Source organism: Rathayibacter sp. AY1E2 (assembly GCF_002932325.1).
GTDB lineage: Bacteria > Actinomycetota > Actinomycetes > Actinomycetales > Microbacteriaceae > Rathayibacter.
Map to the genome: position 1 here is coordinate 1 of NZ_PSVO01000005.1, position 110,786 is coordinate 110,786.

Here is a 110,786-nt window from a genome sequence, read left to right on the forward strand (position 1 = left end):
ATACCGCGACCGACTTCAGCGGACACGGCGGGCACCAGACCGTCACCGAGGGCACGGACGCGACCGTCGCGCCCGCCCTCCCCGCCGCTCAGTACTCGATGCGCCCGCGCCGGTCGTGGAACTCGCCCGTCGGCCCGTCGGAGCCGAGCAGGGCGAGCGCGACGGTCGCGTCCGTGCCCTCGGTGACGGTCTGGTGCCCGCCGTGTCCGTTGAAGTCGGTCGCGGTGTATCCGGGGTCGCTCGCGTTGATCCGCATCGCCGGCAGGTTCTTCGCGTACTGCACGGTGAGCGCGACGACCGCCGCCTTCGACGCCGCGTAGGGGATCGCGGTGACGGGGAACTCGTCGTGGCCCTCGGTGCTCAGCCAGCGCGGCCAGCCGACTCCGGACGCAACGTTCACGACGACCGGGGCCGCGGAGGCCCGCAGCAGCGGGAGCGCGGCCTGCGTGACGCGGACGATGCCGACGACGTTCGTCTCGAGGACGCCCGCCATCGCCTCCGGGGTGAGGTCGTCGACGCCGAACGAGGTGCCGAGCACGCCGGCGTTGTTGACGAGCACGTCGAGCCCGGGCAGGGAGGCGATCGCGGAGTCGACGCTCGCCTGATCGGTGACGTCGAGGCGCACGGGGTGGGCGCCGAGCGCGCGGGCGGCGTCGCCGTCGGCGGTGTCGCGCATGCCGGCGTAGACGGTGTGGCCCGCCTCGAGGAGTCGGCGGGCGGTCTCGAGGCCGAGGGAGCGGTTCGCTCCGGTAATGAGTGTCGTGGTCATGCGCCCATCCTGCGCGGGTGGTCGGGCCTCGACCAGGCCGCGCTCGACGGGGGGACCGTCAGTACCTGGCTCGGCGACGGCGGGCGGAGGAGGATGGGCGGCATGGAGGAGTTCGCCACGGTGCTGCGCTCGTGGCGCGACCGCATCCGTCCCGCCGACGTCGGCCTGCCCGCGGGCTCGGGCCGCCGCGCCACGGGCCTGCGCCGCGAGGAGCTGGCGGCGCTCTCGGGCGTGAGCGTCGACTACCTGGTGCGGCTCGAGCAGGGACGCGCGCGGAACCCGTCGCCGTCGATGCTCCGCTCGCTCGCGGTCGCGCTCCGGCTCACGGACAGCGAGCGCGACCACCTCTACCGGGTCGCCGGTGCCGCCGTCCCCTCGCCGGGCGTCGTGCCGCAGCACGTGAGCCCGGGCGTGCAGCGGATCGTCGACCGCCTGGGCGACGTGCCGCTCGCGGTGTTCACGGCGGCCCACGACATCCTGCTGTGGAACCCGCTCTGGGCCGCCCTGAACGGCGACCCCTCGGTGTTCACCGGGCTGGAGCGGAACCTCGTCTGGCGGCACTTCACCTCCGGACACGCGGGCACCGAGTTCGACGCGCAGCACGAGGAGGACTTCGCGAGCGACCTCGCGGCCGACCTGCGCGCGGCGACCGGGCGCTACCCGCGCGATCCGACGCTCGCCGCCCTCGTCGCCCGGCTGCGCGAGGAGTCGCCCGAGTTCGAGCGGCGCTGGGCGGAGGCGCGCATCGCCGAGCACCGCGCGAGCCGGAAGACGGTGACGCGGACGCCCGTCGGACCGATCACGATCGACTGCGACGTGCTCACGGCTCCGGGCACCGACCTGCGGATCGTCGTCTACACGGTGGCGCCGGGCAGCGAGGACGAGGCGCGGCTCGACCTGCTGCGGGTGACGGGGCTGCAGGCGCTGAGCACGGCGCCGGCGTGAAGCGGACGGGCGCGGCTGGGGCGCGCGCAATGGAGCGGGGTGCTGGCTGAACCGGGCTGAGCTGAGTCGAGTGGGCTGAGCCGAGCCGAGCCGAGCCGGGCGGGGCAGGCCGGGCTCGTCCCACGGCGGGCGGGACTCGGCGCGGCCGACGGCGCAACCTGCCGATGCGGGCGAGCGGCGGCGAGTGACGGCCGAGATGGACGGCGAGACGCGTCCGCGGCGCCGACGTCCGCGTCCCCGGACCGCCCGCCACCCCTGCTCAGGACGCGCAGTACGCGGTGATGAACGCGTAGAGCTCGCCCTTCTGCTCGGGGGTCGCGGCGACGACGACGGTGCCCTGCCGGCCCGCGGTCTCGACGGTGACCGGCAGGCGCGTGCCGACCTTGTCCTCGGCGAGCGCGTGGGTGTCGCAGCGGGTGGGAACGGCGTCCAGGACCACGGAGCCGAGGGTCCCGGCGGGCACGGAGCGGTCGAGGGTCCAGGCGTCGGCGGCGTCGGGCGGCTGCAGCAGGATCGTGGCGTCGACGCTGCGGAGCACGATCGGGGCGCCGCGGACGTCGGCGGTGATCGTGAGGCGCGCCGGCTCGTGCGCGGCGCCTCCGGACGTGTCGATCCGCAGGGCGAGGTCGGCGTCGACGGTGCGGGCGAAGCAGCCGGACCGGGCGAGAGCGTCGACGAACGAGAACGGGTCGTCGGCGGGGTACGCGTGCTCGCCGTGGCCGTCGATGGCGAGGACGACCTCGAGCGCGGTGGGCGCCTCCGCGGCAGGGCAGGCGGGCTCGGGCACGTCGACCCGGAGGTCTCGCGAGGTCCCGTCGGGGACGCCCGTGCCGCCGGTCCAGGTGAGCGGGGCGGCCAGGCGCGGGTCGGTGAGGCGGGCCGCGGTGACCTCGATCGGGGCGCCGCTGCCGTTGTGGACCTCGAAGGCCATGGTGCCGCCGGCGATGTCGGAGCGGTTCTGCTGGACGGAGACGGTGACCCCGGGAGCCGGGGCGGACGCGGCGGAGGAGCGGGCCGGGTCGGGGGTGGCCTGAGACGGGGTGGCGGTGGTCGCAGCCACGGTGGCCGCCGCGGTGCCGCTCGGGGCGCCCGTCGCGCCTCCCGGCGCGCAGGCCGCGAGGGCGGGCAGGAGGAGCAGCGCGGTGGCGAGGGCGCGGAGGCGTCGCATCGTGCCTCCCTCCGCTCGCCGTCATTCTGGCGCCCCGGCCCCCTCTCCGCGAGCGGGCGCTCCGCCTCCCCAGCTCGATCGATGCGTCACGAACGGTCGCCACGGCGGGCGGATGACGACCGTTCGTGACGCATCGCCGGAGCGACAGGGGGTGAGGACGCGGGGACGCGCACCCATCCGGGTGTGCGTCCCCTCCGAAGAAGGTCGGGGACTTCAGGAGGAGACAGATGGCACGCGGCAGATGGCACGTCGGCACGATCGTCGCGCGAGTGCGCGCATCCGCAGCGATCGGGGCCTCCGGGCTCGACGCGGTGGAGCGGGCGGAGCGCCGGGCAGAGGTCCTGCGCATCGCCGGAGGAGTCGACTCCGGCCGTCTCGGCGACGACCAGGCGATCGCGGCGTTCGGCCGGATCGTCGACGGCCTGCAGAGCGACCTGCCCGGCTCGGCGCTCGGCGCCTAGCCCGCGAGGCCGGCGTCCCAGCACCCGCCCGGAGCGGACACCCGCCGGGTCGACATCCCGAGCCTCCGCGCGGCGCTGAGATCCGCCGGGCGAGCGTGCCGACGGCCCACTGGGCGCGGAGACCCGCCAGCCCGTCACCCCGAGCACCCGCGCCCCGCGCCCCGCTACCCCAGCGTCCCGAGCGCGATCCGCGGCAGCAGCCGCTGGATCGCGACGGCCGCCGCGCCGCGCGCCCACTCCACGAGCCCGCCGTCGTCGACGAGCAGCGCCAGGGGCGGAGCGTCCGGGTCGCGCGTGGCCGCGATCGCGGCCTCCACCACCGCGGCCTGCTCCGAGTAGAGGGCGACACCCTCCCCGGCCAGGATCACCGTGCCGGACATCGAGAGGTTGCCGATCGCGGCGATCATCGTCCCGAGCGCCGTGCCGGAGTCGGCGAGGATGCGCTCGGCACCGGGGTCGCCCGCGCGAGCGGCGGCGAAGCCCTCGGCCAGGGTCAGCTCGCGGCCGGTGGCGACGAAGAGCTGGCGGAGGAGCGAGGGCAGGCTGAGCATCGCGGTCGAGCAGCCGCGGTGGCCGGCCTCGCAGACGGGGCCGGTGGGATCCAGCGGGTAGTGGCCGCCCAGGCCGAGCCCCGCCTCCGGGGGCGCGACCACCCGGTCGTGCACCACCAGTCCGTAGCCGACGCCCGCGCCGACCGTGAGCACCGCGAAGTGCGGGATGCCGCGGCCGCGCCCGAACCAGTGCTCGGCTCCCGTGAGCGCGACCACGTCGTTCTCGAGGGCGACCGGCAGCCCGAGGGCGGCCGAGAGCGGAGCGGCGAGGTCGACGTCGCGCCAGCCGAGGAACGGCGCGCGGCTCACCCGGCCGTCGGCGCCGATGCTCCCGCCGAGCGTCACGCCCAGGCCGGCGAAAGCGGAGGGGCCGCCGAGCTCGTCGACGACCGAGACGATCGCGGCGATCACGTCGGCGGGCTCCGTGCCCGGCAGCGGGCGGACCAGCTCCCGCTCGGTCCGCGCGCGCAGGTCGGTGCGGACGGCGAGGACCTCGGTGCCGGTGATCTTCACGCCCGCGAAGCTCAGCGCGTCGGCGCGGATGTCGAGCGGCCGGGCGGGGCGGCCGACTCCGGTGCTCTGCTCGGGGCCCTCGACGACCAGGCCGCCGTCGAGGAACGGGCGCGCGAGCCGGGTCAGGCTGGCGGGCGAGAGGCCGAGGCGGCGGCCGAGCTCGGCCCGCGAGACGGGACCGTGGATCAGGACCTCGCGCGCCAGGAGCTCGGAGGAGCTCCCGGAGGCGTCCTCGGCGACGATGGTGTCGGTCACGGGGCTCCTTCTTTCCGGCCTGGTACAAAGCTATCGGCACTGCGCCGAACCAGGAACGGATCCGGCCACTCCTGCCGCTCTTGACACCCCTATTACTTCTGCTCTAGAAATAAGCCATGCACCGCAGCATCGCCCCCACGAACGACTCCGTGACCCTCTCCGGCCGGGAATCGCGCCTCTTCCACCTGCAGGACGGGGGCACCAGCGTCGTCGTCGACGCCCGCCTCGTCACCTTCCCCACGATCGTGCACTGGGGCGCCGCGCTCGGAGATCTTTCCGCCGCCGAACTATCCGCCCTCGCCGACGCCGCCCTCCCCCAGCGCGTCTCGGGCGGACTCGACGCCTTCGCGCCGTTCGGCCTCGTCGCCGTCGAAGCCGACGGCTGGCAGCACGCCCCCACCTTCGAGGGCACCCACGAGCGCGCGGCCGCGTCGGAGCGGTTCGAGGTCGAGAGCATCGAGGCGCTCGGCTCCGCCCTCCGGACCGTCGCCACGGGCGCGGGCGTCCGGCTGACCGTGGACCTCGAGGTCGATGCGGCCGGCCTGCTCACCCAGCGCGCCCGGGTCGAGAACCTCGACGCCCGCCCGTTCCGCCTCGAGCGCTTCGAGCTCGGCTTCCCGCTCCCCGCGACCGCGCGCGAGATCCTCGACACCACCGGGCACCACCTCCGCGAGCGCCACCCGCAGCGCCGCCCACTGACCATCGGCGAGCACACCCGCCGCACCCGCCGCGGCCGCCCCGGCGCCGACGCGACCCTCCTCCTCGCCGCGGGCACGCCCGGCTTCGGCTGGGAGCGCGGGCTCGTGCACGGCGTCCACCTCGGCTGGAGCGGCGACACCTCGCTCCGCGCCGAGCGCACCGTCGAGGGCGTCTCGCTCCTCGCGGCCGGCGAGCTGCTGCGGCCCGCCGAGATCGAGCTCGCGCAGGGCGAGAGCTACGAGACCCCGGTCGCCTACGGCTCCTGGGGCGACGGGCTCAGCGCTCTGCAGGCCCGGTTCCACGCGTCGCTCCGCGCCCGCCCGCAGCACCCCGTCGCTCCGCGGCCCGTCACCCTCAACACCTGGGAGGCCGTCTACTTCGACCACGACCTCGCTCGCCTCACCGCCCTCGCCGAGCGGGCCGCGCGGATCGGGGTCGAGCGCTTCGTGCTCGACGACGGCTGGTTCCTCGGCCGCCGCGACGACACCGCGGCGCTCGGCGACTGGACCGTCGACCCTTCGGTCTGGCCGGAGGGCCTCACTCCGCTGACGGACGTCGTCACCGGCCTGGGCATGCAGTTCGGCCTCTGGGTGGAGCCCGAGATGATCAGCCCCGACTCCGACCTGGCGCGCGCGCACCCGGAGTGGATCCTCGGCCCGGCCGGCCACCTCCCGGCCTCGGGGCGGCAGCAGCAGGTCCTCGACCTCTCGCAGCGCGGCGCGTTCGAGCACGTGCTCGACGCCCTCGACGCGCTGCTGACCGAGTACCCGATCGCGTACCTCAAGTGGGACCACAACCGCGACGTCATCGAGGCGGTCTCGCCCGCCACCGGCCGCTCCGCCGTCCACGAGAACGTCCTCGCGCTCTACCGCCTGCTCGACGAGCTGCGGTCCCGGCATCCCGGCGTCGAGATCGAGTCGTGCGCCTCCGGGGGCGCCCGCGTCGACCTCGGGATCCTCGCCCGCACCGACCGCATCTGGACGAGCGACTGCATCGACCCGCTCGAGCGGCAGACCATCCAGCCCTTCACCCAGCTGGTGGTGCCGCCCGAGCTGATGGGGCAGCACATCGGAGGGCCGCGGTCGCACTCGACGCAGCGCACCCACTCGCTCGCCTTCCGCGCCGGCACCGCGCTGCCCGGCCACCTCGGCATCGAGTGGGACGTCTCGGATCTCGCCCCCGCCGTCGAGGAGGAGCTGACCGCCTGGGTCGCCTTCCACCGCGAGCACCGGGCGCTGCTGCACACCGGGACGGTCGTGCGCGCCGACCTCGCCGACGACGCCGCCTCGCTCTCCGGAGTCGTCGCCGTCGACCGCTCCGCCGCCCTCTTCACCTTCACCCAGCTGCGCACCGGCGAGACCTACCCGCCCGGCCGGATCACGCTCCCGGGCCTGGACCCGGAGCGCACCTACTCCGTGGCGCTCGCCCCGGTCACGTCGCCGCTCGGCGGCCCCGGGCAGTCGCCGCTCGGCTGGGCCGAGCACGGGACCGCGCTCCGCGGCCGCGTGCTGGGCACCGTCGGGCTCCAGGCTCCCGTCCTCGATCCGGAGCAGCTCGTCGTGCTCGTGCTCACCGCCCTCCGCGGTCGAGCGCGCCCTGAGACCTGTCCCCACGCGCAAGGAGGCGCCGCATGTCCGCTCATCCGCATCCCCCCGGGTTCTCCCGGCGGCTGTTCCTCTCGGTGCCGCTCGCCGCGGCGTCCGCCGCCGCCCTCGCCTCCTGCGCCTCCCCCGGCGCCGGCGACGGAGTGACCACGCTCGACTTCTTCCAGTTCAAGGCGGAGGCGGTGGAGGACTTCGCGCGGATCATCCGCGAGTTCGAGGCGGCCAACCCGGACATCCGGGTCATCGCCAACAACGTGCCCGACCCCGACACGGCCATCCGCACCCTGCTCGTCAAGGACAAGGTGCCGGACGTGCTGACCCTGAACGGCAGCGGCTACTACGCCGACCTCGCGAAGGCCGGCGTGTTCCACGACTTCACCGGCGACGAGCTGGTCGAGCGGGTGAACCCGGCGGCCCTCGACATCCTCGCCGCCCTCGGCAGCTTCGAGGGGAACGAGGTGAACGCGCTCGCCTTCGCGAACAACGCGGACGGGATCCTCTACAACCGCACGATCTTCGCCGAGAACGGGATCGAGGTGCCGACCACCTGGGACGAGCTGATCGCCGTCTGCGAGACGCTCACCGCCGCCGGGATCACTCCCTTCTACGGCGCCCTGCTCGACAACTGGACCGGCGCCCCCGCCTTCAACGCGCTCGGCGGGCAGCTGCAGCCGGACGGCTTCTTCGACGCGATGCGCGAGGAGGGAGCGGCGCTCGGCCCCGACTCCCCCGTCTCGTTCTCGAAGGACTACGCGACGACGATGGAGCGGCTCGGGCAGCTCTTCTCGTACACGCAGGAGGGCTCGTTCGGCCGCGGCTACGACGACGGCAACCAGGCCTTCGCCGCGGGCGAGGCGGCCATGTACCCGCAGGGCATCTGGGCGATCAACCCGGTGCGCACGAACAACCCGGACATCGACCTCGGCGTCTTCCCCTACCCGGTGCTCGACGACCCGGCGGACACGCGGGTCACCTCGGGCGTCGACGTGGCCGTCGCCATCGGCCGCGGCACTCCGAAGCTCGACGCGGCCCGCCGCTTCGTCGACTTCCTGCTGACCCCCGGAGTCGTCGAGCCGTACGTCGCGAGCCAGGCCGCCTTCTCGCCGCTGGTCGGCGCCGCACCCAACTCGGACCCCACGCTGGCCGAGCTGCAGCCCTACTTCGAGCAGGGACGGCTGATCGGCTTCGTCGACCACCAGATCCCCGCGAGCATCCCGCTCAACCCCACGCTCCAGGCGTTCCTCGCCAGCGGGGACGCCGACGCGGCGCTCCGGACCCTCGACAGTGAGTGGCGCAAAGTCGCGGCACGCACGACCAGGAAGTGACCCCATGACCACGACCACGACGGCCGCCGCGCAGGCGGTGGCGACCACTCCTCCGCCGCCCGCGCGCCGCAAGCGCACCATCGGCCGCACCTCGAAGACCTTCTACTGGATGACGGTCCCCGCCGTCCTGCTCTTCTTCGTGCTCCACACGGTCCCGGTCCTCACCGGAATCTTCTTCAGCTTCACGGACTACGCGGGCTACGGCTCCTGGGACCTGATCGGCGCCTCGAACTACCTCGCGCTCCTCCAGGACGACCGCGTCTGGAAGGCCTACGGGTTCACCTTCGGCTTCGCGATCGTGGCGACCGTGCTGGTGAACGTGATCTCGCTCGCCATCGCCGTCGCCCTCAACGCGCGGATCAAGTTCCAGACGGCGTTCCGCGGGATCTACTTCATCCCCTACGTGCTCTCGACCCTGGTCATCGGCTACGTGTTCCAGTACCTCTTCGCGAACTCGCTGCCGCAGATCCTCGGCGCGATCCCGGTGATCGGCGAGAACATCCTCGCGAACGCCGACTGGGCGTGGGTGGCGATCGTGGTGCTGGCGGTCTGGCAGGCCTCGGCCTTCTCGATCATCATCTACCTCGCCGGACTCCAGACGATCCCGGGCGAGCTCTACGAGGCGACCTCGCTCGACGGAGCGGGGAGGTGGCGGCAGTTCACCTCGATCACGTTCCCGCTGATCGCCTCCTTCTTCACGATCAACATGGTCATCTCGATGAAGAACTTCCTCCAGGTGTTCGACCACATCATCGCCCTCACCAACGGCGGTCCCGGCACCTCGACGGAGTCGATCACGCTGCTGATCTACCGCGGCGGCTTCCAGGGCGGCGAGTACGCCTATCAGACGGCCAACGCCGTCCTCTACTTCCTCATCATCATCGTGGTCTCGCTGATCCAGTTCCGAGTCCTCAGCCGCAGAGAGGCGTCGTTCTGATGACATCGACCATCACCCCCACGACCGCGATCGCCCTCGGCGAGCCCGAGGGGCGGCGCCGGCCCTCCCGCGACACCTACCGGATCAACTGGTGGGCGACCGCGCTCATCGCGGTCTGCTCGCTGACGATCCTCCTGCCGCTCTACTTCGCCGTCGTGACCGCGCTGAAGACGCCCGACCAGCTCGGCGGCACCGGGTTCGAGCTGCCGACCTCGATCTCGTGGGGCAACTTCGCCGAGGCGTGGACGGCGACCCGCTTCCCCCAGGCCTTCGTGAACACCGCGCTGATCACGGTCGGAGCCGTCGTGCTGACGCTGTTCTCGAACTCGATGGTCGCCTACGCGGTCGCCCGGAACATGCACAGGCCGTTCTTCAAGGGCGTCTACTTCTACCTGCTCGCCGCGGTCTTCGTGCCGTTCCCGATCATCATGCTGCCGGTGGTGAAGGAGACGGCCCTGCTGGGCCTGGACAACCAGGCCGGGCTGATCCTGCTCTACGCCGTGTTCGGGCTCTCGATCAACACGTTCATCTACACGGCCTTCATCCGCTCGATCCCCATCGAGCTCGAGGAAGCGGCGCGCACCGACGGCGCCTCGACCTGGCGGACCTACTGGCAGGTGATCTTCCCGCTGCTCGGCCCGATGAACGCGACCGTCGGGATCCTGACCTGCGTGTGGGCGTGGAACGACTTCATCCTGCCGCTCGTGGTGCTCTCGGACCCGTCCGCCCGCACCCTGCCGCTGGCCGAGTACGTCTTCCAGGGGCAGTTCAACACGAACTACACCGTCGCCTTCGCGTCCTACCTGATGGCGATGGCGCCGCTGCTGATCGTGTACCTCTTCGCGCAGCGCTGGGTGGTCAGCGGAGTGATGCGCGGGTCGATCAAGTAGCGGTCGCGGCGAGCGCCGCCTCGAGCAGGTCCGTGAGCACGGTGCCGCGCGAGCCCGCGTCCTCCGGGTGCCACTGCACGCACCAGAGCGGCGCGGACTCGTGCTCGAGGGCCTCGACGGTGCCGTCGTCGGCGCGGCCGACCACGACGAGGCCCTCGCCGGGACGGTCGACGGCCTGGTGGTGGGAGCTGCGGACGTCGAGCTCGGCGGCGCCGAGGATGCGAGCGAGGGCGCTGCCCGGCTCGAGCGCCACGCGGTGGTCGACCATCCCGGACAGGTGCTCGCCGGGGACCGACCGGCCGACGTGACCCGCGCCGGGCAGGTGCTGCACGAGGTCGCCGCCGAGGGCGACGTTGACCAGCTGCATCCCGCGGCAGATCCCGACCAGCGGGGTCCGCGTCTCGACGGCCCGGCGGACGAGCGCGATCTGCGCGCGATCGGCCGCGGGGAAGGACTGGCCTCGGTGCGGGTCGTCGGGCCGGCCGCCGTAGAGGGACGGGTCGACGTCCTCCCCTCCGGTGACCACGACGGCGTCGGCGGCGGCGAGCCGGCGCTCGAGCTCGGCGGCGCCGGCCTGCTCGGCAGGGACGCGGTCGACCACGAAGCCCGCGGCGGTGGCGGCCGAGACGACGCTCGCGGTCAGCAGCTGCAGCTCGATCTCGAACTCGGGATCCTCGCGGCCGCCGTCGGCGACGTCGACGACGAGCAGGACGGGGCGGTCGGAGGCCATGCGGACATCGTGCCACCCGGCCGGCTCCGGCAGAACGTCGGCGGAGAGGAGGGCCCCTCGGTCGAGAGGCGAGGAACCGCGCGCGTCCGGCCGACGTCTGCACGAGCCCGCAGACCTCTCCCGGGGACTGGTCAGGATCCGGCACCGCGATCTAGGATGTTCACGTTCACATACCGTGCGAAGACGCACACCTCCGCGGCCCTGCGGATCGTGCGTCGACGCCGCACCCGATCACGAGGGCCTATCTGCATGAGACGATCACGATCGGCGGTGAGGACCGCTCTGGCGGTCGCGACCGTCGCCGCCACGGCGCTGCTCGGCGCCACGGTCCCCAGCTCCGCCTTCGGAGCCACCGAGACCCCGCTCCTCCACTACACGTTCGACACCGCCCCCACCGGCACCACGGTCGCCGACACCAGCGGCAACGGCTACAGCGCGACGCTGCGCGGCTCCGGAGCCCAGTTCCGCAACGGGCTCATCAGCCTCCCCGGCGGATCCGCCGCGGCCGCCCCCTACCTCGAGATCCCCACCGCCGGCCTCGTCGGCAAGAAGGACCTGACCTTCTCCACCTGGCTCGCCCACAAGGGCGGCACCGGCAACGTCGCCGCCGCGTTCGTCGGAGCGCCCGTCGCCTCCGGCGCCTCGTTCTCCTCCGGCTACTGGCTGCTCAACCCGAGCAACCTCTCCGGCTACACCAAGTCGGTCGTCACCAACTCGGTCAACGCGGGCGCTCCCTACAACACCGAGGTCGGCGCCGGGGCGACGGGCACCCCGACCGTCGGCGCGCGCACCCCCTCGGGCCTCTCGCTCTACACGACCGTCATCGACGGCTCGACCGGCAAGCTCACCGTGTACGTCAACGGCGCGCAGATCTCGCAGAGCACGATCGCCCGCGACGTCTCCTCGTTCGGCCCGTCGCTCGTCGCGTACATCGCGCGCTCGACCTACAACGACCCGGGCTGGAACGGCGAGATGGACGACTTCGCCGTCTACGACAGCGCCCTCAGCAGCAGCTCCGTGCAGGCGCTCTACTCCTCGCAGGCCCTCGACCGCGCCGTCGCGTCGGTCACGGTGCCCACGGAGGCGACCGCCGGCTTCACGGTGCCCACCACCGCCAGCGGCGTCGGCATCACCTGGACGTCGAACAGCGCGGCCGTCGCGATCACCGGCGGCACCGCGACCGTCACGCGCCCCGCCGCGGGACAGCCGGACGCCACCGCCACCCTCACCGCCACCTACAGGGTCGGCACCGAGACCCGCTCGGTCGACTACGCGGTGCGCGTCGCCGCGCAGCTGGACGACGCGACGAAGGTCCAGCGCGACCTCGCCGCGATCGCCATCCCGAACGTCGGCGACATCCGGACGAACGTCTCGGTGCCCACCACCGGCACGCTCGGCTCGAGCATCGCCTGGAGCGTCGTCAGCCCGAGCGGAGCGACCGTCCGCGACGGCAGCGCCGCCGGCACCCGCACCATCGACGTCGACCGCCCCGCGACCGGGAGCCCCGCGATCGACGTGGTCGTCCGCGCGACCGCGACCAGCGGATCCACCACCCGGACCCGCGACTTCACCCTCCGGGTGCAGCCGCTCCCCGCCGGCACCGACGACACCGAGGCGTACGTCTGGGCGTTCTTCACCGGAGAGGGCGACGGCGCCGAGCGCATCAGCCTCGCCGCCTCGAAGGGCAACGACGCGCTGAGCTGGAACACGCTGAACGGCGGCAAGCCGGTCTTCACCTCGAACCTGGGGACGATGGGCCTGCGCGACCCGTTCATCATCCGCTCGCACGAGGGCGACAAGTTCTTCATGCTCGCCACCGACCTGAAGATCGACGGCCTCCCCGGCGGCTTCGACACCGCGCAGAAGTCGGGCTCGAAGTACATCGAGGTCTGGGAGTCGACCGACCTGGTGAACTGGTCCGCCCAGCGCCACGTCAAGGTCTCCACCGACTTCGCCGGCAACACCTGGGCCCCCGAGGCGTACTGGGACGATGAGCTCCAGACCTACGTCGTGTTCTGGGCCTCGAACATGTACCCGACCACGAACACGGCCGACCGCGCCTCCGTCACCTACAACCAGATGATGTACGCGACGACCGAGGACTTCACCTCCTTCTCGGAGGCGAAGCCGTGGATCGACGTCAAGCGCGGCGCCGGCAAGGGCACCATCGACTCGACGGTCGCGAAGGACGGCGACACCTACTACCGCTTCACCAAGGACGAGGCGTCGATGACCCTCCGCGAGGAGAAGAGCACCGACCTGCTGGCCACCGTCTCGGGCTCGCTGCCCGGCACCGGCGGACCGGCGGACGAGTGGTCGCTAGTCAAGGAGAAGGTGGCCTCGGGCCTGCCCAACGGCGAGCCCGGGAAGACCTTCACCAGCGGCGAGGGCCCCAACGTCTTCCCCGCCAACGAGGGCGACGTGAACGGCCTCGACTGGTTCCTCTTCATCGACCAGCCGAACTACCACGACGGGCCGAACCACTACATCCCGTTCGGCACCGACGACCTCGCGAACGGCGACTCCTGGCAGCCGCTCGGAGCGAAGCTCCGCACGGGCCTGCCGCAGAACGCCGACGGCGGCAAGCCGCGCCACGGCACGGTCATCCCGGTGACGCGCTCCGAGTACCAGAAGGTGCTCGAGGGCTACGCCCCCGGCCTGGCCGTCGCCTCGGTCGCTCCGCTGACCGCGACGACCACGGCCGGCACCGCGCCGGTCCTGCCCCGCGCCACGATCACGACCGCCGCCGGCACCACCAGCACGGTCGACGTGGCCTGGGACGCCGCCGCTCCCGCCGCCTACGCCACGGCCGGGACCTTCACGGTCTCGGGCGTCGCGCAGGACGCGTCGCGCATGCCGGTGCAGGTCACGGTCACCGTGCAGTCCTCGCTGAAGGTGAGCGCGACCGCCACGTCGCGCTGCGTCGCCGGCAAGGTCGTGCTGACGGTCGTCGGCAGGAACGGAGACACGGTGCCGATGGACGTCTCGATCAGCACCCCGGAGGGCGTGAAGACGATCGCCGGCGTGAAGCCGGGCGCCTCCGGCTCCGCCGCGTTCACGGTGCGCTCGACGCAGCTCGCCGCAGGCGAGGCGACGGTCACCGGCACGGCCACGGTCGGCGGCAAGACCGTCACGGCCACGGCCACCGCGCCCTACAGCGCGCGCAGCTGCGGCTGACGCACGGCACTCCCCGGGAGCCCGTCGCACCTCACCGGTGCGGCGGGCTCCCGTCGTCGTGCGGGGGAGCCGGGAAACCGCCCTGACGCCGAGACGCCGCTCCGTCGGCGGCGCTTCGACGGACGGCGCGGCGCCTCGGTACGCGAGCGGGGGCCCGGGTCGGCCCGCCCGGCGTCATCCGGCGACGGCTGCCGGTCCGGCTTCGAGCAGGTCGCGGACGCTGCGCGGCTCGCGTCCGAGGAGGCGCCCGAGCTCGGGGCCGGTGCCCGCGAAGAAGCCGCGCTCGGCCGCCTGGTGCATCCCGAGGGTGAAGCGCACGAGGAACTCGGGCTGACCCGCCGCGACGCGCGCGGCGACCCACTCGTCGTCGCCGAGGACGCGCAGCTCGACGGGCCGCCCGCCGACCTCGGCCGCGATCCCGGCGATCTCCTCGAACGTCGGAGCCTCCGTCGCGGTCAGCGTGACCGGCCCGTCGGCCCGGCTCCCCGAGAGGAGGAGCCGGGCAGCCGCCTCCGACTCGTCCTCGCGGGCCGTCCACGAGACGCGACCGTCCGAGGGGACCTCGATCATGCCGGTCTCCCGCCACGGTCCGAGGAACAGACCCAGGCTGTGCGCGTAGAAGCCGTTGCGGAGCGACGTCCAGGCGAGTCCGGACTCGGCGAGCAGGCGCTCGGTCGCCGCGTGGTCCCGGCCCGGGCCGAAGGGGGTGTCGGCGGCGGCGCCCTGGTGGCTCGTGTAGAGGACCCGTCCGACTCCGGCCGCGACGGCCGCCTCGACGGCGGTGCGGTGCAGGGCGACGGCGTCGGCCCGCGGGTCGCTCGAGGAGACGAGGAGCAGCTGATCCGCTCCGTCGAAGGCGGCCGGGAGGGAGGCGGGGTCGGCGTAGTCGCCGACGCGCACCTCCACTCCGCGCTCCGCGAAGCGGGCGGCCTTCGAGGCGTCGCGGGCGACGACGGCGATTCCGGAGGCGGGGACGGAGTCGAGGAGGTGGTCGACGGTGGCGCCGTTCAGAGCGCCGGTGGCACCGGTCACGATGATCATGGGGAGAGCCTTCCGATGAGGGGTATCAGCGATACCACGACGAAGATAACCACGGAATTCCCTTGATAGCAACCGTGCGCTACCGTCGATACGTGACCAGCTCCACTCCTCCGACCGACACGCGCCTGCGCATCGTCGAGGCGGCCGCCGGCCTCCTCCGCGACGAGGGCCCCGCCTCCGTCACCACGCGAGCGGTCGCCCAGGCGGCCGGGCTGCAGGCCCCGGCGATCTACCGCCTCTTCGGCGACAAGGACGGCCTGCTCGAGGCGGTCGCGGAGCACGTGCTGGCCACCTGGGTCGACTCCAAGGCGCGGACGGTCGAGGCGGCCGTCGCCGGCGGCGTCGACCCGGTCGAGGACCTGCGCTCGGGCTGGGCCGCGCAGGTGGAGTTCGGCCTGGCCAACCCCGCGCTCTTCCGCCTCCTCAGCGATCCGGGCCGCGCCTCCGGATCGCCGGCCGCCCTCTCCGGGCGGCGGGTCCTCGCCGCCCGCGTGCAGCGCGTGGCCGCCGAGGGCCGCCTCCGCGTGCCGGAGGAGCGCGCCGTCGGCCTCATCCAGGCGGCGGGCACCGGCGTGGTCACCACCCTGCTCTCCACCCCCGCCGCCGACCGCGACCCCGGTCTCGCCGACGCCGCGCTCGACAGCGTGCTCGCGGGGATCCTCGCCGACCCGCCCTCCCCCGGCGACGGCGGGCGGCTCACCGCCCTCGTCGGCGTCCGGGCCCTCGCACCGGAGCTCGCCGGTCTCACGCCCGCGGAGCGCCTGCTGCTCGCGGACTGGCTCGACCGCGCCCTCGCGGCGGCCGCGCAGGAGTGACGGTCACGCAGGAGTGACGGGCGCGCTTCCACCACAGGAGTGACGAGCGCCGTCCCGCCGCGGGGACGACGGCGCCTCCGTCCCGCAGAGACGCGGGCCTCGCGGCTAGGCGCGCCTGCCGTCGGGCGGGAGGATCGACGCCTGGATGAGCGGCACGGGGAAGTGCGACGCCCGCAGCGGGTCGAGCAGGCTGTCGGTGATCCCCGCGGTGAAGTCCTCCGTGCCGAAGACCTTGAACAGCGCCTCCCGCCCGAACTTCGAGCTGTCGGCGACGAAGAACGCCTCGCGCGCGGACGCCATCATCAGCCGCTTGAGCTCGAGCTCGTAGCTGGTGGTGCTGTAGATGCCGTCGTCGCCCACGGTGTCGGCCCCGAAGATCGCGACGTCCACCCGCAGGTTCGAGAGCTGCTGCACCGAGGTCGGCCCCCACATCGAGAAGGCGTTCGGCAGGAGCTCGCCCCCGATGAAGACGAGGTGGATCGTCTGCTTGCGGGCGACGGCGAGGGCGACCCGCAGGTCGCCGGTCACGACGGTGAGGCGCTGGTTCTCGAGGTGCCGCGCGACCTCGAGCGTCGTGGTGCCCCCGTCGAGGAGGATCGTCTGCCCCTCGAGGACGCGCTCGGCCATCGCCCGCCCGATCGCCGCCTTCTCACTGCGGTGCAGCTCCTCCTTGAAGTGGTGCGGAGTCTCGGACTGCTTCACCGGGATCGCGCCTCCGTGCGTGCGCTTGACCAGGTCCATCGCCTCGAGCCGCTCGAGGTCGCGACGGATGGTCGACGGAGTGACGTCGAACCGCTCCGCGAGGTCTCGCACCGACTGGAAGCCGCCGTCCTGGAGGGCGTCGACGATCTCTGCTTGACGGGACATCCCACACCTCGATCCTGGTCTCGCCTCCGTCGAGGCTACGGGGCGGAGCGGGGAGAAGGCGCAGACGGCGCGCGGAAACGCGCAGATTGCGCGCGTGCGCGGGCGGCTGCGCGTCCCGACCGCCCGGTGCGCGGCGGATCTGCGCGGTCGAACGCACCAGCTGCGCCCGCGATGCGCGATTCGCGCGCTTCCCACGCCCTATGCGCGAAAGAGTGCAGCCATCTGCGCGTTATCGCTTGACGGAGTGCTCGATCAGCGATTAGCGTCGGGCTCCTGCGACGGATTCCGACACAGCAGCGTCAGAACACCGCACCGGATGAGGGCCGAACGGCCGCCATCCTCTCGTTCACGAAGGAGTCAACGAATGGACCGCTCTCGACTTTTCCGAGGCATGACGCTCGCAGCGGGCGCCGCAATCCTCCTCACCGGATGCACGACCGTCGGCGCCGGCGCCGGCTCCGACACCGCCGCCGGCAGCGGAGGCTCGGCCGCCCCCGGCGAGATGGTCATGGTGACCGTCGTCAAGGCGCAGACCATCCCGTGGTTCCAGCGCATGGCCGTCGGCGTGCAGGACTTCGCCGACGAGACCGGGATCGACGCCCGCCAGGAGGGCGCCGACGACGTCAGCCCCGAGAAGCAGACCGCGATCGTGCAGGACCTGATCGCGCAGCGCCCGACGGCCATCACGGTCGTCCCGAACTCGCCCGAGTCGCTCAGCAACGTGCTCGCCCAGGCCCGCCAGCAGGGCATCATCGTCGTCTCGCACGAGGCGTCCGGCATCGAGAACGTCGACGTCGACATCGAGGCCTTCGACAACGCGTCCTACGGCTCCGAGATCATGGACAACCTCTCGGAGTGCATGGGCGGCGAGGGGAAGTACGTCCAGTTCGTCGGCGGCCTGACCGCGAAGACCCACATGGAGTGGGTCGAGGCGGCGTACGAGACGCAGCAGGCCGACTCCCCCGGCATGACGCGCGTCGAGACCCCCATCGAGAGCACCGACAACCAGGAGACGGCGTACGAGCGCGCGAAGGAGATCCTCGCGAAGTACCCCGACATCGCGGGCTTCCAGGGCTCCGCCGGCAACGACGTCCCCGGCATCGCGCGCGCGGTGCAGGAGGCGGGCCTCCAGGACCAGGTGTGCGTGATGGGCACCTCGATCCCGTCGGTGGCCAACCAGTACCTGGCCGACGGCTCCATCGACAAGATCTTCTTCTGGGACCCGGCCCTCGCCGGTGAGGCCCAGCTGTCGATCGCGAAGATCCTCGCCGACGGCGGCGAGATCACCGAGGGAACCGACCTCGGCGTGGAGGGCTACGACTCGCTCAAGAAGCTCGACGGGTTCGACAACGTCTTCGTCGGGAACGCGTCCGTCGCGGCCGACGCGGAGACCGCCGCGCAGTACGACTTCTGATCCCCCTCCACCCCCGCTCCGGGGCGCGCCGCCCGCGCGCCCCGGAGCACCCTCAGGAAGGTCGATGATGACCGACGCTCCCCCCGGCACCACCGCCCCGATCCTCAGCGCCCGCGGCATCACCAAGCGATTCGGCGGCGTCACCGCCCTCGACGGCGTCTCGCTCGACCTGATCCCCGGCGAGGTGCACTGCCTCGCCGGCGAGAACGGCTGCGGCAAGTCCACCCTGATCAAGATCATCTCCGGGGCCGAGCGCCCCGACGCGGGCGAGATCTCCATCGACGGGGACACCCGCTCCCGGATGGACACCACCTCCGCGATCACGAGCGGGATCCAGGTCATCTACCAGGACTTCTCGCTCTTCCCCAACCTCACGGTCGCCGAGAACATCGTGCTGACCTCGGCCGTCGCGGCGAAGCACCGCCTCTACCGCGCCGGCACCGCGCGCCCCCGGGCGAAGGCCATCGTCGACGAGCTGCAGCTCGACCTGGACCTCGACGCCGACGTCGCCGACCTCTCGGTCGCCGACAAGCAGCTCACCGCGATCTGCCGCGCCCTCGTCAACGACGCGCGCGTCATCATCATGGACGAGCCCACCACCGCGCTGACGCACACCGAGGTGGCGCGGCTGTTCACGATCGTGGAGCGGCTGCGCAGCCGCGGCGTCGCGCTCGCGTTCGTCTCGCACAAGCTCGAGGAGGTCCTCGAGATCTCGCAGCGGGTGACGATCATGCGCTCCGGCCGCGTGGTCACCAGCGGCCCCGTCGCCGACTTCGACCGTCGCTCCATCGCCGAGCACATGACCGGCCGCGAGCTCGACGAGTCGCGGATCGTGAGCACGCTCGACGAGTCGGCGCCCCCGATGCTCGAGGTCGTCGGCCTCTCCCGCCCCGGCGCCTTCCACGACGTCTCGTTCTCGGTGCGCCCGGGCGAGATCCTCGGCATCACCGGGCTCCTGGGCTCGGGCCGCACCGAGATCGCGGAGGCCGTCTTCGGCTCCCAGCCCGCCGCCTCCGGGATCATCGCCGTGGACGGAGCGCCCACCGCGGTGCGGAGCATCCGCGACGCCGTCCGCGCCGGGATCGGCTACGTGCCGGAGGACCGCCTCTCGCAGGGCCTCTTCCTGGAGAAGCCGATCGCGGACAACATCATCGCGGGCTCCCTCGACGCGCACCGCACGCCGTGGCGCTCGCTCGACAAGCGGCGGATCCGCGCGACCATCGACCGGCTCTTCGCCGAGCTGTCCATCAAGGCCCCGAACCCCCAGGCGCCCGTCCGCTCCCTCTCGGGAGGGAACGCGCAGCGCGTGGTGATCGCGAAGTGGCTGGCGACCGACCCGAAGGTGCTGATCCTCAACGGACCCACGGTCGGAGTCGACGTCGGCTCCAAGTCGCAGATCCTCGAGCTGCTGCGGCGCGAGGCCGCCCGCGGGATGGCCGTCGTCGTGATCTCGGACGACGCCCCCGAGCTGGTCGCCTGCTGCCATCGCGTGCTGGTCGTCGCCCGCGGCCGCATCGCCCACGAGCTCCGCGGCGACGAGATCACCGCCGAGAACCTCCAGAACAGAATGGCGGTCTGACGTGTCCACGCTCCGATCCCTCCGAGGCGCGAACAACGAGGGCGTCCTCGCCCTGGTCCTGGTCGCCCTCGTGATCGTCATGACGGCCGTGAACCCGGTCTTCTTCAGCGCGACGACGGGCCTGTCGATCCTCCGCAGCGCCACCGTGCCGCTGATCTTCGCGCTCGCGGTCCTGATCGTCATCGTCTCCGGAGGCATCGACGTCTCGTTCGCGGCCGTCGCGATCTTCTCGGCCTACACGGCGGTCAGCGTCACCCTCGCCACCGGGCAGGACCTCCCTGCGCTCGCGATCATCGCGATGGCCGTGGTGATCGGCGCGGTGCTCGGCCTGGTCAACGGGTTCGTGATCGCGCGGTTCCGGCTTCCCACGCTGATCGTCACGCTCGGCACGCAGGGCGTGTTCGTCGGGGTGATGTACACCTTCGTCGGCGCCCAGTACTACGCGCAGCTGCCCCCGTCGCTCGCGGCGCTCTCCTCGGTCAACGTCGTCGACGTGGCGACCTCGGGCGGCCGCGCGGCCCTCCACCTGATGACGCTGCTCGCCGTCGTGCTCGCGGTCGTGGTCTGGCTGATGCTGACGCGCACGATGTTCGGACGCTCGCTCTACGCGATCGGCGGCGACATCGAGGCCGCCCGCCGGGCGGGCTTCCGCGTGGTCAGGACCCAGCTCTCGGTCTACGTCCTCGTCGGCGTCCTCGCCGCCCTGGCCGGGATCGCGCACATGGTCCTCGGCCGCAGCGCGAACCCGCAGGACCTGGTGGGCGACGAGCTCGACATCATCGCCGCGGTCGTCCTCGGTGGCGCGTCGATCTTCGGCGGCCGCGGATCGGTGCTCGGCACGGTGCTGGGCGTCGTCCTGATCCAGGTGATCAACAACAGCCTGCTGCTCGCCGGCGTCCCCAGCGCCTGGCTGCGCGCCGCGGTCGGAGTCCTGCTGATCGTCGGAGTCGGCGTGCAGGCGATCGCCGCGCGCCGCAAGGCGAAGCGGGTCCGGCCCGTCGACGACGACGTGAGCCACGAACGAGAGAGCGCGAGGGTCGCATCATGACCGACGGATCCCGGACCACCTCCGAGCACCCGACTCGGCGCATGAACGACCGCCTCGACGCGTTCACCCGCGGTGTCGTCGGGCGCGCCGCGGGCAACCGCGGGACGGGCCGGATGCTCATCGCGCTCGTCGTCGCGGTCGCGATCTTCGCGATCGCCAATCCCCGCGTGTTCCTCAGCCCGCTCAACCTGCAGAACATCGGCGTCGCGGCTCCCGAGATCGGCGTGATCGCCATCGCGATGATGCTCGCCATGCTCACGGGAGGAATCGACCTCTCCCTCGTGGCGATCGCCAACCTGTCGGCGGTGACGATGGCGACGATCTACTCCCAGGTCGCCGCCGCCGACCCCGCCGCCGCGGAGGCGATGACCGTGCCGATCGTCCTCGCGGGCCTGGTCGTCGGAGTCCTCTGCGGCGCCCTCAACGGCTTCCTCGTGAGCGTCGTCGGGATCACCCCGATCCTGGCGACCCTCGGCACCATGCAGATCCTCAACGGCATCGCGGTGGTGTGGACCGGCGGGACCACGCTCTACGGAGCACCGTCGGCCCTGACGACCTTCGGCATGATGGCCGTCGGGCCCGTCCCGGTGCTGTTCCTCGTGCTGCTCGTGGTGGCCGTCGCGGTCGCCCTGCTGATCAACACGACCTCCCTCGGCCGCAAGGTGCAGCTGGAGGGAGCGAACCCCGAGGCCGCGCGCTTCTCGGGCATCCGCAGCGTCAGCGTCCTCTCGCGCAGCTACATGATCGGCGGGCTGCTCGCCGGCGGCGCCGGGGTGCTGTTCCTCGCCCGCAACCCCACCGCGTCCGCCGACTACGGCTCCTCGTACGTGCTGCTCGTCATCGTCATCGCGGTGCTGGGAGGGACGAACCCCTCGGGCGGCTTCGCCTCGGTCGCCGGAGTCGTGCTCGCCACTCTCACCCTCCAGGTCGTCTCGAGCGGATTCACCGCTCTGCGGCTGACCTCCTACGAGTACGCCATCGCCCAGGGCGTCCTCCTCATCGCCGTCATGGTCCTCGACTCCGTCACCGCGAACCGGCCGCGCCGGCAGCGGGCGACGGCCCCGACCCCTCCCGCGCCCGCGCGGCCCACCGTGGACGCGTCCACCAGAACGGAGCACCAGTGAAGAAGATCATCAACGAGCCGAAGGACTTCGTCGACGAGTTCGTCGAGGGCATCCTGCTCGCTCACCCGACCCTGGTGAAGACGCCGGGCACCGACCTGCGGATCCTCGCCCGCGCCGACGCCCCCGTCGCGGGGAAGGTCGGGATCGTCACGGGCGGCGGCTCCGGCCACCTGCCGCTGTTCAAGGGCTACGTCGGCACGGGGCTGTGCGACGCGGTCGCCATCGGCAACGTGTTCTCCTCGCCGTCGTCCGCGCAGATCCTGGAGGCGACCAAGGCCGTCGACGGCGGCGCCGGCGTCCTCTACCTGTACGGCAACTACGGCGGCGACGTCTTCAACTTCGACCTCTCGGTCGACATGGCCGAGCTCGAGGGGATCCGCACGCTGACCGCCCTCGGACGCGACGACGTCGCCAGCCAGCCGAAGGAGCGGGCCGCGGACCGCCGCGGAGTCGCCGGGATCTTCTTCGCGTTCAAGGCGGCCGGCGCCGCCGCCGAGCGCGGGGACTCGCTCGACGAGGTCGCGGCCGTCGCCGAGGACGTCATCGAGCACACGGCGACCATGGGAGTGGGCCTCTCCCCGACGATCCTCCCGATGACGGCCAAGCCGAGCTTCGAGCTGGCCGAGGACGAGATGGAGATCGGGATCGGGATCCACGGCGAGCCCGGCATCCACCGCGGCGCCCTCGAGTCGGCGGACAGCATCGCCGAGCACCTCACGGAGCGGCTCGTCGCCGACCTCGGCATCGGCGAGGGCGACCGCGTGGCCGTGCTCGTCAACGGCATGGGCGCCACTCCCCTCGAGGAGCTGTACCTGCTCTACCGGCGGGTCCACGGGCTCCTCGCCGAGCGCGGCGTCACCGTCGCGAAGAACTATATCGGCGAGTACGCGACCAGCCTCGAGATGGCCGGAGCGTCGATCTCGCTCCTCGCCCTCGACGACGCGCGTCTCGAGCTGCTGAACGCCCCCGCCCAGTCCCCCTTCTTCCGAGAGGTCTGATCACGATGAACGGAACCGAACTCAGCTCTGCGATCGCGAAGTGCCTGGTCGTCTTCCCCGAGCACGCCGACGAGCTCGGCGACCTGGACCAGGCGCTCGGCGACGGCGACCTGGGCATCACGGTGTCGCTCGGCGCCAAGGCCGCCCGCGAGGCGCTCGCGCTGCTCCCGGACACGGCGACGCCGACCGAGGTCGTGCTCGCCTGCGCCAAGGCCTTCGCCAACGCGAACCCGTCGACGATGGCCGCGCTCGTCGCGGGCGCGCTGCTCGCCGGCTCCCGGGTCTGGGGCGACGCGGCCACCATCGACTCCGACGACGTCAGTGCCTTCGCGCTCGCGGCCGCCGAGTCGATCAGCCAGCGGGGCAAGTCGCAGGTGGGCGACAAGACGATCCTCGACGCGATGTTCCCCGCGGCCGAGGCGCTGCGCACGTCGGAGCCCGGCCCCGCCGCCCTCGACGCGGCGATCGCGGCCGCCGAGCAGGGCGTGATCAGCTCGAAGGAGCTGCAGTCCCGCCGCGGCCGTGCGTCGTGGCTGCAGGACCGCAGCATCGGCCTGCAGGACCCCGGAGCCACCGCCTACCTGCGGTTCCTCCAGTCCTGGAAGGCCGCCAATTCCGACCAGGGGGCGGAGCTCCCCGCGGAGACGACCTCCGACACAGAGATGAAGGTGCACTGAGATGGCGAGAATCGGATTCCTCGGACTGGGGACCATGGGACGCGGCATGGCGGACAACCTCGTGAAGGCGGGGCACGACGTGACCGTCTGGAACCGCAGCGCGGTCCCCGAGGTCGCGGGAGCGGCGACGGCCGGGTCCGTCGCCGACGCGGCGGAGGGCGCGGACTTCGTCCTCTCCTGCTTCGCCGACGACACGGCCGTGCGCGAGGTCGTGCTCGCCGAGGGCGGGCTCGCCGGCCTCGTCGATCCGTCGACGATCGTCGTCGACCTGTCCACGATCAGCCCCGAGGGCAGCGACGAGGAGCGCGCGGCGTTCGACGCCCGCGGCGTCCGCTTCCTGGACGCCCCGGTGTTCGGCTCGAAGGGCGAGGCCGCGGCGGGCGGGCTCTGGGTCGTCGTGGGAGGCGACGCCGAGGTCTTCGCCGAGGCGCGGCCCGTGCTCGAGGCGATCAGCGAGACCGTCCACCACATCGGCCCCGGCGGCTCCGGTGCGCGGATGAAGCTGGTCGGCAACCTGATCGTCGCGTCGCAGCTGCTCGCGCTCGGCCAGGCGCTCACCCTCGCCGAGAAGGGCGGGCTCGACCTGCACAAGGTGCTGGAGGTGCTCGCCGTCACCGACTTCAAGTCGCCGATCTTCGACGGCGTCGGTCCCTCCGTCCTCGCCGGCGACTACTCGCCGTCCTTCGCCCTCGCGCTGATGCAGAAGGACGCGGGGCTGATCCAGGCCTACGCGGACAGCGTCGGTGCGCCCGTCCCCGGCGTCGCGACGGCCCGCCACTACATCGACGAGGCGATGGCCGCCGGCTTCGGCGGGGAGAACGCCTCGGCGCTGATCAAGGCGATCGCCGCGGAGGCCGACGTCGACCTGACCCGGCGCTGACCCTCCGCCCCGGGGTGCCCCTGCCCGGCCGTGACGGCCGCCGCAGGGGCTCCCCCGGCACCCTCCCCGTCCCGGCCGCGCCGCGTGCTTCACTGGAGGGATGACCACGCGTGACGACCACATCGCCGACTTCGCCGAGTTCCTGACCGCCTCCCCCTCCTCGTACCACGCGGCCGCCGAGGCGGCACGGCGCCTCGAGGAAGCCGAATTCACGGGGCTGGACGAGACGCAGGCGTGGCCCGCGGAGCCCGGCCGGTACTACGTCGTCCGCGACGGCGCGATCATCGCCTGGCACCTGCCCGAGGGCTCCGGGGCGACCACGCCCTTCCGCATCCTGGGCGCCCACACCGACTCCCCCGGCTTCATGCTCAAGCCCCGGCCGACGATCGGCTCGAAGGGCTGGCTGCAGGCCGGCGTCGAGATCTACGGCGGCCCGCTGCTCAACTCCTGGCTCGACCGCGAGCTCGAGCTGGCCGGGCGCGTGGTCACCCGCGACGGCTCGACGCGCCTGCTCCGGACCGGCCCGCTGGTGCGCATCCCGCAGCTCGCGATCCACCTCGACCGCACGGCGAACGAGGGCCTCACCCTCGACCGCCAGAAGCACACCGTCCCCGTGTTCGGCGTCGGCGACGCCTCCGAGGTCGACCTGCTCCAGCTGCTCGCCGCGCACGCCGGGCTCGACGAGGCCTCCGACATCGCCGGCTACGACCTGCTCACCGCCGACACGCAGGAGCCGCGCCGCTTCGGCCTCGACGAGATGTTCCTCGCCGCCGGGCGGATGGACGATCTCAGCTCCGTGCACGCCGGCCTCGTCGCGCTCCTCGCGGCGAGCGCCGATCCCGCGGCGCCGCCCGCGCACATCAGCGTGCTCGCCGCCTTCGACCACGAGGAGCTCGGCTCGGCGAGCCGGTCCGGAGCGAGCGGGCCGTTCCTCGAGGACGTCCTCTCGCGCATCGGCACGGCCCTCGGCGCCGGCGTCGACGAGCGCGCCCGGGCGATCGCCGCCTCCTGGTGCCTCTCGGCCGATGCGGGCCACTCCGTGCACCCCAACTACTCCGAGAAGCACGACCCGGCGAACCAGCCGGTCGCCGGGAAGGGGCCGCTGCTCAAGATCAACGCGACGCAGCGCTACGCGACGGATGCGCGCGGTGCGGCGCTGTGGGCGGGCGTCTGCGAGCGCGCCGGGGTCGGGTACCAGGAGTTCGTCTCGAACAACTCGGTGCCGTGCGGCTCCACGATCGGCCCGCTGACCGCGACCCGGCTCGGCATCTCCACGGTCGACGTGGGAGTGCCGCTGCTCTCGATGCACTCGGCGCGCGAGCTCGCCCACGTGGACGACCTGGTCGGCCTGACCGCAGCGATCGAGGCGTTCTTCACTCCCTGAGCCGGGTCCGGGGCGACCGGGGCCCGTGGCCCCGCGCAGCCTGTGGGCGGACCCTGCGACTCCGCGCAACCGCCAGGCGGGCCCCGCGGCTCCGCTCAGTCGCCGGGCGGCCGCCGGCGCTGCTGCTTCGTCTCGGAGCGCTGCTGCTTCGCGGCGAGCCGCCGGCGGGTGGAGCCGCGCGTGGGCCGGGTCGGGCGCCGCGGGGCGGAGGGCGGCGCGAGGGCCGCGGTGATGATCCCGCGGAGCATCTCGAGGGCCGTCTCGCGGTTGCGCAGCTGCGAGCGCTCCTGCGCCACCGTGACGGTGACCGCTCCGGAGACGAGCCGCCGCCCGAGGCGCTCGAGCAGACGCGAGCGCTGCTCGTCCGAGAGGGCCGTCGACTCCTCGACGCTCCAGGTGAGCTGCACGCGGCTGTCGGAGGTGTTCACGTGCTGCCCGCCGGGCCCGGAGGAGCGCGAGAACCGCCACTGCAGCTCCGATGCGGGGACGACGAGCCCCGGCCGCACCTCGAGATCCATGCGGCAAGCCTGGCACGCGCCCGCCTCCGAGCGGGAGCGCCGGCGATCCGCTCCCGGGTGCGGTGTCCTCTTCCGGACGTGTCCGCTACAGGCTCTTGTCCCCGCCGTGGTCACGTCCGGACACTGGAGAGGTGCCCGGGCGGGCGCATCGGCCGACTCCTCACTGCCACCCGAAGGCGTCGAGGGGTCGGCCGCACGGCTCGGTCCCGCGGGAGCTCAATCGCGCGGCACCGTCTCGGCGAGGTCGATCTCGCCGTCGTCCAGCGCTCCCGGTTCGAGCGCCTCCGGATCATCGAGCACCGGCTCTCCGGCACCGGCGTCGCCGTCGCGGGTGCGCGAGTCCGCCGCCCACGCCGTGCCGAGCGCGAAGAGCGTCGCCACTCCGTAGTGCTCCATCGCGGCGGCCACGCGGCGGCGGCCGGTCCGCGGATTCATGCCGAGCCGGTGCGACGCGGTCTCGAGCGTGACGCCCTGGCGCATCAGCCGGAGCAGCGGCAGCCAGCTCTGGTCGACGGCGCCGATCGGAGCGGCCTGCCGCCACAGGACCTCGAAGTACGACTCGACCAGCCCGGCCAGCGCCGCATGGCGCACGCCGAGCACGCTGGTCGGCTTCGTCTCGCCCCGCTCGAACGGGACGGCGAGGTGGTCGCCGTCGACCCAGAACCAGCTCGGCGGACTCTCGAGGAGCCGGTACTCGACGCCCGCCGCCTGGTACGCCTCCACCCGCGCGAGCACCCGCGGGTCGCGCGCGCCGGCGGCCGGCATGATGACGCGCACCCGGTCCTTCGCGGCGAGCGCGTGCCCGAAGCGGATCGCCCGCTCCGTCGGCGGGTCGAGGAACCGCTCCACGTTCGGGAGCACCGCCACGAGGGAGCCGGAGTCGCGGCGCACCAGGTCGAACCAGAGATCCTCGGACGCGTGCGGCCCGTGACGGAGGAGGGTCGGCACCGGATCCGACGTGTCCTCACCGACCCGCCAGGCGCCGAGCAGCATCGGCAGGCCCGCGACGACGCGCTCGATCCCGTCCAGGGACTCCCTGCCCGCCCGCCGCGCCGACTCCGTGTGCCGGGCGATGGCCGCGGCCGCCCACTCCATCGGTGCCGGGAAGTCGAGCTGCTCGCCCTCGCCGCCCATGAGCCCCCGGCCGCGGAGCCGCTCGATCGCCGCAGCGACCTCGGCCTCGTCGATGTGGGTCAGCTCCGCCGCGTCGGCCAGCGTCGCCGGCCGTCCCCGCAGCAGCGCAGCCAGGAGTCCGTCGTCGTCCATGCGTCTCCTTCGCCGTGGGCCGTCACCCGAGGGTGCCGTCTCCGCGGTCGAGGAGCAAGGGACGCGCGGCGGACGGCGGGGAGCGGCCAGGCGGGGGCGGGGGATGAACTCGTGACGAGCACGGACCTCGGCTCACCTGAGGACTTCCAGCGGAGACCTTCTTCTTCGCTCTCGATCGCGATCTTTCGCAGTGGCGCCTCGTCACCGGGAAGGCGGTGGTCACTGCGGACGTCCGGGATCGATCAGGAGCGCGGTACTGCGGTCACTCGGACAGCAACGGGATCGAGCGGCCCAGGCGCCTGCCGTACTCGGCGATGGCGCGGCCGACGGGGAGCCGCTCGGCCTCGTAGCGCTCGAGTGCCTCGTCGACCGGGTGCCGCGCGAGGGAGGCGGCGAGGGCCAGCGCGTCGCCCGCCGCCTTGGCCGCGCCCATGGCCGTGTGCGGCCGCACCGTCACGGCGGCGTCACCGAGGAGGGCGACCCGGCCGCGGACCGTCCGCGGCGGGACGTAGTCGACGATCGCCTGCAGGAAGGGCTGCGGCTCGGCGAGGACGGAGGCCGCGAAGGGCGGCGGCAGGCGGTCGACCGCGTCCTCCTCGAGCCGACGGCGGAGATCGTGGGCGAGATCGCCGGGCGCGAGGGACACGCTCTCCGGCGGACGGCCGGACGCCGTCATCACTCCGCGGAGGGCCTCCTCCGAGAGGGGCCGGTACCAGACCCAGTTGTAGCGCCGTCGGCCGGGCTCCACCTCGCCGGCTGGTCCGGGGACGAGGTAGCCGAGCATGTGCTCGCCGGGCGCGGTGTAGAAGGCGAAGAGTCCGAGCAGAGTCGCCGCGGCCCCGGCGGGGAGCGCCGACTCCGGGATCAGCCCGCGCCAGGTCGAGTAGCCGGCGTAGCGGTTCCCCGGCGCCTCGGGCGCGACCGCCGCGCGCATGACGGATCCGAGGCCGTCGGCTCCGATGACGACGTCGAACTCCAGGCCGCTCCCGTCGCGCAGCTCGACGACGACCGGGTCCGTCCCGGTCGAGGGGCGCACCTCGGCGACGGCGTGACCGAGGAGGTAGCGGTCGGCGGGGATCCGCGAGCGGAGCGTGTCGTAGAGGTGGTCCCACGACACCTGCGTCTGCGGGGAGGGGTCGCGGCTGATCACGCGCCCGGAGCGGTCGAGGGTGATCCGCTCGTGCGCGACGACGCCGACCCGCGCCTCGTCGTCGCGGCCTATCGCGTGCAGGAGGTCGATCAGGTCCTGCTGGGCCACCAGCCCGGCTCCCCGCCGCGACAGGCCCGTCGCCGACCGCTCGAGGACCGTCACGCGGTGCCCGTCGCGGACGAGCAGGGCCGCGGCGAACAGTCCGCCGATCGAGCCGCCGACGATCCCGACGTCGAGCGGGCGCACCGCTCCTCCTGCTGCCATGAACGCGACCGTACCGGCGAGCGCGCGACGCCCGTTCCTACAGACGGCGGAACAGCGCGGCCTCAGGACGCATCAGCCCGGAGATCCGGAGAACCTTGGACAGCCGTGCCTCGCGAACTCAGCGACCATCACTGCACAGCTCTCTCACCTAGACGGGTCAGAAGGGTCTTCGCATGGGCATTCATCGGTTCGGGTGAATCCGGCTCGTAGCGGAAGAGTGCGGTTCCCGACCGATCTGCAAACGCGAAAGCAGACCTGGTGAAGCCGGACCTGGAAACAATGACTGGTTTTTTCTGATCGATCATCGATGCGCCGCACAGATCTCGCACCGCGGGTTCGGAAATCGGTCGCGTCTGATACTTCACCTGCACGATGAGATCGACGGACTCGATATCGATCCCTCCGTCCCTGGATCCGCGTCCCAACCGGGCACGTGCAACGCCTTGGCGGATCAGCCAGCGCCAGACCTCCCGCTCAGCCTCTCTCCAAGGCCGGTCCTGGTTCGTGGATGCTGCCAGACTCCGCGGATATCCGTAGTTGCCGCCGGGTCCTGAGTCCGGACCGCGGTGCCAGACCGGTCCATCCGACCTCGGCGGGGTCGTGGGTTCGACCAACGAGCGGAAGGCCAGTTTCTCCCCAGCGGACATGATCAAGAGCTTGGGCGGTTGCGGAACAACCTCGGCAGATCGCTCCTTCTCGCGGTGACGCTCCCCGAGGTGACTCCTCGCCTCGGAATCCGACATCCCCACGAAACTGAGCGGAGGCGGACCTTGACGCACCGGTTGCCGGAGCAACGACAGCGCCACGAGTCGACTGTTCGTCTTCCAGGACGCGACCGCCGCTTCTACCAGTACCCTCGCGCCGAGTTTCCGATGCGCGGCACGATCGCGAGGGGCGAGCTGTGACCAGAGTTCTTGAGCGGTCGACTGGATCTCAGCCCTGACGGCCTGCTCACTGGTGAGCCGCACCAGCGACGATCCGAGAGCCTCCACCCGCGCAAGAGCCTCACCCAGCTGCAGCTCGCGTCCCACGCCACGACTCTAGTGAGAGCAGCCGTCCCCAGGCGATCAGTATCGAACAAGCGGTCGAAGACGCCCGTGCGCCCACCGCATCCTTCGCGGGCAGGAAGCAGCGAGCGCGAGAGTGTCGGCGGACGGCTCGTTCGAGACGGTGACGAAGAGGGAGAGACCTCGGCGGTTCTCGCGTGCGCCGTTCAAGCGTTCTCCGCCCTCAAGGGGGTGCTCCGAATGTCTCTGCTGACACCTGTGTCCTGGCTGATCATCGCCGCGAACGATCGGGAACACCAGAGCGCCCGCGAACACGCCGACAAAGATCCCGTACGCCGTATCGCCGGCCCCCTCAAGTGCGGTCGTCCGCCCGGAGCGACCGGATCATTCCGCGGAGCAGGCGCGCCGCCGCCTGCCGCTCCTCCTCCGCGAGCCCCTCCAGCATCCGCAGCTCCACCCCGCGGACGGCGGCGGACGCCTCGGCCAGGCTCCGGCGTCCGCGCTCGGTGAGCCTGGCGGGGAGCGCCTTGCCGACCGGAGCCGCGTCGGGGCGGGTGACGACGCCGTCGCGCTCCAGAGTCTGCAGCAGGACGTTCATCGACTGCCGGGTGACGAAGGCGCCCCGCGCGAGCTCCGAGTTCGAGAGGCCCGGCCGCTGGGCGAGGAGCTCGAGGCAGGAGTAGTGGGTGACCGTCATCCCGAGCGGGCGCAGCACGGCCTCCATCGCCGCGCGCAGCGCGCTCGACGCCTCCTTGAGCAGGTAGCCGAGCGAGGTCTCGAGGTCGATGCCGTCTTGACTCATGTCAGTATTCTGACATACGCTCTGGTGTGTCAGAAAGCTGACACAACCGAGGAGGAACCCCATGCCCGTCACCGGCCCCGACTTCGTCTCGCTCCAGGTCCGCGACCTCGCGGCGTCCCAGGCGTTCTACGAGCAGTACCTCGGCCTGGTCCGCTCGCCCGCCGGCCCGCCGCACGCCGTCGTCTTCACGACGACACCGATCGCCTTCGCCCTGCGCGACCTCGCGCCCGGCACCGACCTCGACTCCGCCTCCCGCCCCGGGGTGGGCGCCGCGATCTGGCTCCACGCGACCGGCGTGCAGGAGATCCACGACGCGCTCGTCGCCGACGGGCACCCCGTCGTCGCGGCTCCGATCGACGGCCCGTTCGGGCGCACCTTCACCCTCGCCGACCCGGACGGGTACCACGTCACCCTGCACGACCGCGCCTGAGCGGGACGGTGCGGACCGCGCCTGAGCTGAGCGGGGCAGAGCGGACGGGACGGGGCCGAGCGCCTCAGCCCATCGCGCGCAGCTGAGCCGCGAAGAGATGCAGCGAGCGGTCGACCTCGGGCAGCGCCGGCGTCCGGTTGAGGTGCCCGTGTGGCATGCCGGCGGCCAGGTGCCCGGTCACGGCGACGCCCGCCTCCGCGAGCTGGCGCAGGAGCAGCTCCGCCGACCCCCGCAGCTCGTCGTACTCGTTCACGACAACCGTGACCGGAGGCAGACCCGCCAGCGGCGCGGAGCCGGGCAGCGCCTCGACGGGGAGGTCGGAGATCCGCCCGAGGTAGGTGCGCACCATGCCCTCGATGCTCGACGGAGGGAAGCGGAGGACCGGCGGCAGCTCGCGCAGCTCGACCGCGATCGCGTCGTCGACGGCGGGGTTGGGGAAGTGGGCGAAGGGGTAGGCCAGGAGCACGTGCTCCGGCAGCCGCGCACCGGCGTCGCGCTCGCGGAGGACCGCGCCGAGGGCCAGGGCCGCTCCCGCGCTCGCGCCGCCGATCGCGACGGGCGTGGATCCGGACTCCTCGGAGCGGAGGTGCCGCCAGGCGGCGTGCACGTCGTCCAGCGGCACGGGGTAGCGGACGTCGGGGCCGGCGAGCCGGTAGTCGACGGAGACGACCCGGGCCCGCGCCCGGTGGGCGAGCTCCGCCGCGACGACGTGCGACTCGCGCATGTCGACGCTCCCGGCGGCGAATCCTCCTCCGTGCACCCAGAGCAGAGCGCGTTCGGGCGCGGCGGGCGAGTACACGCGCAGCGGGACCGGTCCGTGCGGGCCGGACGCCGTCTCCGTGACGACGTCGATCCCCTCGGGCGGCGACCAGGGCCCCGGATCCTCCTCGAACGCGGCCATGCGGGCGGCCTGCTCGGCGTCGAGCGGATACGCGAGGCCGGCCAGGAGGGGCAGCCGAGCGGCGAGGTACGGATCGAACGGCATCGGCGCCTCCTGCGGGGTCGGGGTCGCGGACCACGCTAGCCCGGCCGCGGTCCTCGAGCGGCGCCTGCTCAGCCGCGTCTCTGCAGGAGCAGCACGCCGTCCACGAGCACGGCGGCCGTGCCGTCGGGAGCGGTCACGGCGCGCTCCCGCGTCTCGACGAGCTCCGCTGTCCATTCGGCGGGGTCGAGGGCCAGCTCGGCGAGCTCCTCCTCGGGGCCGACGAGGTGCATCGCTCCGTGGCGGTGGTCGTCGCCGCTCGCCCACGGCGGGGGCGCGGCGTGCGAGACGACGGCGAGGCGGCCGCCGGGAGCGACGACGGAGGCCGCCCGCCGCAGCACGTCGATCCGCGGGAACTCGGCCATCGAGTGCAGGAAGCTCGCCGTCACCAGGTCGAACTCCCCCACGACCGGCCAGTCCTCGGCGAGGTCGGCCTGCACGAAGTCCACGTCGGCGCCCCGCTCGGCCGCGGCCGCGCGCGCCCGGCCCAGCGCCGTCTCGGAGAGGTCGAGCCCGGTGACGCGCCAGCCGAGCGACGCCAGCCACAGCGCATCCGCCCCCTCGCCGGCGCCGAGGTCGAGGGCGCGGCCCGGCGGCAGCGAGCCGACCAGCCCGACCAGCGTCGCGTTCGGGCGGCCCGACCAGATCCGATCGGAGTCGGCGTAGCGCGCCTCCCACTGCTCGCGTGCGGTGCTCATGCTGCTCCTCGTCCCCGGGCGCAGGGGCACCCGCGTCGAGGATGCCGCGCCGCCGCTCCGGCCGCCAGCGTTCGTGCCGAAGCGGCACGGGCACCCGTCCCCGCGGACGACACGGCCGGACGGAGCCGCGGCGCCGCGCGGACCCGCCGGACGCACTTCCCCGACACGCCCTGCGCCGATTAGCGTCGGTGCATGGCCCTCCGACTCGAAGAGATCATCGTCGACTGCACCGACTTCCGGACCCTCGGGCACTGGTGGCAGGAGGCGCTCGGCTGGGACGTCGTCGACGAGGACGAGGACGGCATCGAGCTGCTCGCCCCGTCGGGCCGCGGGCCGAGCCTGCTCTTCCTCGACGTACCCGAGCGCAAGACCGTGAAGAACCGCCTGCACCTGGATTTCGTGCCGGACGACCAGGAGGCGGAGGTCGCGCGGCTGGTCGGCCTGGGGGCGACGCGGTCCGACGTCGGGCAGGGCGAGCAGTCCTGGGTCGTGCTCGCCGACCCGGAGGGCAACGAGTTCTGCATCCTCTCGGCGCGGGAGTGAGAGCGCTTCCACTTTCCAGGACGGTTGTCGGGAAAGCGCTTCCATGCGCATGCATCGAAAAAGATTCTGAAATGTCAAGGGTAGAACGATCGTTCTCGACTCCCTAGCATCGCCTCCGACGCGTTTCCGACCGGGAGCGCGCGGAGCCGAGGAGTCACCGTGACCACCTACGACAGACCCGTCGCCGCCGTCGGCATGACGCAGTCGCAGCAGCAGGGCGAGCTGCTCGCCGGCCGCGCCCTCGAGAACCGCGCCCTCGGCCTCTACGCGTACGCCTACCGACTCACGCTGTCGGACTCCGCGGCGAACGCCGCCCTCCGCCACGCCGCGGTCACCGTCCGCAGCGGACGGCCGCAGGGACTCGACGACACGGGCGCCCTCGATCTGATGCGCTCCGAGGTCGGGCGCGCGAGCGTGCAGCGCGGCGGCTCCGTGATGGAGCGCGCCGAGCAGGCCCCGCCGGCGATCCGCGAGGACGACCTGCTGCGCTCGGGCTTCCACCGCCGCCTGCACGCCCTGCCGACGCTCGAGCGCCAGGCCTGGCTGCTCCGGCACACCGGCGGCCACGACGTCGACGCGATCGCGGCGATGCTGCAGGAGCCGGCGGAGCGCATCCGCTCGGCCCTCGCCTCGGCCGCCCGCACGCTGGTCGAGGGCGAGCTGGCCGAGAGCGAGTCCGCGGAGTAGCGCGGCACGAGGTGCCCGAGAGACGCCGGGTCCAGCCGGCGGCGCCCCTCAGGCGTCTGGGACCCGGCCGCGACTCGGCGCGACCGGGAGGACGGGGTCAGTCGAGGTAGTCGATGTCGTCCCACGGCTGGTGGACGTCACCGGTGTCGCGGTCGTCGTCCGGCACCTCGAGCTCCTCGAAGATCACCGGAACACCTGTCGAGATCAGGACGCTGACCTGGCGGTTGCCCACGATCACGAAGTCGACGAGGCCTCCTCCGGCCTGCGTCGCCTCGGTCGCCGACCGCTTCAGCTCGGCGACGTCGGTCCCCTGGGACAGCCCGTAGGTCTTGCCCTCGACGGTGACGGTGGTGCGGATCATGTGGCGCTGCTGCTCCTCGGCTCGATGGGTTCAGCGTACGAATCGCGACAGAGCGCTGCCAGGCCTTGCGGTGGAGGCCCGCGGCTGCCACGGGTGAAGGGGCCGGCTGAGGCGAGCGGCGTCCGGAGCCGCGGCCGGAAGCAGCGGGCCGGGCCGCTCGGGCGGGTCCGCCGCTCCTGACCTCGGTTCCGGACACCGGGCGGCGGAGTCAACCGGGCGCGCTCCACGGAGCTCCCGCCGTAGCGTGGAACCTGTCCGCACGTTCCGCATCCAGCGACAAGGAGGATCCGATGACCGAGAAGAACACTCCCGAGGACCCGCAGACCACCGACCCCGAGCACGTCGACCCCGAGACTGCCACCGACCCCGAGGGCGACCCGGTCGAGAACCCGTCGGGCTGACGCCCGCACCGGAACGGCCCGCGGCCACCGGGACACCGCTGAGAAGGCGGAGTCCCGGGGGTCGCGGGCCGTTCCCGTGTCCGGCGCCGCCATACTGACGGAGTGCAGGCCGAGGACGACGAGCGCAGGGATCTCGAGCGGATCCTGTCGGCCCGACCCCGCGACGACGGCGCCGACCGGGACGAGCGGCGCGAGGCGCTGCGACGGCTCGGCGAATTGGAGGCGGAGGACGCGCCTCCCGGAGTGACGCGGTCCGGCGCTCAGACCGGCGCCGCGCCGTCCGGAGCGCAGCCGGGCGCGGCGCATCCCGGGACGGCGACCGACTCGCGTGCCCCCCTGCCGGCGGCCGCACTCCCGCTGTCGGCGACCGTCGGCTCCGAGACTGCGGAGTCGCCCGCCGAGCACCCCGACGGGCCGGCCCCGCGGACGCCGCACCCGCGCCGCCGCCGCCTCGTGCTCGCCGCCGCGATCGTCGGCGGAGCCGCGGTCGGCGCGATCGTCCCCACCGCGCTCCTCCTCCCTCCGCCCGCGGACCCCGTCGCCCCGCCGACCGCCTCCGCGGATCCCGCCGACCGCTTCGCCGCGCTCGTCGAGGGCTGGGAGCCGACCACCGACGTCCCGCCGGGCCTCGCCCTGCTCGCCGGAGAGGCCGTCGTCTACGGCTCCGGGTTCGACACCGCCGAGAACGACCGTCTGCTGATCACCGAGCCGAACGGCACCACGGTGTGCCTCGCCGTGCAGCGCCCGGACGCGTCCTTCTTCGCCGGCTGCACCGGCTCGGAGGCGTTCTTCGCCGGGGAGCCGCTCCGGGTCAGCGGCACGACGCTCCGCAGCGGCGCCCCGGTGTACACGCAGATCCTGCTCCGCCCGGACGGGACGATCGAGGGCGGCTACCAGCTGGTGCCGGAGTCGCCGCAGCCCGAGGCGGCGGACCCCGGAACGGTGGAGTCCGGAACGGTGGAGTCCGGGTCACCGGACCCCGCGACCAGCGAGCCCTGAACCGCCGAGGCCGCGACCAGCGAGCCGCTAGGCGCGCGTCGCCTCCGCCGCGTCCGCGATCACCTCGGCCGCGGACGCCGTCCGCTCCCACACCGCGCGCTGCCGCTCGGCGCCCGTGCCCCGCGCCAGGACCCGCTCGACGCCGCACGCCGCGACCTCCTCGTCGCCCGACTCCGCCAGCGCCCGACCCGCGTGGTCGAGCAGGCGCGCCAGTACCGCGGAGGCGGGGGCCGGGCAGCCGTCGACCGGATCGATCAGGTCGCCGGTCGTGCCGTGGCGGCTCGCCAGCCAGGAGGAGACGGCGATCACCGGAGTCGGCAGCGGCACGGGCGGGACACCGGCGCCCGCGTCGCGCACGGCCGTCTCGGCGAGCGCCCGGATCAGGACGGCGATCAGCGCCGAGTCCTCGGCGTGCAACGGGACGTCGGCGATGCGCACCTCGACGGTCGGGTGCGCACGGGAGAGACGGGCGTCGAAGTAGAGCATGCCCTCGTCCAGCAGCACGCCGCAGGAGGTGAGGGAGGCGACGACGCTCCGGTACTGCTCGAGGTCGCCCCAGATCCCGACCGGGCCGGCGGTGGGCCAGCGCCCCCAGGACTGGTAGCGCCAGCTGGCGAAGCCGGTGTCGACGCCGGCGCTCAGCGGGGAGTTGGTGCTCAGGGCGAGGAGGGCGGGCAGCCAGCCGCGCAGCCGGTCGAGGACCGCGATCCCCTCCTCCGGCGACCCGATCCCGGCATGGACGTGCAGGCCGCAGGTGAACTGCTCGCGGGCGACGAGGCCGAAGCGCTCGGCCATCCGGTCGTAGCGCTCGTCGGCCGAGAGGTGCGGCTCGAACGCGGCGGGGCTGGTCGCGACCGCGACGGCGCGGGCGCCGACCTCGCGGGCGGAGTCGTCGGCCAGGCGGCGACCCTCGCGCAGTCCGGCCAGCAGCGCGTCGTGCGTGCGGGCGGGCGAGCCGACCGCCTCGATCTGCTCCGCCTTGAGCTCGGCGGCCAGGGCGACCGCCGCGGAGCCGCGGACGGAGCCGAGCAGCAGCGGCGCCGCGGGCGTCGGGAGGAACGTGCCGGCGTCGACGAGGAGGTACTCCTCCTCCACCCCGAAGGTGCGGGCGCTCATCGGAGCGCCTTCCGCTCGAGTCCCCCGCCGCAGCCCACCCGGTCATCCCACCGTGCCGGGCGCCCGCCGGGCAACCGTCCTCGGCCGATGTTCAGCGTCGGGACGCCCGCGACGCCGGTCCGCGGGCGGGCTGTCAAGGCCGGGTGCAGCGGGGCGCGGAGCGGCAGGATCGGAGCACACCCAGAACCGGAGGTCCCCGTGCCCGACAGCACTCCCGAGCAGGCCGAGTACGACGTCGCCGTCATCGGCGCAGGACCCGCGGGGACGGCCGCCGCCCTCCGCGCCGCTGAGCTGGGAGCGCGCGTCGTCGTGCTCGAGGCCGCGCGCGTCGGCGGCACCTGCGTCAACACCGGCTGCGTGCCCACCCGCGTCCTCGCGAAGACGGCGCGGATGATGCGCGAGACCCGCTCCGCCGGCGACTACGGGATCGAGATCGGCACTCCCGTCCTCGACTGGGCCGCGACCGTGCGCCACGTGCACGAGCGCGTCGACCTGGTGCGCTCGATCAAGCGCGAGGCGCAGCGGTTCGAGGAGGCGGGGGTCGACCTGATCCACGAGGGCCGCGCCCGCTTCGTCGACGAGAGCACCCTCGTGCTCGACAGCGGGCGGCGGATCCGCGCGCGCTCGATCATGGTCTGCGTCGGCGGGCACTCGCGGCGGCTGCCGATCCCGGGCGCCGAGCTCGCGACCGTGCCGGAGGACGTGCTCGGGCTGACCGAGCTGCCGCGCCGCGTCGCCGTGATCGGCGGCGGCAACACGGGCGCCCAGCTCGTCACCGTCTTCAACGCCTTCGGCTCGGAGGTGACGCTCCTCGACGTCGCCCCGCGGATCCTGATGACCTCCGACTCCAGCATCTCCGAGCACGTCGGCGCCGCCTTCGAGCGCCAGGGCGTCCGCGTCCGCACCGGGATCGAGACGGTGTCGGGCATCGAGCGGCAGGACGACGGCTCGCTCGCGATCGCGTGGCGCGAGGGCGGCGAGGACCGGACGGTCGAGGTCGACGTGGTGATCATGGCCACCGGCTGGCCCGCCGACGTCGAGGACCTCGGACTCGAGAACGCGGGCATCGAGGTCGTCCGCTCGGCGATCCCCGCCGATCAGTACTTCCGCACGGTGGTGCCGCACATCTTCGCGGTCGGCGACGCGAACGGGCGCGACATGCTCGTGCAGGCGGCGCAGTTCGAGGCGGAGGCCGCCGCCGAGAACGCGGTGCTCGGCGCGAACCGGCGCACGCCTCAGTTCCTCCTGCCCGCGGGCGGATTCACGGACCCGGACTACGCGGGCGTCGGCTTCACGCAGGAGCAGGCCCGCGAGCGCGACCCGCAGTGCGTCGTCGCCTCGGTGCCGTTCTCCAATGTGGACCGCGCCGTCATCGACGACCGCGAGAACGGGTTCCTCACGCTGATCGCCGACCGGCGCCGCGAGCTGCTGCTCGGCGCGCACGCGGTCGGCGAGAACGCGATCGAGGTCGTGCAGTCGGTGACCACGGCGATGGCGGCCGGAGTCGACCTCGCGACCCTCGCGAACGTCCGCTTCGCCTACCCCACCTACAGCGCGGTGATCGGGATGGCGGCGCGCGCCCTGCTGGCCGAGCCGGCGCGCCCGACCGAGCTGGACTGACGCGCTACCCGATCCTCGGAGGCGGCGCCAGCCCCGAACCGGCGGCCCGCCGCCTCCGAACCACTGGAGACGGGCACTCCGCCCGTCCCGCCGAGAGGAACCCCTGTGCCGATCCCCGCTGTCGACTACAACCACGTCCGACTCACCGTCCGCGACATCGCCGTCTCGCGCCCCTTCTACGACTCCGTCTTCGGCTTCGACGTCGCCTTCGAGGCGCCGCCGGCCGACGCGTCGCCGGAGGAGAAGGAGCAGCTGGCGTTCGTGTTCGGCGGGGTGATCTACCAGTTCCCGGGCGGACTGCTCGGCCTGCGCCCCGTCGCGCCCGGCGACGACCGCTTCGACGAGGACCGGGTCGGACTCGACCACGTCAGCTTCACCGTCCCCGACCTCGACGCGCTGAAGGCCGCCGCGGCCGTGCTCGACGACCTCGGTATCGCCCACGAGCCGATCAAGGACGCCGGCGGCATGAGCCTCCTCGAGTTCCGCGACCCCGACAACATCGCGCTCGAGATCACGTCCCCGAGCTGATCGGAGCAGCGCGCGTACGATCGGGCGGGTCTCACCAGGCCTCCACGCCGATCGCGTAGCGCTCGTCTCGAGATCCCCCACGCTCGGACGGGCGGGTCTCGAGACGCCGTTGCGCGGCTGCTCGACCAGCAAGGGTCTCCGCCGTGCTGATCGAGTAGCGCGAACATTGCGCGTCTCGGGATCCCCGCGAACCCACGGAGCGCGGACTACGGACGACGTCGACGGTACGGAGTCGTCGTCGACACCCGGACGAGGCCCGCGCGCTCCAGGATGGGCCGCGAGTACTCGGTCGAGTCGCTGTGCACGAGGGTCTTCCCGAGGGCTCGAGCGGAGGCGGCGCGGGCGGCCGTGACCAGGCCGTAGAGCCCGCGTCCGCGGTACTCCGGCAGCGTCGCTCCGCCCCAGATGCCGGCGAAGGCGGTGCCCGGGACGGGCTCGAGCCGGCCGCCGGACGCCATCCGCCCGTCGACCTCGGCGACCCACAGCTCCATGCCGTCGCCGCGCGCCAGGCGGGCGACGAGCGAGTCGGCGATCGACACGTCGATCTCCTCCTCGAAGGCGGCGTCGATCATGGCGCTGAACGCGCGGACGTCCGGCTCGTCGACGACCCGCCGCAGCACGACCCCCTCCGGGACCGGCCGGTCCGAGAGCAGCGCCTCGACCGGGCCGATCATGATCGACTCGGCCTCGTCCGGCGCGAAGCCGTTCGCGACGAGCGCGTCGTGCAGGCCGGGGGCCTCGTCGTGGCCGCGGGTCTTCCACTCGACGCGGGTGATGCCGGGATCGGCGTCGAAGTGCGCGCAGGCCGCGGCGACCAGGCGGGCGATCTCCGCGGAGGAGGCGCCGGCGAGGTCGCGGTAGGTGACGAAGCCGCGTCCGCCGGCGAAGGTCACCAGACGCAGAGGCCCCTCGCGCGTCACGGAGACGGCGCTCGGGGTCTCGGCGTCGGAGCGGAGCTGGTCGTCGTAGGCGCGGAGGTAGTCGGAGCTCATCGCCCCGACGCTACCCCCGGACCCGGGCGATCAGGTCCTGGATGAAGGGGATGACGTCCTTCGCCTGGTCGACGCTGGCGAATCCGGTCGCGACGAGCGGCCAGATCGAGCCGATGAGCGTCGCGATGACGGCGGCCACTGCGGCGACCCAGGCGAGGGCCGCGTTGCGGGAGAGGAACGCGACGGCGAGGCAGGCCAGGCCGACCGCGTAGCTGAGGGCGATCGAGAGGACGATCGCGCCGACCGGGACGTCGAGCGCCCCGGCCGTGGTGCCGTCGGCCGCGCCGATCAGCCCGAGGACGGGCAGCAGCACGGCGACGACGACCACGAACGAGAGCACGACGCCCGTGCCGAGCGCGATCCAGGCCGCACGCGGCTTGCGTCGCGCACCGTACGAGCGGGTGCGCACGGGACTACTCCCGACCGGCGGCGGACGACGCGCGGTCGTCCTCGGAGCGGTGGGCGTCGTCGGAAGCGGCGTCGCGATCGGCCGCGGCCTCGTCGCGCTCGACGTGCTCGGACTCCTCCGCCGGAGCGACCTCGACGGTCGCGGTGCGGGGGTCGCCGTCGTCGTCCACCGGCTCGACCTGGACGCGGACCACGAACTCCGCGGTCTCGACGACGGCCGGGGCCGCGTGCGTCTCGACGCGGGGGTCGTCCTCGTCGCGCTCGGCGGCGCGCTCGTCGTCGGCCGTCTTCTGGGCGGCTGCGCGCTCGTCGCGCTCGTCGGCCGCGCGGTCCATCGCGTCCGCGGCGTCGTCGGCGGCGTCCGCCAGGCGTCCGCGGGCGGAGTCGACGGCACCGGAGACGGCGTCGCGGGCGTTCCCGGCGGCCTCCTTGGCGGAGTCGCGGGCGTCGGACGCGGCGCGCTTGGCGGTGTCGACGAGCGGCTCCTTGTCCTCCTCCGGCTTCTCGATCGGGTCGAACGGGCCGTGGACGTCGGTCGCCTCGACGTTGACGACGACGTGGCCGCCGGCGACCGGCTCCGCCACGCGCTGCACCTGATCGCGCACGGCGTCCAGGACCTCGCGGACGGGGTGGGGGTACTCGACGACGAGGTCGATGTCGACGGTGGTGACGCCGTCGGCCTTCGAGACCGTGACTCCAGGGACGGTGCTGGTGCCCAGCACGCGGCGGGAGGCGCGGTCGAGGCCGCGGGCGACGGCTCCACCGAGGTGGTGGACGCCGGACACGCGCTGGGCGCTCTCGCCGGCGGCGGTCGCGACCCGGCTCTCGGTCGACTCGGGCTCGGACGGCTTCCCGTCGCGGCGGGCGGACTCGCGCCGGCTCTGCTCGTTCGGGGTCGGCTGCTCATCGGTTCGGATGCGCTCGACGGTGCCGGGCTCCATCGGATCGGACATGGGGTGCTCCTTCAGAAAGACTTCCATCCCGCCTGAGCGGGGCTCTCCGGCCCTCCCGATCGGGAGGGCCGGACGGTGGTGCCGGCGGCTACTGCACGCGGGCGGTGCCGCTCATCTTCGTCCGCAGACCACTGACGATCTGGATGACGACGGGCGTCTCCTCGCCGAGGAGGGCGTCCCACTGGCGGACGGCCTGGTCGACCGTCTGCCGGGTGCGGGCGGGCGAGGCGCCGCGGCGGGTGTGCGCGGTGACGCGCAGCACCTTCTGGTGCTTGATCTCGAACGCGGTCACGTCGACCGCGACGATGGACGGCTCCTGCGACAGGGCCTCCTCGAGGACCTGCTCGGCGACCTTCGCGTCGATGGTGACGGAGCCGCCCGTGGGCGTCCCCGCTCCCTCTCCCGAGCCGACGCGCAGCAGCGTGGCGGTGCGGCCGCGGCCCTGGCGCACGATGAAGCGCACCAGCAGCAGGATGAGGACGAGCGCGACGACCGCGATGACCCAGAGGATCCACGGGGTGCCGCCCGAGAGGGCCTGGCTCGTGGGGTCGGCCGCGTCCTGCGCGGCGGTGGACACGTTCTCCTGCACCTGCGGGAGCAGCGACCCCACCGCGACGGCGCCGCCGGCGAGGAGGAGGACGAGGCCCACGACGAACAGGAGCAGCCGGTTGAGGAATCGGTTCGTGGTGGTCATCAGCGGACCGTTCCCTTCTCGGACAGGCGCACCTTGGAGCGCAGGCGCGGGGTGCAGTCGAACGTGGCGAGCTCGGCGTCGACGGCCTCGCGGATCGGCGTGACGTCGATGCTGCGGCCGGAGGTGCGGGAGACCGTCACGTCGACGACGCGGGATCCGACCGACACCGACACGTTGTCGGGGTCGACGTCACCGGCGTAGCCGGCGGTGCGGGCGACGGCCTGCGCGATGACGCGGTCGTCGACGATCGCCGCGGTGCGGTCGGTGCTGACGGCACGACGGCCGCGACGGCCGGGCTTGAGCGACACGACGATCAGGACGAGCCCGATCAGCGCGAGCACGGCGCCGGCGGCGGCGGTCAGCGCGATGGGCGCTGCGGCCGCGTTGAGCAGCGAGGACGCTCCGTCCTGCGGGGCCACGAGCAGCGCGGGCTGCCCGAGGACGGCGAGGACCGCCTCCGTGCCCAGCCACGCGAACAGGAGGATGAGCAGCACGGCGAGGACGATCGCCGATCCGGAGCGGGACGAGTGCGTCTCGCGCCGCACCAGGCGCGGGTAGAGCGCCCGGCCGGCAGTGGTGGGAGTCGTCACGACACCCTCCTTCGTTCTCGGAGGTCGGCACCGGTGATCCGGAGGTCGACCCGGCCGATCGTGGAGCCCGTCAGTTCGAGGCAGCGCGAGCGGATGGTCGTCTGCGCCCGGCTGAGTCGGTCCAGCAGCGTCCCGGAGGAGCGACGGCCCGTCTCGCCCAGGGGCGTGACGTGGATAGGAGCGCGCGCGACGACGTGGAGGCGTCCTCCCTCGTCGTCGAGCTCGACGGAGACGTCGGACGAGTTCACGTCGAGCGCCTCCGCGGTGACGGCCGACACGACTCGGCGCACGGCGCGCGAGCTGATCGTCGTGCGGCCGTGGCTGGCCTCGTCGGCCATCACCGCCGCGGTCACGAGGACCGCCGCCCGCGGAGGGTGTCGCCGAGGGAGCGAAGGTCGAGCTTGCCCTCGACGACCCGCCCGACGCCGTAGCCGATCGCCATGGCGAGGGCGACCCAGAGAAGCGCCCAGAATCCGAAGACGAGAGCGGTCAGCGCGAGGACCGCGCCGAGGACCAGGCCGATGTGGGACGGAGTCACTTGACGCGGCTCTCGGTCTCGTCGTCCTTGTCGTCCGAGGGGATGAAGACGTCGGAGATGGTGACGTTCACCTCGGCGACCTCCATGCCGACGACTGAGGAGATGGCCTCGGAGACGGCGGAGCGGATGCTGTCGGCGAGCTTCTGCAGCGCGACGGGGTACTCGGCGACGACGGTGATGTCGGCGGCGACCTGCTTCTCGCCGACCTCGACGGAGATGCCCTGGCCGCGGTCCTGCGCGTTGATCGCGTTGCGGATGGCGCCGATGGCGCGGGCGGCGCCGTTGCCCAGGTCGTGCACGCCGGGGACCTCGCGGGCCGCGATGCCGGCGACCTTCTCGACGACGCCGTCGGCGATCGTGTTCTTGCCGGCCGAGGTGGCGGTGCCGTGCTTGGCCGAGGAGGCGTTGGCGAGGCTGGTGGGGGTGACGTTGGTCATGATCTTCTCCAGATGGTCAGAGGTCGTGGCCGGGGCCGCGGTGCTCACGATCCGTGGCACATGATGAAGACGTGGCCCGGGGTCCGGACGTCCCGGTGGCTCAGCCAAGGTGCAGGGAACGTCGAGCGGAGATGCGTTTCGCGGCCACCGGCGTCCACAGGCTCCTTCGGCGCACTCGCTGAGCGGCCAGCGGAGTGCACAGCCGCGTCAGGCCGCGGTCGCCGTCCCCGCCGGGAGCCGGCGGTCGCGCCGACGGGTGAGGGCGCGGCGCCAGGCGGGGCTCCACCGCTCCTCGGCGACCGCGTTGAGGCCCCAGGACAGCAGGAGGACGACGACGAAGGCGACGAGTCCTGCTCCGTCGCGGCCGATCAGCGGCCAGAGCGCGCTGACGATCGCGCTGCCCACGACCAGATGGAGGATGTAGAGCGAGTAGCTGATCCGCCCGAGCCAGAGCAGCGGCGCCCATCGCAGCACGGCGGTCCGGCGCCGCATCGCGACGACCGCGACGGCCGCGCAGACGCCGAGGACGACTGCTCCGTCCGGCCCGCCGTGGAGGAGCTGGGCGTTCAGGGCCGCGATCAGAGCCGCCGGCACGGCGAGGAGCTCGAAGCGCCCCTGGCGTCGCGAGAGGAACAGCAGCATCCCGACGCAGAAGAGCGGTCCGTACTCGGCCAGCGTCAGGTTCGCCAGGACCCGGACGGCGACCGGCGCCGAGACGACGTCGACGCCTCCCGAGACGAGGTGGGCGGCGACGGAGGCGGTCGCGGCGACGCCGAGCCAGACGACCACCAGCACGCGGACCAGCCGATCCGTGAACCGGCACTTCGTGAGGACGAGCACGAGCAGCACCAGCAGGTAGAACTGCATCTCGACGGCCAGCGTCCAGAAGGCGCCGTTCACGTTGGGCACCAGCAGCAGCCGTTGCACCATCGTGAAGTTGAGCAGCAGCTCCAGCGGCGTGAAGTCGGTGCCGGGGACGCGGGCGAGAGCGCCGACGACGATCGAGACGACCACCGCGATCCAGTAGGCCGGGTAGAGGCGGCTGACGCGGGAGATCGCGAAGTCCGACGGCCGCCGCGCGCGGCCCGCGGACATCAGGATCACGAAGCCGCTGATGACGAAGAAGAGCTGGACGCCGAACTCGCCGAACGGGAGCGCGACGGATCCCGGCGGTGCATCCGGATGATCGAGCGAGAACGCGGTGGTGAAGTGGTAGACGACCACGCCGAGGGCGGCGAGGCCGCGCAGACCGTCGAGCTCGACGAAGCGTGACGCCACGGCTCCCCCGCTCCGGAGCCCCCGCCCCTCGCTCGAGTGTTCCAGAGCGCTCCGGTCGCCCGCGCGTCGGCCGTCCGTCGTTCCGCGCCGCGCCCGGCACCCGCCTCGACCCGCATCCCGGCGGCGGAGGCGCGGGGAGGGCGGCGCTACGCTCTCGGGATGGATGCGGAGCGCGCGGGCGAGGAGACGCCGACCCCGGCGCCGGGTGACTTCCCGTACCGGTCGCAGCTGCTCGCGAACCTGAGCGCGCTGATCCTCCTCTGGGAGTCGCCGACGCTGCACAGCCTCGGCCTCGGGGCGAAGGCGACCTTACCGCCGTCGAAGCGAACAGGGATTAGACAGGTGGCACCCGGTGGGCGGAGCCGGAACTCTTCGACGGCGAGCGTGAGCTGTTCGTTCAAGTACGACGTCTCTCGCGCACGGGATGCGTCAGAGAAGCAGGCGAGGAAGGTGACAAAGCCGGACCGGACGGCATCGCGGATCCTCTGCCTCCACGCATCACCGGGCGCGAGGTCTTTGCGGTCACGCCAGTACGGAATCTGAGCGGCATCGAGGACGCGACAGAGCCTGTCGACTTGGTCCTTGGTATGGGGAGCACAAGGCGGCGCTCCCCGTACCTGTTGTCTGGGCGACCCGCTGGAGCCACCTCAGCGTCTCGCAGCAGGTCACCACCGACGCGCGGTCATTCCCAGGCCTGCTGGGTCGGATTCCAATTACCGGAAGTCACAGTTCCGTCAAGTATCGGGTCGAGCAAACGACTGGTTATGGCGATAGCTTCGGCGATAGTGGCCGCAATTGTAGAAAGTGCCGTGGCGTTGGCCAGGCGGCCGTACGTAGCACCCCACTGCGATGGGACAATGAACGCGTTGACCGGTCCGAGACCGCGGCGTCCAAATTCGGTTACGAGCGCGATCCGCAATTGCGCTGCGTCGAGGGTCTGAAATAAGGCGATCAGAGCGAGGTCAACGAGGTCTTTCTCGCGGGATGATGGGCGCTGTCGGTCTCCATATAGCTGGAGAGTGGCGCACACTTTGTCGCTGACCTGGTCTGCGAGCGGGTAGAGCAAGTAATCGTGGCCGATGAAGCGCAACTGTGTCAGGCGGTTTGATGGTGTGACTCGTTCTGGTGGTGCAGTGGGGTGGTAGCCGACAGCGAGGTCGATGCCAACGATCCCACGTGAGGTGACGCCAAGGTAGGCGTCGAAGGTGAGCCGGCATCCGCTGGTGTAGGGCTGGTTGTCTCCCTCGATCTGGTCAGTGCGCGTAGCGAAAATGAAGCGGAAGTGGTCACCGAGGTCGAGGGAGGTGCGCTCGATGAGCTCGGCCACGGCGGTGTCCAGTTCGTAGTCGGTGGCGGAGAGGTCAATGTCCCGGGTGGCTCGGCTTCGCGGCATGCGGGCGAGCATGCCGGTACCGCCTTTAAGGACGAAGGCGCCGTCGTCGGAGGCGAAAACTCGGCAAAGGAACCGGTCGAAAGTGGTCTGCCGGATTAGCGCGTCCGTCGACGGTGATTGCCCTTGAGCGGAGCGTTGAGCAGCGGCTTTGATGGCCGCGCCGGCAGCTGTTCCGTCACGGTAACCCTCAGCTGGTTCGCTCATCGGGGGAGGGGTCCTTCCTATTAGTCGCCTCAACTTGTCGGAGCGTTGAGACGGTCTGCTGAAGCTGTGCCAGGGAGGTGGTGGTTAGTAGAGGGTTACTGAACGTGATAACGGGCGGAGTGAAGTTCCGTAGTGCTTCTCGGACGGAGGCGCTGAAGTCGATGGTGCTGAGCGCATCTTGTACCGTCCGTTGCAGTTCTAGGGTTGGGTGCAGATCCTTGAGGAAATCAGCGGGCGTGAAATTGAGGGCGTCGACGCCGATTCTATTCAGTTCGACGGAGCGCAGAACTTCCGCCAGTTGTGTTCGAACGTTCAGAAGATTGTGGGACAGCGTTTCGGCAACCTGAGCAGAAATCGCGGCGACGAGAGCATTCCCCGCACTGGCGCCCACGCTTTCCCGCCAAGCTTCACTCTGGTTCAGGCGACGGAGTTGAGCGGCAGTGTCGACGCCACCCGCCTCAAGGAGGCGCTGAAGCAGGCCCGCGCCGTCGTTTTTTAGATAGCCGTGACGCGCAGCGAGGGGCTCGAGGAGCGTTGTGAGGCGCTCAAGATCGACGGCGGAGTGGCGAACGGCATCGGCCAGGACAGCAGCAACAAGGCTGACGTCTTCATGGTCACTGAGGAGATCGGCGATTGTGCGATCAATAGTTGTTGTCGGCAGCCCCGCGCGCACCGTCACGTCGCCAGGAGTCAGCGGGCGGTGCCGGTATCGAATGTCGAGACGCTTAGACTGTCGGCGGATGGGGGTTGCGAACTCGTAGGGATCCGGTTGCAGATCCCCGAACCCGTGCAGGTACGCTGCGGTGTTTCCTCCAACAACCGCTCCAGGTTGCTGTGACGCGACCCTCTCCGCCGCGGTTCGCTTCGGGTCCGTGCTGAGCCAGGCGGCACGGACGTCGTCGAACTCTCCGGACGCGCTGCCTGCATCCCTGTAGACGCCGTGCACGAGCCGCTCCAGATGGCCCTGCTGGGTGAGGCGCGTGAGCTGCACACGGCTCACGCTGACCGCCGCCGCTTGAGCAGTGGTCAGCATGCCCCATTGGCCAGCAGACACCGCAGCGAGTGCCGCTAGCGCTACTGGAGTTGACATGTGACAACTGTTTCACACAGGGTGAAACAAATCCAGCACCGAGGAGCACCTGGGCGTTGGTCTGTGCTGATGAGCGTTCGTCTACGCCAGGAAGCGCGACGACCGCGACGGGAGGACGGCGGAAGCCCCCCCCCCCAGCCATCACACGATTCGGAGCGCCGGGCGTGCATCAGCCTCACCAAGGAGGCGCCGGACACGGGCTGGCTTCCACGCGAGTTCCGCCGCGATAGTGGCGATGGTGACGTTCTGGCTCCCGGCAAGCTCGATTGCTTGCGTGAGCATGGCCGGCACTTCGCCGGCGTACTGACGGACTGGACGTGCGGCGACAGCGGGGATTTCGGCGAGCTCATGGAGCTTGATGTAGGCGCGGCGTGCGGCGGAGTCCGAGATGAGGCCAAGCTCCTTGCTGCGATAGACGAGCGCTTGAACGGACACCCCCCACCGCTCGCTAAGCAGTGCGAGCTTGCGTAGGTCGAATCGGGTCGGGAGCTCGTCTCGGATCACGTTCGTGGGCATCAGAAATTCGGCTGCGAAACGGTCTGCTTCTCGTTCGAGGGTTGGGTCGCCGACGCTGTGGTCGGCATGCATGAGGAGATGTCCTAGTTCGTGTGCAACTGTAAATCGATGACGGAACACGTCATCTGCCTTGTCGACGGAGAGAACCATGACCGGGCGTTCGAAGGCGAGGGTTGAGAATGCGTCGATGCGTGCGACTTCCTGCTCGACCATCGGCACGAGTACGGTCACGATCCCGTGGCTCTCGAGAAGCCGTACGAGGTGTGACACCGGCTTGCTACCGAGTCCAGAGAACTGCCGCATCGTCCGCGCCATGCTGACCGGATCCTCCGGTCGGGGAAGGTTAAGTCCGTCGAAGCTTGGCAGGTTGAGTGGCGGCAGGCGGACATGCCGCTCGATAGCATTAACGAGCTCCCACACCTGCTCGGTGTACGAAGTCGCTTTGGCGCGTTGGCGGGCCGTGGTTGAGCGGAGGCTGCGGAAGAAGGCGTCGCCCGACTCGAGCTTCGACTGGGGTCGCCCTGCGGCGAAGAACTCGGGAAGCACATCGAGTTCTGAGGCGAGCGCGGCAATCAGGTCTGGTCGAGGCGCCATCGCGTTCGCTTCGTACTGACCGACAGCGGCGGGGGACACGCCAATGGCGGTGGCGACGTCTTGCTTGGTGCGAAGCGCGAGCTGGCGGGCCTGCCGAAGTCGATCGCCGTCGAACGCCTCGGCGATCTTGTCGTTGCTCAGACCCGTTCGAGTAGCCGCGCCGAGGTTGCGCTTAGAACCCATCATCGGACCCTTCGGTACCGGTCTCGTCGGCTTCGTCTGCGACCAGGCCGAGTGTCATCGGAGGGACGCTGCCTGCGGCGAAGGAATCGGTCGCCGGGTCGAGTTCGAGGGCGACGAGACCTGCGTCGGACGTTGCGGTCACAGTCGTAGGCAGCTCCTCGTGGTGCACCCACAGCACCGCGCCGGTGCCGTCCACGCGGACGTCGCCGATGTGGAGATGCTCGACTCCGCTGCGCGCATCCCCCTCCATCACCACGAGAACGGTGCGGGCTGCGGTTCCGAACTCTGCATCGGTGACGACGTGACCGTCGGAGTCGGTGAACTCGTAGTCGTCGCCGAAATCGAGGGTTGAATCCCCATTGACGGAGGCGAGCCGCAGAATGCGCTGACGAATGGCCGACTCGATGGACATCGTCTCGACGCCCTTGGTGCTCGCCGGCAGCTTCACCGCGAGCACGAGCGTGCCCTCAATGATCCCGACCCGGTAGCGGCAACGGGCGGGACGGAGGACCTCGGCCCCAACAGCCTCCAGCTCAGTCGCCGTCTCGTGTGCAAACGCCAGCCATGTCGTCGCGCCGTAGGGCTCGTTTGTCGAGAGCCTGCTTCCCGCCTTCGCCTCATGGCCGTCGGTCTGCGCGGTCGTCGCTGCGCGCGCAAGCGCTACGGCGACGTCCGCGCTACTCGCGCCGAACGCCTTCCGCATCCAGGAGGAAGGCTGATAATCGTTGCTGCTCATGCTGCGCTCCTGGGTTGGAAGGGGAGCCCCTCAGCAGCAACTGTACACGCATGGTTCAGAAACATACATAGTAACGTCGATTTTACTTCTGACACTCAGCCCTGTCTGACGCATCGATCTGGCGAAACCTGCGGAGGTCATCGCCGTGCATCGAACACGTGGAGCGCGTCGACGACGAGGTGCAATGACCTCACTACCCTCCCCCGGCAGCAGAGAAGATTGTCGATAATCGGAGTTATGTCAGTGTTCTGTGCGGAGGATGCGCGGACAGGCCCCCTGCTACGAGTCAGCGAGTGAGACGCTCTCGACGGAGTGAATGCCTCCTGCCGGGCCGTTCCTGCGTGGAGGCGCGCGGACACTATGCCCCCACCGGCGCCGGAGAAGCCTCGCGCTCCTCGATGAGCGAGAGGACATAAGCTCGCACACGTGGCAGCCGGCGCAGTGATGTACAACTTCGCGATACAGCTGGCTGATGTGGACCGCGGTGTCTACGAGGACATCACGTTGCGGGCCGCTCGGCACCCCTCCGAGACCGACGCGTACATGATGACGCGCGTGCTCGCGTACTGCCTCGAATACGTGGAGGGGATCACCTTCAGCGAGGGGATCTCGTCGACAGCGACCGAGCCGGCGGTGCTGGTCCGCGATCTCACCGGCAGGCTGACCACGTGGATCGAGGTGGGCGCGCCGGACGCCGAGCGACTGCACTTCGGGAGCAAGCTGGCCGACCGCACGACGGTCTACACGCATCGCAACCCGGAGAAGGTGATCGCGGCGTGGTCCGGCAAGCGCGTCCACCAGCTCGAGCAGATCACCGTGCAGAGCTTCGACCAGGGGTTCCTGGATGCCGCGGTCGCGGTACTCGAGCGCCGCAACACGCTGACCGCGTCGGTCGTCGAGGGGCAGCTGTATCTCGAGTTCAACGGCGTGACGTCGAGCAGCGACATCCACGTGCATCAGCCGGGCTGAGCCGGCGCCGAGTGTCACGAGGTCCGTGTCCGGAAGACCGGTCGGAGGACACGATGAAGCATCCTCCGAAACGGCCCCTCGGGACGCACCCGGAGACGACGAGGGCCGGCACTGCCGTGAGACGGTCCGGGCCCTCGGGCACGCAGGGGCTGCGCGTCAGCGGCGCAGCGTGTGGCTCGGCTTCTCGTCGAAGCGCACCTGGTACGCGCTCGCGAAGCGGCCGAGGTTGCCGAAGCCCCACTCGCGGGCGACCGCGGCGACGGTGGTCGAGCAGGGGTCGCCGGCGACCAGGTCGGAGTGGGCGCGGTCCAGGCGCACGTCGCGCAGGTAGACCGACGGCGACACCCCGAGGTGCCGCTTCGTCGCCTGCTGCAGCGTGCGGGTGTGCAGGCCTGCCGCGCGGGCGGCGTCGGCCGGGGTGATCGGCTCGTGGGCGTGGTGCTGGAGGAAGTCGAGCGCCACCCGGGTGCGGGAGGCGGACGGGCGCCGCAGCACGGCCGGCACGTCCCACGCGCGCCACGGGAACAGCAGCAGCAGCACGCGGGCGAGGTCGAGCTCGGCGGTGAAGCGCACGAGCGGAGTGATCGCGGCCGTCGCGAGCGCGGCGCTCGCCTCGGTCACCGCGGCGCGCCAGCGGGCGAGGACCCCGGGGTCGGCGTCCGCCCCGTGGTCGAAGGAGACGGGCTGGCGGGGGCCGGCGTGCGTCTCGGTCGCGACGTCCTCGAGGAACCCGGGGGCGAAGTGGATGAGGTTCTGCCGGTGCGGCTCGAACTCGAGCCCGAACTGGCGCTCCGCAGGGAACAGGAACGGGGCCGACAGCGCGCCGGTCCGGGTGAACGGCGGCAGGTTCAGGCGTCCGCCGCCGGCGCGGAACCAGCCGACGACGTACTCCTTCAGGTGGGGGACCTGGCCGGTGAGGGCGCCGGAGCAGTCGGAGGTGCGCAGGGTCACCCGGTCGCTGCCGCGGACGGCGTAGCGGTAGGAGAAGCCGCGCTGCGACGGAGCGACGCGGAACTCGCCTCCGCCGTACGCCTCGGAGTAGACGGCGGACGCGGCGGACGGATCGTCGCCGGAGGCTTCGTAGCGCCGGTCGGCCCGCTCGTCGCCCGCGAACGGGCTGCCGAGGGTGAAGGTCGACTCGCTCATGACGTCCGCCCGGGGCGGCGGCGGAGGGAGCAGTGCATGGGGGACTTCTTCCGGATTCGGGGTCCGTGCGCTCGGGGGGACGCACGAGGGGTACGGAATCAAGACGTGTCGAGGAGCCGGAATGTCACGAATCCCGTCTCGAGACGTCCCCCATCGGCGGCACTCGCAATCCGGCCAGCGGATTCGGCGGCCCGTTGTCAAGGCTGGTAGTCATGCCGGACGGCGCCCCACACTGAGGGCATCGGCGCGCGGGGACACCGCGCGCGGGACCGCGGAGGAGGCGCTCATCGACGACGACCCCCTCCTGAACGCGTCCGACGCGACCCTCGCCGCGCGCGCCGTCGACGGCGACGTGCAGGCGTTCGAGCAGCTCGCCCGCCGCCACGGCGCCCTCATGCGCGTCTACGCCGCGAAGCTCCTCGGCTCCGAGGCGGAGTCCGAGGACGTGGTGCAGGAGGCGTTCCTCACCGGCTGGCGGCGTCTGGCCGATCTCGACAGCCCGGCGCACATCCGCAACTGGCTGATGCGCATCGTCACCCACAAGGCGATCGACCGGATCCGCGTCCGCCGCCGCCACGACGACATCGACGACTGGGATCCGCCCGCGCCGCCCGAGCACTCCCCCGAGCGCATCGTGGAGGCGCGACTCCAGCTGGACGCGGTCTGGGAAGCGCTGGACCGATTGCCTGCTGATCAGCGACGCTGTTGGCTACTCCGCGAGACCGCCGGCTACAGCTACCAGGAGATCGCCGACGCTCTCGAACTCCCCGTCTCGACGGTCCGCGGCCTCCTCGCCCGGGCCCGTCGATTCCTGCTCCACGAATTGGAGGCATGGCGATGACCGACGACGCCGCCGTGCCCGAGGACGACCTCGACGGCCACACGCTCGAGGAGCTGGGCGAGTACCTCGACCGCGGCCGCGAGCCGCGCGACCCCTCGATCGAGAACTCCGCCGCGTGCCGGCTCGCTCTCGCGAACCTCACCCGCCTCACCGAGCTCTCGGCACGGGCGCTGCGCCAGGAGGCCGACCGCGAGCCCGACCGCGACGAGGTCTGGATCGCCGGCCTGCTCGACGCGATCCGCTCCGAGGTGCGCTCGGGCCGCGACATTCCCGTCCGCCACCCCGACCCGACCCTCCGCCTGGCGCTCACGGAGGCGGCCGTGCGCGGGATGATCCGCCGCGCCGGCGACACGATGGGCGGCGTCATCATGGGCCGCTGCACCCTCGACGGCGACGTCTCGGCTCCCGGCGCCGTGGTGCGGATCGACGTGACCTGCGCCCTCGAGTTCGGCCTGCCGGTCGCCGTGGCCGCCGACCGCCTGCGCGAGCGCATCCGCTACGCCCTCGAGCGCCACACCGAGCTGACCGTCGGCGCGATCGACGTGACCGTCGACGACGTGTACCCCCACCGGGAGGAGCGGGAATGACCGACGACACCGAGCTCTCGCAGCGGCTGACCGCCGAGATCCGCGACATCGAGGGCGTCGCGGGGGTCTACCCCGCCCAGCCGATCGTCGAGGCCGCGGCCGACGCGCTCGCCGTGAAGCTGGACCTGCGGCAGCCCGACGTGCTGGTCGACATCGACCGGTCGGAGGGGTTCACCACGGTGAGCGCGCACATCGCCGCGTCCGCCGCACTGCCGGCCCCCGAGACGCTCCGCCTGGTGGGCGAGCGGATGCACGCGCTGCTCGCCGCCGACCCGTCGGTCTCGGGGCCGCTCGCCGTGAACGTGAAGGTGCGCCTCATCGAGGACTCGGGGCGCGCCGAGCACTGAGCGCAGCCGCCGCCGTCTCCCTCCCGCGAGAGGCCGCTCGGGTACGCCCCGTGCGGCGTGCCGCGTACCGAGGTGGCGTCTCGCGGAAGGGATCAGCGGCAGCCCGACCGGGTCAGCAGGAGACGAGACGGTCGAAGCGGGACGCGACGCCCGAGCTGTCGCTGAACTTGCGGTTGACGACGCTCATCGTGTTGCAGCCGCTGTCCGGGCCGTTCTTCCAGATGACCTTGACGTTGCTCGCCTGGTCGCAGTGCCACCACACCTTGACCTGCGCGCGACCCAGGGAGTCGCGCTGCGAGCGGACCTCGTAGCAGTTGCCCGGGCCGCCGTTCTGGTAGACGAGCTGCCCGGCGGAGGCGGGGGTCGCGACGGCGACGGCCCCTCCGAGGGCGAGGGCGATCGCGGCGAGCGTGGCCGTGAGACGACGGTGCACGGTGTTCTCCTTCGAACGGGCGATCGGAGGCGACGGCGGCCGCCCCTCTGCCAGCACCCTGGACCCGGCCCCGCCGAGCCCGGTCGTGAGCTTTCGTCCCGGAGATCACCCCGCCTGGAGGGTGGAGGGAGAGCGAGCACTCCTCACTAGCGTCGAGGCGCGTGCACCTGCGCGCCCCTTCGACGCAGAGGACTCGCCATGCCTTCACGACTCCTCGACCGGCCGCGACTCGCCCTCGCCCTCGCGGCCCTGTGCCTCGGAGTGCTCGCGGCGACACCCCCGCAGGCGGTCGCCGCCCTCGCACCGGCGTCCACGACTCCGACCGCCTCGTCCGCCGGCCAGGCCGTCACGGCGGCGCCCGCCGACGCCCCGGGCTGGACCACGCTCCTGCGCGACGACTTCACCGGGCCGGCTGGCGCGTCGGTCGGGAGCCAGTGGGAGCACGAGGTCGGCACCTGGGGCACCGGGGCGGTCGACCGCACGACCGCGTCGACGGCGAACGTCTTCCTCACGGGCGGCGGCGCTCTGGGCATCCGCGCCCTCCGCGACTCCGCCGGAGCATGGACCTCCGGACGGATCGTCACCGCCGACAAGTCGTTCTCGGCGCCGGCGGGCGGCCGACTGCTGATGACCGCCTCGATCCAGCTGCCGGACGTCGCGCAGGCCACCGGCTACTGGCCCGCCTTCTGGGCTCTCGGGCGGGACGCGAATGCCGTCATCGACTGGCCCGCGACCGGCGAGTTCGACATGCTCGAGGCCGTCAACGGCACCGCCCAGGTGATCCAGACGCTGCACTGCGGAGTACCGGACGGCGGCCCCTGCGACGAGCCCGCCGGCCGGACGAGCGGGATGCTGGACTGCGCGTCCTGCGTGACGGGGTTCCACCGCTACTCCGCCCTGCTCGACCGGACCGTGCCCGGCGACGAGCGCGTGGAGTTCCTCGTCGACGGCGTCACCCGGCACGTGGTGCGGGAGTCGGAGGTGGGGACGGCCGCGTGGCAGGCCGCGGTTCCGAACGACGTGCTGCTGATCCTGAACCTCGCCATCGGGGGCGGGCTGCCGAACGGGGTGTGCGGGTGCGACAGTGCAGCCGCTCCGAAGAGCTCCGGCGGGACGATGCTCGTCGACCACGTCGCGGTCTACCGGTCCGACGCGGCGCCGGCTCCGGTCGTCGTCGGGACCGCCGCGGTGGGCGCGACCCTGTCCTCCTCCGCCGGCCGGACGGGACCGCTCGTGCACCGCTGGGCGGCGGGAGGCGTCGATATCGCGGGAGTGACGGGTCCGGATCTCGTGGTCCCCTCCTCCGCGGTCGGCAAGCGGGTGACCGTGACAGTGAGCGCCGCCGACGGCTCCGGCCCGACGACCTCGCAGCCGACCGCCCCGGTCGCCGCCGGCACCCTCGGCGCCGCGACGCCGACCGTCACGGGCACGGCCCGGGTCGGAGCGGTGCTCACGGCAGCCCCGGGTCCGTGGACGCCGACCCCCGTCAACCTCACCTACCGGTGGAAGGCGGACGGCGCGGCCATCGCGGGAGCGACGTCGCCGCGGTTCACGCTCACGAAGGCTCAGGCGGGGAAGCGGATCACGCTGACCGTCACCGGGACGAAGACCGGGTACACCACTGCGAGCCGGACCTCCGCGGCGACGGCGGTCGTGGGACGGTGACGGGCGCGGGCTGTCCCCCGCCCGCCACCGTGTCTCAGACCTCGCGCTTGCGGCGAGGAGCGATGCGCAGGACGGCGGTCCCCGCAGCGATGAGGGCGAAGGCCGCGAGGGCGAGCCAGACCGAGTCGAACCCGGTCATGGCGAGCGTTCCGGCACCGACTCCGGCTCCGGCGGCTGTTCCGATGTGGTTGTACATGTCTCTCTCTCTGTTTCACCAGTCGCGCCGACGGCGTGTCAGCGCATCCAGGTAGGCCTTGGTGTGGACGACCTGCAGGAACAGGTCGACGACGAGCTCGTACATCGACGCGGCGGCGAGCATGTACCGCCAGCCGCGGTCGCGGACCGTCACGATCCGCTCGACGACGAAGATCGCGGTGACGGCCAGCCAGAACGGCTGGAGGCTCAGCTCGCCCCAGCCGACCGCGTAGACGATCGTGGCCAGGTAGACGTAGGTGATGATGCAGCCGAGCATCGTGAGCAGCTGGCGCCCCCAGTATGGAGCCGTGACCCGCGTGAAGCCGTACTGCACGCAGTTCTCGACCGCTCCGCGCTTCCAGCGCAGGCGCTGACGCCAGAGGTCTCCCCAGGTCGGCATGACCTCGGTGACGAGGGTGCAGCCGGCGGGGCTCAGCACGTCGTAGCCGAGGTGGCGGATCGCGAACGTGAGCTCGTTGTCCTCGGTGAGGACCGTGGTGTCGTAGATGCCGCCGATGCCGTCTCCGGAGGGGAGGGAGCCGGCCAGGCGGGCCGCGCTGATGCGGCGCATCACGGCGACCTGGAGCACGGCCGCGGTGCCCGTGACGACGAGGCACTTCCCGTTCAGCCGGCGCACGTCGCGGGCGTAGCGCGCGTACTCGTTGCGCTGGAGGTGGCCGACGAAGCCGCCGCCCTCGCCGCCGCGGAACACTCCTCCGACCGCGCCGATGCCGCCGTGCAGCCTGCCGCGGGCGATCTCGAGGAACCCGGGGTCGAGCGCGGAGTCGGCGTCCTGCACGAGCACCAGGTCGTCGTCCTGCAGCCCCGGGAGGACCTCGGCGAGGAACTGGTTGAGGCCGCCCGCCTTCTTGTGGCTGTTCCCGACGGTGACGAACACCTCGGCGCCGTGCGCGAGAGCGATCTCGACCGTGGCGTCGGTGCAGTTGTCGGCGATGACGACGATCCGGTCCGGCGGCCAGGTCTGCCGGCGCAGGCCCTCGATCGCCGCGGCGATCCCGGCCTCCTCGTTGTGGGCGGGGAGGGCGGCGACCAGGTCGCCGATGCGCGACGAGGCGCGGCGGCCGCTGCGGGGGCGCGTGCCGCGGATCGGAGTGGATGCCGGAGGGAGCCGGTCGGCGTCGACGGCGGGGAGCACGGTGCGCTCGAGGACCGCGGCGGGGGCCGGCGGACGCTCGAGCAGCGCGGTCGGGGCGGCTGGACGCTCCAGGAGCGCGGTCGCGGCGGACGGACGCTCGACCACGGCGGTCGGCGCCGCCGGACCCTCGACCATCGCAGCCCGACGCTCCAGGACAGCGGTCGGCACGACCGGTCGCTCGACCACCGCGGACGGGGCGGCCGGACGCTCCAGCACCGCGGTCGGGGCGGCGGGAACCGTCACCGCTCCGGCAGGCAGCGCGGACGCCAGGCGGCGCGGCGCGGAGACCCGTTCGCGCCCGGAGCGGGCGGCGCGGCGTCCCGAGAGCGGGCGCGCGGCCGTCTCGTCGTGCGCCTCCCAGGTCGCCCGGCGACGGGGAGCCGTCGGCTCGTCCGCGCCGTGACCGGGCTGTGTCCTCATGACTGTTCCTCTCCGCGGCCGGGGGCCGATGTGCGCTGATGAGCGCCCGCGCGGAACGGAGGTCGTCGCCGGGGTAGGCGCGACCCGAGTGAGGAACGGCGTCCGACGGGGGGATCGGAGCAGGGCCTGACAGAGGACAGCATCGGGGGGTGCTGCGATAAATTTAGGGGCAAGGAGATGATGGAAGCAAGTGAATTTTGTCACCCTAAAGGGGCCACGCAAGGTCCTTGCGGCTTCTTCGTCTTCGTCCTAGCAGGTCAGTCGGCTCGCCGAGCCTCCTCCACACCCGGCGCACCCCTCTCCGCTGGGCCCCGCGGCGGGCAGTTCGGGGGTCGGCAGCGCTCTTGTGCGCCGAGCCGCCGGGGTCCACCATCGAGCGACGGCCCCCGCCCGGGGCGGCCGCACCCGACGGGTCAGGGGCGCCATGCGGTCGCGAGGTCTGCTCTTCTGCCTGATCCCGCCGATCCTCTGGGGCGGCATGCTGCCGGTCGCGGACAGCATCGCGGCGACGGTCGACTCCTTCTTCATGACCCTCATCCGCTACACCGTCGCCGCGGTCGTCCTCGCCCTGCTGCTCGCCCGGGCGGAGGGGCTCCGCGCCTTCCGGCTCGACGGCCGCGGGTGGCGGCTGGCGCTGCTCGGCGCCTCCGGATTCGCCGGCTTCGGCCTGCTCGCCTTCACGGCCCTGCGGTTCACCTCGGCCCCGAACGTCAGCCTGATGATGGGGATGATGCCCGCGATCGGCGCGGTGCTCGCGAGCATCGGCGCGCGTCGCCTGCCGCCGGCCGCCACCGTCGGCTGCATCCTGCTCGCGCTCGCCGGAGTCGCGCTCGTCGTCACCCGCGGCGACGTCGCCCTCCTCCTCGACGGCGAGCTGGGGTTCGGCGAGCTGCTCGCCCTGCTCGGCGCGATCTGCTGGGTCGTCTACACGCGTGGAGCAGCGGCGTTCCCCGGCTGGTCGGCGCTGCGGTACTCGACGCTCACCACCGCGCTCGGCTGCCCCTCGATCGCCGTCGCGGTCGCCGTGGCGACGGCCACCGGCTCCGCGCACCCGCCGACCGGGGCCGAGGTGCTCGCGGCCTGGCCGGAGCTGGCCTACCTGATCCTCCTGGCCGGCGTCGTCGCCGTGCTGCTGTGGAACGCCGGCATCAAGCTGCTCGGCGCCCTCAACGGCACGCTCTTCCAGAACCTCGTCCCGGTCACGACCTTCGCGATCAGCATGGCGGGCGGCTACCGGCCGGGGCCCGTCGCCCTGCTCGGCGCGGCCATCGTCGTGACGGCGCTGCTGCTCAACAACTGGGCGACGCGGCGCGCGGCCGCGGTCGCCGCGCGCCCCGCGGCGGTGCCGGCTCCGGTGCGCTGAGCGCACCGCGAGAGCCTCCCGCTCGGGGCGGTCACTGGTCGGAGTTGCCGGCCCAGCGGACGGAGCCCTGCGCCTCCTCCTTGCTGATCGGGGACACGGTGCCGCAGTGCGAGCACTCGAGCAGGTAGCGGGTCGAGACGGTCAGGACGGGGACGAAGAAGAGCGAGAGGCGCGTCCGGCGGCGGAGGATCCGCTGCTCGTCGCGCTGCCCGCAGACGCGGCAGACGAAGACGAGCGTCCGGAGGAGGTCCTCGACGGCTCGGGTCCCGAAGATGAGGAGCATGCGTCCGAGCGTAGGGAGCAGGGCGCGCTCGGCGGAGGGGGTTGCCGGGGCGCCGTCGCCGCGTAGCGCCGGGCGCAGACGACCACGGCGAGCGCCGTCTCGAGCAGGTCGCCTCCGTAGAACAGCAGGAGCGCCGCCTGGCGTCCGGTCTCGTCCGGCGCCTCCGCGTAGAGCACGGTCGCGAGCAGCGCGTGCGCGGCGATGCCCGCTCCGAGCACGCCCAGGCGCAGGCCGAACGGGGCGCGGTGCGGGTTCGGATCGACTCCGGCGAGCGCCGCCGTCATCAGGCAGCCGCTGAGGAGGAAGTGCAGGCCGAGTGCGAGGTGCAGCAGCGGGTCGGCGTGCGCGGTGGCGAGCAGTCCGGTCGCGTGCACGAGCCAGAGGGAGCCCGTCGAGAGCAGGAGCGCCGTCACGGGGTGGGCGAGGAGACGGGCAGGGCGGCTCCGGAGCAGCCGCGAGAGCCGTCGGGCAGCGGTGACGTCGAGCGCGCGCAGGGCCAGGGTGACGGGGGCCGAGAGCACCAGGAGGAGCGGCGCGAGCATCCCGAGGACCAGGTGCGTCAGCATCGCCCCGCGCGGATCGGCGTGCGACCACTCCGCGAGCGGACGCGTGAAGCAGAGCGCCGCGGTCGCGAGCCCGCCGAGGAGCAGGGCGGTCCGGTGCAGCGGCCACGGCCGTCCGCGCCGCCGCTCGAGGGCCGCGGCGCCCCCTCCGAGCGCCGCCGCCGCGGCCAGCGGGACCAGGAGCAGCAGGCCCGGGTCGAGCAGGGTGTGGTCGGCGTGCGGGGTCACGCCGTTGCGCGCCGTCGCCGAGGAAGGAGGAGCAGGCCCGCCGCCAGCAGCACCGCTCCGGAGGCGATCCAGACGGAGTCGTAGAGCAGCAGGTCGACGTCGTAGCGCACCTGGTGCACCCGGAGCAGCTTGTGGTCGACGACTCCGTCCCACAACTGGAACAGCCCCGCCCCCGTGAGCCCCGCGGCCCACGCCGTGCGCGGACGCAGAGCGGATCGGCGCCGGGCGTCGGCGAGCAGGAAGCCGCCGCCGACGAGTGCGAGGATCTCGGCCGCGTGCAGCAGCCCGTCCGAGAGCAGGCCGATCGCCGGAGTGGAGCGGTCGTAGAAGTGGTGCCAGGCGAGGATCTGGTGGAAGACGATCTCGTCGACGGCCGCCATGAGGCCGACTCCGATCAGGAGGCCGCCCTGGAACGCCCGGTCGCCGCGGAGTCCCCGACGCCGCATCCGGTCCCCTCCCGATCGAGTGCCAGGGCCCCGGGATCCCGAGACCCCCGCGCCTCCTCCCGAGGCCCCGCCACCAGGGAAGCGGACGCCCGGATCGCGGCCTAGAGGGTTGACTCCTCGCGCCCGCGCCGGTCGTGCTGCCCCTCCGCTACGGGCTGGGCCGACGAGGCGCAACCCCGCGCGAGGGGCGCTCCCGTTCGGGAGAGTGGAGGCATGCAGCAGCTGACCTACGCCTCCAAGAGCTTCGTGACGACCGACGCCGTGACCGAGGCCCTCCTCGACCTGGTGACCGCGATCGACCGCCAGGAGCACTCCGAAGCGGTCACGGTCCCGGCGTTCACCGAGGACGGCGAGCTCATCGAGGCGAAGATGACCCTCGACGCGAGCAGCGAGCTCGTCGCCGTCCCCGTCGAGGTCTCCATCAAGGACGAGGAGTCGACCACCGGCGCCGTCGAGGCCGCCGTCGAGGACATCCGCTCCCGCATCAAGAGCAACCGCGCCACGATCGCGCGCCCCGTGATCGACGAGGACCCGGAGCCCTACAACTACGAGGAGTTCTGAGCAGCGCCTGCGGGCCTCAGCATCTCCGCGGCTCCGCACTGAGGTGCCCGGATCTGCTCACGACACGCCGGAACGGCCGGCCGATCCGGGCTCCTCAGCGGCCGCCCTCCCACATCAGTCGAAGAAGTCCGCATCAATCTCGACCGCTGTGTACGTCTCCTTCACCTGGACGCCCACTCGGTACTTGATCATCAGCCCCACGAGACGCTCTCCGTCGATGAGGACGACGCGGGACTGGACTGCGTTGGCGTAGCTGGTTGCAGCCGGGGTGAATGCGGACGTAGTCAGGAATACTCCCCTTGAAGCACCAAAACCGTGCAGAGCTCCGACGAAAGCCTGAATCGTCTCCCGGCTGATATTGCTCCCAGCCCGGTATCTCTTCGCTTGAACGTAGACGCGTTCCAAGCCAAGAGCATCCTGGTCGATGACGCCGTCTACTCCACCGTCCCCGGTACCGCCGATGCGCTTGCCTCGCTGCTCAGCCCCTCCGTAGCCCATCGCAAGCAGCAGATCGACGACAGCCTGCTCGAAAAAGTCAGGGTGACTATCGCGAAGCCGGGCGAGAAGCTCCTCACCGACCTCTGCCTCGATACGCGAGATCGCGTCCTCGATCTGCTCGACGGGATCCAGCACCTGCGTGTCCAGCGGATGATCGACCGCTTCGCTCTCGCTGACCCGCTGCTTCTCTACATCCTTCGGCCAGAAGGGGGCGAAGATCTGACGCGCACTCGCGTAGTCGAACCCACCGGCATGGCGAGCGAGGGCCTCACGACCGTCGGCCGTTATTGAGTAGTGGCCTCTCAGCGGACGCTCGATCCATCGGGCTTTCATCAAGTTCGAGAGGGCCCAGCCGATCCGTTGGGTATACCGAAGGCCACCCGTCCGCAGGGTTTCCGCACGGGCCCTCGGTGTGAGCGCCAGAACATCTGCCGCTCTTCCGAACACGTCCTTCCGATGGAGCACATCGCCCGACTCCAATATCTGGAGTACCGGAACCACGAATACGGGCCAGATCGGAACATCCGAGCCTGGTTCTTCTTCCAGTGCAGTCATCCGTTCATGGTGCACCACTCTGCCCCCGACAGTCGCATCGTCGACGGTTGAGGCGGTCTTGCTCCAACTGCTGGCCGCCCACTCAGAGGGCCGCGCCTCAGGCGGCTTTGCCTTCCTGTCGCACCCCGGAGGCCGCGCAGAACTTTCTAAGCCTGAACTGATCTCTCCGCACAGCAGAGCTCAGGGTCGCTCGGCTCTCGTTCTAACTTCAACGAGGACCCCTGAACGAGCTGCGCCTCTTGACCGGCGGCGCCGCAGGGAGTCGGATGAGGGCGTGCGCGCGCTGGTCCCCGTCTCCGATCCGTGGTCCGTCGACGGGAGCGGGCGGACGAACGACGGGCCGGTCGATGACCTCTCGGTCCGCGCTGAGCGGGACGGCCGCTCGTACTCGGTCCGCACAATGCGGCTGACCGGTGTCCGCCTCGGGCCGCGCGGCTCGGTGCACGGAGTGGTCACCGACCCGGTCGCGACGGCCGCGCTCGCGATCGGCTCGCTCCTCCTCTCGGCGATCCCCGGCGGCCTGCCCGGGGACCGGACGCGAGCCGCGATGGCGGCGGCGGAGGCGCGGGCTCAGGAGCTGGCCGCCGACCGGCCCGCGTGGGACGTGAGCGCCCTCCCCCTCGACGGGATCGACTACGCGCTCTTCACCCGGACCCTGCCCGAGGGCGCCGTCGCGCACGCCGACCTCGGCTGGGCCGTCGTCGCGCTGTGGAGCACGGGACCGCTCCCCCGGGGCCCCTTCCACCTGCTCGAGATCCCCGATGAGCCCGTCCCGCGCTGAGTCGCCCGGATCGGCTCGCGACACGCCGCATCGGGGAGCCGATCCGGGCGACTCAGCGAACGGATCCGCGCAGGGCGGCGCGGGATCACGCGCCCGCGACCGTGGAGCCGCGCACCAGCAGCTCGGTCGGCAGCAGCGTCACGCGCTGCACCTCCTCGCCGGCCAGGAGGCGCACCAGCACGTCCGCCATCGCCTCGCCGAGGCCCGTGGAGGGCTGGCGCACCGTGGTGAGGCGCGGCTCGCTCGCCTCGGCGAAGTAGTCGCCGTCGAATCCCGCGAGTGCGATGTCGCCCGGGACCGTGAGGCCGCGCTCGCGCAGCGCCGTCAGGGCGCCCGCCGCCATCTGGTCGTTGGAGGCGAAGACCGCGTCGATCGGCCGACCGGAGTCGAGCAGGCGGCGCATCGCCGTCGCGCCGTCCTCGGGCGAGTAGTCGCCGTACTCGACGAGCGAGTCGTCGAGCCCCGCGGCGGTGACGGCCGAGCGCCAGCCGGACAGGCGGTCGATCGCGGCGGGCATGTCCTGGCGGCTCGCGATCATCGCGGGGGCCGTGCGGCCGAGGCCCAGGAGGTGCTCGGTGGCCGTGCGCGCCGCTCCGGTGTTGTCGACGTCGACGAAGTAGCTGCCGCCCTCCTCCGTCAGCGGCCGCCCGCCGAAGACCACGGGGAGCGAGGCGCCGAGCTGCGCGTAGGAGTGGTCGCCGCTGTGGTGCGAGACGACGAGCGCGCCGTCGACGTTGCCGCCGAGCAGGTAGCGCCGCGTCTTCTCGGGCGCCGCCTCCGACGCGATCACGATGGTGAGCGTGTACTCGGTGCCGGCGAAGGCCATCGCGGCCCCCTGCACGACCGAGGCGAGGAACGGATCCGCGAACACCTTCGCCGCCGACTCCGGCACCACGAGCGCGACGGTCTGCGTGCGGCGGCTGGCGAGGGAGCGCGCGGCGCGGTTGGGCACGTAGCCGAGCTGCTCGATCGCGGCGAGCACGGCCGTCCGGGCGCCGTCCTTCACGCGCGGGGAGTCGTTGACGACCCGGCTGACCGTCGCGCGGGAGACTCCGGCCAGCGCGGCGACGGCTTCGAGGGTCGGGGCGGCCGAGGCGGTGTCGTGGGTCATGCAGGCCTTCCTCGCGGGTGCCTCCGAGGCTAGCCGAGCGCCGGAGGAGCGGGCCCGTGGAGGGCGTCCTCGGTGCGAAGGGGCGCGGATCGCGGCCATTCGGGGGTGATGCGGGGCGGCGGACCGGGCCGGCGGAGCGAGTCCGCGGCCTGCAAGGGCGCGGATCGCGGCCGTCCGGGGTGGCGCCGGGCGGTCGGGGGCGCCGCCTCGGCGATCGTCGGCGCGACCGGCGCGCGGCGATCGATCGCCCACTGCCGGCAGCAGGCCGCCCCCGTGACGGTCAGCGCCCGCGACGGAAGCGCGCGAGGAGTCTCCGGAGCCGCTCGGCCTGCCGGTCGGTGAAGTCGTTCGACAGCCGGAACGCCTCGCTCGTCGGGTCCGCCCCGTTCGCGACGTCGCGGATGGCGCGCAGCGCCTGCTCCGACGGCGTCGGCCCGTCCCCCGGACGCGGCTGCGCCGACCCGCTCGAGGGGTCCTCGTCGCGCCGGTCCTTCGGCTCCATGTCGCCTCCTCCGCGCCAGCCTAGGCGGCGGCAGGTCGGGCCAGGAGGCCCGAACGGGGCGTGATCGGCGGGATCCTGCGCGGCAGTGGTCGGGATGCTCCGAGCACGACGACCGGCCGGGTCGAGAACCCGCCGACCGCTCAGTCCACGGCCCGATCCCTCCCCGCAGCCCCCGACCCCCGGACCCGGAGCACCACGGCCCCGGGCCCGAGGCCCCCGTCCCGCGGTCCGATGTCCCCCGACCCGGTCCCGCAGGAGTCTCCGGGCGTCAGCCCTTCACCGCTCCGCTCATGATGCCCGCGATGAGCTGGCGTCCGGCGAGCAGGAACAGCACCAGCAGCGGGATCACCGAGAGCACGGCGCCGGCGAGCACGATCGAGTAGTCGACGTAGTAGCCCGACTGCAGCTGCGCGAGCGCCGTCTGCAGGGTCGGATTCGTGGGGCTGAGGACGATCAGCGGCCAGAGGAAGTCGGTCCAGGCCATCATGAACGTGAAGAGCCCGAGGATCGCCATCGCCGGTCGCGCGGCAGGGACCGCGACGGTGAGGAACGTCCGGAACTGGTTCGCTCCGTCCACGCGCGCCGCCTCGATCAGCTCGTCCGGGATCACGTCGACCAGGTACTGCCGCATGAAGAACACGCCGAACGCGGTGACCAGCGTCGGCACGATCACGGCGCCGAGCGAGCCGGTCCAGCCGAGCTGCCGCATCAGGATGAACAGCGGGATGATGCCCAGCTGCGTCGGGATCGCCATGGTCGCGACGACTCCGATCATCAGGCCGTCGCGCCCGCGGAACCGCAGCTTCGCGAAGGCGTAGCCGGCGAGCGTCGAGAACGACACGACCGAGAGCGTGATGATCCCCGAGACGATGATGCTGTTCAGCAGAGCCGTCCAGAACGGGATCGCCGTCAGCACCTGCGAGGCGTTGGCGAGGAAGTTGCCGCCCGGGACGAGCGGCAGGGTCTCGCTGCGGGTCGCGTTCGAGCCGCTCGCCACGACGAACGACCACCACAGCGGGTAGGTCGAGCCGAGGATGAAGGCGCTCAGCAGCCCGTACGTGAGGAAGCCGGGCCGGTCGACGCGGCCGGCGCGGGAGGCGCGGACGCGGCGCACCGGGAAGGCGGCGGAGGCGGCGGAGGTGGTCATCGCTCGCTCTCGTTCTGGCCGAGGCCGGTGGTGGTGAGCAGGGGGTCCGCGGCGGCGATCTCGTCCGCGGTCGCGGGGCGGGCGGAGCGCCGCTTCGAGCGCTGCGAGATCCGGTTCTCGACGGAGGCGATCCGCCGCGAGATCGCGAAGTTCAGCAGGCCGATCAGCACGATCAGGAGGAACAGCAGCCACGCGATCGCGGCCGCCTCACCGAAGTTCTGGCGGAAGAACGCCATCTCCCAGAGGTAGAGGACGGTGGTCTGGAACTGCCGGTCCGAGCCGCCGATGCCGCCCGCGTTCGACACGTCGAACAGGCGCGGCTCCGCGAAGATCTGCAGGCCGCCGATGGTGGCGGTGATGATCACGAAGATCAGGGTCGGCCGGATGCTGGGGATCGTGATCGAGCGGAAGCGGCGGAACGCGTTCGCTCCGTCGATCGCGGCCGACTCGTGCAGCTCGCGCGGCACGGCCTGCATGGCGGCGAGGAGGATGAGGGCGTTGTAGCCGGTCCAGCGCCAGTTGACCATCGTCGCGATCGCGACGTGGCTGGCGAGGCGGTCGTTGGTCCACTCGATCGGGCTGATGCCCACGAGGCCGATCAGATTGTTGATCAGGCCCTCCTGGTCGCTGAACACGCTCGAGAAGATCAGCGCGACCGCGACCGGCGAGACGATGTACGGCAGCAGGACGCTCATCCGCCAGAAGGTGCTGGCCCGCAGCGCCTGGTCGAGGGCGGCCGCGAGCAGCAGCGCGACGGCGAGCTGCGGGATCGTGGAGAGCAGGAAGATGCTCAGCGTGTTGACGATCGAGTTCCAGAAGAAGCGGTCGCCGAGCACGGCCGCGAAGTTCGCGAACCCGACGAAGTCGCCCTGGCCCTGCAGCAGCTGCCAGTCGTAGAGCGACACGACGAGCGTGTAGACCAGCGGGAACGCGCCGGTGAGCGCGAAGAGCAGGAAGAACGGCGAGATGTAGAGGTAGGGCGAGGCCTTCACGTCGAAGCGGCTCGCGCGCTGGCGGAAGGTCAGCGGGAGTCGGGGCGCCGGGCGCCGCTTCCCCGCGGGGGGCGTCGCCGTGGTCGGCGGGGTGAGTGTGCTCGTCATGGCGCTCTCTTCGAGGTCGAGTCGGAGTCGGAGGGGATGCGGCGGGGCCGGAGTCTCTCGTGCGGCGGGGCCGGCTGGGAGGAGTCGCGGGCGGCGGGGCCGGAGAGGCCTCGGCCGGCGGGCGGCAGCGTTTCTCCCGTGCGGCGAGGTGGCCCGACACGGGCGGCCCGGCCGCACGGGACACGGGAGGTCCGGTGGCGGCCGGACCTCCCGTGTCGGGTGGGCGTCGTCCCGGAGGCGTCAGCCCTCGGGCGTCGGCCCGACCGGATCAGTCGACGAGCTCACCGAGGAGCTGGAGCGCCTCGTTCCAGCCCTCCTTGCCGTCGATCTCGCCGCGGTCGACCTTCTGCAGGACCGGTCCGAAGACGTTCTCCTGGATCAGCGAGTCGTCCGGGCCCTTGTACTGGGCGACGACGCCCTCGGCGCGCTGCGCGAGGATCGCGCCGGTCGGGGAGTCGTTCATGCCGGGGTCGGGAGCGGCCGCCGAGGCGAGCTCCTTCTGCGCGTCGAGGGTGCTCGGGAACGGTCCGGCCGCCTCGAACGCCTTCAGCTGCTGCTCCGGCTCGCTGAGCCACGACGCCAGCGCGGCGGCCTCGGCGGGGTGCTTCGACTGGGTCGGGACGGAGAGGAACGAGCCGCCCCAGTTGGCGGGGCCGCCGGGGAAGACGTCGGCGAAGTCCCAGCCGGTGGCCTCGGCGTTCCCGCCGCCGGCCTCGACGTTGCTCTTCAGCGTGCCGAACATCCAGCCCGGGCAGACGAAGGTGGCGAAGGTCTGGTCGGTGAACGACTTGCCCTTGTTCCAGTCCCACGCCTTCTGCGCGGCCGACAGGCCGGAGGCGGTGGCGTCGGTCAGCTGGCCCCAGCGCTCCTCGAGCTCCGGGTTGCCCTCGACGTTCAGCTCGCCGTCGGAGGTGTAGTACCCCTCGGGCAGCTGGTTGACCATCGCGTTCCAGACGAATCCGGAGTGGTCGAACCACGCCTTGCCGGTGGCGTCGTGGTACTTCTGGCCGGCGGCGAAGTAGTCGTCCCAGGTCGCGTCCGGTCCGCCGAGCATCTCGGCGACGGCGGCGCGGTCGGTGGGCATGCCCGCTGCCTCGAAGGCGGCCGTGTTGTAGCAGAGGCCCTCGGGTCCGATGTCGGTGCCGTAGCCGATGACGCGTCCCTCGGGGTCGGTCGCCTGCTCGTACTTCCAGTCGACCCAGTCGGCCTTGCGGTCCTCGATGCCGTGGTCGCGCAGGTCGACGAACTGGTCCGAGACCTCCATGACGGAGCCGAGCCAGCCCTCCTCGATGGCCACGACGTCGGCGAGCCCGGAGCCGGCGGCGAGCTTGGTGAACGCGTCGGTCCGCGCGTTGCCGCCGGTGTCGATGTTGTTCGGGACGATGGTGATCCCCGGGTTGGCGTCCTCGTACTCGCCGTAGAGCTCGTCGAAGCCCATGGCGTTGAACGTGGTGACGGTCAGCTCGATCTCGCCGCCCTCGGAGGCGTCGGATCCCGACGAGCATCCGGTGACGATCAGGGCGAGGGCCGAGGCGCCGGCGATCGCCGCGGCGATCCTGGTGCGTCGTGAATAGGGCACGGTCACTCCTTCGTGATGGTGGTGGGGCACCCCTGCGAGCGCTCTCACGCGTGCTGTTCCGCGTATGTGAGAGCGCTCTCACGAGGTGTGCGGCGAGCTTACGCACGCCCCCGCGGAGAGGTCAAGCGTTTTCGAGAGAGCGCTCTCATCGAATTGATGGTCCGCGCCCAGCCGCGCACCTCCCCGCCGCCCTCGCCCCCACGAGAACGCAGAAGTCGCGGTACTCGAACGCGAGTACCGCGACTTCCGAGGACTCACCGCCCCCTGCCGATCGAGCAGCGGCTACTCGACCAGCAGGGACGCCCTCAGCCCACCAGCACCGCGAAGCCCTGCGCGGGCAGCTGCACGGAGACGGCTCCGGACGGCGACGTCTCGCTCACGAGCGCGCCGTCCTGCGAGTAGACGCGCAGGGTGCCGGAGCCGCCCGAGACGCCGATCGCCGTGGTGCGCACTCCGTCGGTGGAGTTGCGGATCAGCTCGGTGCGGCCGCCCTCTCCTCCGACCACGAGGCGCGTCACCAGCGGGCGCACCAGCAGCGCATCGAGGCGCGTCTGCCCGCTCAGCGGGCGGACCTCGACGCTCGACGAGCCGGCCGGCACGATGCGGCGGAGCTTCTCCGGGAGCAGCGCGCCCGACGCCTCCGTCACCCCCTGCGACCCGACGGTCGAGCGGAGCAGGTCGAGCGGCCGCTTCCCCGACGTCCAGACGCTCAGGGGCGTGCGCTCCGTGCCGCGCTGCGGCTGGTCGATGACGGCCTCCACCACGCGGTCCTGCGTGGACGGGCCGATCGGGATCGAGATCGCGCGGCGCGGGTCGGTCAGCGAGAGGTACGAGCCGCTCCAGCCGGCTTCCCCGGTCCAGGACGACTCGGGTGTGACGACGGTGCCGCCGCGCGCGCTCTCCGCCTCGACCAGCGTCAGGCCGTCGCGCGAGCGCTCGGTGGCGACGGAGCGGGCGCGGTCGGCGACGTCCGGGTGCTCGTCGAGCGCCAGCATCGCCAGCAGGCCGTGGATCGTGCTCTCGGCGCCGCTGTTGCGGTTGACGGACCCGTCGGCCTGGACGCCGTCGAAGACGACTCCGGTGGCCGGGTCGTAGACCGGGCCGAGGCTGCGGTTCAGGCCGAAGAACCAGGCGCCCTGCACGGCCGCGAGGTCGGTGAAGGCGCTGGAGCCGGTGGCATCGGCCAGGGCGAGCGAGTTCTGCAGGCGGGAGTCGGCTCCGTAGGCGATCTGCACGCGGTCGGTCGGAGTCGGGTTCCAGCCGTTGTCGGGGCCGCCGGCGGTGAGCAGCTCCGGAGCGAAGCGGGCGCCGTCGACGATCGCGGGCTCGAGGAGGGAGGAGTCGTCGAGCGCCGCGGACGACGCGGCCAGTCCGCCGGCCATCTGCGACGACCAGGAGTGCCAGAGCGTGCGCGACTTCGTCCACGGGAGGATCGCGCCGTACGGCCAGGCGGTGGTGTCCGCCTCCGTCGTCGTGGTGCGGGCGTAGGCGGCGACGCCCTCGGCGAGCTCGGCCGTGCTCGTGCGCACCGCGGAGTCGTCGGGAGCGGCCTCGAGGTAGGCGGACAGGCCGAGCAGCGCCTCCGAGGTGGCGTCCGCCCCGTCGACGATCAGCCAGGCCGGCACCTGCACGCCGTCGGCCTGCGCGTACTCCCCGTAGCGCGTGAGCACCTCGCGGTCGACCGCCGCGACGCCGAGGCGCAGCCGCTCCTGCAGGAAGGCGGCGAACTCCGGATCCGTGTCGCGGAACGCCGCGTAGCCCTCGCCGAGCGCCCAGAGGGTGCGGGCGAGCCAGTAGCTGTCCTCGGAGTCGCTCGGATCCGGCAGCTCGACCGGCTCGGCGCTCGCGTTCAGCTCCCCGTCGGTCTGCATCCAGAGCACCACGTTCCCGGCGTCGTCGCCCTCGGTGGTCTGGAAGTAGGCGAGAGCGCGGAGCGTCTCGAAGGCCTTCTCGCGGCTCTCGGTCGAGCCGGTCTGCTGCCAGTGGCGGAGGTAGACGACGGCGGCGCGCGAGATGTCGTCGGTGTTGAAAGCACCCTGCTCGTAGTCGCCGGTCGCCGGATCGAGGCGGCCGCCGCCCACGCGCTCGAAGGCGCCGCCGTCGCGGGCGTCGGCGTAGGTCCACGGCATCACCAGGGTCGGCTCCTCGTCGAGCCGGTAGGTGGTGTGGCCGGGCTCGGGCACCGGAGTGGCGGTGTCGAGGAGGAAGTCGAGGTGCGCCGTGTTCGTCAGCGGCTCGGCCGCCTTCGCGGGGGTCGCGCCGAGGGCGAGGCCCCCGACGGTGAGGGCGGCGGCGGCCAGGACGGCCGCCGATCTGGTGAGCGTGTTCGTCATCGAACTCTCCTTGAGTGGGGTGTGAGGGGCGGATCTCGATGCGCCGGCGGTGCGGGCTGCTCGATCAGCGGGAGGCGCCGACGGACTCGATCAGCGGCGTCAGCCGTCCGTGCGGACGAGGCGGGCCGCGCCGATCTTCGAGTCGGCCATGCCGTAGAAGACGTAGTGCTGCCCGTCGATCTCCTCGATCGCCGTCGGGAAGACGACGTTCGGGACGATCCCGCTGCGCTCCTCCTCCGTCTCGGCCTCGAGCAGCGGCTCGGCGGTGCGCGCGATCACCCGCGACGGGTCGTCGCCGTCGAGGAGGATCGCTCCGGCCGAGTAGTTCACGTGCTGCTGCTGCGCGAAGGCGCTGTCGATCACTCCGGTCACCCCGTGGTGGATGAGCAACCACCCCTCCGGTACGCGCAGCGGCGCGGGGCCGCCGCCGACCTTCAGCTCCTCGAACGGGAACTCCGGGCCCGCGAGGAACCGGTGCCGCGTCCAGCGCGTGAGGCTCGCCAGGTCGCGGTCGACCTCGTCCACCGGCACGTAGCTGATCCAGATGCTCTGCCGCGGGTCCTCGATCCCGGCCGGGAGGCGCACGCCCTCGCCCGGCCGCGTCTCGCCGAGGTCCCACATCGGCCGGTGCAGCACCGCGAACGAGCGGGTGCCGTCCGGTGCGGCGACGATCTCGGGGAAGAACACGCAGTCCTTGTTGTGGAACAGGCCCAGGTCGATGTCGAGAGCGTCGTCGTAGGCGAAGGTCACCGGGCCCAGGCGCCGCCAGGCGCGGAGATCCTCGGACACGGCGAGCGCCGTCCGGGGCCCGAGCGGCCCGTAGGCGACGTACGTCATCACGTGCAGGCCGAGCGCCTCGATGAAGGTGATCCGCGGATCCTCGACGCCGGCGTTGTGCGCGCCGCGCTCGAAGCCGCGGTCGGGCGCGAGCACGACGCCTTCGCGCTCGACTCCGACGGGCACGCCGCCCTCGACGACCACGCGGGCCAGGCCCACGCGGGAGACGTTGCCGGCGGCGACCATCCGGGGCAGGAGGTAGAGCTCGCCGTCGGGTCCGCGGCCGCTGCCGGGGTTGAGCACACCTTCGGCTTCGAGGGCGTCGCCCGGGGCGGGCTCCATCACGACGCCGACGCGCTCGAGACGGTAGGGGACAGTGGTGAGGGTGGGAGACATGGTCAGCCTTTCACTCCGGATCCGAGATCGGTCGAGACGAAGTAGCGCTGGAACACGATGAACAGCACCACGACGGGCGCGGCGAGCACGACGGCTCCCGCGAGGATCGCCCCGAACGGGTTGTCGGTCGACGACGCCACGTTCGAGATGTAGTTGGCCAGGGACACGGCGAGCGGCTGCAGCGACGCGTCCTTGGTGATGAGGAACGGCCAGAGGAACTCGTTCCAGGGGCCGATGAAGGTCAGCAGCACGGCGGTCACCAGCGCGGGCCGCACCAGCGGGAGCGCGATGGTCCACAGCAGCTTCAGCTCGCCGGCGCCGTCGATCCGGGCCGCCTCGAACAGCTCCTTGGGGAGCTGCAGGAAGTACTGCCGGAAGATGATCACCGCCGTCGAGTTGATGGCGAACGGCAGGATCATCCCGAGGTGGCTGTCCGCGAGTCCGTAGTCGCGCGCGATCAGCACGTAGAGCGGGATCTGCAGCAGCTGGAACGGGATGACCTGCACCAGCAGGGCCAGCGCGAACACCGCGTTGCGCCCCCGCCACTGCAGCATCGCGAGCGCGTAGCCGGCGAGGACGCCGAAGAACACCGTGCACAGCAGCACGCCGCCGGTGAAGATCCCGGAGTTGACCAGGCCGGTGAGCAGGCTGATCCGCTCGTTCACGTTGACGTAGTTGTCGAGCGTGAGGTTGCCCGGCTCCGGGATCGCTCCGGCCAACGTGGGGTCCGGATCCGTCTGCAGGGAGCCGACGATCATGTAGTAGAAGGGGAAGAGGAAGACGATCGCGCCGATCGCGAGCACGACTCCGCGGAGGATCACGGCTCCGCGGCTGGAGCCGACGGGGCGCCTCCGCGGCGACTTCTCGGGGGCGACGGCGGCGGGCACGGCCGAGGCGGCGCCTCCGGCACTGGACAGGGTGCTCATGAGTTCCTCTCCCCCGCGAAGCGGTTCTGCAGATAGGCGATGACCAGCACCAGCAGCACCAGGACCACGCCGATGGCCGAGGCCACGTCGGGCTGCCCCTGCTGGATCCCGAGCTGGTACATCAGCAGCACGGGCGAGGCGGACGCGCCGTTGGGGCCGCCTCCGCCGGTGAGGAGGTAGGGCTCGGTGAAGAGGTTCGCCCCGGTGACGGTCGACACCAGCAGCACCAGGAGGGTCGCGGGCCGCACGCTCGGCACGGTCACCGACCAGAACTGGCGGATGCGTCCGGCGCCGTCGGTCGAGGCCGACTCGTAGAGCTCCTTCGGCACGTTCTGCAGCGCCGCCAGGTACAGCAGGATGTAGAACCCGAGCTGCTTCCAGGTGACGTAGAGAGCGATGATCGGCATCGCGAGCTGCTCGTTGATCAGCCACGACGGGTTCGGCGCCAGCGGCCCGAGGAGGCTGTTGACCAGTCCGTTCCCGTTGAAGAGGAACAGCCACACGCCGACGACCGCGACGCTCGCCGTGACGTAGGGCACGTAGAAGCTGACGCGGAGGAACGTCCGCAGGTGCACGACCTTGTCGAGCGCCGCGGCGAGAAGGAGCGAGAGCACCACCGTCAGCGGCACGTTGATCACCAGGAAGATCCCGATGTTGCCGAAGGAGCGGATGACCTGCGGGCTCGAGAACGCCGTGACGAAGTTGTCGAGTCCGACGAACGGTCGCTCCACCTGCACGCCGGGAGCTGCGAAGAAGAAGTCGTGGAACGCGATCCAGACCGAGTAGACGACCGGGAACGCGAAGACCGCGAGCACGAACAGGAGGTAGGGGCTGCCGAACAGCAGCCCGAGGGGCTGGGGCCCGAGGACGCGGTGCAGGAGGCTCCGCTTCCCCGGCGCCCCGGCCGGCGCGGGCCGGCGGGTGAGGGTGGTCACGGCCGGGTCACTGCTGGCCGGCGAGCCCGGTGACGGTCTCGGCCGCTCCGTCGAGCGCCGTCTTCACGTCGCCCTCGCCGAAGATGACCGTCTTGCCCCACGCGTCGCGGATCGCCTGCAGCATCTGCACCGTGTTCGGCCCCGACGGCACCTCGATGGTGCGGCTCGCCTGGTCGCCGAAGCGCTGGTAGGCGGGGTTCGCCTCGAAGTAGTCGGCGTAGGTGGTCTGCAGGTCGGTGCGCAGCGGCATCTGGCCGGTGGTCTCCAGCAGCGAGCGGTCCTGCTCCTCGCTGGTCGCGAACTTCAGCACCTCCCAGGCCGTGCCCTTGTTGGCGCAGGCGGAGTAGAGGCCGACGTTCTTCGCGTCGCTGAAGGTCCAGGTGTCCTCGGCGGGCGTGCCGTCGGGGGTGGGCACCGAGACGGAGCCCCAGTTCAGGTCGTCGTAGACCGAGACCGCCCACGGGCCGACGATCGACATCGCGGCCTGGCCGTCGGCGAAGGCGTCGCCCTGGTACTGCTCGCGGCCGGCGAGGCCCTGGTCGTAGAGGCTCTTCCAGAAGTCGGCGACCTCATAGCCCTCGTCGTCGGCGAAGGTGGCCTTGCCGTCCTCGACGAGGCTCGTCCCTCCGGTTGCCGCGGCGTAGAGCGGCATGAAGTCGAACTGGGTCTGGAAGAACTCGCTCGTGGGCGCGGGCTGGATCGCGGCGGGCGCGGCTCCCGATTCGACGAGCGTCTTCGACGTGGCGAGGAAGTCGTCGTAGGTCGACAGCGACGGGTTCTCGGGGTCGAGTCCCGCCTTCGCGAAGAGGTCCTTGTTGTAGAAGATGACGACCGGGTTGCTCTTCCACGGCATCTGGAAGTACTCGCCGTCGGCGTTCTGGTACTGCTCGGCGAGGTCGCCGCTGCGGGTCTCGATGTAGTCGGCGCCGCCGTCGAATTTCGAGAGGTCGACGAGTCCGCCCTGGCGCTCGAACTGGCCCACCGCGCTGGGGGCCGTGTTGAAGACGAGGCACGGCGCGTTGCCGGCCGTGATCGCGGCTCCGATGACCTCCTCGCTGCTCTTGCCCGCGGGGATCTCCTGCCCGGTGATCTCCTCGTCCGGGTGGTCCGCGTTCCACGCGTCGACCATCGCCTTGCCCCACTGCACCTCCTGCTCGTTGTTCGAGTACCAGATGGTGATCGGTCCGGTGGCGGTGAGGTCGGTCGACGCTCCGCCGCCGCCGCTGCAGGCGGTGAGGGCGAGGGTCGCGAGGGAGGCGGTGGCGATCCCGGTCAGCCAGCGTCTCGTCGTCGAGGGGGCCATGGTGTTCTCCTTGTCCGGCGTGCGCGACGGTGCGCACGCGTCTTCAGTGGGTCGACGGCCGCGGAGGAGCGGTCGAGTGGCGCACCACGAGCCCGGCGGGCTCGAGGTCGACGTCGGGGGCGCTGCCGGACTCGATGAGGTCGAGCAGCGTGCGGGCGGCCTCCTCGCCCCAGCGCGCGGGGCGCGTGCGGGCCGAGGTCAGCGACGGGTAGACGTGGGCGGCGATCTCGGAGTCGTCGAAGCCCGTGATCGAGAGGTCGTCGGGGAGCCGGAGCCCGCGGGCGTGCGCGACGCCGAGCCCGGCGATGGCCATCGGATCGTTGCCGAAGACGATCGCGGTGGGCGGAGTCGGGCTGTCGAGGAGGCGCTCGGTAGCCTCCGCCCCCTGCTGCGGGCTGAAGTCGGTAGCGATGGGGGTGGTGGGTTCGAGTCCCACCACCGTGCAGGCTTCTGTGAAGGCCTCGCGGCGGCGGGAGGAGTGGAGCAGGTGGTCGGGCCCGGCGACGTGGGCGATGCGGCGGTGGCCGAGCTCCGCCAGGTGCCGGACGGCGTCGGCGATGCCCGCGGAGTCGTCCATCACGACGGCGGGTGAGGAGGAGCCCTCGAGTCGCCCGAGCGTGACGGCCGGGATCTGCAGCTCGGCGAGCAGCGCCGGCCGGGAGTCGTCCTGCCGGAGGTCGGTGAGGAACACCCCGTCGACGCGGCGGTCGGCCGCGAGCGTGCGGTAGACGGCCTCCTCGGAGGCGCCCGGGTCGACGACGCTGAGCACCAGCACGCGGCCGCGCTCGGCGAGCACCCGCTCGACCCCCGAGATGAAGGAGGGGAAGAACGGGTCGGCCGCGATGACCGCCGGGTCGCGCGCCACGACGAGGCCCACCGCGAACGAGACGCTGGTGGAGAGGGAGCGGGCCGTGAGGCTGGGCCGATAGCCGAGCTCGGCGGCGACACGGAGGATCCGCTCGCGGGAGTCGGGCGAGACGCCCGGCCGGTCGTTGAGCGCGAACGAGACGAGCGCCTTGCTCACGCCGGCCTCACGTGCGACGTCGAGGATCGTCGGTCTGCCCGCCATGGGAGCTCCTTCGCTCGTCGCCGCATCTGAACCGGTTTTGTAAACCGGTTCAGAGCACCGTAGCAGGGGGATGCGCGGAGGAGAAGAGGGAGGTGGGTGGGGCGGCGCTCGTGCCACCTGGAGCCTGTTTCCCGCCTGTCCCCGGTGCTGGGACGTGCACGCGTCGGCCGGTCGCTACGGTGTCGGACGCCTGTGCATGGGCGCCCGGGATGGCCGTCGAGCGAGTGGCTCCAGGCCGCTCACGGAACCGTCGAGCGACGGAGTCTGAGAGCCCTCCGCGTCCCGGTCCCGGCGCGTCCGCCTGGTGCTGGAGTGTCCCGGTGCCCGGTGACTCCGCAGGCACTCCCCCGACCCGAGAGAGAGAGAGAGAGAGAACGACCATGGCCCGCCCCCACACCGCCAGCCGCACCACGAGCGAGCAGCGCACCGAGCACGCCGAGCAGTACTCGGCCGGAGCGCGCTACGCGTCAGAGGCGTTCGGCACGTTCCTCCTGGTCGCCGGCGGCGTCGGCACCGCGGTCTTCGCCTCCGCCTTCCCCGACTCCGGCAACGCGCTCGGAGTCGGCTTCCTCGGTGTCGCCCTCGCCTTCGGCCTCACCGTGATGGCCGGCATCTACGCCGTCGGCCACATCTCCGGCGGCCACTTCAACCCCGCCGTCAGCGTCGGCCTCGCCATCGCCGGCCGCACCGAGTGGAAGCACATCCCCGGCTACATCGTCAGCCAGATCCTCGGCGGACTCGTCGGAGCCGGAATGGTCTTCCTCGTCGCCGCCGACGGCCCCGCCGGCTACCTCGCCGCCGCCCGCGACTCCGGCTTCGCCTCCAACGGCTACGGCGCCGCCTCCCCCGGCGGCTTCGGCCTCGGCGCGGTCCTGCTGACCGAGATCGTCCTGACCGCCGTCTTCGTCGCCGTCATCCTTTCCGTCACAGCCAAGAGCGAGTACAAGGCCGTCGCACCGCTGGCCATCGGCTTCACGCTGACGCTTGTGCACCTGATCAGCATCCCGGTGAGCAACACGTCGGTGAACCCGGCGCGGTCGATCGCTGCGGCGGTGTTCGCGGGGCCGGACGCGCTGGGGCAGGTGTGGGTGTTCATCGTGGCGCCGATCGCGGGTGCGGCGATCGCGGGGGTGGGGACGAAGGTGCTGAACCGGCGGAAGTAAGGAGGTGAGGGGGCGTGCCTTGCTCGGGCGTCTCGCGCTTGACAGGCCAGCCCCTGAACGCTTCGCACAAAACGCACGTTTTCGAGGACGCCCCTCCCTCGCCAATGAGCATCGCTCACCTAATGCGCCTCAGCTCCTCACCCGCTTCCGGCATGCCAGACGCTCCACATAGCCAACTCCGCGTATGCTCGAAATATGGCTTACCCGTACGAGGACTTGGACGACGTTCAGTTCGAACGACTGGTAGTCCAGATCGCGCGCAAGCTGTTTGGAATTGGCGTCCAGGCATTTGCAGCTGGCCCCGACGGTGGTCGTGACGCAAGATTCAGCTCGCCAGCAACGCAGTTCCCAAGTGCCGCACAACCTTGGACTGGCGTAACGGTTTTCCAGGCTAAACATACAAATGCAACAAATACTCATTACAACGACGCAATTTTCAGCAGCACTGCTGAGAGTTCCGTGCTAAGCGAAGAAATTCCCAGGATAAAGAAGCTTGTCGTAGCTGGCGAGCTCACAAATTACTTCCTCGTTGCCAATCGCCGGCTGGGTGGCGTCACGGCGTCCACAATAGCGGATCGAATTGCAGTAGAAACCGGAATACCGCGCGAACAGATTTTCCTCGTCGGAATTGAGTATCTAGATGACATGCTGCATCAATTTCCGGACGTGATAGGACTAGCTCGTATCGATCCCCTTGAGGGCCCGCTGCTTGTATCGAGTTACGACCTCGCCGAAGTGATCCTCGCGCTAGCTGAGGAGTTGAACGCCCTCTCACCTCCTTCGCCCGCCAGCGACATCGAACGAACTACGTACAAGGAGAAAAACCGACTGAATAACATGTCGGAAGAATTCGCGAGAACGCTACAGCGCAACTACCTCGCGCTGACGCGACAAATTGACGACTTTCTTGCGGACCCTGCGAATGAACTAGCACTGAACCGCTACCAGGGCGCAGTCGAGGAACTACAGCTGAAGATCATTGCGGTGCGCACCGAAAATACCAATTTTGACGCTGTATTTAATCACCTTATTGACACGATGATTGCACGTGACGGCGTCCTGTCGGGCAATCGCCGACTGACTAGAGCGATGCTATTTTACATGTACTGGCACTGCGATATTGGAAAGGGTATCGATGCTAACGCCGACTAAGCACGCCCACCCCGACGGGACAGTTCTCGCCGCAGCGACAGTCGCACTCGATACACTCCGTGACAACCGGATACTACGGTTCGATGAGCTCAGAGATGCTTTGGCATCGAAGGTGCGCGGTGTCGAATATCTGATGATGCCCGCAATGAGCTTTCTTTACTTGCTCGGTCTTGTTACCTACCACGGTGTCAGCGACGCCTTCGAATATGTGGGTCCACAATGAAACTCATCCGCTTGTACTCAAATCAGTCGGAGATTTTCGCACCTATCGTCTTTAACGACGGTATCTCCGCAGTGGTCGCTGAGATTCGGGTGCCTGCAAATCGTCAGCTCGACACGCACAATCTCGGGAAGACGACCATCGGTGAACTTATCGATTTCCTACTACTCAGGAGAAAGTCCTCGACATTTTTTCTTTTCAAGCGCGAGGATCTGTTCGGTGAGTTCACTTTTTATCTAGAGCTGCAGCTCGACGACACTTCTTTCCTCACGGTCGCGCGTCCAGTGAATCCCGGTTCGCGCGCATGGTTCCTGAAGAGTGAAAGCTCTACACAGGATGCCTCGTCAACGCCTGTCGAATCCTGGAGCCACTCCAACGTCCCCTTTGATCGAGCGCGACTGCTCCTCGACGGATACTTTTCAATTGATGTTTTGCGGCCTTACGACTACCGCAAGCTCGTTGGGTATCTGTTTCGATCCCAGGCCGACTACCTCGACGTGTTCCAGCTAGGAAAATTCTCCGGCAAACATCACGATTGGAAGCCCTTCGTTGCGCAATTGTTGGGAATGTCCTCTGGAAGTGTCGCGGCGCTGTATGCAAAACGGGAAGAACTCAATCAAGCGGCTACGCATCTCAGCGCGTTGCGGACCGAACTCGGCGGCGCAACAATGGACCTGTCTGTTATCGACGGTTTAATCTCAGTCAGACGCCGCGATGCTCAAGCGAAAAGCGCAGTACTGGAGTCGTTCGATTTCAACACCGAGGATCGCATTATAACCGGACATATCGTCGAAGAAATCGAATCGAGTATCGCGGGACTGAACGAACAATCTTATCAGCTTAGTCAGCTGATAAGACGCATTGAACAGTCGCTCGAAGGCGAACGGATCCTCTTTAGTACCGAAGCCTCTGAAACGCTATTTGCCGAGGCTGGAGTCTTGTTTCCCGATGCTTTGACAAAAAGCTACACGCAACTTGTACGATTTAATCGTGCAATTACAGAAGAACGGCGCGATTCTTTACAAGTTCAGCTGGAAGGCGCCCGAGCGGATCTGACCGCAGTAAACGCGTCACTCGTCACACTAAACGCTCAGCGCGCGGCGTCCCTCGGCTTCCTGCGCGAGTCGGAGTCCCTTGCAAAATTTCGCGATCTTTCTAAAGAGCTGACGCGCGTACAAGCGGATCTTAATTCGCTCGAGGCGCGACGTGAGGCTGCAGCTCGAATTCAAGAGCTGCGGCAGCAACACCGTACTTTACAAGAAGAATTTGGCCATCTCGAGACAGTTGTCGAAGAAGAAAGAGACGAAGTCAGCCGGGACGAAACTTCGCGTTTCGGTCGCTTGCGTGGCTTCTTCAGCCAAATTGTTCTTGACGTTTTGGGCCAGAACGCTATTCTCGCGATCAAACTAAATAGTTCGGGTGGTATCGATTTTACGGCTGAATTTGTCGGAAACCAGGGAACCGCTACTAGTGGGGACAAAGGCACTTCCTATAAAAAACTACTCTGCATCGCGTTCGATCTTGCCATGCTACGAGCGTACTCAGACACGCAATTTCCTCGATTTGTTTATCATGATGGCGCCTTGGAACAGCTAGAACCTCGCAAGAGAGAGAATCTGATTCGCGTGCTCCGCGAGTATGCTGATTTCGGCCTGCAGCCAATAATCTCAGTGCTCGACAGTGACCTACCGGATGCGGTAAATGGCGATGGAGATACGCTTCATTCTTCGGACGTCATCGCTCTACTTCACGATGAGGGCGAAGATGGACGGCTCTTCCGAATGCCGACATGGTAATAAACGCTGTGTCGACCATTTGGCTTTTGCTCGCGGCTTGATCTAGGTTGTCGCTGCACAGCACGGCGCTTGTGAGGACTCAATCAAGTATCGGGGCCACCGAAGTGGCGGCGCGGGAGGACATCACAGAAGGAAACAAGCCGACTGATGCTTCCCTTCTTTGCATGGTGGTGCATCAGCGCCCAAGGTCGCTGCGTTCCATTCCTCTGGGCCAGCCGCTGTGCTCCGGCTCTCCGCGGCGTCCTGGGGCTCGCTCGGGGCGTCGTCGCGGAAGAGCTGTGCCTGACGGCGTGCGTCTGCCGCGAGTTCGCGCAGCCTGTCGTGATGCGCGTTGGCGGCGACACCGGCTGCCGCGTCGAGGTCGTAGTCGTTTGCGCGCTTTCCGAGGGGTGCAGCCACTACGGCGCGACCGTTGTCAACGTCGGAGGCGCCGAGGGTTTCTCGAGCAGCATCCTGACTGCGGGCGTCGTTCGCGCGATCGGGCAGGTCGGCTTCCGCTATCGGCAGTTGCGCCTCCGTGCCCGCTACTCCCGCTCGAGCCCGCTGGGGAGCTACCGCGCCCTGCCACTCCTCAACGACGCCGGCTTGCGCAGCGCCGGCGTGTGTCCCCTCACCTCGACGTCGACGGCGGATGTAGTGATGGTTGATGCCGTAGCCGAGAGATCCGGCTCCTCCCGCCGGCCCAGATCGCTGAGCAGCCGAGCAGGGCGGGCCAATCGGCTGCATGGTCGTGATCTCCTTCCATGGATCCCTCCGATCGGTTCGGTCCCGTCTGCCCCATGCCCGACCTAACTCCCGATGTCCCCGAGGACGCCGCCGAGCACCTCCAAGCCGAGCTGCAGCCGAGGCACTTTGGGCGATCATCGGCATGGCGTTGAACAGCGGGATCCTCGCGCCCTACGACTTCGTCGCCCTCCGCCGCGACACCGGAGCGGAGATCATCCGCATGAAAGCAAGGCCGACCTTACCGACGCCTACTACCTCCACGGCCAGGTCGAGTTCGACCTCGAGACGAGACGGTCACCAAGTACCTCGGGGAGCGGCTGCCCGCCGGAAGAGCATGGGCTCCTGCCCTATCCTGCTCAAGGCATCGCCCCTACTCTCAGGGCTACCACCCCCTCGAGATGGAGGGCGAGGGTCAGAGGTGCGCACGGCATCGGCCAGAAGCATGGCGCGAGCGCTCCCGTTCCACGCGTCCGTGAGAGAAGCGACGCCGCGAAGCACAGAGCGCCTTACGAGCGCCGTCACCCACCAGCCGCCCAGACGATTGGAGAACCGATGCACCAGACGCTCGACAACACCCTCCTGCTGTCGCCGCTCGTCGTTCCGCCCGAGGCCGAGATGAAGAAGGCCCTGCTGCTGAGCGAGCGGTTCTCGACGATCGCGCCGCGAGGATTCCCACCCACCGAGGCCATGGCCGAGATGAAGGAGCGATGCTGGTGGATTCCCGCCCATCTCGACGATCTCGACGACCTCACGCGAGAACGCGCCGTCCGCGAGTGCATCGACGCCGCTGCGCGGTACACCTTCACGACCGACGACTGGAAGCAGTCCGACAGACTGGTCGCCCGCAAGCTCCCCTACGAACTGGAGCATTGGCTTCTCGCGAACGACCACCTCGAACCGGCTTCTCGCGACGGCTCTCAGTTCCGAGCGACCAGGGAGAACCTGGTCCCCGCGCTCCTCGCGATCTGCGGCCGACGCCTCTGCCCGGCGAAGGGCTGGCAGTACGGCGTGGCCACGACCGCGACGGCCCGGCAGGCGCTGTTCGCGATCGACGACGCCACCGACCAACGGGCTCTCGCCCTCACGCTCTACGACATCCCCGAGCCGCACCCGGAGGCGACCTTCGACGACATCGTGGCCTTCCGTCAGAGCAAGGAGAAGCTGCTCGCCCGGTACATCGACGGTCTCCGGGACGTGCGGCACGCCGTCGCCGAGGCGGAGGACAGCCGGGAGCTCGAGGACGCGCTCCTCACCTACAAGGCGCGCGTCACGGAGCTGCATCGATCGTCCGGCCCTCTGAAGGGCGAGGGCGGCGGGCGACTCGATCCGATGACTCTGCTGATCCCGATGACCGAGGTCGGCGTCGCGGTCGGAGACTGGTTGACCTCAGGGCCGAGCTTCGCTCCGATCGTCCTGGCGGTGCGAGCCGTCGCCTCGGTCGTCACTCTGCGCCGGCACGACGCGACGTCCTACCTCTCAGCCGCGGTGGCGGAGAACCTGATCGAGGCGCCGGAGAGCCGGGCGGTGACGGTCGGCCTGCGGGACTGACCAGCGGCTCACGTCGCGACAACGCCGTCCCGGGCGCGACCAGGGTCCTGCCACCCCCGCTTCGGTACCGTCTCCCCCATGCCCGACCCCACTCCCGACGCCCCTGAGGTCGCCGCCGAGCACCTCCGAGCGGAGTTGCAGCTGCGGCGCTTCGGGCGGCTCCGCCTCACCATCGACATGGCGCTGGGCAGCGGGTTCCTCGCGCCCTACGACCTCGTCGTCCTCCGCCTCGACACCGGAGCGGAGATCATCCGCGTGAAGGCCGATCTCACCGATCCCCACTACCTCCTCGGTCAGGTCGAGCTCGACCTCGAGCAGAAGACGGTCGCCGAGTTCCTCGAGGAGTGGCGCCCCGCCTGACCGGGTCGGCACAGCCGCGATCCCGGTAACGGGGACAGCACGGCGCCGAGGCGACTGGAGCAGGACAGCGGGGATCCGCGCCCCCTCGCCTCACCGATCCGCAGGAACCCTGTCGCGCTCTCCCTCAGCGACCACCACCGGCACCCACGCGCCGCGCGCCGGCCGCCCTGCCCACCACACGTACATCCCGGCGGCGATCACGGCGCCTCCGGCCGCGATCGCCCACCACGGGAACCCGGCGACGTCGGGCGACTCCCCCGCCGCGTCCACGTCCGACTGCGGCGTCGGGATCACCCGTTCGCCGGTGACGAGGATGCGGTGGGTGTTGATCCCGAGCGGGGTGCAGGTGACGAGGGTCAGGAGGTCCTGGCCGGGCTGCACGAGGAGGCTCTGCGTATCCTCCGGCTCGACGACCAGCGTCTCGCGCACGCGGTAGGTGACCACCTCGCCGTAGACCTCGATGGTGAAGGTGTCGCCGACGTCGACGCGGTCGAGGTGGGTGAAGAGCTCGGCCGAGGCGAGGCCGCGGTGGCCGGTGAGCACCGAGTGGGTGGAGGGGCCGCCGACCGGCAGGGCGGTGCCCTCGAGGTGGCCGACGCCGCGCTCGAGGACGGCGTCGCTCGTGCCGTGGAAGATCGGCAGGTCCACGTCGATGGCGGGGATCCTGATCCGGGCCATCAGTCCCTCGGCGTCGCCGCGCAGGAGGGAGGAGTAGCGCTCGCGGTCGGCGACCTGCTCGTCGTCGGCGAGGGGGAGGCGCTCGTTCGCGGCGACGGCCGCGCCGCCTCCGCTGAGGCTCTGGTTGTAGGCGCGGGCCTCGACGAGGTTCTGACGGAGGGTCTCGGCGCCGAGGTCGGTGATGTCCTGCGTGAGGGAGTCGATCTCGCGCGCCTGCTCGACGGCGCTGAGCCAGCTCGCGGCGACGGGGTACAGCAGCAGCGCCACTCCCGAGAGGCTGATGAGCGCGATGACCAGCGGGGCGATCGGCAGCCGCCACCGCGGCCGGCGGTGGAGCTGCCTCCGCCGGGGAAAAGGTGCGGAGACAGAGGAATGCGGGGCACCCGACGGGTGCCCCGCATTCGACTTCGTCATGGTGTGACGTTACTCCGCGGTCTGAGCAGCCAGCGCGGTGCGGCGGCGCGAGGCGATCAGGCCCGAACCGATCGCGAGGGCGAGGAGCGCGCCTCCACCGAGGGTGAACCACTGCGCGCCGCCACCGGTGAGGGGCAGGGCGAACGCCGGCACCTGGGTGTGGAGGAACTCGACGTAGTTCTGAATCGGCGCGGTGGCCGAGCTCGGTCCGGCGACGACCTGCGTCAGCACCTGGGCCGGGGTGGGCAGACGGAATCCGGCGGGCGGGGTCAGCTCGCGGACGTAGTAGTTGCCCGGCGTGATGATCGGGATCTCGACGATGCCGTTCGCTCCGGTCGTCCAGTTCTGGTTGCCGTTGATGAACACCGGGTTCTGGCCGAGGTTGGCGTCGTTCTCGGTGAGGAACACCTGGTAGACCGCACCCGCAAGCGGCACGCGGTTGGCGCCGTTGTTCTGGTACGCGTACACGGTCAGCTGACCGATCGGGGTGCTGCCGGTGACCGTCTCCGTGGCCCCGTTCACGACGCTCGTCGCCGAGTTGGTGATGATGCCGTTGGCCGGGATGGCGGTGGCGCGGGTGAGCACCGTGAGGGTGACGACGCCGCCCTGCAGGCCCTGGAGCTTGGTGAGGCCGGACTGTAAGAAGTTCAGCGTGACGTTCCGGGTCGCGGCGTCGTAGCCGAGCGTGTAGTCGGTGTTCGCGATGAACGCCGGTGCGGGCGCGGTGCCCGCGGCGCTGGTCACGGTGATGCCGGTGGGCGCGACGCCGGCCGGGCCGGTCGGCAGGTAGGTCAGCTCGGCGGGGAGCGTGTCGGTGAGGGTGAACGCCTCCAGCGCGTCACCGGCGGCGAGCACCGGCACGTCCGAGGCGATGGCCCAGCGGATGAGGTCGGGGTTGCGCGCCTCGACCGAGTTCGCCGCCGCGGGGACGCGCGTCTTGGTGAGCTCCGTGACCGCGTTCTTGGGGTAGACGTGGACGTCGTAGATCCACTGGTTCGCCGGCGCACCGGTCGGGCCCGTCGGGAACGGCAGGGTGACGAGGAACGGCGCCGCGCCGTTGGTGGCTCCGGCGGGGAGCTGGGTCTCGGTCACGAGGTAGAGGCCGAGCGGCATGCTCGCGCCGTTATTGAACACGGCCTCGCCGTCCGTGCCGCTGGTGGCGGTGAAGGTGTCGGCGGCGGTGACGCGGGTCGCCGCGGTGCCCGGGGTCAGGTTCGCGACCTGGTTCCAGCCGTCGGGCGTGGTGAGGTCGACGCCCTGGACGCGCGCGGCGGTGAACACGGCTCCGGGCAGCGCGTCACCGGGGACCGTGATCTCCTGGCCGGTGCCGATCGCCTGGCCGTTGTTGGAGCCCAGCGCGAGCTTGTGCACGGTGAGGGTGCGGCTGATGGTGGGGTCGATGTTGCCGGGCAGCGTGACCGCTGACGCCGGCGCGACGGCGGTGAACACCGCCGCAGCGCTCAGCGCGAGGACGCCGGCTGCGGCGGCGAGCCGCCTGGTGAGTGAGCGGGACATGTGATCTCTCCTACTGAGGTCGTGAGTGCTGGTGTCGTGGAGTCGAAGGTGTGCGGGAAGGGGTCTGCGGGAGAGCGCCGGGGCTCTCGGTCGGGGCGTCACCGGGAGGGGCCTCGCAGCCTCCGGCGCCGCTCCCAGAGGAGGAGGCCGAGTGCGAGAGTGAGCACCGACCCCCCGCCCAGGAGGAACGCGTCGGTGCTGGCGCCACCGGTCAGCGGCAGGCGTGTGGGGTCCACGGGGGCGTTGACGAAGCGGTAGACCGCCGTCTGACCGGCCGTGGGGGCCGTGATCGTCCGCGAGGCGACCGGGGACCACGTCGTCCCGGTCAGGCGCTCGAGACGCAGTTCCTGGTAGGCGAGGCGGCGGGTCGGATCCGTCGCCGCCTCGGACAGCGTGTAGCCGTGGCCCGGTCGCACCTCGAAGGTGCTCGCCGGGTTGCCCGCGGCGGCGTACTCCGCGCCGGCCCGGGTCTCCGTCGGGAGCGTCGCTCCGGCCAGTGCGGCGGGCGTCGCGGTGACGCGCCAGTCGGCCGCCTGGAAGCCGGTCTGGGGGCGCAGGACCTGCTTGACCAGGGTGATCGTCGCGCTGGCGTTGTCCACGGTGCAGGTGACGGCGGCACCGTTCGTCGGGGTCACGTCTCCGGCCGCGCTCACGGTGAGGACGGCGCCGGTGTCGGTGCGGCACTGCCAGGGCCCGGTCTGCACGGAGGTGGCGGGGCCCCCGGTCTCGGCGAGCCGGTAGGCGGCACCCGGGGTGACGGGGATCGCCGACACGCCCGCGGAGCCCGCGCGGCCGGTCGGGCCGGGCAGGGCGCCGGTCGGGCCGGTGGCGCTGAGCGTGAAGTCGCTGGGCAGCGCACTGCCGGAGCTCACCGTCTTCACGAGCGTGAGCGAGGCCGTGGGCCGGTTCACGATCGAGCACTCGACGACCGCCGCGGAGGCGATGCCGGTGAGGCTCGCGCTGATGACGGTCCCCGACTGCGAGAACGTGGTCGCCCGGGCGGCGCCGTTGACCGTGCAGGCGCCGCTGACGAACGCGAAGCCCGTCTGCTGCACCTCCGAGACGGTGAGCGTCGCCCGCGACGCCTCCGTGCCGAACAAGACGGTCCAGGCGGCCTGACCCGCCGCGTCCGTCTGCTGGCGGGGCGACTGCTCCGGCAGCAGGGCGACGGTGCCGGCGGTGGCCGTCGCCGTCGTGCCCACCGTCCAGTCCACGCCGGGGCGGGTCGTGCCGGAGGCGTCCCGGATCGTCTTGGTGATGCGCACCGTGGAGGCGGGGCGCGGGGAGTTGAAGAAGGTGCAGGTGACGTTGACGCCGAGCCGGTTCGGGAGGGTGACCGTGCCGGTCGGGTTCGAGCCCGTGCTCACCCGCACGCCGTCCGCGTAGCACTCGTAGATGCTCGTGTAGGCGGTGATCGGGGAGGCGGAGCCCGCGGCCATCGCCTCCGAGACCGTCACCGTGCTGTTGATCGGAGTGGGGAAGGGGCCGATCTGCGCGGTCTGGCGGCCGGTGGTGGCGCCGGTGGTGGTGGCCGTGGCGAGCGCCGACGCCGGGGAGCCGGCGGCGGCCGTGAGCTGGAACTGGTCCGCCGCGGCCAGGCGGCCCACCACGCTCTTCTGCACGGTGATCGTGGCCGGCGAGGAGCAGCCGGAGAGGTCGACGGCGTTGACGCTCACGCGCGGCGTGCCGCTGACGCGGGTCCACGTGGTGGCGTCGAACTCGTAGGCGCTGCCGGGAATCGCCGGGGCGCCGTTCGCGGCGGCGACGTCGCCGTTGGCGAGGTAGACGGTTCCGCGCGGCGAGAAGGCGATGCCGTTGATGTTGGCGAAGGCGGCGTCGGTCCCCGTCACGGCCTTCGCGATCGACGTGTTCACCGGGAGGGTGCCGCCGGTCGCCGCGGCCAGGGCGTCGGCCGGCACGGTGAAGATCGCGGCGCTGCTCGCGTTGTTGACCGAGCCCGCGCCGACGACGTAGAGGTTGCCGCGAGCGTCGAACGCCATGTCGCCGTTGCCGTTGGGGGTTCCGGAGGTGGGGAAGGAGCCGACGAGGGCGAACCGGGTGGCGACGGGGTTGGCCTCGGTGAAGCTCCAGATGTAGAACTGGCCGCTCGCGAAACTGCCGAACAGGTACCGGCCCGTCCGGAGGTCGACCGCGCCGGCGACGATGCTGCCGGTCACCTGCGCTCCGCCGGCCACGGTCGTGTACGCGCTGTTCGCGATCCTCTGGAAGCCGGCCTCCGGCGTCCACTTGAGGACGGCGTCGACGTCCGTCGCGTCGGACGAGCGGTCCAGCGCGTAGGCGAAGGCGCCGTTCGCGCCGACGCCGAGCGCGTTCGCCTCGGCGGTCCCCGACCAGCTGCCGATCGAGGTCAGGGATCCCGTGACGATGTCGGCCTGCTGCAGAGCGCCGGCCGCCGTGAGGGAGTAGAAGCGGCCGGTGTCGCAGAACAGGCGCGGCGTCTGCACGGTGTTCGTGAAGGTGCAGAGCACCTCCGCTCCCGCCTCGCTGGGGATCGTGATCGACCCGGCGGCGGATGCTCCGGAGGCGATGACCGTGCCGCCGCGCGAGCACTCGTAGCTGTTGGAGTACCCCAGGCCCGCGCCCGCGGTCTGCGCCTCGGCGATCGTGTACGTCGCTCCGGACTGCACGGTGAGGCGGCTGATCTGCGCGGCCTGGATCCCGGTGGTGGTGCCCGTGGTGGTCGCCGACGCGAGGACGGTCGTGCCGCTGCGCACCGAGAGCGTGAACTGGTCGCCCGTGGCGCTGCGCACCGGCAGGTTCTTCCGGACGGTGAGGGTCGTCGCGGCCTGGATCGTCACCGAGGTGGGGGCGGAGGCGATGAGGCCGGTGGGAGTCGTGGTCCCGGTGCTGTACGTCCCGGCGGCGGCGGCCACCACGTCCACGGAGATCGTGCACGAGGTCGCACCCGCGGCGAGATCGCCGCCGAGCGTCGAGACGGTGGAGGATCCGGCAGCCGCGGTCACGGCGAACGCCGTTCCGGTGACGTCGGTGCAGGACCCGCCGACAGCCGGCGTCGGGGCCACGACGAGGCCGGCCGGGAGAGCGGTCGAGAAGCGCCAGTCCGCCTTCGCGAGGAGGTCGCTGGTGTTGGTGACCGTGTAGGTCAGCGTGGTCGGCACCGTCGCGGTCGGCACGGCCTGCGTGAAGGCCGCATCGAGAGCGGGGGTGACGTCGAGCACGCGGAGGTCGTCGACGGCGAAGGCGCTTCCCGTGCCGGTGACCGTGTTCACGAGCTGCACCTGGGCTGCGGCGATCTGCGCCGGAGTGAGGAGCGCGGTGCTCGTGCCGGTGTAGGCGACGGCGCGGGCGGAGGCGGGGAGCGCGGGATCCACGAGCGCGCCGAGCCCGCCGACCAGCGGGAGGGTCGGGGACGTGTAGAACACGCTGCCGGTCGCGGCGCAGGGCACGACCGGTGCGGCGAATCCGGTGAGGACGGTCGACCCGCCCGACACCAGGTTGAGGGAGAGGGACGAGTTGTTCGTCCCGCACTGCCCGCCGGCGGCGTTCATGCCGACGGCGTAGTAGCGGGCGGCGGGAGCGGAGACGCCGATCCCCGCGGCGCTCTGGGCGACGGTCGTGCCGCCGGTGACGGCGGCGTACGGGTACTCGACCAGGGCGTGGTTCGCCTGCGTGCCGGTGTTCGAGCCGTTGGCCGGTGCGGTGCTGGAGGTGGACCCCGGCACTCCGGCCGCCACCTGGCCGAGGACGTCCGCCATGCGGCGGGTCTCGCGTGCGGCCGACGATCCCGTGCCGACGGTGAGGAGGGGCCGGGTCGGGCAGAAGGCGGCGTTGGGGTACGGCGCCGTGTAGTTGACCAGGACGCCGGTGCAGTTCGTGGCGGTCGACCAGCCGGTGGCTGCCGTGTAGCGGCCGTTCGCGTAGGCGGTGAGCGCGCTCGGTGCGGTCGTCAGACCCTGCTCGAAGGTCTCCGTCCACACCTGTCGCGGGGCCTCGGCGACGCCGGCCGCGAGCGTGGAGAAGCCTCCCGCTGCTCGCGCCGTCGCGGGCGGGCCGCGGTCCGACTCCTGGTCGTCGTCCGACGCCGCCGTGGGAGCGGGCGCCGATCCGGCGGGCGCCGGCTCGACGGGCTGCTCCGTCTCTGCGGCGCCGCGGGGCGCTGCGGGATCGGGCTCGTCCTGAGCGGGCTCCTCCGCCGTGGCACTCGGCGACTCCGCGGCCTCGGCGGGTGCGAAAGAAGCGGAGGTCGACGGGGCGGACGCCGAGGGCGCGGGTGCCGAGGGGGCGGGTGTCGACGGGGCGGGTGCCGGATCGGCCTCGGGGGCTGCCGGCGGTGTCGGTGCGACCGGCGTCGGGAGAGGAGCGGGGGCGTCGCCGGCGACCGGATCCGCCTGGTTCGCGGCCTGAGCGGGAGACGAGGCGGAGACGTCGCCGAGCCCCCACGAGCCGACGAGGAGAGCGCCGATCGTCGCGAAGACGACGGCTCGCATTCCGAGGCGCGACGGCGATCGGTGCCGTGAGGGGCGGCGCCGCCGGGTCGTGAAAGCCATGGTTCTGCTTCTCAGTCGTGTTGTCGATCGTGGAGATGAGCGAAACGTCGACACGACGAACGACACGGATGTCGCAGCGAGTGCGGAGGCCCCAGACTCCGGAGGGGAGCACGCATTCCCCGCGGGCTTCCGAAGATGAACGTATAGGTCGGCCTCCCTCTCGCCATAGAGAAGTGAGCCCCCCTTGTCGGGGCCATAACCGATGAGAAAAGGACCGGGGTGAAGCCGAATATGGCGCCTTTTGACGGGTCCTCGCGAAGGAGTTCTAAGAAGTGAGCGCGCGCGACCGGCTCGGCTCACTCCTCCCGTCAGGTCCCGTGCAACGCTCGGGCCCCACCCGGCCACGTACTCGGTAGACGCCCGACCGACGAAGGATGGACCCGATGACGCGACCCACACTCGACGACCTGCTCTCCCGCAGCGACCCCGCGACCGACGACCGGGCGCCCGGCGTCCGCACCGCCCTGCACAGCGTGATCGCCGAGACCCGCGAACGCGCGCCCCGCCGTCCCGCGCGGTCGAGGGCGTGGTGGCTGGCGGCTCCCGTCCTCCTCGTCCCGGGTCTCGTGCTGGCGACCAGCGCCGGCACCGACGTCCGCTCGGTCCCCGACTTCACGATCCCGATCACCTACACCACCGACTCGGGCGCAGCGGTGTCGTGCTCGATCGACTACTTCAACGGCGAGATCGACTACCGCGAGGTCACCACCTCCGCGACCGACTACCTGCGCGCGCAGGACTGGAGCGGCGTCGGCCAGCGGATCCACGACGACGCGGTCGCCTACACGACCGACCCCGCTTGGCTGGCCTCGGACATGAACAGCGACGGCCCCGGCCTCTCTGACGAGACGATCCGCTGGCGCGCCTGGATCACCGCCGCGGACGACCACATCCTCGACACGATCCCCGAGGGCGTGATCGTCGAGGGCGACGGCGGCCTGGGCGGCAGCACCGACTGCACGGGAGTGCTGTGATGAGCGCCGGCGAGGCGGCGCCGTCGATGGCCCGCAGCGTCGTCCGCTCCCCCGCGCGCGACCGGGAGGCCGAGATCACGGCCCTGGTCGAGCGGGAGGCGCCGGACCTGCTCCGCTACTTCGCGCGGCGGACGGCGAGCCCCGAGGACGCCGCGGACCTCCTCAGCGACACCCTCCTGATCCTCTGGCGGAAGGAGCGGTCGATCCCCGAGGACGAGACGCGCGCGCGGATGTGGGCGTTCGGCGTCGCACGGCGGGTGCTCTCGGGCCAGCGCCGCACCGCGACCCGGAGGAGCGCGCTCGTCGAGCGGCTGGCGGAGGAGCTCCGCATCACTCCGCCCGCGCCGGCCGACGACGCGGCCGAGGACGTCCGCGCCGCGATCGCGCAGCTGAAGCCCGTCGACCAGGAGATCATCACCCTCGTCTACTGGGACGGCTTCTCCCTCGCCGAAGCGGCCGAGATCCTGTCCCTCCGCGCCGCGACCGTGCGGAGCCGGCACGCGCGGGCGCGGGCGACGCTGCGGGACGCGCTGGGAGCGGCGATGTGAGGAGGGGTGCGCAACCCCTCGCCCGGCGCCCCCGCCTGAGTAGCATCCCCCGCATGAGCAGGCTCGTCGTCTCCGTCCTCACCTCGCTCGACGGCCGCTTCGAGGGGCCCGGGCACGACCTCTCGGCGCTGCCGTTCGAGGACGCGTTCAACGACCACAACCTCGAGCTGCTGCGCCGCGCGGGCACGCTCGTCTACGGCGGCCGCTGGTTCCGCGACAATTGGGACAGCTGGAGCGCCGTCGCCGCGGACGGGACGGCGGGCGAGCGGAAGCACGAGACCGCGCGGCTGGTCACGTCGCTCGACGCGCTGGTGATCAGCGACTCCCTGGCTCCCGACCCGGAGGCGCCGTGGGCCGCCACCACCCGGATCGTGCCGCGGGAGCAGGGCCCTTCGGAGATCGGACGGCTCAAGCAGGCCGACGGGGGCGACCTGCTGATGTTCGGCAGCGGCACCACCTGGAATCCGCTCCTCGAGCAGGGCCTGGTGGACGAGCTGATCGTCCTCGTCGGCGCCGGACTCGCGGGCGGCGGGACGCCGCTCTACTCCGGGGCGCCGCAGCACGGGCTGCGCCTCCTCGACGCGACTGTTCTGCCGGGCTCGGAGCTGGTGCGGCTCCGCTACGACGCGAGCGGGGTCGGCGGGCGCTGAGCGGAACCTGCCGACGCGCGAGAACGCCGGCGGACCTGCGCCCTTCGAGCCGTCGAGGCGCTCGCCTCCGCCGGGGTGCGCACGACCTCGGCTGAGACAGGGCGGCCTCCCTCAGGAGCCGACGCCCCCTCCCGTCAGCTGACGTCGTGCGCGCGAGGCGCAGGGGCCGCCCCGGACAGCGAGCGGTCGCCCGACGCTGCAGGCCTGCGGAGTGCCCGGGCGCACAGCCGGACCCCCAGAACGACACTCGTCACGCCTCCCGCCAGCAGCCCGGCACACACCGCGGTCCAGATCGTCATGCTCGAACTCGGCACGGCGTGCAGCCCGAAGACGAGCCCCACTCCGCTGCCGACCAGCGCGGCCGCGACCAGTGAGATCGTGAGCGCCGAGCTCTTCTCGGCGCCGGTCCACGACGAGCTCCACAGGACCAGAACGGCGCCGATCGGCCAGCCGATTCCGGGGATCAGCAGCCAGCCGAAGGCGAAGACCAGGGAGGCCGCGACCGCGAACCACCGACGGGCGAGAATTCCCCGCACATTTCCGTGCTGAACTCCGGCCTGGACCTGATCAGACATGCGTCGGAGCCTACGGAGACGGACGAGACCGCGGCACGAACTGGCGCAGGACCCCCGCGCACCGGCACACGGCGCGGCGAGAATCGCGTCTGTGGCGCAGCGAACGCGCCACCGTACTCCGAAGCCTTGGCCGCCTGAGCACACCATCAGTACCTTGTCACGCAATGTTCCACCCGGAACAAGAAACGGAGACACTCATGTCTGGATTCAGATCCAAGCTGATGGCGGGGATCGCCGTCCTCGCACTCGCTCTCACCGGAGCCGCGCCTGCGAGCGCGAGCACGGAAGCCGAGCACTCGGAGGTCGTCATCGCCCGCGAGTTCCTCTCGGAGTACGGCGTTCCCTCCGAGACGCAGGACGACCTGGTCGAGGCGTACCTCGCCGGCGAGGCGTGGGACTCGCTGTCGAGCGCTAACCCGACCGTGAAGGTGGTCGAGGAGAAGCGTCCTGATGGCGATTACACGATCTCCACCTATGAGGACGGATCCGTCAGTGTCGTCCGCATCGGAGGAGAAGGCGCCGACGTGAAGACGCGCGGCATCAGCGAGTGCTCCGTGAGCGGGTCCGCGCGGAACGGCTGCAAGATCGACACCTGGGTCGGACTGGTGAGCATGAGCTTCTACACCTCCTACAACCTGTCGAGCAACACGGTGACCGCCAACCCGTGGGGCCCGGCCTGGACGATCGGGGGAGCCTGTGGCTCGTCGCTCAACTACCTCGGCCGACCGCTCGCCAACCGCGCGCAGATGCTCATCAACGCGCAGATGTGCGGCGTCCCCTACAACACGACCTTCGAGTTGCGCCTGACGGTCTCCGGAGGAGCCGCGACGGTGAGCTGGAGCTGACGAGCAGAGCTCATCCGGCTCACTCCAACGCGCTGTGCGCCCGCCGCGCCCTCACGAAGCGGGCGCACAGTCGCGTCCCGAGAACAAGGCTGGTGCCACCCCCGACCAGCCACGCACCAGCCAGGACCGTCCACGTCGTCATACCGGAACTCGGCATCGCCGACAGCCAGTAGTAGAGCCCGATCGCCCCGCCGACCACCACGGCAGCGACGACGGGGATCACCAGCGCCCTCCTCTTCTGCGAGACGGTCCAGGACGAGCAGAGGAGAATCGCGACGGCGCCGAGGAGCCAGCCGAATCCGGGAATCACCAGCCAGCCGAAGGCGAAGACCAGCGAGGCGACGACGGCGAACCAGGGGCGGTCGAAGATCGACCCGCCGCCCCCAGCGAGCGATCCGCCGGCCGCCTGCGCGATCCGAGAGGGACTTCCCAGTTCAGCAATCCGCTCACGGGCGGCATCGTCGTCGAGGCCGTCCAGCTCTTCGCCGATCCCGCTCCAGATCTCGATCCGGAGGTCGGCGGGCACGCCGGACAATGCGATCCTCAGCTCCTCGAGGTAGCGCGCCGCCGCCGGCGATGTCGTCGTGCTCATGACGTTCCCCTTCCGATCGTCTCGTTCACCTGCCCGACGAAGGACGGCCACTCCGCCCTGAACCGCCCGAGCTCGACCTTCCCCACGTCGGTCAACGAGTAGTACTTCCGAGCCGGACCCTGCGTACTCGGGACGACGACTGCGGTGATCGAGCCTCGGTCCCGCAGCCGACCCAGGAGTGGGTACAGGGTGCCGATGCTCCCGATCACACCGACCTCCTGCAAGCGCGTGGACAGTTCCCACCCGTACATGGGAACGGTGTCGAGCAGCCCCAGGATGCAGAACTCGGCTACGCCCTTTCGAAGCTGTGCCCCGACTCCATCTATCATGCGTGACAGCATACGCGTATGCCCGAAGTGGCGCCATACGACCGCCACGTCGGCGCGGTCGAGCCGGGCCCCGAGCGACTTCGGCACCGAGAGCGCCGCGACACTCCCGCGCAGCCGGCGATCCATCCGGTCGCCCCGACGCGGTCAGTGGCGCAGAGGTTCCGCTCCCCGGCGACGTCCGCCGTGCCGACGGCCGGCAGGGGACGTTCGGACAGCCCACGCCTCAGTCGATGCGCTCTTCCGGTGCGCCGCCGCCCACCCGCCCGATGGACTCCCGGGCGATGAACGTCGCGGCGAGCATCTCCGCGTCCGACTCCGTCCGCCCGCCGAGCAGGCGCAGGATCGTGCGGCCGGCCGCGACTCCCACCTCGTAGATCGGCTGGGACACGACCGACAGGGGCGGATCGATCAGCTCGGCCCACGGGAAGTCGTCGAACATCACGAAGGAGAGGTCGTCCGGGATGCGCAGGCCTCGGGCCCTCGCGGCGCGCAGCAGGTCGAGGGCGATGAGGCTGTCGGAGGCGAGGATCGCGGTGGGCGGCTCGGAGAGCGCGAGGAGATCGTCGAGGACGGCGGCCGCCTCGACGAAGCCTGTCGCGCCGAAGTGGATCAGCTCCCGGTCGGGCGCGATGCCCGCCGAGCTCAGCGCCGCGGAGATGCCGGACAGGCGCTCGGTCACCGAGGACACGCGAAGGGGCTCGCCCGGCGTCCAATCGCCGGGGTCGGCGAGCGCCGTCACGAACGCCACCCGGCGGTGCCCGGCCTCGAGCAGGGCGGCGGTCGCCTGCTCGGCGGCCACGGCGATCTCGACGCCGACCGAGGGGACCGGGAGTTCGTCGATCCGCCGGTCCAGCAGGACCAGGGGACGACCCGTGGCGTGGACGTCGTGCAGGTGCTGCGTGTGGAAGGACGACGCGGGCGAGACGATCATGCCGTCGACGCGCTTGTCCAGGAGCACCCTCACCGCGTCGACCTCGGTGTCGACGTCCTCCGACGTGTTGATGAGGACGACGTCGTAGCCCGCTCCGGCGACGGCGTCGGTGATGCCCCTCATCGCGAGGCCGAAGTAGCCGTTCTCGATGTCGCCGACGATGACGCCGATGGTCTTCGACTTCCCCGTGTTCATGCTCCGGGCGAGCTCGTTCGGCCGGTAGTCGAGGCGCTCGGCGGCGGCCAGCACCCGGTCGCGGACGCTCTCGCTGACGGCGCCGTAGTTGCCCAGCGCGCGCGCCGCCGTGGCCTTCCCGACGCCGGCCTCCCGGGCCACGTCGGCCACGGTCACCTCGCGCCTCCGCTTCGTGATGTCGGTCACGACGCTCCTTCCGATCCGGACTTCTCCTGCTCTTGACACTCGTTCGCAGCGCGGGGTAGCTTCCTCGATACCGCGGTGAGTCCGGTCTCAACCTAGCTGATTGGGACCGGACTCACCTACAGAATCCCTCGATCCTCCGCCCCACCTCCTCATGAATGGACAGCGATGAAGAAGCGCATCATCCCCGCAGCGATCGCCACGCTGGCGGCGGCCCTGCTCACCCTCACGGCCTGCGGCAGCAGCGGAGCAGGCGGCGGAGCGACCTCCGCCGAGAACCCCTACGGCCTCATCACGCCGGGCCAGATCCGCGTCGCCAGCGTCGGCGACATCAAGCCCTACGCGTTCACCGACGCCGAGGGGAAGTTCAGCGGCTTCGACATCGAGCTGTTCACCGACGTCGCCGCCCGCGAGGGCATCACCGACGTGGTCTTCACCGGCCAGGACTTCTCGAGCCTCCTCGCCGCCGTGGCGAACAAGCAGTACGACGTCGGCGTCGCCGCGATCGGCATCACTCCCGACCGCCAGAAGACGGTGGACTTCAGCGACGGCTACCTCGCCGGCTACCTCACGGTGCTGAGCACGAAGGACAGCGGGATCTCCTCCGCCGACGACCTCGGCTCGGGCACCCGCCTCGGCGTCGTGCAGGGCACCCTCCAGGAGACCTACGCGGTGAAGAACTTCCCCGAGGCCGAGCTCGTGCGCTTCCCCGACAACAACGCGGCGATCGCGGCGCTCAACAACGGCACCATCCAGGCGCACTTCCTCGACTACGAGTCGACCAAGGCGTACATCGACCAGTACGACCTCGTCGACGTGGAGGACATCCCGTCCTTCGACGCCCCGGCCGGCTTCGCGGTCGCCAAGGGCAGCGACGCCCTGCGCGAGGCCCTCAACGACGGACTCCACGAGGCCATGGAGGACGGCACCTGGAAGGAGCTGTACCAGAAGTGGTTCCCCGGCTCCCCGATGCCCGAGCAGTACCTCCCGAGCGCCGAGCAGACCAGCTCCCCCACCCCCACCCCGTGACCTGAAGGGGGCGCGCGCGGTCCGCGCCGCGCCCCCTCGACCTTTGAGAGAGCACCATGGACTGGCTCGACACCCTCACTCAGACCTTCCTCGACTTCGACGCGATGGCCGCGGTCTTCCCGCAGCTGCTCGGCACCGGCCTCGTCAACACGCTCGTGATCTCGCTCGCGGCGACGGTCATCGGCATCGTGCTCGGGATGATCCTCGCCGTCATGGGGATCTCCACCTCCCGGTGGCTGCGCATCCCCGCCCGGATCTACACCGACGTGTTCCGCGGCCTCCCCGCGATCCTCACCATCCTGCTGATCGGCCAGGGCTTCGCCCGCTTCAGCCAGCAGATCTTCGGCCCCTCGCCCTACCCCCTCGGCATCCTCGCGCTCAGCCTGATCGCGAGCGCCTACATCGGCGAGATCTTCCGCGCCGGCATCCAGAGCGTCGACCGCGGACAGCTCGAGGCCTGCCGCGCCCTCGGCCTCAGCTACGGGAAGGCGATGCGGCTGGTCGTGGTGCCGCAGGGCATCCGCCGCGTCCTGCCCGCCCTCGTCAACCAGTCGATCGCGATCGTGAAGGACTCGAGCCTCGTCTACTTCCTCGGCCTCCTCGTGAGCGAGCGGGAGCTGTTCCGCGTCGGCCAGGACGCCGCCGTCCTCACCGGCAACCTGTCCCCGCTGGTGATGGCGGGCCTGTTCTACCTCGTGATCACCGTTCCGCTGACCCACCTCGTCAACTACTTCGACAACCGCTTCCGCACCGGCCGCCGCAGGGCCGCCCCGCCGAAGAGCGGTCTCGACGAGGTCGCCGAGGTCTCGCCCACCCCTCTCACCCTCGGGAGCAACACGTGACCTACACCTCGCCCATCCCCCTGGCCGACGGCCACGTCTACGAGGGGTCGCGCCTCGAGCTCGCGGACCTCACGATGGCCTACGGCGACATCGAGGTCCTCCGCGGAGTGAGCCTGACGGTCGAGCCGGGCACGACCACCTGCGTCATCGGGCCCTCCGGCTCGGGCAAGTCGACGATGCTCCGCGGCATCAACCGCCTGCACGAGCCGAAGAGCGGCGACGTGCGGATCGCCGGCGAGAGCGCCCTCGCGGTGAAGCCCGACGTCCTCCGCCGCCGGATCGGTCTGGTCTTCCAGCACTTCAACCTCTTCCCCGACCACACCGCGCTCGAGAACGTCGCGCTGGCGCTGCGCAACGTGAAGCGGATGTCGAAGGCGGAGTCGCTGCGCGTCGCCCACGAGCGCCTCGAGGAGGTCGGACTCGCGGAGCGCACCGACCACCGGCCGCGCGACCTCTCGGGCGGCCAGCAGCAGCGCGTCGCCATCGCCCGGGCCCTCGCCATGGCGCCCGAGGTGATGCTCTTCGACGAGGTCACGAGCGCGCTCGACCCCGAGCTGGTCAAGGGCGTCCTGAACCTCCTGGCCGCGCTCGGGCAGCGCGGGATGACGATGCTCGTGGTCACGCACGAGATGAAGTTCGCCCGCAAGGTCGCCGATCAGGTCGTCTTCATGGACGAGGGCCGGGTCGTCGAGGTCGGCACCCCGGAGCAGATCTTCGACGCACCGCGCAGCGCCCGCCTGCAGCGCTTCCTCTCGGAGGTGCTGTGAGCGCCCGGGAGCCGCTGCGCACCGGCGTGATCGGGTTCGGCACCTCCGGCCGCGTGTTCCACGGTCCGTTCCTCGCCACGTCTCCGCGGTACTCGGTGGAGGCCGTCGTCACCGCCGATCCCGAGCGGGCCGCCGAGGCCCGCCGCCTGCACCCGGGCGCCGAGGTGCTGCCCGACGCGGAGTCCCTGTTCGAGCGCGGCCTCGACCTCGTCGTCATCGGCTCGCCGCCCGGCACCCACGTCGACCTCGCGACCCGGGCGGTCGACGCCGGAGTCGCGGTCGTCGTCGACAAGCCCCTGGCCGCCACCGCCGCGGAGGCGCGGGCGCTCGTCGACCACGCCCGCGCCCAGGACGTCGTGCTGACGGTCTTCCAGAACCGCCGCTGGGACGGCGACTTCCTCACCCTGCGCGCTCTCCTCGACGAGGGCGCCCTGGGCGTGGTGCGTCGGTTCGAGTCCCGCTTCGAGTGGTTCAAGCCCGTCGAGACGAAGACGTGGAAGGCCCGCTCGACAGCGGCCGACGGCGGCGGGATCCTCCTCGACCTCGGCACCCACCTCCTCGACCAGACGCTCCTCCTCTTCGGCGAGGTCGACCACGTGCACGCGGAACTCGCGACGCGGCGGGACGGCGGAGGAGCCGAGGACGACGCGTTCGTCTCGCTCGAGCACCGGAGCGGAGTGGTCTCGCACCTGTGGATGAACGCGATGGCGCCGCTGGTCGGGCCGCGCTTCCACGTCCTCGGCTCCGAGGCCGGCTTCACTTCCTCGGGCCTCGACCCGCAGGAGGGGGCCCTCAAGGCGGGGGGCCTCCCCACCGACGAGGGCTTCGGCGCGGCCTCGACCCCGGCCCTGCTCGGGCGAGACGGGTCGGCGCGCCCGCACCCCCTCCTGGCCGGCCGCTACAGCGACTTCTACTCCCGCCTCGCCGACACACTGCTCGACGGCGCGCCCCTGCCGGTCGATCCCGACGACGCGGTGCGCGTCCTCGAGCTGATCGACCGGATCCGCGCCGCCGCATCGCGCTGACGGCGCCCCCTCTCTCCACTCACCGAACAGGAAGCACAGCCATGCCCAGAACCACCGCCTCCGCTCCCGCCGTCGTCGTGATCGGCGCCGGAGTGCTCGGAGTCTCGACCGCGGCGCAGCTCGCCCGGCGCGGCGCGACCGTCACGCTCGTGACCGAGACGACCGTCTCCTCCGGCGCCAGCGGCCGCTCGCTCTCGTGGCTCAACTCGGCCGGGATCCGCAGCGACGAGTACCACGCGCTCCGCGTCGCCGGGATCGACCGCTACCGGACGCTCCTCGCCCGCAACCCCGACGCCGCGCGGTTCCTGCGCTTCGACGGCGGCCTGACCTGGGCCAAGCCCGGCCGGTCCCACCGCGAGCGCTCCGCCCACGAGAAGGCGGTCGGCTACGACTCCGAGTGGCTCTCCCCCGACGAGATCGCCGAGTGGACCCCCGGGGTCGACCCCTCCTCCGTCGCCGAGGAGGGCGCGATCTTCAATCCCGGAGAGGGCTGGGTCGACCTCCCGCTCCTCACCGCCCACCTGCTCCAGGCCTTCCAGGAGGCGGGCGGCGTGCTGATCGAGAACGCCGGACGCACGACGGTCATCGTCGAGGGCGGTCGAGCCGTCGGAGCCGAGACCGCCTCCGGCGACCGGATCCCCGCCGACGAGGTCGTCCTCGCCACGGGACCCTGGGTGCCGCGCGAGCTCGCGGAGCTCGGGATCCACCTCCCCGAGCAGACACCGATCTCGCTGCTCGTGACGACGAAGCCGATCGAGGTCGAGCTGCGGGCCGTGCTCAACACCCCCCGCGTCGCCGTGCGGCCCACCCCGCACGGGACCCTCGTCCTCGACTCCGGCTGGTCGGAGCGCGAGGTCGTCGTCGACCCCGACGGCACCTGGCACGTGCGCGACGAGACCGTCGCCACTCTCCTCGAGGAGGCGTCGGCCGTGCTCGCGGGCAACCCGCGGCTCGAGCTCGACTCGTTCGGGGCCGGCCCGAAGCCGATCCCGGGCGACGGCGAGCCGGTGCTCGGAGCCGTCGAGGAGATCCCCGGTCTGCATGCCGTCTTCACCCACAGCGGCGCGACGCTCGGGCTCATCGTCGGGGAGCTGATCGCCCTCGAGATCCTCTCCGGCGAGGCGAGCCCGCTGCTGCGGCCGTTCCGCTCGTCGCGGTTCAGCGCGGTGACGGCCTGATGCGCCCGCTCCCGCTCGCCGATCCCCGGGTCGTGGCCGTCGGCGACAACGTCGTCGACTGCTACACCGCGGACGGCGTGATGTACCCCGGCGGCAACTGCGTGAACGTGTCGGTCTACGCCGCTCGCGAGGGCGTCCCGACCGCCTACATCGGCGCCGTGTCCGACGACGCCGCCGGCCGGCTCCTCCGCTCCTCCCTCGCCGCCGAGGGCGTCGACGTGTCGCGCCTGCGCCAGGAGGAGGGCTGGACCGCCTACTGCCGGATCGGCCTGATCGACGGAGACCGCGTCTTCCTCGACTCGGGGAAGGGCGTCTCGCTCTTCACCCCCTCGGCCGACGACCTCGACACGATCGCGGGCTTCGACGCTCTGCACGTCGGCGCCTCGAGCTTCCTCGACGAGCACCTCGGCGCGTTCGCCGAGCGGACGCGCGTGTCGTACGACTTCTCCTCCGAGTTCGACCGGGCGTCCGTCGCCGAGGTCGCGGAGCACTGCTTCCTCGCCTCGTTCTCGGGAGGAGGCCGGAGCGACGCCGAGATCGAGGACCTGCTCGCCGGCGCCCTCGACGCCGGCGCCTCCTGGGCCCTCGTCACACGCGGCGAGCGCGGAGCCGTGCTCTCCGACGGAGTCCGCCGGGCCGTCAGCACCCCGGTCGCCACTCGCGTCGTGGACACCCTCGGCGCCGGCGACTCGTTCATCGCCCGCACGCTCATCGGGCTGCTGCGCGGCGAGGAGCTGGACGACCTCATGGCCGCGGCCTCGATCTCGGCCGCGTTCACCTGCACCGAGCACGGCGCCTTCGGCTACGGAGCGCCGATCGAGATCACCGAGGAGGCCGGCCCGCCCGCGGCCGTCGCCCTCGACCACCAGACCCACCCCCTCGCAGAAGGAGAATTCCGATGACCGACGGCACCTACCTCGGACCGGGCCCCGTCGCCCCCGTCCCCGACGACATCGCCCCCTCGATGGAGCACGCTCTGTCGCTGTGGAGCCGGATCGACGACCACGTCGCCTCCCTCCCCGCGGTCGACCGCGTCTTCCTGGTCGGCGCAGGCGGATCGCTGATGGGCGTCCAGGCCGCTCAGTACCTGCTCGACACGGCCGCGATCACGCCCGCCGCCTCCTACAACTCGGACGAGTTCTTCTTCCGCGCGCCCGCCTCGGTCGGCCCCGGCGCGCTCGTCGTCGTGCTCTCGGGCACCGGCGAGACCCCCGAGACCGTGCGGGCCGGCGAGTGGGCGCAGGAGCGCGGCGCCGCCGTGGTCGGAGTGACCCTCAAGCAGGAGGGACCGCTCGCGCTCGCCCTCGACACCGCCTTCGTCGCGCAGACCGGTCAGGGCACGCAGCTCGTGCTGCAGCTGCTCGCGCTCGCGGTCCTGCGCCGCGACGGGGTGGACGTGACGGATCGGCTCGAGGCGCTGCGCGCCCTGCCGTCCGCGATGGTCGCCACGGTCGCCGCCTTCGAGCCGAGGGCCGAGGAGCTGGCCGCCGCGATGAAGGACGTCCCTGTGACCTACCTCGTCACCTCCGGGTCGCTCATGGGCCCCGGTCAGACCTTCACCACCTGCTACCTGCAGGAGATGCAGTGGATGCACGCCGCGACGATCAACGCGGACGAGTTCTTCCAGGGCCCCTTCGAGGTCTTCGACGGCGAGACGCAGAGCCTCGTCTTCCTCGCCGAGGACGCGACGCGGCCGATGGGCGAGCGCGCCCGGAACTTCCTCGACCAGTACAGCGGGACGACCCACTACGTCGACTCCCGCGACCTCGAGCTGCCCGGCATCGCGGCGCCACAGCGCGCCTTCGTCGCACCGCTCGTGTACTCGACGCTGGTCTCCCGGCTCGCCGCCCACTGGGCCGCGGCCCGGGGCTATGCGCTGGAGGGACGCCGCTACATGTGGCAGTTCGCCTACTGAGCAGCACCGGACCGGGAGGCGGGGGCGACTGCGGTCGTCCCCGCCTCCCGCCCTGCGCTCACCCCGCGACCGTCAGCGACACCTCGACCGCCACGTCCTCCGGCCCCTCCCCCAGCACCGTCTGCCTCACCTCGACCCCGTCGAGCCGGAGGCCGCGGTCTCCGGCGGCGTCGAAGAGCGCGACGATCGCCGGATGCAGGGTCCCCTCGGGCAGTTCCTCCCCGTCGCGGGGGCGCCAGGTGGCGACCAGCTCGGTGCGCGCCGGGAGGATCGCGGCGAGATCGGCGAGGTCGCCCTCCGCCTCCGCCGACGTCGGCCAGCAGCAGACGAGCTCCGCCGAACCCGGCTCGCCCGCCCGGAGCGCCGTCCAGAAACGTCCCGTCGGCCCGAGCCCTGCCGCGTGCACTCGGGTGGCGAGCGCGCCGAAGATCTCGTTCGCCTCGTCGTCGCCCGGCCCGTCGGCCTCGTCCAGGGCGATCGTGAGGACCTGGCCGACGTACGGCTGCGCCGGCATCGTCCGCTCGGCGACCTCGACCGGCACGGCGAGCGCCCGCAGCGCCACCTCGGCGGCCTCGAACGCCCGGTCCTCCTGCTCCCGCTCCGCGAGCACGCGCTCCCTGTGCGCCTGCAGCGCCTCCGCCGCGGTGCCGGCTCGAGTCGCCGCCGCGACCTCGGGCAGCGGCACCCCCGCGCTCCGGAGGGCGCTGATCACGACTCCGGCCCGGACCTGGGCGTCGGCGTACCGGCGGTACGACGACCGCTCGTCGACCTCCGCCGGGACCAGCACGCCCTTCTCGTCGTAGTGCCGGAGCGCCTTCACGCTCAGACCCGTGATGCCTGCGTACTCCCCGATGCCCAACATGCCTCCAGCATCCCGTCTCCCCCGGCGGGAGGGTCAACGGGCAGCGATCGCTCGGCTCACAGCCCCGAGCGGCGACGCCGGCCGGCGACAGCGGGCGGAGGAGGAATTCCCTCACACCCGAGAAGCGACTTCCTGCAGGATCAGCAAGGAGAGGCCGGCTACGGCGAGCAGGACCCCCACGGCGACAGCCACGAGAACCACGATCAGCTTCGCGCGGGAATGGGAGACCTGAGCGCCCCAGAACGAATCGTCCCGAGCCTCAAGAAAAGCGAAGCCTGCTGCCGCGACAGCGACGACCGCGAATCCTCCTGTGGTCAACTCCGTCAGATATCCCCCGACGACTCCGGCTCCCACGGTCACATAGGAGAGGAGATTCGCGACCAGCACCTGAGGCTTGCCGACTCGTCCGACGGCCATGGCGGCGAAGATGACGATCGTGGTCGCGACGGGGAACCACTCGGCGCCGATCGCACTCCCGTAGGCGAGCGCGAAGAGGACGATCCCGACCACCGAGAAGACGGCCGCGATCGCGAAGACCACGGGCTTGGGCAATGGCGCGACCAGGTTCATCGGACTCCCTCTCTCACGCGGCACGACGTCTCGTGCACGTCTCCTGGTGAGAGTAGGGGCGGCCGCCTCGGTCGGGAGACTTCAGGAGGCTGCCGAGGCGCACTGCCGAGCCGCTCGGGGAGAGCGGACTCCGGAAAAGCTCTGCCCGATCAGTCGGTGACCCACCGTTCCGTTCGCGGGTGGCCCGCGCCGGAACGCCCCCGCCTCAGCCCGCGCGCCTCACCGCGAGCTCACCAGCCCTCGGGCCCCGCGCTCCCCGCCTCGTACTCGTCCAGCGGAGCGTCGCCCGCGGCCCAGGCGGAGAGCACCGGAGTGATGATGCGCCAGCACTGCTCGGCCACGTCGCCCGGGACCGAGAGCAGGGTGTCGCCCTGCAGGATCCCGGCGAGGACCTGCGCGTAGGGGTCGAGCGTGGCCGCGCCGGGCTGCGCCGTCAGGGTGGTGCGCTCGAGATCGGTCAGCTCGTCGGCGCTGTTCACGACCAGGTCGAGGCTGACGTCGCCGCCCTTGAGGCCGATCCGGAGGACCGTCCCGGCGTCGCCCTCGGCCGCCTGCAGGCCGCGCGGGGGCGTGGCGGCGCGGAAGTGGATCGCCACCTCGCGGCGCGGGTCGCCGATCGCCTTGCCGGAGCGGAGGACGAAGGGGACGCCCGCCCAGCGCGGAGTGTCGACCTGGAGCAGCAGCTGCGCGAGGGTCTCGGTGCCGGTCTCGGGGTCGACGTCGGGCTCGTCGACGTAGGAGGGGAAGAAGCGGCCGTCGACGCGGCCCTCGGTGTAGCGGGCTCGGCGGGCGGAGGAGGGGTCGTCGCGCCAGAGCCGCACGGCGCCGAGCACCTCGGCCATGCGCGCGTGGACCTCGTCGGGCGCGACCTCGTCGGGGCGCTCCATCGTGGTCAGCGCGAGCACCATCAGGAGGTGGCTCTGCAGCATGTCGCGCAGCGCGCCGGTCTTCTCGTAGAAGGCCGCGCGGCCCTCGATGCCGAGCGTCTCGTCGTAGACGATCTCGACCTTCTCGATCCACTCGGCGCTCCAGCTCGCCTCGAGCAGGCTGTTGCCGAAGCGCAGACCCAGCATCCCCAGCACGGTCGCGTTGCCGAGGAAGTGGTCGATGCGCCAGAGGCGGCTCTCGGGGAGGACCTTCGCGAACGCCGCGTTGAGGGCGATCGCGTCGTCGAGGTCCTCGCCGAACGGCTTCTCGATGGCGACGACCAGTTCCTCGGGGAGGTCGAGCTGGGCGAGCGAGGCGGCGACCTTGTGCCCCATCGCCGGCGGCAGGGCGACGTAGAGCACCGGGGTCGACGGGCAGGCGTCGAGGAGGGCCTTCAGCTGCTCCGGGTCGGAGGCGTCGGTGGCGACGAAGCGCGCCCGTGAGGCGAGCGCCTCGACCGTGTGCGCGGCGACTCCGGCCGCCTCGAGGCTGCGGCGGACGAGGCCCTGCCACTCCTCGTCGGTCTGGGGCGTGCGCGCCGCCCCGATCAGCGTGAGCTCGAGGTCGCGCGCGAGCTCGGCCACCCGGCCCAGGCCCGGCAGCAGCAGCCGCTCGGTGAGGTCGCCGCCCGCTCCGAGGATCGCGATGCTCCGCCGCTCGCTCCCCAGTGCCGCGGCCTCGGGGATTCCGATCTGCTCCGTCATGGTGTCTCCCTCGTAGCCGTCATGAGTCAGCGGCCACAGTACGCGCCGGGCCCTGGCGCGAGGCCGGGAGCCGGGAGGGGTTGAGGAAGCGGGCGCGGAGTGGCAGGGCGGCGATGTCGGAGAGCTGCACGACCTCGGCCGAGAGGGGCCTGCCTGCCGTGTCGGGGCAGGGACCCCCTTCTCAGCCGACGTCGGGCCGCTACCCACGGACGCCCGGCTCCCGGAGCCGCTCCGCACAGCACGTGATCCCCCCTCCAGTGCTTGTCCGGCGGTACCCTGCCCGCATGCGCCTGCGCCAGGTCGTCCTCGACACGGAGGACGCCCGCGCCCTCTCCGCCTTCTACCTCGCCCTGCTCGGCGGCGAGTACCGCCCCGGCGACGAGCCGCCCGCGGACGGCTCGGACGACGAGGCGGAGTGGGTCGCGATCGTCACCGCCGACGGCGCGAAGCTCACGTTCCAGCGAGTGGCCGCCCTGCCGCGCGCGACCTGGCCGGAGGGGCCCGTCCCGCAGCAGCTGCACCTCGACTTCATGGTCGCGGACGCCGACGAGCTCGACCGGCAGAAGACCCGGGCGCTCGCTCTCGGCGCCGAGCTGATCGAGGACAGGAGCGAGGACCCGGAGGAGGCGCTCCACGTCCTCGCCGATCCGGCCGGCCACCCGTTCTGCGTCTTCGTCGCGCCCGACTACCCGGCGGAGTAGGGGCGCGCGGCTTCAGCGAGTCGCACGCGTCGGATCACATGCCGGTGATCGTGACCGTCGTCGTCGCGGCGATCACCGCGGCTCCCGTGACGCTCGCGGCGGTTCCCGCGAGGACGGCGGCGGCCGCCGGCCCTGCCCAGTGCTGCGCCGCGAGCGACCGGATCGCCTGCCGGTCCGGGATGCCGGGCCTCGGCGAGAGCGCTCCGGCCGCGTCGAGCAGGCCGATGAGCGCCGCGTCCGACGGAAGGGGAGCCGTCCGAGCCGCGAGGACCTCGGCGACCCGGATCCGCAGCCGCTCGTCCTCCGCCGGCTCCACGGCGGCGACCCGCTCGAAGAGGGCGGCATGCAGCTCCCTCCGCGTGAGGCGGGCGATCCACCAGGAGACGCTGCGCGGTGCTCGCTCCGCTGCGATCCACCCGAGTGCCCCGTCGAGCACGGCGTCCCCGAGCGCGGACCGCTCCGGCCCGAGGGCGACGGCTCCGGCGTCCACCTCGACGCGCCGCTGGAGGGAGAGCTCCGCGAGGACGGAGGCGGCCAGGACGGTGTCGAGAGCGCCCGACGAAGCCGCGGGCCGCCCGTCGCTCCGCCGCAGCAGGAGGAGGAGAGCGACGGGGAGGGGCGGCTGCCCGGCTCCGGGGGGCGCAGCTGCCGGCGGGGTGGTGGGAGCGGGCTGTTCCGAGGAGTTCCGTGTCGAGTCGTCCATCCCTCGAGCCTCGCACCCGACCCGTCGAGACCGCATCCGCCGGGCGACGGGTCCTCCGTCGTCCGACCGATCGACCGGCCGGACACGCCCGAGAGCCCACGTCGCGCCCCGAAGCGGACCGCTCCTCCGCCACATCGGGCGTCAGACCACCCCCGCCGCCGTCCCCGACACGATCAGGTCGGCGCGGTCGCGAGTGGCCTCGATCAGCAGCGCGTTCCGCCCGTCGACCTCGGAGGCCCAGGCGGAGGCCGCCTCGGGGGCGCGGCCGAAGGAGACGTGGCGGTCGACCAGGCGCTCGAAGCGCTCGGTCTCGGGAGTCGCGCAGAACCAGGCCTCGTCGAACTCGGCACGCAGCAGCGCCCACGGGCCCTCGTCGACGAGGAGGTAGTTGCCCTCCAGCACGACGAGCGACGCGGAGGGGTGCACGGCCAGCGCGCCGGCCACTCCCTCGTCGACGGTGCGCTCGAAGGTGGGCGCGTAGACGACGTGGTCGGTCTCGGCGCGCAGCCTCCGCACCAGGGCGAGGAAGCCCCAGCCGTCGAACGTGTCGAGGGCGCCCTTGCGGTCGTGGCGGCCGAGCTCGTCGAGCGTGGCGTTGGCGAGGTGGAAGCCGTCCATCGGCACGAAGGCGGCGGTCCCCTCCCCCGCGAGCTCGTTCGCGCGGGCGACCACGGCCCGGGCGAGCGTGGTCTTGCCGGCCCCGGGGCTGCCGGCGATCGCGACGATCGCGCGGCGGCCCGGCGAGGTCAGCGCGAGCGCGCGCCCGGCCAGCTCGTCGAGACCGGGCCGCACCGCGTCGGGCGCGACCTCGGTCTCAGGCCTCGCCACGGCTGCTCTCCAGCGCGTTCACCAGGAAGCCGTGGGCGTGGCGGGCGAGCGCGGGGCCGTCGTTCCAGAGGTTCCGCCACACGGCCAGGTCGTTCGAGAGGGTCGGCGAGACGACGGCCGACGAGAACGACTCGAAGGTGATGGGTCCGCGGTAGTCGATCGCGGCGAGGGCGTGGAAGAACGTCGTGAAGTCGAGGTGGCCGCTGCCGAGGTAGCCGCGGTGGTTCTCGCCGATGTGGACATACCCGAGACGATCCCCGACCAGCAGCACCGGGCGGAAGAAGTCGTCCTCCTCGATGTTCATGTGGTACGTGTCCAGGTGGATCAGGACGTTGTCGGCGCCGATGTCGTCGGCGAGGCGCAGGGCGTCCGCGGCGGTGTTGATGACGTTGGTCTCGTAGCGGTTGCAGATCTCGAGGCCGAGGGTCATGCCCTTCGTCGAGGCCTCGGCGGCGAGGTCGGTCAGCACCGAGACGACGTTCGCGCGGCCCGCGGCCGAGAGGGGCGCGCTGTACTTGCCGAGCGCGCTGTAGAGGGCGCCGGTGAAGTGGGTGCCGCCGAGCGCGTGGGTGGTCTCGAGGGAGTCGGCGAGCAGCTTCGCGCCGCGGGCCACCACCTCCGGGTCGTCGCTGGAGACGTCGGCCGAGAAGGCGAGGCCGCGCGAGCAGACGATGCCGAGGTCGTTCGCCTCGAGGGCGGTGCGGGCGGAGGCGGTGTCGAGGTTCTGCACGTCGTGCAGCGAGAGCTCCAGCAGGTCGAATCCGGCCGCCTTGGTCTGCTCGATCGTCGCGGTCACTTCGTCGGGGGTGGTGCCGCCGGCGAAGACGAGGGCGTGCACTCCGAGAGGGTTCGTGGTCATGGTGGTGCTCCTTGGTTCGAGAGGTTCAGGGGCGGCGTCGGGCCGCGGGGTCGGTGTCGAGCAGGTCCGCGAGGAACGCGTGGCCGGAGGTCGCGAGGGCGACGGGGTCGTGCCAGAGCTCGCGCCAGAGGCCCATGCCCTCGGCCGAGGCCGGGGGCTGGACGGCGGGCGAGAAGCTCTCGAGGGTGAGCGGGCCGCGGTAGCCGGAGTCGGCGAGCGCCGCCGCGAGCCCGGTCCAGTCGGTGCTCCCGGTGCCCGGCTCTCCGCGGTGGTTCTCGGAGGCGTGGAGGTAGCCGAGCAGGTCGCCGGCGTCGCGGACGGCGCTCGCGAGGTCGACCTCCTCGAGGTGGGCGTGGAAGGTGTCGAGGTGCAGGAGCACGTTCGGCGCGTCGAGCTCGCGGAGGAACGCGGCGGTCTGGGCGGCCGTGTTCAGCAGGTTGCTCTCGTAGCGGTTCACGTACTCCGCTCCGACGACGACGTCGGCGGGAGCGGCGGCCGCGGCCACCCTCCGCAGCACGTCGAGCGAGCGCGAGCGGGCAGCCGCGTCGGCCGCGTGCTCGTACTTGCGCATGGCCGAGTAGGTGACTCCGCCGACGTACCGCGCGCCGATCGCCTCGGCGAACCGCACGGCCGCCAGGAGCCGCTCCTCGCCGCGGCCGGCCGTGGCCTGGTCCGTGATGTCGGAGTCGGCGTCCAGCGCGAGCGAGACGACCGCGTCGATCCCGTGCTCGTCGAGGAGGTCGGCGGTCCACGCGGAGGCGTCGGGGTCGTCGGGCGCCGGGATCTCGATCAGGTCGAAGCCGATCGAGGCGGCGGCGCCGATCGCGTGGCGCCCTGACTCCCGCGTCCAGTCGCCGACGAGCAGGCCCGCGTGGACCCCGATCGGCGACGAGCGCTCCGTGCTCCCGCGGTGCAGGAACTCGGGGTGCATCAGGCGGCCTTCGCGCCCGTGATCAGCGAGACGAGCTCGTCGCCGCTGGTCTCGGCGGTGCGGCGGCCGGCGACGGCGAGGCCCGCGCGCATCACCCACACCTGGTCGCTCAGGCGCATCACCTGGTCGAAGTTGTGGCTGATCAGCAGCACGGCCACTCCGGCGTCGCGCAGCTTGAGGATGATCTTCTCGACGCGCGCCGTCTCCTGGACGCCGAGCGCCGCGGTCGGCTCGTCCATGATCACGATCTTGCTGCCCCAGCCTGCAGCCCGGGCGATCGCGACCGCCTGGCGCTGGCCGCCCGAGAGGCGGCGGACCTTGCTGGTGACCGGCGGGACATTCACGGCGAGGTCGCCGAGAAGCTCCTGGGCCGTCTTCTTCATCTGCGTGCGGTCGAGGAACCGCACCCCGGGCACGCCCTTGGTGAGCTCGCGGCCGAGGAAGAAGTTCTGCCACACGGTCAGGTCCTCGACCAGGGCGAGGGTCTGGTGCACCGTCTCGATGCCGCCGTCCCGCGCGCCGAGCGGAGTGGTGAAGTGCACCACGTCGCCGTCGAGGGTGATGGTGCCGGAGTCGGCGGGGTGCACTCCGGAGAGGCAGCGGACGAGGGTGGACTTGCCCGCGCCGTTGTCGCCGATCAGGGCGGTGATCTCGCCGCGGCGCATCGACATCGACGCTCCCTTGAGAGCGTGGACGCCGCCGAAGGACTTCTTGATGTCCCGCGCTTCGAGCAGGATGTCGCTGGTCATGGCTGGGCTCACTTCTTCTGGTAGCGGGTGATGAGGGCGGCGAGCACGACCACCAGGCCGACGGCGAGGGGCTGGTAGAACTGCGAGACGCCGAGGAGGGTCAGGCCGTTGGTCAGCGCGGTCAGGAGGAACGCTCCGATGATCGGGCCGACGATCTTGGCCTTGCCGCCGGTGAGGCTCACTCCGCCGAGCACGACGGCCGCGATGGAGTTGAGCAGGTACTGCGTGT

At 71.5% G+C, this 110,786-nt stretch carries 112 protein-coding genes (1 of these 112 running past the window's edge); 48 read left to right on the top strand and 64 right to left on the bottom strand.

Annotated features, from left to right (window positions below):
* Window positions 1–88: 88 nt before the first annotated feature.
* Complete coding sequence (locus C5C49_RS05715; protein ID WP_104227483.1) at window positions 89–769, bottom strand: SDR family NAD(P)-dependent oxidoreductase; 681 nt, start codon at window positions 767–769, stop codon at window positions 89–91.
* 102 nt (window positions 770–871) lie between these two features.
* Here C5C49_RS05715 and C5C49_RS05720 point away from each other — a divergent pair, with 102 nt between their 5' ends.
* Window positions 872–1,714 carry a helix-turn-helix transcriptional regulator gene (locus C5C49_RS05720; protein ID WP_104345655.1) on the top strand — a complete coding sequence of 281 codons (843 nt, stop codon included), beginning with the start codon at window positions 872–874 and terminating at the stop codon, window positions 1,712–1,714.
* Window positions 1,715–1,973: 259 nt separating this feature from the next.
* Here C5C49_RS05720 and C5C49_RS05725 read toward each other — a convergent pair whose 3' ends face one another.
* Window positions 1,974–2,882: a hypothetical protein gene (locus C5C49_RS05725; RefSeq protein WP_104345656.1), complete on the bottom strand. Its 909-nt coding sequence runs from the start codon at window positions 2,880–2,882 to the stop codon at window positions 1,974–1,976.
* Window positions 2,883–3,109: 227 nt separating this feature from the next.
* Here C5C49_RS05725 and C5C49_RS05730 point away from each other — a divergent pair, with 227 nt between their 5' ends.
* Window positions 3,110–3,343, top strand: coding sequence for a hypothetical protein (locus tag C5C49_RS05730; RefSeq protein WP_104224027.1), 234 nt, complete (start codon window positions 3,110–3,112; stop codon window positions 3,341–3,343).
* 164 nt (window positions 3,344–3,507) lie between these two features.
* Here the strand turns inward: C5C49_RS05730 and C5C49_RS05735 are convergent, their stop codons facing one another.
* Window positions 3,508–4,662, bottom strand: a complete 1,155-nt coding sequence (locus C5C49_RS05735; RefSeq protein WP_104345657.1) for an ROK family transcriptional regulator — start codon at window positions 4,660–4,662, stop codon at window positions 3,508–3,510.
* A 116-nt stretch (window positions 4,663–4,778) separates the two neighbouring features.
* On the opposite strand from C5C49_RS05735, the gene C5C49_RS05740 reads away from it, so the two are divergent.
* The 4 genes from C5C49_RS05740 to C5C49_RS05755 are packed head-to-tail and all read left to right on the top strand — an operon-like array spanning window position 4,779 to window position 10,117.
* Complete coding sequence (locus C5C49_RS05740) at window positions 4,779–7,112, top strand: alpha-galactosidase (RefSeq protein WP_104345658.1); 2,334 nt, start codon at window positions 4,779–4,781, stop codon at window positions 7,110–7,112.
* Entirely contained in the window at window positions 7,043–8,290 is a 1,248-nt protein-coding gene (locus C5C49_RS17305; protein WP_258068401.1) for an ABC transporter substrate-binding protein, read from the top strand. Before C5C49_RS05740 ends, C5C49_RS17305 begins: the two co-directional genes overlap by 70 nt.
* A 4-nt stretch (window positions 8,291–8,294) precedes the next feature.
* Window positions 8,295–9,227 (top strand): carbohydrate ABC transporter permease, encoded by a 933-nt coding sequence (locus C5C49_RS05750; protein ID WP_104225874.1) that lies wholly within the window; start codon window positions 8,295–8,297, stop codon window positions 9,225–9,227.
* A complete protein-coding gene (locus C5C49_RS05755; protein ID WP_347877594.1) occupies window positions 9,227–10,117 on the top strand; it encodes a carbohydrate ABC transporter permease in 891 nt (296 codons plus the stop codon). The genes C5C49_RS05750 and C5C49_RS05755 overlap by 1 nt, the downstream gene beginning before the upstream one ends.
* Here the strand turns inward: C5C49_RS05755 and C5C49_RS05760 are convergent.
* Window positions 10,110–10,847 (bottom strand): gamma-glutamyl-gamma-aminobutyrate hydrolase family protein, encoded by a 738-nt coding sequence (locus C5C49_RS05760; protein ID WP_104255231.1) that lies wholly within the window; start codon window positions 10,845–10,847, stop codon window positions 10,110–10,112. The two genes, C5C49_RS05755 and C5C49_RS05760, sit on opposite strands and share 8 nt — an antisense overlap.
* Before the next feature lie 270 nt (window positions 10,848–11,117).
* Between C5C49_RS05760 and C5C49_RS05765 the strand changes: the two genes are divergently transcribed.
* Complete coding sequence (locus C5C49_RS05765; protein WP_181135716.1) at window positions 11,118–14,024, top strand: immunoglobulin-like domain-containing protein; 2,907 nt, start codon at window positions 11,118–11,120, stop codon at window positions 14,022–14,024.
* Between the two features lie 174 nt (window positions 14,025–14,198).
* Here C5C49_RS05765 and C5C49_RS05770 read toward each other — a convergent pair whose 3' ends face one another.
* Entirely contained in the window at window positions 14,199–15,065 is an 867-nt protein-coding gene (locus C5C49_RS05770; RefSeq protein WP_104345661.1) for an NAD(P)H-binding protein, read from the bottom strand.
* Window positions 15,066–15,157: 92 nt separating this feature from the next.
* On the opposite strand from C5C49_RS05770, the gene C5C49_RS05775 reads away from it, so the two are divergent.
* Window positions 15,158–15,880: a TetR/AcrR family transcriptional regulator gene (locus tag C5C49_RS05775; RefSeq protein ID WP_219814572.1), complete on the top strand. Its 723-nt coding sequence runs from the start codon at window positions 15,158–15,160 to the stop codon at window positions 15,878–15,880.
* A gap of 105 nt (window positions 15,881–15,985) precedes the next feature.
* Here C5C49_RS05775 and C5C49_RS05780 read toward each other — a convergent pair whose 3' ends face one another.
* On the bottom strand, window positions 15,986–16,747 hold the full coding sequence (locus C5C49_RS05780; RefSeq protein ID WP_104238145.1) for a DeoR/GlpR family DNA-binding transcription regulator: 762 nt from the start codon (window positions 16,745–16,747) through the stop codon (window positions 15,986–15,988).
* Window positions 16,748–17,138: 391 nt separating this feature from the next.
* On the opposite strand from C5C49_RS05780, the gene C5C49_RS05785 reads away from it, so the two are divergent.
* The 8 genes from C5C49_RS05785 to C5C49_RS05820 all read left to right on the top strand — a co-directional run bounded on the left by C5C49_RS05785 (window position 17,139) and on the right by C5C49_RS05820 (window position 25,851).
* Complete coding sequence (locus C5C49_RS05785) at window positions 17,139–18,161, top strand: autoinducer 2 ABC transporter substrate-binding protein (protein ID WP_258068394.1); 1,023 nt, start codon at window positions 17,139–17,141, stop codon at window positions 18,159–18,161.
* A gap of 67 nt (window positions 18,162–18,228) precedes the next feature.
* The gene (locus C5C49_RS05790; protein WP_104328618.1) at window positions 18,229–19,740 is read left to right on the top strand and encodes a sugar ABC transporter ATP-binding protein; all 1,512 of its coding nucleotides are present in this window, start codon (window positions 18,229–18,231) and stop codon (window positions 19,738–19,740) included.
* Between the two features lies 1 nt (window position 19,741).
* Window positions 19,742–20,788, top strand: a complete 1,047-nt coding sequence (locus tag C5C49_RS05795) for an ABC transporter permease (RefSeq protein WP_244229522.1) — start codon at window positions 19,742–19,744, stop codon at window positions 20,786–20,788.
* Entirely contained in the window at window positions 20,785–21,912 is a 1,128-nt protein-coding gene (locus tag C5C49_RS05800) for an ABC transporter permease (RefSeq protein ID WP_258068395.1), read from the top strand. Before C5C49_RS05795 ends, C5C49_RS05800 begins: the two co-directional genes overlap by 4 nt.
* Window positions 21,909–22,910 carry a dihydroxyacetone kinase subunit DhaK gene (locus tag C5C49_RS05805; protein WP_104238142.1) on the top strand — a complete coding sequence of 334 codons (1,002 nt, stop codon included), beginning with the start codon at window positions 21,909–21,911 and terminating at the stop codon, window positions 22,908–22,910. The genes C5C49_RS05800 and C5C49_RS05805 overlap by 4 nt, the downstream gene beginning before the upstream one ends.
* 5 nt (window positions 22,911–22,915) lie before the next feature.
* Window positions 22,916–23,587, top strand: coding sequence for a DAK2 domain-containing protein (locus tag C5C49_RS05810; protein WP_104345665.1), 672 nt, complete (start codon window positions 22,916–22,918; stop codon window positions 23,585–23,587).
* Window position 23,588: 1 nt separating this feature from the next.
* Window positions 23,589–24,467 carry an NAD(P)-dependent oxidoreductase gene (locus C5C49_RS05815; protein WP_104345666.1) on the top strand — a complete coding sequence of 293 codons (879 nt, stop codon included), beginning with the start codon at window positions 23,589–23,591 and terminating at the stop codon, window positions 24,465–24,467.
* 100 nt (window positions 24,468–24,567) lie between these two features.
* Window positions 24,568–25,851: a M18 family aminopeptidase gene (locus C5C49_RS05820; protein ID WP_104345667.1), complete on the top strand. Its 1,284-nt coding sequence runs from the start codon at window positions 24,568–24,570 to the stop codon at window positions 25,849–25,851.
* Between the two features lie 95 nt (window positions 25,852–25,946).
* Here C5C49_RS05820 and arfB read toward each other — a convergent pair whose 3' ends face one another.
* The 5 genes from arfB to C5C49_RS05845 all read right to left on the bottom strand — a co-directional run bounded on the left by arfB (window position 25,947) and on the right by C5C49_RS05845 (window position 30,858).
* Window positions 25,947–26,369, bottom strand: a complete 423-nt coding sequence (arfB, locus tag C5C49_RS05825; RefSeq protein WP_104257473.1) for an alternative ribosome rescue aminoacyl-tRNA hydrolase ArfB — start codon at window positions 26,367–26,369, stop codon at window positions 25,947–25,949.
* A gap of 216 nt (window positions 26,370–26,585) precedes the next feature.
* Window positions 26,586–27,635: a hypothetical protein gene (locus tag C5C49_RS05830; RefSeq protein ID WP_104232915.1), complete on the bottom strand. Its 1,050-nt coding sequence runs from the start codon at window positions 27,633–27,635 to the stop codon at window positions 26,586–26,588.
* A 262-nt stretch (window positions 27,636–27,897) separates the two neighbouring features.
* Complete coding sequence (locus C5C49_RS05835; protein WP_219814573.1) at window positions 27,898–29,049, bottom strand: FAD-dependent monooxygenase; 1,152 nt, start codon at window positions 29,047–29,049, stop codon at window positions 27,898–27,900.
* Between the two features lie 128 nt (window positions 29,050–29,177).
* A complete protein-coding gene (locus C5C49_RS05840) occupies window positions 29,178–30,080 on the bottom strand; it encodes a restriction endonuclease (RefSeq protein WP_146084855.1) in 903 nt (300 codons plus the stop codon).
* Between the two features lie 328 nt (window positions 30,081–30,408).
* Window positions 30,409–30,858 (bottom strand): MarR family winged helix-turn-helix transcriptional regulator, encoded by a 450-nt coding sequence (locus tag C5C49_RS05845; protein WP_104257475.1) that lies wholly within the window; start codon window positions 30,856–30,858, stop codon window positions 30,409–30,411.
* Between the two features lie 61 nt (window positions 30,859–30,919).
* On the opposite strand from C5C49_RS05845, the gene C5C49_RS05850 reads away from it, so the two are divergent.
* Window positions 30,920–31,288, top strand: a complete 369-nt coding sequence (locus C5C49_RS05850) for a VOC family protein (protein WP_104250485.1) — start codon at window positions 30,920–30,922, stop codon at window positions 31,286–31,288.
* 64 nt (window positions 31,289–31,352) lie between these two features.
* On the opposite strand, the gene C5C49_RS05855 is transcribed toward C5C49_RS05850, so the two are convergent.
* Both C5C49_RS05855 and C5C49_RS05860 read right to left on the bottom strand, forming a co-directional pair.
* Window positions 31,353–32,273, bottom strand: a complete 921-nt coding sequence (locus tag C5C49_RS05855) for an alpha/beta hydrolase fold domain-containing protein (RefSeq protein WP_104345670.1) — start codon at window positions 32,271–32,273, stop codon at window positions 31,353–31,355.
* 68 nt (window positions 32,274–32,341) lie between these two features.
* On the bottom strand, window positions 32,342–32,968 hold the full coding sequence (locus C5C49_RS05860; RefSeq protein ID WP_104345671.1) for a class I SAM-dependent methyltransferase: 627 nt from the start codon (window positions 32,966–32,968) through the stop codon (window positions 32,342–32,344).
* 192 nt (window positions 32,969–33,160) lie between these two features.
* Here C5C49_RS05860 and C5C49_RS05865 point away from each other — a divergent pair, with 192 nt between their 5' ends.
* Window positions 33,161–33,511, top strand: coding sequence for a VOC family protein (locus C5C49_RS05865; RefSeq protein ID WP_104224051.1), 351 nt, complete (start codon window positions 33,161–33,163; stop codon window positions 33,509–33,511).
* A gap of 159 nt (window positions 33,512–33,670) precedes the next feature.
* Complete coding sequence (locus C5C49_RS05870; RefSeq protein ID WP_104345672.1) at window positions 33,671–34,198, top strand: hypothetical protein; 528 nt, start codon at window positions 33,671–33,673, stop codon at window positions 34,196–34,198.
* Between the two features lie 97 nt (window positions 34,199–34,295).
* Here the strand turns inward: C5C49_RS05870 and C5C49_RS05875 are convergent, their stop codons facing one another.
* Window positions 34,296–34,559, bottom strand: a complete 264-nt coding sequence (locus C5C49_RS05875) for a hypothetical protein (RefSeq protein ID WP_104255218.1) — start codon at window positions 34,557–34,559, stop codon at window positions 34,296–34,298.
* Window positions 34,560–35,062: 503 nt separating this feature from the next.
* Between C5C49_RS05875 and C5C49_RS05880 the strand changes: the two genes are divergently transcribed.
* Window positions 35,063–35,959 (top strand): hypothetical protein, encoded by an 897-nt coding sequence (locus C5C49_RS05880; RefSeq protein WP_104345673.1) that lies wholly within the window; start codon window positions 35,063–35,065, stop codon window positions 35,957–35,959.
* Between the two features lie 27 nt (window positions 35,960–35,986).
* On the opposite strand, the gene C5C49_RS05885 is transcribed toward C5C49_RS05880, so the two are convergent.
* Window positions 35,987–37,075, bottom strand: a complete 1,089-nt coding sequence (locus tag C5C49_RS05885; protein WP_104345674.1) for a glutamate--cysteine ligase — start codon at window positions 37,073–37,075, stop codon at window positions 35,987–35,989.
* A gap of 198 nt (window positions 37,076–37,273) precedes the next feature.
* Between C5C49_RS05885 and C5C49_RS05890 the strand changes: the two genes are divergently transcribed.
* Together C5C49_RS05890 and C5C49_RS05895 are read left to right on the top strand one after the other, a co-directional pair.
* A complete protein-coding gene (locus C5C49_RS05890; RefSeq protein ID WP_258068396.1) occupies window positions 37,274–38,695 on the top strand; it encodes an NAD(P)/FAD-dependent oxidoreductase in 1,422 nt (473 codons plus the stop codon).
* A 105-nt stretch (window positions 38,696–38,800) separates the two neighbouring features.
* Window positions 38,801–39,223 (top strand): VOC family protein, encoded by a 423-nt coding sequence (locus tag C5C49_RS05895; protein ID WP_104223996.1) that lies wholly within the window; start codon window positions 38,801–38,803, stop codon window positions 39,221–39,223.
* Window positions 39,224–39,429: 206 nt separating this feature from the next.
* On the opposite strand, the gene C5C49_RS05900 is transcribed toward C5C49_RS05895, so the two are convergent.
* From C5C49_RS05900 to C5C49_RS05965, 14 genes are all read right to left on the bottom strand, one after another.
* The gene (locus C5C49_RS05900) at window positions 39,430–40,215 is read right to left on the bottom strand and encodes a GNAT family N-acetyltransferase (RefSeq protein WP_104345676.1); all 786 of its coding nucleotides are present in this window, start codon (window positions 40,213–40,215) and stop codon (window positions 39,430–39,432) included.
* Between the two features lie 10 nt (window positions 40,216–40,225).
* On the bottom strand, window positions 40,226–40,624 hold the full coding sequence (locus C5C49_RS05905; protein WP_104345677.1) for a hypothetical protein: 399 nt from the start codon (window positions 40,622–40,624) through the stop codon (window positions 40,226–40,228).
* A 4-nt stretch (window positions 40,625–40,628) separates the two neighbouring features.
* On the bottom strand, window positions 40,629–41,576 hold the full coding sequence (locus C5C49_RS05910) for an Asp23/Gls24 family envelope stress response protein (protein ID WP_181135717.1): 948 nt from the start codon (window positions 41,574–41,576) through the stop codon (window positions 40,629–40,631).
* A gap of 88 nt (window positions 41,577–41,664) precedes the next feature.
* Window positions 41,665–42,270: a hypothetical protein gene (locus C5C49_RS05915; RefSeq protein ID WP_104232926.1), complete on the bottom strand. Its 606-nt coding sequence runs from the start codon at window positions 42,268–42,270 to the stop codon at window positions 41,665–41,667.
* On the bottom strand, window positions 42,270–42,860 hold the full coding sequence (locus C5C49_RS05920; protein ID WP_104225847.1) for a DUF6286 domain-containing protein: 591 nt from the start codon (window positions 42,858–42,860) through the stop codon (window positions 42,270–42,272). The genes C5C49_RS05915 and C5C49_RS05920 overlap by 1 nt, the downstream gene beginning before the upstream one ends.
* Complete coding sequence (locus tag C5C49_RS05925) at window positions 42,857–43,213, bottom strand: hypothetical protein (RefSeq protein ID WP_258068397.1); 357 nt, start codon at window positions 43,211–43,213, stop codon at window positions 42,857–42,859. The genes C5C49_RS05920 and C5C49_RS05925 overlap by 4 nt, the downstream gene beginning before the upstream one ends.
* Window positions 43,210–43,398, bottom strand: a complete 189-nt coding sequence (locus C5C49_RS05930) for a DUF2273 domain-containing protein (protein WP_104223990.1) — start codon at window positions 43,396–43,398, stop codon at window positions 43,210–43,212. Before C5C49_RS05930 ends, C5C49_RS05925 begins: the two co-directional genes overlap by 4 nt.
* A complete protein-coding gene (locus tag C5C49_RS05935; RefSeq protein WP_104223989.1) occupies window positions 43,395–43,835 on the bottom strand; it encodes an Asp23/Gls24 family envelope stress response protein in 441 nt (146 codons plus the stop codon). The genes C5C49_RS05930 and C5C49_RS05935 overlap by 4 nt, the downstream gene beginning before the upstream one ends.
* A gap of 207 nt (window positions 43,836–44,042) precedes the next feature.
* A complete protein-coding gene (locus C5C49_RS05940; RefSeq protein ID WP_181135718.1) occupies window positions 44,043–45,113 on the bottom strand; it encodes an acyltransferase in 1,071 nt (356 codons plus the stop codon).
* A gap of 146 nt (window positions 45,114–45,259) precedes the next feature.
* Window positions 45,260–45,652, bottom strand: a complete 393-nt coding sequence (locus C5C49_RS17510; RefSeq protein ID WP_374953846.1) for a toll/interleukin-1 receptor domain-containing protein — start codon at window positions 45,650–45,652, stop codon at window positions 45,260–45,262.
* 143 nt (window positions 45,653–45,795) lie between these two features.
* A complete protein-coding gene (locus C5C49_RS05950; RefSeq protein ID WP_104345680.1) occupies window positions 45,796–46,710 on the bottom strand; it encodes a nucleotidyl transferase AbiEii/AbiGii toxin family protein in 915 nt (304 codons plus the stop codon).
* A complete protein-coding gene (locus tag C5C49_RS05955; RefSeq protein ID WP_104345681.1) occupies window positions 46,694–47,800 on the bottom strand; it encodes a type IV toxin-antitoxin system AbiEi family antitoxin domain-containing protein in 1,107 nt (368 codons plus the stop codon). Before C5C49_RS05955 ends, C5C49_RS05950 begins: the two co-directional genes overlap by 17 nt.
* Before the next feature lie 141 nt (window positions 47,801–47,941).
* Window positions 47,942–49,096 (bottom strand): XRE family transcriptional regulator, encoded by a 1,155-nt coding sequence (locus tag C5C49_RS05960; RefSeq protein WP_219814574.1) that lies wholly within the window; start codon window positions 49,094–49,096, stop codon window positions 47,942–47,944.
* The gene (locus C5C49_RS05965) at window positions 49,083–49,829 is read right to left on the bottom strand and encodes a hypothetical protein (protein WP_104345682.1); all 747 of its coding nucleotides are present in this window, start codon (window positions 49,827–49,829) and stop codon (window positions 49,083–49,085) included. The genes C5C49_RS05960 and C5C49_RS05965 overlap by 14 nt, the downstream gene beginning before the upstream one ends.
* Window positions 49,830–50,255: 426 nt before the next feature.
* On the opposite strand from C5C49_RS05965, the gene C5C49_RS05970 reads away from it, so the two are divergent.
* Window positions 50,256–50,798, top strand: coding sequence for a YaeQ family protein (locus tag C5C49_RS05970; protein ID WP_104345683.1), 543 nt, complete (start codon window positions 50,256–50,258; stop codon window positions 50,796–50,798).
* A 156-nt stretch (window positions 50,799–50,954) separates the two neighbouring features.
* On the opposite strand, the gene C5C49_RS05975 is transcribed toward C5C49_RS05970, so the two are convergent.
* Window positions 50,955–51,944, bottom strand: coding sequence for a helix-turn-helix transcriptional regulator (locus C5C49_RS05975; RefSeq protein WP_104247226.1), 990 nt, complete (start codon window positions 51,942–51,944; stop codon window positions 50,955–50,957).
* Between the two features lie 352 nt (window positions 51,945–52,296).
* On the opposite strand from C5C49_RS05975, the gene C5C49_RS05980 reads away from it, so the two are divergent.
* From C5C49_RS05980 to C5C49_RS05990, 3 genes are read left to right on the top strand one after another with little or no spacing between them, the layout of a single operon-like run.
* Window positions 52,297–52,785: an RNA polymerase sigma factor gene (locus C5C49_RS05980; RefSeq protein WP_244248147.1), complete on the top strand. Its 489-nt coding sequence runs from the start codon at window positions 52,297–52,299 to the stop codon at window positions 52,783–52,785.
* Complete coding sequence (locus C5C49_RS05985) at window positions 52,782–53,372, top strand: Asp23/Gls24 family envelope stress response protein (RefSeq protein ID WP_146076902.1); 591 nt, start codon at window positions 52,782–52,784, stop codon at window positions 53,370–53,372. Before C5C49_RS05980 ends, C5C49_RS05985 begins: the two co-directional genes overlap by 4 nt.
* Window positions 53,369–53,719 carry a hypothetical protein gene (locus tag C5C49_RS05990; protein WP_104223972.1) on the top strand — a complete coding sequence of 117 codons (351 nt, stop codon included), beginning with the start codon at window positions 53,369–53,371 and terminating at the stop codon, window positions 53,717–53,719. Before C5C49_RS05985 ends, C5C49_RS05990 begins: the two co-directional genes overlap by 4 nt.
* Window positions 53,720–53,831: 112 nt before the next feature.
* Here the strand turns inward: C5C49_RS05990 and C5C49_RS05995 are convergent, their stop codons facing one another.
* The gene (locus C5C49_RS05995; RefSeq protein WP_104345684.1) at window positions 53,832–54,152 is read right to left on the bottom strand and encodes a hypothetical protein; all 321 of its coding nucleotides are present in this window, start codon (window positions 54,150–54,152) and stop codon (window positions 53,832–53,834) included.
* 198 nt (window positions 54,153–54,350) lie between these two features.
* On the opposite strand from C5C49_RS05995, the gene C5C49_RS06000 reads away from it, so the two are divergent.
* On the top strand, window positions 54,351–55,817 hold the full coding sequence (locus C5C49_RS06000) for a family 16 glycosylhydrolase (protein WP_104345685.1): 1,467 nt from the start codon (window positions 54,351–54,353) through the stop codon (window positions 55,815–55,817).
* A 34-nt stretch (window positions 55,818–55,851) separates the two neighbouring features.
* On the opposite strand, the gene C5C49_RS16915 is transcribed toward C5C49_RS06000, so the two are convergent.
* A complete protein-coding gene (locus tag C5C49_RS16915) occupies window positions 55,852–56,013 on the bottom strand; it encodes a hypothetical protein (protein ID WP_167305255.1) in 162 nt (53 codons plus the stop codon).
* A 15-nt stretch (window positions 56,014–56,028) separates the two neighbouring features.
* A complete protein-coding gene (locus C5C49_RS06005) occupies window positions 56,029–57,588 on the bottom strand; it encodes a glycosyltransferase family 2 protein (protein ID WP_258061283.1) in 1,560 nt (519 codons plus the stop codon).
* Window positions 57,589–58,012: 424 nt separating this feature from the next.
* On the opposite strand from C5C49_RS06005, the gene C5C49_RS06010 reads away from it, so the two are divergent.
* Entirely contained in the window at window positions 58,013–58,951 is a 939-nt protein-coding gene (locus C5C49_RS06010; RefSeq protein ID WP_104345686.1) for a DMT family transporter, read from the top strand.
* A 31-nt stretch (window positions 58,952–58,982) separates the two neighbouring features.
* On the opposite strand, the gene C5C49_RS17515 is transcribed toward C5C49_RS06010, so the two are convergent.
* Genes C5C49_RS17515 through C5C49_RS06025 form a run of 3 tightly spaced genes read right to left on the bottom strand, consistent with a single transcriptional unit; the run spans window position 58,983 to window position 60,471 of the window.
* The gene (locus tag C5C49_RS17515; RefSeq protein ID WP_374953265.1) at window positions 58,983–59,141 is read right to left on the bottom strand and encodes a hypothetical protein; all 159 of its coding nucleotides are present in this window, start codon (window positions 59,139–59,141) and stop codon (window positions 58,983–58,985) included.
* Window positions 59,093–60,025 carry a cytochrome c oxidase assembly protein gene (locus C5C49_RS06020; RefSeq protein WP_104345687.1) on the bottom strand — a complete coding sequence of 311 codons (933 nt, stop codon included), beginning with the start codon at window positions 60,023–60,025 and terminating at the stop codon, window positions 59,093–59,095. The genes C5C49_RS17515 and C5C49_RS06020 overlap by 49 nt, the downstream gene beginning before the upstream one ends.
* Complete coding sequence (locus C5C49_RS06025; RefSeq protein ID WP_104247221.1) at window positions 60,022–60,471, bottom strand: DUF2243 domain-containing protein; 450 nt, start codon at window positions 60,469–60,471, stop codon at window positions 60,022–60,024. The genes C5C49_RS06020 and C5C49_RS06025 overlap by 4 nt, the downstream gene beginning before the upstream one ends.
* A gap of 213 nt (window positions 60,472–60,684) precedes the next feature.
* Here C5C49_RS06025 and C5C49_RS06030 point away from each other — a divergent pair, with 213 nt between their 5' ends.
* Window positions 60,685–61,032, top strand: a complete 348-nt coding sequence (locus C5C49_RS06030; RefSeq protein ID WP_104223965.1) for a hypothetical protein — start codon at window positions 60,685–60,687, stop codon at window positions 61,030–61,032.
* Between the two features lie 114 nt (window positions 61,033–61,146).
* Here the strand turns inward: C5C49_RS06030 and C5C49_RS06035 are convergent, their stop codons facing one another.
* The gene (locus tag C5C49_RS06035) at window positions 61,147–62,085 is read right to left on the bottom strand and encodes a restriction endonuclease (protein WP_104333159.1); all 939 of its coding nucleotides are present in this window, start codon (window positions 62,083–62,085) and stop codon (window positions 61,147–61,149) included.
* Between the two features lie 274 nt (window positions 62,086–62,359).
* Between C5C49_RS06035 and C5C49_RS06040 the strand changes: the two genes are divergently transcribed.
* Window positions 62,360–62,866 carry a hypothetical protein gene (locus C5C49_RS06040; protein WP_104345688.1) on the top strand — a complete coding sequence of 169 codons (507 nt, stop codon included), beginning with the start codon at window positions 62,360–62,362 and terminating at the stop codon, window positions 62,864–62,866.
* An 85-nt stretch (window positions 62,867–62,951) separates the two neighbouring features.
* Here C5C49_RS06040 and C5C49_RS06045 read toward each other — a convergent pair whose 3' ends face one another.
* The 11 genes from C5C49_RS06045 to C5C49_RS06095 form a co-directional block, all read right to left on the bottom strand.
* The gene (locus C5C49_RS06045) at window positions 62,952–63,977 is read right to left on the bottom strand and encodes a LacI family DNA-binding transcriptional regulator (RefSeq protein WP_104345689.1); all 1,026 of its coding nucleotides are present in this window, start codon (window positions 63,975–63,977) and stop codon (window positions 62,952–62,954) included.
* Between the two features lie 280 nt (window positions 63,978–64,257).
* The gene (locus C5C49_RS06050) at window positions 64,258–64,479 is read right to left on the bottom strand and encodes a hypothetical protein (protein ID WP_104345690.1); all 222 of its coding nucleotides are present in this window, start codon (window positions 64,477–64,479) and stop codon (window positions 64,258–64,260) included.
* Window positions 64,480–64,747: 268 nt separating this feature from the next.
* The gene (locus C5C49_RS06055) at window positions 64,748–65,626 is read right to left on the bottom strand and encodes a carbohydrate ABC transporter permease (RefSeq protein WP_104345691.1); all 879 of its coding nucleotides are present in this window, start codon (window positions 65,624–65,626) and stop codon (window positions 64,748–64,750) included.
* Window positions 65,623–66,726 carry a carbohydrate ABC transporter permease gene (locus C5C49_RS06060; protein ID WP_104247219.1) on the bottom strand — a complete coding sequence of 368 codons (1,104 nt, stop codon included), beginning with the start codon at window positions 66,724–66,726 and terminating at the stop codon, window positions 65,623–65,625. Before C5C49_RS06060 ends, C5C49_RS06055 begins: the two co-directional genes overlap by 4 nt.
* A gap of 268 nt (window positions 66,727–66,994) precedes the next feature.
* Window positions 66,995–68,305: an ABC transporter substrate-binding protein gene (locus tag C5C49_RS06065; protein ID WP_104224001.1), complete on the bottom strand. Its 1,311-nt coding sequence runs from the start codon at window positions 68,303–68,305 to the stop codon at window positions 66,995–66,997.
* A gap of 305 nt (window positions 68,306–68,610) precedes the next feature.
* Window positions 68,611–70,638: a hypothetical protein gene (locus tag C5C49_RS06070; RefSeq protein ID WP_104345692.1), complete on the bottom strand. Its 2,028-nt coding sequence runs from the start codon at window positions 70,636–70,638 to the stop codon at window positions 68,611–68,613.
* A gap of 99 nt (window positions 70,639–70,737) precedes the next feature.
* The gene (locus C5C49_RS06075) at window positions 70,738–71,811 is read right to left on the bottom strand and encodes a glycosidase (RefSeq protein ID WP_104345693.1); all 1,074 of its coding nucleotides are present in this window, start codon (window positions 71,809–71,811) and stop codon (window positions 70,738–70,740) included.
* A gap of 2 nt (window positions 71,812–71,813) precedes the next feature.
* The gene (locus tag C5C49_RS06080) at window positions 71,814–72,737 is read right to left on the bottom strand and encodes a carbohydrate ABC transporter permease (protein WP_104238931.1); all 924 of its coding nucleotides are present in this window, start codon (window positions 72,735–72,737) and stop codon (window positions 71,814–71,816) included.
* Window positions 72,734–73,672, bottom strand: coding sequence for a carbohydrate ABC transporter permease (locus C5C49_RS06085; protein ID WP_104223956.1), 939 nt, complete (start codon window positions 73,670–73,672; stop codon window positions 72,734–72,736). The genes C5C49_RS06080 and C5C49_RS06085 overlap by 4 nt, the downstream gene beginning before the upstream one ends.
* A 7-nt stretch (window positions 73,673–73,679) precedes the next feature.
* The gene (locus C5C49_RS06090; protein ID WP_104263404.1) at window positions 73,680–74,975 is read right to left on the bottom strand and encodes an extracellular solute-binding protein; all 1,296 of its coding nucleotides are present in this window, start codon (window positions 74,973–74,975) and stop codon (window positions 73,680–73,682) included.
* 43 nt (window positions 74,976–75,018) lie between these two features.
* The gene (locus C5C49_RS06095; protein WP_104345694.1) at window positions 75,019–76,044 is read right to left on the bottom strand and encodes a LacI family DNA-binding transcriptional regulator; all 1,026 of its coding nucleotides are present in this window, start codon (window positions 76,042–76,044) and stop codon (window positions 75,019–75,021) included.
* Between the two features lie 380 nt (window positions 76,045–76,424).
* On the opposite strand from C5C49_RS06095, the gene aqpZ reads away from it, so the two are divergent.
* From aqpZ to C5C49_RS06125, 6 genes are all read left to right on the top strand, one after another.
* Entirely contained in the window at window positions 76,425–77,207 is a 783-nt protein-coding gene (gene aqpZ / locus C5C49_RS06100) for an aquaporin Z (protein WP_104345695.1), read from the top strand.
* Window positions 77,208–77,402: 195 nt separating this feature from the next.
* Window positions 77,403–78,359: an ABC-three component system protein gene (locus C5C49_RS16730; protein WP_146084856.1), complete on the top strand. Its 957-nt coding sequence runs from the start codon at window positions 77,403–77,405 to the stop codon at window positions 78,357–78,359.
* A complete protein-coding gene (locus tag C5C49_RS17520; protein WP_104345696.1) occupies window positions 78,343–78,582 on the top strand; it encodes an ABC-three component system middle component 8 in 240 nt (79 codons plus the stop codon). The genes C5C49_RS16730 and C5C49_RS17520 overlap by 17 nt, the downstream gene beginning before the upstream one ends.
* Window positions 78,579–80,375: a DUF2326 domain-containing protein gene (locus C5C49_RS06110; protein ID WP_104345697.1), complete on the top strand. Its 1,797-nt coding sequence runs from the start codon at window positions 78,579–78,581 to the stop codon at window positions 80,373–80,375. Before C5C49_RS17520 ends, C5C49_RS06110 begins: the two co-directional genes overlap by 4 nt.
* Before the next feature lie 1,278 nt (window positions 80,376–81,653).
* Window positions 81,654–82,649 carry a hypothetical protein gene (locus C5C49_RS06120; RefSeq protein WP_104345699.1) on the top strand — a complete coding sequence of 332 codons (996 nt, stop codon included), beginning with the start codon at window positions 81,654–81,656 and terminating at the stop codon, window positions 82,647–82,649.
* 78 nt (window positions 82,650–82,727) lie between these two features.
* The gene (locus C5C49_RS06125; protein WP_104345700.1) at window positions 82,728–83,009 is read left to right on the top strand and encodes a hypothetical protein; all 282 of its coding nucleotides are present in this window, start codon (window positions 82,728–82,730) and stop codon (window positions 83,007–83,009) included.
* Between the two features lie 90 nt (window positions 83,010–83,099).
* On the opposite strand, the gene C5C49_RS06130 is transcribed toward C5C49_RS06125, so the two are convergent.
* The 3 genes from C5C49_RS06130 to C5C49_RS06140 form a co-directional block, all read right to left on the bottom strand.
* On the bottom strand, window positions 83,100–83,954 hold the full coding sequence (locus tag C5C49_RS06130) for a class C sortase (RefSeq protein ID WP_258068399.1): 855 nt from the start codon (window positions 83,952–83,954) through the stop codon (window positions 83,100–83,102).
* A gap of 156 nt (window positions 83,955–84,110) precedes the next feature.
* Complete coding sequence (locus C5C49_RS06135) at window positions 84,111–85,616, bottom strand: SpaH/EbpB family LPXTG-anchored major pilin (protein ID WP_104261673.1); 1,506 nt, start codon at window positions 85,614–85,616, stop codon at window positions 84,111–84,113.
* A 98-nt stretch (window positions 85,617–85,714) separates the two neighbouring features.
* A complete protein-coding gene (locus C5C49_RS06140) occupies window positions 85,715–90,145 on the bottom strand; it encodes an LPXTG cell wall anchor domain-containing protein (RefSeq protein ID WP_146084857.1) in 4,431 nt (1,476 codons plus the stop codon).
* Between the two features lie 383 nt (window positions 90,146–90,528).
* Here C5C49_RS06140 and C5C49_RS06145 point away from each other — a divergent pair, with 383 nt between their 5' ends.
* From C5C49_RS06145 to C5C49_RS06155, 3 genes are read left to right on the top strand one after another with little or no spacing between them, the layout of a single operon-like run.
* On the top strand, window positions 90,529–91,119 hold the full coding sequence (locus C5C49_RS06145; RefSeq protein WP_104345702.1) for a hypothetical protein: 591 nt from the start codon (window positions 90,529–90,531) through the stop codon (window positions 91,117–91,119).
* A complete protein-coding gene (locus C5C49_RS06150) occupies window positions 91,119–91,667 on the top strand; it encodes an RNA polymerase sigma factor (protein WP_208543336.1) in 549 nt (182 codons plus the stop codon). The genes C5C49_RS06145 and C5C49_RS06150 overlap by 1 nt, the downstream gene beginning before the upstream one ends.
* Before the next feature lie 53 nt (window positions 91,668–91,720).
* Window positions 91,721–92,317 (top strand): dihydrofolate reductase family protein, encoded by a 597-nt coding sequence (locus C5C49_RS06155; protein WP_104345703.1) that lies wholly within the window; start codon window positions 91,721–91,723, stop codon window positions 92,315–92,317.
* A gap of 134 nt (window positions 92,318–92,451) precedes the next feature.
* On the opposite strand, the gene C5C49_RS06160 is transcribed toward C5C49_RS06155, so the two are convergent.
* Complete coding sequence (locus tag C5C49_RS06160; RefSeq protein WP_146084858.1) at window positions 92,452–92,892, bottom strand: hypothetical protein; 441 nt, start codon at window positions 92,890–92,892, stop codon at window positions 92,452–92,454.
* Between the two features lie 197 nt (window positions 92,893–93,089).
* Here C5C49_RS06160 and C5C49_RS06165 point away from each other — a divergent pair, with 197 nt between their 5' ends.
* Complete coding sequence (locus tag C5C49_RS06165) at window positions 93,090–93,737, top strand: hypothetical protein (protein ID WP_146076483.1); 648 nt, start codon at window positions 93,090–93,092, stop codon at window positions 93,735–93,737.
* Between the two features lie 19 nt (window positions 93,738–93,756).
* Here C5C49_RS06165 and C5C49_RS06170 read toward each other — a convergent pair whose 3' ends face one another.
* From C5C49_RS06170 to C5C49_RS06180, 3 genes are all read right to left on the bottom strand, one after another.
* A complete protein-coding gene (locus C5C49_RS06170) occupies window positions 93,757–94,329 on the bottom strand; it encodes a hypothetical protein (RefSeq protein WP_104345705.1) in 573 nt (190 codons plus the stop codon).
* A complete protein-coding gene (locus tag C5C49_RS06175) occupies window positions 94,326–94,658 on the bottom strand; it encodes a PadR family transcriptional regulator (RefSeq protein WP_104223999.1) in 333 nt (110 codons plus the stop codon). Before C5C49_RS06175 ends, C5C49_RS06170 begins: the two co-directional genes overlap by 4 nt.
* A gap of 223 nt (window positions 94,659–94,881) precedes the next feature.
* Window positions 94,882–95,970, bottom strand: a complete 1,089-nt coding sequence (locus C5C49_RS06180; RefSeq protein ID WP_104345706.1) for a LacI family DNA-binding transcriptional regulator — start codon at window positions 95,968–95,970, stop codon at window positions 94,882–94,884.
* A 165-nt stretch (window positions 95,971–96,135) separates the two neighbouring features.
* Between C5C49_RS06180 and C5C49_RS06185 the strand changes: the two genes are divergently transcribed.
* From C5C49_RS06185 to C5C49_RS06215, 7 genes are read left to right on the top strand one after another with little or no spacing between them, the layout of a single operon-like run.
* Window positions 96,136–96,996: an ABC transporter substrate-binding protein gene (locus C5C49_RS06185; RefSeq protein WP_104315287.1), complete on the top strand. Its 861-nt coding sequence runs from the start codon at window positions 96,136–96,138 to the stop codon at window positions 96,994–96,996.
* 56 nt (window positions 96,997–97,052) lie between these two features.
* Window positions 97,053–97,838 carry an amino acid ABC transporter permease gene (locus C5C49_RS06190; protein WP_104345707.1) on the top strand — a complete coding sequence of 262 codons (786 nt, stop codon included), beginning with the start codon at window positions 97,053–97,055 and terminating at the stop codon, window positions 97,836–97,838.
* Window positions 97,835–98,605, top strand: a complete 771-nt coding sequence (locus C5C49_RS06195; protein WP_104315289.1) for an amino acid ABC transporter ATP-binding protein — start codon at window positions 97,835–97,837, stop codon at window positions 98,603–98,605. Before C5C49_RS06190 ends, C5C49_RS06195 begins: the two co-directional genes overlap by 4 nt.
* Window positions 98,602–99,630, top strand: coding sequence for a Gfo/Idh/MocA family oxidoreductase (locus tag C5C49_RS06200; RefSeq protein WP_104345708.1), 1,029 nt, complete (start codon window positions 98,602–98,604; stop codon window positions 99,628–99,630). The genes C5C49_RS06195 and C5C49_RS06200 overlap by 4 nt, the downstream gene beginning before the upstream one ends.
* 41 nt (window positions 99,631–99,671) lie before the next feature.
* On the top strand, window positions 99,672–100,808 hold the full coding sequence (locus C5C49_RS06205; protein WP_104345709.1) for an FAD-binding oxidoreductase: 1,137 nt from the start codon (window positions 99,672–99,674) through the stop codon (window positions 100,806–100,808).
* A complete protein-coding gene (locus C5C49_RS06210) occupies window positions 100,808–101,710 on the top strand; it encodes a PfkB family carbohydrate kinase (RefSeq protein WP_104345710.1) in 903 nt (300 codons plus the stop codon). The genes C5C49_RS06205 and C5C49_RS06210 overlap by 1 nt, the downstream gene beginning before the upstream one ends.
* Complete coding sequence (locus tag C5C49_RS06215; RefSeq protein WP_104345711.1) at window positions 101,707–102,723, top strand: SIS domain-containing protein; 1,017 nt, start codon at window positions 101,707–101,709, stop codon at window positions 102,721–102,723. The genes C5C49_RS06210 and C5C49_RS06215 overlap by 4 nt, the downstream gene beginning before the upstream one ends.
* Before the next feature lie 58 nt (window positions 102,724–102,781).
* Here the strand turns inward: C5C49_RS06215 and C5C49_RS06220 are convergent, their stop codons facing one another.
* From C5C49_RS06220 to C5C49_RS06230, 3 genes are all read right to left on the bottom strand, one after another.
* Window positions 102,782–103,585 carry a MerR family transcriptional regulator gene (locus C5C49_RS06220; protein WP_104345712.1) on the bottom strand — a complete coding sequence of 268 codons (804 nt, stop codon included), beginning with the start codon at window positions 103,583–103,585 and terminating at the stop codon, window positions 102,782–102,784.
* A gap of 111 nt (window positions 103,586–103,696) precedes the next feature.
* Window positions 103,697–104,155 (bottom strand): hypothetical protein, encoded by a 459-nt coding sequence (locus C5C49_RS06225; protein WP_104282823.1) that lies wholly within the window; start codon window positions 104,153–104,155, stop codon window positions 103,697–103,699.
* 230 nt (window positions 104,156–104,385) lie between these two features.
* Window positions 104,386–105,786 carry a glucose-6-phosphate dehydrogenase gene (locus tag C5C49_RS06230; RefSeq protein WP_104345713.1) on the bottom strand — a complete coding sequence of 467 codons (1,401 nt, stop codon included), beginning with the start codon at window positions 105,784–105,786 and terminating at the stop codon, window positions 104,386–104,388.
* A 284-nt stretch (window positions 105,787–106,070) separates the two neighbouring features.
* Here C5C49_RS06230 and C5C49_RS06235 point away from each other — a divergent pair, with 284 nt between their 5' ends.
* Entirely contained in the window at window positions 106,071–106,487 is a 417-nt protein-coding gene (locus C5C49_RS06235) for a VOC family protein (protein WP_104239613.1), read from the top strand.
* Window positions 106,488–106,521: 34 nt separating this feature from the next.
* Here C5C49_RS06235 and C5C49_RS06240 read toward each other — a convergent pair whose 3' ends face one another.
* The 6 genes from C5C49_RS06240 to C5C49_RS06265 form a co-directional block, all read right to left on the bottom strand.
* On the bottom strand, window positions 106,522–107,190 hold the full coding sequence (locus C5C49_RS06240; RefSeq protein ID WP_181135719.1) for a GPP34 family phosphoprotein: 669 nt from the start codon (window positions 107,188–107,190) through the stop codon (window positions 106,522–106,524).
* Between the two features lie 141 nt (window positions 107,191–107,331).
* Window positions 107,332–108,018 carry a nucleoside/nucleotide kinase family protein gene (locus C5C49_RS06245; RefSeq protein WP_208543338.1) on the bottom strand — a complete coding sequence of 229 codons (687 nt, stop codon included), beginning with the start codon at window positions 108,016–108,018 and terminating at the stop codon, window positions 107,332–107,334.
* On the bottom strand, window positions 108,005–108,877 hold the full coding sequence (locus C5C49_RS06250) for a sugar phosphate isomerase/epimerase (RefSeq protein WP_104339428.1): 873 nt from the start codon (window positions 108,875–108,877) through the stop codon (window positions 108,005–108,007). Before C5C49_RS06250 ends, C5C49_RS06245 begins: the two co-directional genes overlap by 14 nt.
* A 25-nt stretch (window positions 108,878–108,902) precedes the next feature.
* A complete protein-coding gene (locus C5C49_RS06255; RefSeq protein WP_104345715.1) occupies window positions 108,903–109,808 on the bottom strand; it encodes a sugar phosphate isomerase/epimerase in 906 nt (301 codons plus the stop codon).
* On the bottom strand, window positions 109,808–110,557 hold the full coding sequence (locus C5C49_RS06260) for an ATP-binding cassette domain-containing protein (RefSeq protein ID WP_104222715.1): 750 nt from the start codon (window positions 110,555–110,557) through the stop codon (window positions 109,808–109,810). The genes C5C49_RS06255 and C5C49_RS06260 overlap by 1 nt, the downstream gene beginning before the upstream one ends.
* Window positions 110,558–110,565: 8 nt before the next feature.
* Window positions 110,566–110,786, bottom strand: the end of a protein-coding gene (locus C5C49_RS06265; RefSeq protein ID WP_104222714.1) for an ABC transporter permease. The gene runs 760 nt beyond the window's last position; the window shows 221 of its 981 coding nt (coding positions 761–981); its start codon lies off the right edge, out of view; it ends in the stop codon at window positions 110,566–110,568.

Excerpts from the sequence above, each read along its gene's own strand:
- C5C49_RS05715 (WP_104227483.1), bottom strand. The coding sequence starts at position 769 with ATGACCACGACACTCATTACCGGAGCGAACCGCTCCCTCGGCCTCGAG.
- C5C49_RS05720 (WP_104345655.1), top strand. The coding sequence starts at position 872 with ATGGAGGAGTTCGCCACGGTGCTGCGCTCGTGGCGCGACCGCATCCGT.
- C5C49_RS05725 (WP_104345656.1), bottom strand. The coding sequence starts at position 2,882 with ATGCGACGCCTCCGCGCCCTCGCCACCGCGCTGCTCCTCCTGCCCGCC.
- C5C49_RS05730 (WP_104224027.1), top strand. The coding sequence starts at position 3,110 with ATGGCACGCGGCAGATGGCACGTCGGCACGATCGTCGCGCGAGTGCGC.
- C5C49_RS05740 (WP_104345658.1), top strand. The coding sequence starts at position 4,779 with ATGCACCGCAGCATCGCCCCCACGAACGACTCCGTGACCCTCTCCGGC.
- C5C49_RS05750 (WP_104225874.1), top strand. The coding sequence starts at position 8,295 with ATGACCACGACCACGACGGCCGCCGCGCAGGCGGTGGCGACCACTCCT.
- C5C49_RS05755 (WP_347877594.1), top strand. The coding sequence starts at position 9,227 with ATGACATCGACCATCACCCCCACGACCGCGATCGCCCTCGGCGAGCCC.
- C5C49_RS05760 (WP_104255231.1), bottom strand. The coding sequence starts at position 10,847 with ATGGCCTCCGACCGCCCCGTCCTGCTCGTCGTCGACGTCGCCGACGGC.
- C5C49_RS05770 (WP_104345661.1), bottom strand. The coding sequence starts at position 15,065 with ATGATCATCGTGACCGGTGCCACCGGCGCTCTGAACGGCGCCACCGTC.
- C5C49_RS05780 (WP_104238145.1), bottom strand. The coding sequence starts at position 16,747 with ATGTCCCGTCAAGCAGAGATCGTCGACGCCCTCCAGGACGGCGGCTTC.
- C5C49_RS05785 (WP_258068394.1), top strand. The coding sequence starts at position 17,139 with ATGACGCTCGCAGCGGGCGCCGCAATCCTCCTCACCGGATGCACGACC.
- C5C49_RS05790 (WP_104328618.1), top strand. The coding sequence starts at position 18,229 with ATGACCGACGCTCCCCCCGGCACCACCGCCCCGATCCTCAGCGCCCGC.
- C5C49_RS05800 (WP_258068395.1), top strand. The coding sequence starts at position 20,785 with ATGACCGACGGATCCCGGACCACCTCCGAGCACCCGACTCGGCGCATG.
- C5C49_RS05810 (WP_104345665.1), top strand. The coding sequence starts at position 22,916 with ATGAACGGAACCGAACTCAGCTCTGCGATCGCGAAGTGCCTGGTCGTC.
- C5C49_RS05815 (WP_104345666.1), top strand. The coding sequence starts at position 23,589 with ATGGCGAGAATCGGATTCCTCGGACTGGGGACCATGGGACGCGGCATG.
- C5C49_RS05820 (WP_104345667.1), top strand. The coding sequence starts at position 24,568 with ATGACCACGCGTGACGACCACATCGCCGACTTCGCCGAGTTCCTGACC.
- arfB (WP_104257473.1), bottom strand. The coding sequence starts at position 26,369 with ATGGATCTCGAGGTGCGGCCGGGGCTCGTCGTCCCCGCATCGGAGCTG.
- C5C49_RS05830 (WP_104232915.1), bottom strand. The coding sequence starts at position 27,635 with ATGGACGACGACGGACTCCTGGCTGCGCTGCTGCGGGGACGGCCGGCG.
- C5C49_RS05835 (WP_219814573.1), bottom strand. The coding sequence starts at position 29,049 with ATGGCAGCAGGAGGAGCGGTGCGCCCGCTCGACGTCGGGATCGTCGGC.
- C5C49_RS05845 (WP_104257475.1), bottom strand. The coding sequence starts at position 30,858 with ATGAGTCAAGACGGCATCGACCTCGAGACCTCGCTCGGCTACCTGCTC.
- C5C49_RS05850 (WP_104250485.1), top strand. The coding sequence starts at position 30,920 with ATGCCCGTCACCGGCCCCGACTTCGTCTCGCTCCAGGTCCGCGACCTC.
- C5C49_RS05855 (WP_104345670.1), bottom strand. The coding sequence starts at position 32,273 with ATGCCGTTCGATCCGTACCTCGCCGCTCGGCTGCCCCTCCTGGCCGGC.
- C5C49_RS05860 (WP_104345671.1), bottom strand. The coding sequence starts at position 32,968 with ATGAGCACCGCACGCGAGCAGTGGGAGGCGCGCTACGCCGACTCCGAT.
- C5C49_RS05865 (WP_104224051.1), top strand. The coding sequence starts at position 33,161 with ATGGCCCTCCGACTCGAAGAGATCATCGTCGACTGCACCGACTTCCGG.
- C5C49_RS05875 (WP_104255218.1), bottom strand. The coding sequence starts at position 34,559 with ATGATCCGCACCACCGTCACCGTCGAGGGCAAGACCTACGGGCTGTCC.
- C5C49_RS05885 (WP_104345674.1), bottom strand. The coding sequence starts at position 37,075 with ATGAGCGCCCGCACCTTCGGGGTGGAGGAGGAGTACCTCCTCGTCGAC.
- C5C49_RS05900 (WP_104345676.1), bottom strand. The coding sequence starts at position 40,215 with ATGAGCTCCGACTACCTCCGCGCCTACGACGACCAGCTCCGCTCCGAC.
- C5C49_RS05910 (WP_181135717.1), bottom strand. The coding sequence starts at position 41,576 with ATGTCCGATCCGATGGAGCCCGGCACCGTCGAGCGCATCCGAACCGAT.
- C5C49_RS05915 (WP_104232926.1), bottom strand. The coding sequence starts at position 42,270 with ATGACCACCACGAACCGATTCCTCAACCGGCTGCTCCTGTTCGTCGTG.
- C5C49_RS05935 (WP_104223989.1), bottom strand. The coding sequence starts at position 43,835 with ATGACCAACGTCACCCCCACCAGCCTCGCCAACGCCTCCTCGGCCAAG.
- C5C49_RS05950 (WP_104345680.1), bottom strand. The coding sequence starts at position 46,710 with ATGAGCGAACCAGCTGAGGGTTACCGTGACGGAACAGCTGCCGGCGCG.
- C5C49_RS05955 (WP_104345681.1), bottom strand. The coding sequence starts at position 47,800 with ATGTCAACTCCAGTAGCGCTAGCGGCACTCGCTGCGGTGTCTGCTGGC.
- C5C49_RS05960 (WP_219814574.1), bottom strand. The coding sequence starts at position 49,096 with ATGATGGGTTCTAAGCGCAACCTCGGCGCGGCTACTCGAACGGGTCTG.
- C5C49_RS05965 (WP_104345682.1), bottom strand. The coding sequence starts at position 49,829 with ATGAGCAGCAACGATTATCAGCCTTCCTCCTGGATGCGGAAGGCGTTC.
- C5C49_RS05975 (WP_104247226.1), bottom strand. The coding sequence starts at position 51,944 with ATGAGCGAGTCGACCTTCACCCTCGGCAGCCCGTTCGCGGGCGACGAG.
- C5C49_RS05985 (WP_146076902.1), top strand. The coding sequence starts at position 52,782 with ATGACCGACGACGCCGCCGTGCCCGAGGACGACCTCGACGGCCACACG.
- C5C49_RS05990 (WP_104223972.1), top strand. The coding sequence starts at position 53,369 with ATGACCGACGACACCGAGCTCTCGCAGCGGCTGACCGCCGAGATCCGC.
- C5C49_RS06000 (WP_104345685.1), top strand. The coding sequence starts at position 54,351 with ATGCCTTCACGACTCCTCGACCGGCCGCGACTCGCCCTCGCCCTCGCG.
- C5C49_RS16915 (WP_167305255.1), bottom strand. The coding sequence starts at position 56,013 with ATGTACAACCACATCGGAACAGCCGCCGGAGCCGGAGTCGGTGCCGGA.
- C5C49_RS06005 (WP_258061283.1), bottom strand. The coding sequence starts at position 57,588 with ATGAGGACACAGCCCGGTCACGGCGCGGACGAGCCGACGGCTCCCCGT.
- C5C49_RS06010 (WP_104345686.1), top strand. The coding sequence starts at position 58,013 with ATGCGGTCGCGAGGTCTGCTCTTCTGCCTGATCCCGCCGATCCTCTGG.
- C5C49_RS06025 (WP_104247221.1), bottom strand. The coding sequence starts at position 60,471 with ATGCGGCGTCGGGGACTCCGCGGCGACCGGGCGTTCCAGGGCGGCCTC.
- C5C49_RS06030 (WP_104223965.1), top strand. The coding sequence starts at position 60,685 with ATGCAGCAGCTGACCTACGCCTCCAAGAGCTTCGTGACGACCGACGCC.
- C5C49_RS06035 (WP_104333159.1), bottom strand. The coding sequence starts at position 62,085 with ATGACTGCACTGGAAGAAGAACCAGGCTCGGATGTTCCGATCTGGCCC.
- C5C49_RS06045 (WP_104345689.1), bottom strand. The coding sequence starts at position 63,977 with ATGACCCACGACACCGCCTCGGCCGCCCCGACCCTCGAAGCCGTCGCC.
- C5C49_RS06050 (WP_104345690.1), bottom strand. The coding sequence starts at position 64,479 with ATGGAGCCGAAGGACCGGCGCGACGAGGACCCCTCGAGCGGGTCGGCG.
- C5C49_RS06055 (WP_104345691.1), bottom strand. The coding sequence starts at position 65,626 with ATGACCACCTCCGCCGCCTCCGCCGCCTTCCCGGTGCGCCGCGTCCGC.
- C5C49_RS06060 (WP_104247219.1), bottom strand. The coding sequence starts at position 66,726 with ATGACGAGCACACTCACCCCGCCGACCACGGCGACGCCCCCCGCGGGG.
- C5C49_RS06070 (WP_104345692.1), bottom strand. The coding sequence starts at position 70,638 with ATGACGAACACGCTCACCAGATCGGCGGCCGTCCTGGCCGCCGCCGCC.
- C5C49_RS06075 (WP_104345693.1), bottom strand. The coding sequence starts at position 71,811 with ATGTCTCCCACCCTCACCACTGTCCCCTACCGTCTCGAGCGCGTCGGC.
- C5C49_RS06080 (WP_104238931.1), bottom strand. The coding sequence starts at position 72,737 with ATGAGCACCCTGTCCAGTGCCGGAGGCGCCGCCTCGGCCGTGCCCGCC.
- C5C49_RS06090 (WP_104263404.1), bottom strand. The coding sequence starts at position 74,975 with ATGGCCCCCTCGACGACGAGACGCTGGCTGACCGGGATCGCCACCGCC.
- C5C49_RS06095 (WP_104345694.1), bottom strand. The coding sequence starts at position 76,044 with ATGGCGGGCAGACCGACGATCCTCGACGTCGCACGTGAGGCCGGCGTG.
- aqpZ (WP_104345695.1), top strand. The coding sequence starts at position 76,425 with ATGGCCCGCCCCCACACCGCCAGCCGCACCACGAGCGAGCAGCGCACC.
- C5C49_RS16730 (WP_146084856.1), top strand. The coding sequence starts at position 77,403 with ATGGCTTACCCGTACGAGGACTTGGACGACGTTCAGTTCGAACGACTG.
- C5C49_RS17520 (WP_104345696.1), top strand. The coding sequence starts at position 78,343 with ATGCTAACGCCGACTAAGCACGCCCACCCCGACGGGACAGTTCTCGCC.
- C5C49_RS06110 (WP_104345697.1), top strand. The coding sequence starts at position 78,579 with ATGAAACTCATCCGCTTGTACTCAAATCAGTCGGAGATTTTCGCACCT.
- C5C49_RS06120 (WP_104345699.1), top strand. The coding sequence starts at position 81,654 with ATGCACCAGACGCTCGACAACACCCTCCTGCTGTCGCCGCTCGTCGTT.
- C5C49_RS06125 (WP_104345700.1), top strand. The coding sequence starts at position 82,728 with ATGCCCGACCCCACTCCCGACGCCCCTGAGGTCGCCGCCGAGCACCTC.
- C5C49_RS06135 (WP_104261673.1), bottom strand. The coding sequence starts at position 85,616 with ATGTCCCGCTCACTCACCAGGCGGCTCGCCGCCGCAGCCGGCGTCCTC.
- C5C49_RS06140 (WP_146084857.1), bottom strand. The coding sequence starts at position 90,145 with ATGGCTTTCACGACCCGGCGGCGCCGCCCCTCACGGCACCGATCGCCG.
- C5C49_RS06145 (WP_104345702.1), top strand. The coding sequence starts at position 90,529 with ATGACGCGACCCACACTCGACGACCTGCTCTCCCGCAGCGACCCCGCG.
- C5C49_RS06150 (WP_208543336.1), top strand. The coding sequence starts at position 91,119 with ATGAGCGCCGGCGAGGCGGCGCCGTCGATGGCCCGCAGCGTCGTCCGC.
- C5C49_RS06155 (WP_104345703.1), top strand. The coding sequence starts at position 91,721 with ATGAGCAGGCTCGTCGTCTCCGTCCTCACCTCGCTCGACGGCCGCTTC.
- C5C49_RS06160 (WP_146084858.1), bottom strand. The coding sequence starts at position 92,892 with ATGTCTGATCAGGTCCAGGCCGGAGTTCAGCACGGAAATGTGCGGGGA.
- C5C49_RS06165 (WP_146076483.1), top strand. The coding sequence starts at position 93,090 with ATGTCTGGATTCAGATCCAAGCTGATGGCGGGGATCGCCGTCCTCGCA.
- C5C49_RS06170 (WP_104345705.1), bottom strand. The coding sequence starts at position 94,329 with ATGAGCACGACGACATCGCCGGCGGCGGCGCGCTACCTCGAGGAGCTG.
- C5C49_RS06175 (WP_104223999.1), bottom strand. The coding sequence starts at position 94,658 with ATGATAGATGGAGTCGGGGCACAGCTTCGAAAGGGCGTAGCCGAGTTC.
- C5C49_RS06185 (WP_104315287.1), top strand. The coding sequence starts at position 96,136 with ATGAAGAAGCGCATCATCCCCGCAGCGATCGCCACGCTGGCGGCGGCC.
- C5C49_RS06190 (WP_104345707.1), top strand. The coding sequence starts at position 97,053 with ATGGACTGGCTCGACACCCTCACTCAGACCTTCCTCGACTTCGACGCG.
- C5C49_RS06205 (WP_104345709.1), top strand. The coding sequence starts at position 99,672 with ATGCCCAGAACCACCGCCTCCGCTCCCGCCGTCGTCGTGATCGGCGCC.
- C5C49_RS06210 (WP_104345710.1), top strand. The coding sequence starts at position 100,808 with ATGCGCCCGCTCCCGCTCGCCGATCCCCGGGTCGTGGCCGTCGGCGAC.
- C5C49_RS06215 (WP_104345711.1), top strand. The coding sequence starts at position 101,707 with ATGACCGACGGCACCTACCTCGGACCGGGCCCCGTCGCCCCCGTCCCC.
- C5C49_RS06220 (WP_104345712.1), bottom strand. The coding sequence starts at position 103,585 with ATGTTGGGCATCGGGGAGTACGCAGGCATCACGGGTCTGAGCGTGAAG.
- C5C49_RS06225 (WP_104282823.1), bottom strand. The coding sequence starts at position 104,155 with ATGAACCTGGTCGCGCCATTGCCCAAGCCCGTGGTCTTCGCGATCGCG.
- C5C49_RS06230 (WP_104345713.1), bottom strand. The coding sequence starts at position 105,786 with ATGACGGAGCAGATCGGAATCCCCGAGGCCGCGGCACTGGGGAGCGAG.
- C5C49_RS06235 (WP_104239613.1), top strand. The coding sequence starts at position 106,071 with ATGCGCCTGCGCCAGGTCGTCCTCGACACGGAGGACGCCCGCGCCCTC.
- C5C49_RS06240 (WP_181135719.1), bottom strand. The coding sequence starts at position 107,190 with ATGGACGACTCGACACGGAACTCCTCGGAACAGCCCGCTCCCACCACC.
- C5C49_RS06250 (WP_104339428.1), bottom strand. The coding sequence starts at position 108,877 with ATGACCACGAACCCTCTCGGAGTGCACGCCCTCGTCTTCGCCGGCGGC.
- C5C49_RS06255 (WP_104345715.1), bottom strand. The coding sequence starts at position 109,808 with ATGCACCCCGAGTTCCTGCACCGCGGGAGCACGGAGCGCTCGTCGCCG.
- C5C49_RS06260 (WP_104222715.1), bottom strand. The coding sequence starts at position 110,557 with ATGACCAGCGACATCCTGCTCGAAGCGCGGGACATCAAGAAGTCCTTC.